111 protein-coding genes, 2 tRNA genes and 2 riboswitches (2 of these 115 only partly in view) are annotated in these 113,642 nt (G+C 55.6%); of the genes, 42 read left to right on the forward strand and 71 right to left on the reverse strand.

Annotated elements, in window-relative coordinates; all coding sequences use genetic code 11:
• Together J7382_RS06155 and J7382_RS06160 are read left to right on the forward strand one after the other, a co-directional pair.
• A protein-coding gene (locus J7382_RS06155) for a LysR family transcriptional regulator (RefSeq protein ID WP_209068025.1) crosses the window boundary here: on the forward strand, positions 1–421 show its 3' end. 461 nt of this gene lie to the left of the window's left edge; only the last 421 of its 882 coding nucleotides appear in the window; the start codon falls outside the window, past its left edge; its stop codon occupies positions 419–421.
• Between the two features lie 141 nt (positions 422–562).
• Positions 563–1,033 carry a hypothetical protein gene (locus tag J7382_RS06160; RefSeq protein WP_209068026.1) on the forward strand — a complete coding sequence of 157 codons (471 nt, stop codon included), beginning with the start codon at positions 563–565 and terminating at the stop codon, positions 1,031–1,033.
• A gap of 131 nt (positions 1,034–1,164) precedes the next feature.
• Here J7382_RS06160 and J7382_RS06165 read toward each other — a convergent pair whose 3' ends face one another.
• The 3 genes from J7382_RS06165 to J7382_RS06175 form a co-directional block, all read right to left on the reverse strand.
• On the reverse strand, positions 1,165–2,640 hold the full coding sequence (locus J7382_RS06165; RefSeq protein WP_209068027.1) for a carboxypeptidase M32: 1,476 nt from the start codon (positions 2,638–2,640) through the stop codon (positions 1,165–1,167).
• 28 nt (positions 2,641–2,668) lie between these two features.
• Positions 2,669–3,820, reverse strand: a complete 1,152-nt coding sequence (gene ctaA, locus J7382_RS06170) for a heme A synthase (protein ID WP_209068028.1) — start codon at positions 3,818–3,820, stop codon at positions 2,669–2,671.
• Positions 3,821–3,937: 117 nt separating this feature from the next.
• Complete coding sequence (locus J7382_RS06175) at positions 3,938–4,681, reverse strand: RNA methyltransferase (protein ID WP_209068029.1); 744 nt, start codon at positions 4,679–4,681, stop codon at positions 3,938–3,940.
• A 200-nt stretch (positions 4,682–4,881) separates the two neighbouring features.
• On the opposite strand from J7382_RS06175, the gene J7382_RS06180 reads away from it, so the two are divergent.
• The 5 genes from J7382_RS06180 to J7382_RS06200 all read left to right on the forward strand — a co-directional run bounded on the left by J7382_RS06180 (position 4,882) and on the right by J7382_RS06200 (position 8,562).
• A complete protein-coding gene (locus J7382_RS06180) occupies positions 4,882–5,505 on the forward strand; it encodes a thiamine phosphate synthase (RefSeq protein WP_209068031.1) in 624 nt (207 codons plus the stop codon).
• A gap of 41 nt (positions 5,506–5,546) precedes the next feature.
• Positions 5,547–6,440 carry a PfkB family carbohydrate kinase gene (locus J7382_RS06185; protein ID WP_209068292.1) on the forward strand — a complete coding sequence of 298 codons (894 nt, stop codon included), beginning with the start codon at positions 5,547–5,549 and terminating at the stop codon, positions 6,438–6,440.
• The gene (locus tag J7382_RS06190; protein WP_209068033.1) at positions 6,437–7,342 is read left to right on the forward strand and encodes a pseudouridine-5'-phosphate glycosidase; all 906 of its coding nucleotides are present in this window, start codon (positions 6,437–6,439) and stop codon (positions 7,340–7,342) included. Before J7382_RS06185 ends, J7382_RS06190 begins: the two co-directional genes overlap by 4 nt.
• A 161-nt stretch (positions 7,343–7,503) precedes the next feature.
• Positions 7,504–8,187: a DUF502 domain-containing protein gene (locus J7382_RS06195; RefSeq protein WP_058240893.1), complete on the forward strand. Its 684-nt coding sequence runs from the start codon at positions 7,504–7,506 to the stop codon at positions 8,185–8,187.
• A 3-nt stretch (positions 8,188–8,190) separates the two neighbouring features.
• The gene (locus tag J7382_RS06200) at positions 8,191–8,562 is read left to right on the forward strand and encodes a hypothetical protein (protein ID WP_058240894.1); all 372 of its coding nucleotides are present in this window, start codon (positions 8,191–8,193) and stop codon (positions 8,560–8,562) included.
• A 19-nt stretch (positions 8,563–8,581) separates the two neighbouring features.
• Here the strand turns inward: J7382_RS06200 and J7382_RS06205 are convergent, their stop codons facing one another.
• From J7382_RS06205 to J7382_RS06215, 3 genes are all read right to left on the reverse strand, one after another.
• On the reverse strand, positions 8,582–9,178 hold the full coding sequence (locus J7382_RS06205) for a pyridoxamine 5'-phosphate oxidase family protein (protein WP_209068035.1): 597 nt from the start codon (positions 9,176–9,178) through the stop codon (positions 8,582–8,584).
• Between the two features lie 87 nt (positions 9,179–9,265).
• Entirely contained in the window at positions 9,266–10,294 is a 1,029-nt protein-coding gene (locus J7382_RS06210) for a patatin-like phospholipase family protein (protein WP_058240896.1), read from the reverse strand.
• Between the two features lie 34 nt (positions 10,295–10,328).
• Complete coding sequence (locus tag J7382_RS06215; protein WP_209068036.1) at positions 10,329–11,102, reverse strand: 3-hydroxybutyrate dehydrogenase; 774 nt, start codon at positions 11,100–11,102, stop codon at positions 10,329–10,331.
• A 330-nt stretch (positions 11,103–11,432) separates the two neighbouring features.
• On the opposite strand from J7382_RS06215, the gene J7382_RS06220 reads away from it, so the two are divergent.
• Entirely contained in the window at positions 11,433–13,214 is a 1,782-nt protein-coding gene (locus J7382_RS06220; RefSeq protein WP_247744864.1) for an extracellular solute-binding protein, read from the forward strand.
• Between the two features lie 101 nt (positions 13,215–13,315).
• On the opposite strand, the gene J7382_RS06225 is transcribed toward J7382_RS06220, so the two are convergent.
• Genes J7382_RS06225 through J7382_RS06235 form a run of 3 tightly spaced genes read right to left on the reverse strand, consistent with a single transcriptional unit; the run spans position 13,316 to position 16,684 of the window.
• Entirely contained in the window at positions 13,316–14,662 is a 1,347-nt protein-coding gene (locus J7382_RS06225) for a cytochrome P450 (RefSeq protein WP_209068038.1), read from the reverse strand.
• Positions 14,659–15,876 carry a hypothetical protein gene (locus J7382_RS06230; RefSeq protein ID WP_209068039.1) on the reverse strand — a complete coding sequence of 406 codons (1,218 nt, stop codon included), beginning with the start codon at positions 15,874–15,876 and terminating at the stop codon, positions 14,659–14,661. The genes J7382_RS06225 and J7382_RS06230 overlap by 4 nt, the downstream gene beginning before the upstream one ends.
• A gap of 55 nt (positions 15,877–15,931) precedes the next feature.
• Positions 15,932–16,684, reverse strand: a complete 753-nt coding sequence (locus J7382_RS06235; RefSeq protein ID WP_058240901.1) for a cytochrome c biogenesis protein CcdA — start codon at positions 16,682–16,684, stop codon at positions 15,932–15,934.
• Positions 16,685–16,749: 65 nt separating this feature from the next.
• Here J7382_RS06235 and J7382_RS06240 point away from each other — a divergent pair, with 65 nt between their 5' ends.
• Positions 16,750–16,998, forward strand: coding sequence for a sulfurtransferase TusA family protein (locus J7382_RS06240; RefSeq protein WP_247744865.1), 249 nt, complete (start codon positions 16,750–16,752; stop codon positions 16,996–16,998).
• 121 nt (positions 16,999–17,119) lie between these two features.
• Here the strand turns inward: J7382_RS06240 and J7382_RS06245 are convergent.
• Both J7382_RS06245 and J7382_RS06250 read right to left on the reverse strand, forming a co-directional pair.
• Positions 17,120–17,209, reverse strand: a tRNA-Ser gene (locus J7382_RS06245).
• Between the two features lie 157 nt (positions 17,210–17,366).
• Entirely contained in the window at positions 17,367–18,734 is a 1,368-nt protein-coding gene (locus J7382_RS06250; RefSeq protein WP_209068040.1) for a 3-deoxy-7-phosphoheptulonate synthase class II, read from the reverse strand.
• 162 nt (positions 18,735–18,896) lie between these two features.
• On the opposite strand from J7382_RS06250, the gene J7382_RS06255 reads away from it, so the two are divergent.
• A complete protein-coding gene (locus J7382_RS06255) occupies positions 18,897–19,898 on the forward strand; it encodes a GlxA family transcriptional regulator (protein ID WP_209068042.1) in 1,002 nt (333 codons plus the stop codon).
• 12 nt (positions 19,899–19,910) lie between these two features.
• Here the strand turns inward: J7382_RS06255 and J7382_RS06260 are convergent, their stop codons facing one another.
• Both J7382_RS06260 and J7382_RS06265 read right to left on the reverse strand, forming a co-directional pair.
• Positions 19,911–20,330 carry a hypothetical protein gene (locus J7382_RS06260; RefSeq protein ID WP_209068044.1) on the reverse strand — a complete coding sequence of 140 codons (420 nt, stop codon included), beginning with the start codon at positions 20,328–20,330 and terminating at the stop codon, positions 19,911–19,913.
• A gap of 37 nt (positions 20,331–20,367) precedes the next feature.
• Positions 20,368–21,483, reverse strand: a complete 1,116-nt coding sequence (locus tag J7382_RS06265; protein ID WP_209068046.1) for a PQQ-dependent sugar dehydrogenase — start codon at positions 21,481–21,483, stop codon at positions 20,368–20,370.
• A 153-nt stretch (positions 21,484–21,636) separates the two neighbouring features.
• On the opposite strand from J7382_RS06265, the gene J7382_RS06270 reads away from it, so the two are divergent.
• The 5 genes from J7382_RS06270 to J7382_RS06290 all read left to right on the forward strand — a co-directional run bounded on the left by J7382_RS06270 (position 21,637) and on the right by J7382_RS06290 (position 26,938).
• Positions 21,637–22,821, forward strand: a complete 1,185-nt coding sequence (locus tag J7382_RS06270) for an ABC transporter substrate-binding protein (RefSeq protein WP_209068048.1) — start codon at positions 21,637–21,639, stop codon at positions 22,819–22,821.
• 97 nt (positions 22,822–22,918) lie between these two features.
• Entirely contained in the window at positions 22,919–23,701 is a 783-nt protein-coding gene (locus tag J7382_RS06275; protein ID WP_058240907.1) for an ABC transporter ATP-binding protein, read from the forward strand.
• A 93-nt stretch (positions 23,702–23,794) separates the two neighbouring features.
• Positions 23,795–24,622, forward strand: a complete 828-nt coding sequence (locus J7382_RS06280) for an ABC transporter ATP-binding protein (protein ID WP_209068050.1) — start codon at positions 23,795–23,797, stop codon at positions 24,620–24,622.
• Positions 24,623–24,626: 4 nt separating this feature from the next.
• Positions 24,627–25,637 carry a branched-chain amino acid ABC transporter permease gene (locus tag J7382_RS06285; RefSeq protein ID WP_209068053.1) on the forward strand — a complete coding sequence of 337 codons (1,011 nt, stop codon included), beginning with the start codon at positions 24,627–24,629 and terminating at the stop codon, positions 25,635–25,637.
• Positions 25,634–26,938: a branched-chain amino acid ABC transporter permease gene (locus J7382_RS06290; protein WP_209068055.1), complete on the forward strand. Its 1,305-nt coding sequence runs from the start codon at positions 25,634–25,636 to the stop codon at positions 26,936–26,938. Before J7382_RS06285 ends, J7382_RS06290 begins: the two co-directional genes overlap by 4 nt.
• Before the next feature lie 69 nt (positions 26,939–27,007).
• Here the strand turns inward: J7382_RS06290 and J7382_RS06295 are convergent, their stop codons facing one another.
• Positions 27,008–28,555 (reverse strand): helicase HerA-like domain-containing protein, encoded by a 1,548-nt coding sequence (locus tag J7382_RS06295; RefSeq protein ID WP_209068057.1) that lies wholly within the window; start codon positions 28,553–28,555, stop codon positions 27,008–27,010.
• Between the two features lie 458 nt (positions 28,556–29,013).
• Here J7382_RS06295 and J7382_RS06300 point away from each other — a divergent pair, with 458 nt between their 5' ends.
• On the forward strand, positions 29,014–29,619 hold the full coding sequence (locus J7382_RS06300; RefSeq protein ID WP_209068058.1) for an invasion associated locus B family protein: 606 nt from the start codon (positions 29,014–29,016) through the stop codon (positions 29,617–29,619).
• 73 nt (positions 29,620–29,692) lie between these two features.
• Here the strand turns inward: J7382_RS06300 and J7382_RS06305 are convergent, their stop codons facing one another.
• The 4 genes from J7382_RS06305 to J7382_RS06320 are packed head-to-tail and all read right to left on the reverse strand — an operon-like array spanning position 29,693 to position 33,946.
• Positions 29,693–30,901, reverse strand: a complete 1,209-nt coding sequence (locus tag J7382_RS06305; protein WP_209068061.1) for a beta-ketoacyl-[acyl-carrier-protein] synthase family protein — start codon at positions 30,899–30,901, stop codon at positions 29,693–29,695.
• A gap of 30 nt (positions 30,902–30,931) precedes the next feature.
• Complete coding sequence (locus tag J7382_RS06310; RefSeq protein WP_209068062.1) at positions 30,932–31,183, reverse strand: phosphopantetheine-binding protein; 252 nt, start codon at positions 31,181–31,183, stop codon at positions 30,932–30,934.
• A gap of 31 nt (positions 31,184–31,214) precedes the next feature.
• On the reverse strand, positions 31,215–32,306 hold the full coding sequence (gene lpxD / locus J7382_RS06315) for a UDP-3-O-(3-hydroxymyristoyl)glucosamine N-acyltransferase (RefSeq protein WP_209068066.1): 1,092 nt from the start codon (positions 32,304–32,306) through the stop codon (positions 31,215–31,217).
• 32 nt (positions 32,307–32,338) lie between these two features.
• Positions 32,339–33,946 (reverse strand): L,D-transpeptidase family protein, encoded by a 1,608-nt coding sequence (locus J7382_RS06320; RefSeq protein ID WP_209068068.1) that lies wholly within the window; start codon positions 33,944–33,946, stop codon positions 32,339–32,341.
• A 326-nt stretch (positions 33,947–34,272) separates the two neighbouring features.
• Between J7382_RS06320 and J7382_RS06325 the strand changes: the two genes are divergently transcribed.
• Positions 34,273–34,848, forward strand: a complete 576-nt coding sequence (locus J7382_RS06325; RefSeq protein ID WP_247744866.1) for a DUF882 domain-containing protein — start codon at positions 34,273–34,275, stop codon at positions 34,846–34,848.
• Positions 34,849–34,917: 69 nt separating this feature from the next.
• Here the strand turns inward: J7382_RS06325 and J7382_RS06330 are convergent, their stop codons facing one another.
• The 7 genes from J7382_RS06330 to J7382_RS06360 form a co-directional block, all read right to left on the reverse strand.
• The gene (locus J7382_RS06330; RefSeq protein WP_209068070.1) at positions 34,918–35,847 is read right to left on the reverse strand and encodes an ABC transporter transmembrane domain-containing protein; all 930 of its coding nucleotides are present in this window, start codon (positions 35,845–35,847) and stop codon (positions 34,918–34,920) included.
• A gap of 121 nt (positions 35,848–35,968) precedes the next feature.
• A complete protein-coding gene (locus tag J7382_RS06335; protein ID WP_209068072.1) occupies positions 35,969–36,769 on the reverse strand; it encodes an autoinducer binding domain-containing protein in 801 nt (266 codons plus the stop codon).
• A 717-nt stretch (positions 36,770–37,486) separates the two neighbouring features.
• Positions 37,487–39,088 (reverse strand): GMC family oxidoreductase N-terminal domain-containing protein, encoded by a 1,602-nt coding sequence (locus tag J7382_RS06340; RefSeq protein ID WP_209068074.1) that lies wholly within the window; start codon positions 39,086–39,088, stop codon positions 37,487–37,489.
• A 4-nt stretch (positions 39,089–39,092) separates the two neighbouring features.
• Positions 39,093–40,100: an enoyl-CoA hydratase/isomerase family protein gene (locus tag J7382_RS06345; RefSeq protein WP_209068076.1), complete on the reverse strand. Its 1,008-nt coding sequence runs from the start codon at positions 40,098–40,100 to the stop codon at positions 39,093–39,095.
• 19 nt (positions 40,101–40,119) lie between these two features.
• Entirely contained in the window at positions 40,120–40,956 is an 837-nt protein-coding gene (locus tag J7382_RS06350) for an enoyl-CoA hydratase-related protein (RefSeq protein WP_209068078.1), read from the reverse strand.
• Between the two features lie 23 nt (positions 40,957–40,979).
• Complete coding sequence (locus J7382_RS06355; RefSeq protein WP_209068079.1) at positions 40,980–42,257, reverse strand: CoA transferase; 1,278 nt, start codon at positions 42,255–42,257, stop codon at positions 40,980–40,982.
• Between the two features lie 28 nt (positions 42,258–42,285).
• A complete protein-coding gene (locus tag J7382_RS06360; protein ID WP_209068297.1) occupies positions 42,286–43,785 on the reverse strand; it encodes a CoA-acylating methylmalonate-semialdehyde dehydrogenase in 1,500 nt (499 codons plus the stop codon).
• A gap of 94 nt (positions 43,786–43,879) precedes the next feature.
• Between J7382_RS06360 and J7382_RS06365 the strand changes: the two genes are divergently transcribed.
• The gene (locus tag J7382_RS06365) at positions 43,880–44,797 is read left to right on the forward strand and encodes a LysR family transcriptional regulator (protein WP_209068080.1); all 918 of its coding nucleotides are present in this window, start codon (positions 43,880–43,882) and stop codon (positions 44,795–44,797) included.
• Between the two features lie 61 nt (positions 44,798–44,858).
• On the opposite strand, the gene J7382_RS06370 is transcribed toward J7382_RS06365, so the two are convergent.
• Positions 44,859–44,944: transfer RNA gene (locus J7382_RS06370), tRNA-Leu, on the reverse strand.
• A 169-nt stretch (positions 44,945–45,113) separates the two neighbouring features.
• On the opposite strand from J7382_RS06370, the gene J7382_RS06375 reads away from it, so the two are divergent.
• Together J7382_RS06375 and J7382_RS06380 are read left to right on the forward strand one after the other, a co-directional pair.
• Positions 45,114–45,692, forward strand: coding sequence for a YqaA family protein (locus tag J7382_RS06375; RefSeq protein ID WP_209068081.1), 579 nt, complete (start codon positions 45,114–45,116; stop codon positions 45,690–45,692).
• A complete protein-coding gene (locus J7382_RS06380; RefSeq protein ID WP_209068083.1) occupies positions 45,689–46,156 on the forward strand; it encodes a disulfide bond formation protein B in 468 nt (155 codons plus the stop codon). The genes J7382_RS06375 and J7382_RS06380 overlap by 4 nt, the downstream gene beginning before the upstream one ends.
• 9 nt (positions 46,157–46,165) lie before the next feature.
• Here J7382_RS06380 and J7382_RS06385 read toward each other — a convergent pair whose 3' ends face one another.
• Positions 46,166–46,591 carry an Lrp/AsnC family transcriptional regulator gene (locus J7382_RS06385; RefSeq protein WP_058241006.1) on the reverse strand — a complete coding sequence of 142 codons (426 nt, stop codon included), beginning with the start codon at positions 46,589–46,591 and terminating at the stop codon, positions 46,166–46,168.
• Between the two features lie 115 nt (positions 46,592–46,706).
• On the opposite strand from J7382_RS06385, the gene rocF reads away from it, so the two are divergent.
• Both rocF and J7382_RS06395 read left to right on the forward strand, forming a co-directional pair.
• The gene (rocF, locus tag J7382_RS06390; protein ID WP_209068084.1) at positions 46,707–47,633 is read left to right on the forward strand and encodes an arginase; all 927 of its coding nucleotides are present in this window, start codon (positions 46,707–46,709) and stop codon (positions 47,631–47,633) included.
• A gap of 43 nt (positions 47,634–47,676) precedes the next feature.
• Positions 47,677–48,723 carry an ornithine cyclodeaminase gene (locus J7382_RS06395; protein WP_209068085.1) on the forward strand — a complete coding sequence of 349 codons (1,047 nt, stop codon included), beginning with the start codon at positions 47,677–47,679 and terminating at the stop codon, positions 48,721–48,723.
• Between the two features lie 64 nt (positions 48,724–48,787).
• Here the strand turns inward: J7382_RS06395 and J7382_RS06400 are convergent, their stop codons facing one another.
• On the reverse strand, positions 48,788–49,531 hold the full coding sequence (locus J7382_RS06400; protein ID WP_209068086.1) for a DUF3445 domain-containing protein: 744 nt from the start codon (positions 49,529–49,531) through the stop codon (positions 48,788–48,790).
• 177 nt (positions 49,532–49,708) lie between these two features.
• Here J7382_RS06400 and J7382_RS06405 point away from each other — a divergent pair, with 177 nt between their 5' ends.
• Positions 49,709–50,920, forward strand: a complete 1,212-nt coding sequence (locus J7382_RS06405; RefSeq protein ID WP_209068088.1) for a bifunctional alpha/beta hydrolase/OsmC family protein — start codon at positions 49,709–49,711, stop codon at positions 50,918–50,920.
• Positions 50,921–50,929: 9 nt separating this feature from the next.
• Here the strand turns inward: J7382_RS06405 and J7382_RS06410 are convergent, their stop codons facing one another.
• Both J7382_RS06410 and J7382_RS06415 read right to left on the reverse strand, forming a co-directional pair.
• On the reverse strand, positions 50,930–51,247 hold the full coding sequence (locus J7382_RS06410; protein WP_058240992.1) for a hypothetical protein: 318 nt from the start codon (positions 51,245–51,247) through the stop codon (positions 50,930–50,932).
• Positions 51,248–51,258: 11 nt separating this feature from the next.
• On the reverse strand, positions 51,259–51,816 hold the full coding sequence (locus tag J7382_RS06415) for a hypothetical protein (protein ID WP_209068089.1): 558 nt from the start codon (positions 51,814–51,816) through the stop codon (positions 51,259–51,261).
• A gap of 161 nt (positions 51,817–51,977) precedes the next feature.
• Between J7382_RS06415 and purB the strand changes: the two genes are divergently transcribed.
• From purB to J7382_RS06430, 3 genes are all read left to right on the forward strand, one after another.
• A complete protein-coding gene (gene purB / locus J7382_RS06420; protein WP_209068090.1) occupies positions 51,978–53,282 on the forward strand; it encodes an adenylosuccinate lyase in 1,305 nt (434 codons plus the stop codon).
• A gap of 135 nt (positions 53,283–53,417) precedes the next feature.
• Positions 53,418–53,954 carry a tetratricopeptide repeat protein gene (locus J7382_RS06425; protein WP_209068091.1) on the forward strand — a complete coding sequence of 179 codons (537 nt, stop codon included), beginning with the start codon at positions 53,418–53,420 and terminating at the stop codon, positions 53,952–53,954.
• Positions 53,955–54,083: 129 nt separating this feature from the next.
• The gene (locus tag J7382_RS06430; RefSeq protein WP_209068304.1) at positions 54,084–55,100 is read left to right on the forward strand and encodes a FliG C-terminal domain-containing protein; all 1,017 of its coding nucleotides are present in this window, start codon (positions 54,084–54,086) and stop codon (positions 55,098–55,100) included.
• A 36-nt stretch (positions 55,101–55,136) separates the two neighbouring features.
• On the opposite strand, the gene J7382_RS06435 is transcribed toward J7382_RS06430, so the two are convergent.
• Entirely contained in the window at positions 55,137–55,844 is a 708-nt protein-coding gene (locus tag J7382_RS06435; protein ID WP_247744867.1) for a DUF1223 domain-containing protein, read from the reverse strand.
• A gap of 219 nt (positions 55,845–56,063) precedes the next feature.
• Between J7382_RS06435 and rpiB the strand changes: the two genes are divergently transcribed.
• A complete protein-coding gene (rpiB, locus tag J7382_RS06440; protein WP_209068092.1) occupies positions 56,064–56,501 on the forward strand; it encodes a ribose 5-phosphate isomerase B in 438 nt (145 codons plus the stop codon).
• Between the two features lie 82 nt (positions 56,502–56,583).
• Here the strand turns inward: rpiB and J7382_RS06445 are convergent, their stop codons facing one another.
• The 10 genes from J7382_RS06445 to yajC all read right to left on the reverse strand — a co-directional run bounded on the left by J7382_RS06445 (position 56,584) and on the right by yajC (position 63,697).
• Complete coding sequence (locus tag J7382_RS06445; RefSeq protein WP_247744868.1) at positions 56,584–57,138, reverse strand: DsbE family thiol:disulfide interchange protein; 555 nt, start codon at positions 57,136–57,138, stop codon at positions 56,584–56,586.
• Positions 57,135–57,284: a heme exporter protein CcmD gene (gene ccmD, locus J7382_RS06450; RefSeq protein ID WP_209068098.1), complete on the reverse strand. Its 150-nt coding sequence runs from the start codon at positions 57,282–57,284 to the stop codon at positions 57,135–57,137. Before ccmD ends, J7382_RS06445 begins: the two co-directional genes overlap by 4 nt.
• Positions 57,281–58,033, reverse strand: a complete 753-nt coding sequence (locus J7382_RS06455; RefSeq protein WP_058240987.1) for a heme ABC transporter permease — start codon at positions 58,031–58,033, stop codon at positions 57,281–57,283. The genes ccmD and J7382_RS06455 overlap by 4 nt, the downstream gene beginning before the upstream one ends.
• A 91-nt stretch (positions 58,034–58,124) precedes the next feature.
• The gene (gene ccmB / locus J7382_RS06460) at positions 58,125–58,781 is read right to left on the reverse strand and encodes a heme exporter protein CcmB (protein WP_209068100.1); all 657 of its coding nucleotides are present in this window, start codon (positions 58,779–58,781) and stop codon (positions 58,125–58,127) included.
• A complete protein-coding gene (gene ccmA, locus J7382_RS06465; RefSeq protein WP_209068102.1) occupies positions 58,778–59,398 on the reverse strand; it encodes a heme ABC exporter ATP-binding protein CcmA in 621 nt (206 codons plus the stop codon). The genes ccmB and ccmA overlap by 4 nt, the downstream gene beginning before the upstream one ends.
• 202 nt (positions 59,399–59,600) lie before the next feature.
• Entirely contained in the window at positions 59,601–59,963 is a 363-nt protein-coding gene (locus tag J7382_RS06470) for an Mth938-like domain-containing protein (RefSeq protein ID WP_058240984.1), read from the reverse strand.
• Between the two features lie 23 nt (positions 59,964–59,986).
• A complete protein-coding gene (locus tag J7382_RS06475; protein WP_209068104.1) occupies positions 59,987–60,754 on the reverse strand; it encodes a sulfite exporter TauE/SafE family protein in 768 nt (255 codons plus the stop codon).
• The gene (gene secF, locus J7382_RS06480; RefSeq protein WP_209068106.1) at positions 60,747–61,715 is read right to left on the reverse strand and encodes a protein translocase subunit SecF; all 969 of its coding nucleotides are present in this window, start codon (positions 61,713–61,715) and stop codon (positions 60,747–60,749) included. The genes J7382_RS06475 and secF overlap by 8 nt, the downstream gene beginning before the upstream one ends.
• A gap of 4 nt (positions 61,716–61,719) precedes the next feature.
• Complete coding sequence (secD, locus tag J7382_RS06485) at positions 61,720–63,381, reverse strand: protein translocase subunit SecD (RefSeq protein WP_209068108.1); 1,662 nt, start codon at positions 63,379–63,381, stop codon at positions 61,720–61,722.
• 31 nt (positions 63,382–63,412) lie between these two features.
• Positions 63,413–63,697: a preprotein translocase subunit YajC gene (gene yajC, locus J7382_RS06490; RefSeq protein WP_209068110.1), complete on the reverse strand. Its 285-nt coding sequence runs from the start codon at positions 63,695–63,697 to the stop codon at positions 63,413–63,415.
• A gap of 226 nt (positions 63,698–63,923) precedes the next feature.
• Between yajC and serS the strand changes: the two genes are divergently transcribed.
• Positions 63,924–65,216, forward strand: a complete 1,293-nt coding sequence (gene serS, locus J7382_RS06495; protein ID WP_209068113.1) for a serine--tRNA ligase — start codon at positions 63,924–63,926, stop codon at positions 65,214–65,216.
• An 81-nt stretch (positions 65,217–65,297) separates the two neighbouring features.
• Here serS and J7382_RS06500 read toward each other — a convergent pair whose 3' ends face one another.
• From J7382_RS06500 to J7382_RS06515, 4 genes are all read right to left on the reverse strand, one after another.
• Positions 65,298–66,278 (reverse strand): fatty acid desaturase, encoded by a 981-nt coding sequence (locus tag J7382_RS06500; protein WP_209068115.1) that lies wholly within the window; start codon positions 66,276–66,278, stop codon positions 65,298–65,300.
• A gap of 207 nt (positions 66,279–66,485) precedes the next feature.
• The gene (gene der, locus J7382_RS06505) at positions 66,486–67,976 is read right to left on the reverse strand and encodes a ribosome biogenesis GTPase Der (RefSeq protein ID WP_209068124.1); all 1,491 of its coding nucleotides are present in this window, start codon (positions 67,974–67,976) and stop codon (positions 66,486–66,488) included.
• Positions 67,977–68,024: 48 nt separating this feature from the next.
• Positions 68,025–69,326 (reverse strand): PQQ-binding-like beta-propeller repeat protein, encoded by a 1,302-nt coding sequence (locus J7382_RS06510; protein WP_348540011.1) that lies wholly within the window; start codon positions 69,324–69,326, stop codon positions 68,025–68,027.
• Positions 69,327–69,353: 27 nt separating this feature from the next.
• Positions 69,354–70,034, reverse strand: coding sequence for a hypothetical protein (locus J7382_RS06515; protein ID WP_209068126.1), 681 nt, complete (start codon positions 70,032–70,034; stop codon positions 69,354–69,356).
• 225 nt (positions 70,035–70,259) lie between these two features.
• Here J7382_RS06515 and J7382_RS06520 point away from each other — a divergent pair, with 225 nt between their 5' ends.
• The gene (locus tag J7382_RS06520) at positions 70,260–71,534 is read left to right on the forward strand and encodes an efflux RND transporter periplasmic adaptor subunit (protein ID WP_209068128.1); all 1,275 of its coding nucleotides are present in this window, start codon (positions 70,260–70,262) and stop codon (positions 71,532–71,534) included.
• Positions 71,531–75,409 carry an efflux RND transporter permease subunit gene (locus J7382_RS06525; protein WP_209068130.1) on the forward strand — a complete coding sequence of 1,293 codons (3,879 nt, stop codon included), beginning with the start codon at positions 71,531–71,533 and terminating at the stop codon, positions 75,407–75,409. The genes J7382_RS06520 and J7382_RS06525 overlap by 4 nt, the downstream gene beginning before the upstream one ends.
• Before the next feature lie 105 nt (positions 75,410–75,514).
• Here the strand turns inward: J7382_RS06525 and J7382_RS06530 are convergent, their stop codons facing one another.
• The 8 genes from J7382_RS06530 to J7382_RS19920 all read right to left on the reverse strand — a co-directional run bounded on the left by J7382_RS06530 (position 75,515) and on the right by J7382_RS19920 (position 84,289).
• The gene (locus J7382_RS06530) at positions 75,515–77,332 is read right to left on the reverse strand and encodes an ABC transporter ATP-binding protein/permease (RefSeq protein WP_209068132.1); all 1,818 of its coding nucleotides are present in this window, start codon (positions 77,330–77,332) and stop codon (positions 75,515–75,517) included.
• Positions 77,333–77,469: 137 nt separating this feature from the next.
• Entirely contained in the window at positions 77,470–77,625 is a 156-nt protein-coding gene (locus tag J7382_RS06535) for a hypothetical protein (RefSeq protein WP_158500673.1), read from the reverse strand.
• Positions 77,622–78,077, reverse strand: coding sequence for a hypothetical protein (locus J7382_RS06540; protein WP_209068134.1), 456 nt, complete (start codon positions 78,075–78,077; stop codon positions 77,622–77,624). Before J7382_RS06540 ends, J7382_RS06535 begins: the two co-directional genes overlap by 4 nt.
• Complete coding sequence (locus J7382_RS06545) at positions 78,077–79,348, reverse strand: agmatinase family protein (RefSeq protein ID WP_209068135.1); 1,272 nt, start codon at positions 79,346–79,348, stop codon at positions 78,077–78,079. The genes J7382_RS06540 and J7382_RS06545 overlap by 1 nt, the downstream gene beginning before the upstream one ends.
• 95 nt (positions 79,349–79,443) lie before the next feature.
• Entirely contained in the window at positions 79,444–80,211 is a 768-nt protein-coding gene (locus J7382_RS06550) for an ATP-binding cassette domain-containing protein (RefSeq protein ID WP_209068136.1), read from the reverse strand.
• Positions 80,208–81,020, reverse strand: coding sequence for an ABC transporter permease (locus tag J7382_RS06555; RefSeq protein WP_209068137.1), 813 nt, complete (start codon positions 81,018–81,020; stop codon positions 80,208–80,210). The genes J7382_RS06550 and J7382_RS06555 overlap by 4 nt, the downstream gene beginning before the upstream one ends.
• A gap of 71 nt (positions 81,021–81,091) precedes the next feature.
• The gene (locus J7382_RS06560; RefSeq protein ID WP_209068138.1) at positions 81,092–82,159 is read right to left on the reverse strand and encodes a putative urea ABC transporter substrate-binding protein; all 1,068 of its coding nucleotides are present in this window, start codon (positions 82,157–82,159) and stop codon (positions 81,092–81,094) included.
• Positions 82,160–82,254: 95 nt separating this feature from the next.
• Positions 82,255–82,365, reverse strand: a riboswitch (guanidine-I (ykkC/yxkD leader).
• Between the two features lie 190 nt (positions 82,366–82,555).
• The gene (locus J7382_RS19920; RefSeq protein WP_247744869.1) at positions 82,556–84,289 is read right to left on the reverse strand and encodes a LysM peptidoglycan-binding domain-containing protein; all 1,734 of its coding nucleotides are present in this window, start codon (positions 84,287–84,289) and stop codon (positions 82,556–82,558) included.
• A gap of 99 nt (positions 84,290–84,388) precedes the next feature.
• Here J7382_RS19920 and J7382_RS06570 point away from each other — a divergent pair, with 99 nt between their 5' ends.
• On the forward strand, positions 84,389–84,940 hold the full coding sequence (locus J7382_RS06570; protein WP_209068139.1) for a TIGR00730 family Rossman fold protein: 552 nt from the start codon (positions 84,389–84,391) through the stop codon (positions 84,938–84,940).
• A 2-nt stretch (positions 84,941–84,942) separates the two neighbouring features.
• On the opposite strand, the gene J7382_RS06575 is transcribed toward J7382_RS06570, so the two are convergent.
• A complete protein-coding gene (locus tag J7382_RS06575) occupies positions 84,943–85,704 on the reverse strand; it encodes a siderophore-interacting protein (RefSeq protein WP_209068140.1) in 762 nt (253 codons plus the stop codon).
• Between the two features lie 179 nt (positions 85,705–85,883).
• Between J7382_RS06575 and J7382_RS06580 the strand changes: the two genes are divergently transcribed.
• Entirely contained in the window at positions 85,884–86,471 is a 588-nt protein-coding gene (locus J7382_RS06580; RefSeq protein ID WP_209068145.1) for a hypothetical protein, read from the forward strand.
• 54 nt (positions 86,472–86,525) lie between these two features.
• Here J7382_RS06580 and J7382_RS06585 read toward each other — a convergent pair whose 3' ends face one another.
• From J7382_RS06585 to J7382_RS06605, 5 genes are all read right to left on the reverse strand, one after another.
• Entirely contained in the window at positions 86,526–87,125 is a 600-nt protein-coding gene (locus tag J7382_RS06585) for a superoxide dismutase (RefSeq protein ID WP_209068146.1), read from the reverse strand.
• 227 nt (positions 87,126–87,352) lie between these two features.
• Positions 87,353–87,919 (reverse strand): sarcosine oxidase subunit gamma family protein, encoded by a 567-nt coding sequence (locus J7382_RS06590; RefSeq protein WP_209068148.1) that lies wholly within the window; start codon positions 87,917–87,919, stop codon positions 87,353–87,355.
• Positions 87,912–90,926, reverse strand: a complete 3,015-nt coding sequence (locus tag J7382_RS06595; protein WP_209068149.1) for a sarcosine oxidase subunit alpha family protein — start codon at positions 90,924–90,926, stop codon at positions 87,912–87,914. The genes J7382_RS06590 and J7382_RS06595 overlap by 8 nt, the downstream gene beginning before the upstream one ends.
• The gene (locus J7382_RS06600; protein WP_058239225.1) at positions 90,923–91,252 is read right to left on the reverse strand and encodes a sarcosine oxidase subunit delta; all 330 of its coding nucleotides are present in this window, start codon (positions 91,250–91,252) and stop codon (positions 90,923–90,925) included. Before J7382_RS06600 ends, J7382_RS06595 begins: the two co-directional genes overlap by 4 nt.
• Positions 91,253–91,267: 15 nt before the next feature.
• Complete coding sequence (locus tag J7382_RS06605) at positions 91,268–92,515, reverse strand: sarcosine oxidase subunit beta family protein (protein WP_209068153.1); 1,248 nt, start codon at positions 92,513–92,515, stop codon at positions 91,268–91,270.
• 177 nt (positions 92,516–92,692) lie between these two features.
• Between J7382_RS06605 and ccmI the strand changes: the two genes are divergently transcribed.
• The 3 genes from ccmI to J7382_RS06620 are packed head-to-tail and all read left to right on the forward strand — an operon-like array spanning position 92,693 to position 94,646.
• Positions 92,693–93,934, forward strand: coding sequence for a c-type cytochrome biogenesis protein CcmI (ccmI, locus tag J7382_RS06610; RefSeq protein WP_209068154.1), 1,242 nt, complete (start codon positions 92,693–92,695; stop codon positions 93,932–93,934).
• A complete protein-coding gene (gene ruvX / locus J7382_RS06615) occupies positions 93,931–94,416 on the forward strand; it encodes a Holliday junction resolvase RuvX (protein WP_209068156.1) in 486 nt (161 codons plus the stop codon). The genes ccmI and ruvX overlap by 4 nt, the downstream gene beginning before the upstream one ends.
• Positions 94,413–94,646, forward strand: coding sequence for a DUF1289 domain-containing protein (locus J7382_RS06620; protein WP_058239230.1), 234 nt, complete (start codon positions 94,413–94,415; stop codon positions 94,644–94,646). Before ruvX ends, J7382_RS06620 begins: the two co-directional genes overlap by 4 nt.
• An 82-nt stretch (positions 94,647–94,728) precedes the next feature.
• Here the strand turns inward: J7382_RS06620 and J7382_RS06625 are convergent, their stop codons facing one another.
• The 8 genes from J7382_RS06625 to J7382_RS06660 all read right to left on the reverse strand — a co-directional run bounded on the left by J7382_RS06625 (position 94,729) and on the right by J7382_RS06660 (position 102,316).
• The gene (locus J7382_RS06625) at positions 94,729–96,084 is read right to left on the reverse strand and encodes a calcium-binding protein (RefSeq protein WP_209068158.1); all 1,356 of its coding nucleotides are present in this window, start codon (positions 96,082–96,084) and stop codon (positions 94,729–94,731) included.
• A gap of 155 nt (positions 96,085–96,239) precedes the next feature.
• On the reverse strand, positions 96,240–97,028 hold the full coding sequence (locus tag J7382_RS06630) for a hypothetical protein (protein WP_209068160.1): 789 nt from the start codon (positions 97,026–97,028) through the stop codon (positions 96,240–96,242).
• The gene (locus J7382_RS06635; protein WP_209068161.1) at positions 97,022–97,849 is read right to left on the reverse strand and encodes a sulfite exporter TauE/SafE family protein; all 828 of its coding nucleotides are present in this window, start codon (positions 97,847–97,849) and stop codon (positions 97,022–97,024) included. Before J7382_RS06635 ends, J7382_RS06630 begins: the two co-directional genes overlap by 7 nt.
• A gap of 110 nt (positions 97,850–97,959) precedes the next feature.
• The gene (dusA, locus tag J7382_RS06640; RefSeq protein WP_209068162.1) at positions 97,960–98,976 is read right to left on the reverse strand and encodes a tRNA dihydrouridine(20/20a) synthase DusA; all 1,017 of its coding nucleotides are present in this window, start codon (positions 98,974–98,976) and stop codon (positions 97,960–97,962) included.
• Positions 98,977–99,128: 152 nt separating this feature from the next.
• Positions 99,129–100,121 (reverse strand): iron ABC transporter permease, encoded by a 993-nt coding sequence (locus tag J7382_RS06645; RefSeq protein WP_247744870.1) that lies wholly within the window; start codon positions 100,119–100,121, stop codon positions 99,129–99,131.
• A gap of 39 nt (positions 100,122–100,160) precedes the next feature.
• Complete coding sequence (locus J7382_RS06650; protein WP_209068164.1) at positions 100,161–101,114, reverse strand: ABC transporter substrate-binding protein; 954 nt, start codon at positions 101,112–101,114, stop codon at positions 100,161–100,163.
• An 18-nt stretch (positions 101,115–101,132) separates the two neighbouring features.
• Positions 101,133–101,912, reverse strand: coding sequence for an ABC transporter ATP-binding protein (locus tag J7382_RS06655; RefSeq protein WP_209068165.1), 780 nt, complete (start codon positions 101,910–101,912; stop codon positions 101,133–101,135).
• A complete protein-coding gene (locus J7382_RS06660) occupies positions 101,909–102,316 on the reverse strand; it encodes a DUF1636 domain-containing protein (RefSeq protein ID WP_209068169.1) in 408 nt (135 codons plus the stop codon). The genes J7382_RS06655 and J7382_RS06660 overlap by 4 nt, the downstream gene beginning before the upstream one ends.
• A 102-nt stretch (positions 102,317–102,418) precedes the next feature.
• Positions 102,419–102,629: riboswitch (cobalamin riboswitch) on the reverse strand.
• Positions 102,630–103,073: 444 nt separating this feature from the next.
• Between J7382_RS06660 and mobC the strand changes: the two genes are divergently transcribed.
• The 5 genes from mobC (at position 103,074) to J7382_RS06685 (ending at position 107,422) form a co-directional block, all read left to right on the forward strand.
• Positions 103,074–103,430, forward strand: coding sequence for a plasmid mobilization relaxosome protein MobC (gene mobC, locus J7382_RS06665; RefSeq protein WP_247744871.1), 357 nt, complete (start codon positions 103,074–103,076; stop codon positions 103,428–103,430).
• On the forward strand, positions 103,427–104,710 hold the full coding sequence (locus tag J7382_RS06670) for a relaxase/mobilization nuclease domain-containing protein (RefSeq protein WP_209068175.1): 1,284 nt from the start codon (positions 103,427–103,429) through the stop codon (positions 104,708–104,710). The genes mobC and J7382_RS06670 overlap by 4 nt, the downstream gene beginning before the upstream one ends.
• A 101-nt stretch (positions 104,711–104,811) precedes the next feature.
• Positions 104,812–106,683: a type IV secretory system conjugative DNA transfer family protein gene (locus tag J7382_RS06675; protein ID WP_247744872.1), complete on the forward strand. Its 1,872-nt coding sequence runs from the start codon at positions 104,812–104,814 to the stop codon at positions 106,681–106,683.
• A gap of 67 nt (positions 106,684–106,750) precedes the next feature.
• Positions 106,751–106,990 (forward strand): hypothetical protein, encoded by a 240-nt coding sequence (locus J7382_RS06680; RefSeq protein WP_209068177.1) that lies wholly within the window; start codon positions 106,751–106,753, stop codon positions 106,988–106,990.
• A 51-nt stretch (positions 106,991–107,041) separates the two neighbouring features.
• A complete protein-coding gene (locus tag J7382_RS06685) occupies positions 107,042–107,422 on the forward strand; it encodes a hypothetical protein (protein WP_209068179.1) in 381 nt (126 codons plus the stop codon).
• Positions 107,423–107,477: 55 nt separating this feature from the next.
• On the opposite strand, the gene J7382_RS06690 is transcribed toward J7382_RS06685, so the two are convergent.
• Complete coding sequence (locus tag J7382_RS06690; protein WP_247744873.1) at positions 107,478–108,095, reverse strand: recombinase family protein; 618 nt, start codon at positions 108,093–108,095, stop codon at positions 107,478–107,480.
• Positions 108,096–108,292: 197 nt separating this feature from the next.
• Between J7382_RS06690 and J7382_RS06695 the strand changes: the two genes are divergently transcribed.
• Complete coding sequence (locus tag J7382_RS06695; RefSeq protein WP_209068181.1) at positions 108,293–108,550, forward strand: hypothetical protein; 258 nt, start codon at positions 108,293–108,295, stop codon at positions 108,548–108,550.
• Positions 108,551–108,561: 11 nt separating this feature from the next.
• On the opposite strand, the gene J7382_RS06700 is transcribed toward J7382_RS06695, so the two are convergent.
• On the reverse strand, positions 108,562–111,309 hold the full coding sequence (locus tag J7382_RS06700) for a DotA/TraY family protein (RefSeq protein ID WP_209068183.1): 2,748 nt from the start codon (positions 111,307–111,309) through the stop codon (positions 108,562–108,564).
• Between the two features lie 223 nt (positions 111,310–111,532).
• Between J7382_RS06700 and J7382_RS06705 the strand changes: the two genes are divergently transcribed.
• On the forward strand, positions 111,533–111,940 hold the full coding sequence (locus J7382_RS06705) for a hypothetical protein (protein WP_209068184.1): 408 nt from the start codon (positions 111,533–111,535) through the stop codon (positions 111,938–111,940).
• A 68-nt stretch (positions 111,941–112,008) separates the two neighbouring features.
• Here the strand turns inward: J7382_RS06705 and J7382_RS06710 are convergent, their stop codons facing one another.
• Together J7382_RS06710 and J7382_RS06715 are read right to left on the reverse strand one after the other, a co-directional pair.
• Positions 112,009–112,329, reverse strand: a complete 321-nt coding sequence (locus tag J7382_RS06710) for a hypothetical protein (RefSeq protein WP_209068185.1) — start codon at positions 112,327–112,329, stop codon at positions 112,009–112,011.
• Positions 112,330–112,779: 450 nt separating this feature from the next.
• Positions 112,780–113,642, reverse strand: partial view of an FG-GAP-like repeat-containing protein gene (locus J7382_RS06715; protein WP_209068186.1) — the end only. 4,330 nt of this gene lie beyond the right edge of the window; the window shows 863 of its 5,193 coding nt (coding positions 4,331–5,193); the start codon falls outside the window, past its right edge; its stop codon occupies positions 112,780–112,782.

Below are 113,642 nucleotides of genomic sequence, written 5' to 3' on the forward strand. Positions count from 1 at the left end.
CCTGATGACACAAGCGATTGGGCAGATGACGTTGGAGGCCTTCGCCCCCCAAGACACCCGGCCAGAACAGCACGCGCATTGGATCGCCGGGCGGGAAGCCGAAGACGCCTTCCATGTCGAAGACATAGGAGAAACCATTTTCGGCTGCCCGGCCACCCACCATCTTGATACCTTTGCCGATGCGAGCCGCATGATGTTCAGCAGCGGCAGCGCCACCGTGCTGCCCCGGGTGGTGGCCCGTGAACATGCGGCCAAACTCCTGCGCGTCAACCCGACGATGGTCAAGAAAGTGCCGCTGTTTCTCTGTTTTCACGAAAGTCGAAAGTCCGACCCAACGATCCGCGCTGTCACAGATTGGATCCGAGCGACCTTCAAAAAAGAGGGCGCTGCCTGCAAGGCAACCTTTCCCGATCCAGAGTAGGGAATACCCTAAGCAACCGACAAAAATGCAATTTCATGGCTGCACAATTTGAGATTGCAACATGCGCGCTAGAAGGAAAAGATTGATTCATAACAACAAAAAAATTTTGTCTAAGTGTAACTAGTTGAATTTGAGGCAACTATGAATGATCAGCCCAACCCCACGCAGATTGCCCGGAATATTGCTCTTCTGTTTTGCAGAATTGTCATCGTCGTGTTGCTCGCGGAACAGGTGATCTATTACTGGCTCGACGTTCCGGGCCAATCCGTCATTGGCGCGCTTGACAGAGTCATGAGCGCTGAGTGGATGAAGCATATCGTAAGTGCGCAAATGATTTTGGCCGCTGTTTCGCTCGGCCTGGGGCTCGCGCCCCGTCTCATTGCGCTCTGGTCGGTCATGGCAGTCGTGTCGTTGACGTCGCTCTACGTCCAGGACGGCGCGGTAATACCCGACTTTCTTGCGGTGCGTTTCTGGATTTTCATAGCGGCAACAACCCCAGTGGTGCTTTCAGGGAGCGGTGGACTTCGTATCATACCCCACACCCGGTTCTCGCCCCCAAGCCCAGTTGTCAGTCCTCAGCGGCTTCACCCTCTTTCTAGGCCGCTCAACTAAAGTTACCTAGCCAACTGGGCGCGTTCCATCTGCAACTGGGCGCGCCCTTTTTTTATCAGGTCAACACGGCACATGCCCCTAACAAAAAGAGGACGCCAAAGCGCCCTCCCCTTAGACTCCGCAACAACCACTCAGAGCTTGTAGATCTCGCCAAATTTTGCCTCCAGATAATCCAGCAGCGGCGCGCCACTTGGGGCTTTGCCCGTGGCATGCTCAATGGTCGCCGCTGGCTCACGCAGGCCACCGTGGCGCTGAAGGTTCTCCCGCAACCAGCCCGTCGCGGCCGAAGTATCGCCCTGCGCCAATTGCGCGTCCAATCCCGGCACCGCCGCCCGCAACGCTTCATTCAGACAGCCCGCGTAGACATTGCCCAGAGAATAGGTTGGGAAATAGCCAAACAGCCCCACCGACCAATGCACGTCCTGCAAAACGCCATTGGAAGGCCGATCCACCGCATAACCAAAGTCAGCCTTGAAGCGATCGTTCCAGGCCGCCTCCAGATCATTTACCGCCAGAGCCCCAAGCATCAGGGCGCGCTCCAGATCAAATCTTAACATGATATGCAGGTTATATTGCACCTCATCCGCCTCGGTGCGGATATAGCCATCATTGACCCGGTTCACCGTGCCATAAAACGCCTCAGCGCTCTCAATGCCAAAATCGCCAAATTCCGCCTTCATCTGCTCATACAGCCAACCCGTATAGGCCCGGCCACGCCCAAGCTGGTTCTCATAAATCCGGCTCTGGCTCTCATGCACCCCCATGGAGACGCCCCGCCCCAGCGGGGTCAACAGATAGGCATCATCAATGCCCTGCTCATAGGCCGCATGCCCGACCTCATGGATCGTGGAGTAAAAACAGTTGAACGGGTCATTTTCACTCGTCCGCGTTGTGATCCGCACATCCTGACCGGAGCCCGAGCAGAACGGATGGGTCACGCAATCAATCCGCCCATGGTCAAAATCATAGCCAAAAGAGGCCGCCAGCTTGGCCGTCAGCGCCATCTGCTTGTCCGCCGGAAAATGCCCGCTGAGCTTTTGTGGAGCCTCGGCGGCCAGCACCGCCGCACGCAGCGCCACCAGACGCGGGCGCATGGCATCAAACATGGCCGCGATCTCAGCCGCCGTCATTTCCGGCTCATAATCATCCACCATGGCGTCATAAACGTCGCCACCTGCCGCAAGCGCCTGCCCTTCCTGACGCTTGAGGTTCACCACCTCCTGCAATGTCGGCAGGAAACCGGCCACATCTTCGTCACTGCGCGCCTGCGCCCAAATCCCTTGCGACCGGCTCGTCACCTTGGCAATTTCCGCCGCAAGATCCGCCGGGACTTTCGAGGTGCGCGCATAAGTTTTCGCAATATGGCGCACATGGGCTTTGGCGACCTCGTCGAGCTGGGCTGTGTCAATCGCCGCCAGCCACTCCCCCACTTTGGGATCAATCCGGCGCGCATGCAGTACGCTTTCCATCGCCGCCATTTCCTCGGCCCGCTGCCCAGCGGCACCTTTCGGCATGATCGCTTCCTGATCCCAGCCAAGACGCCCGGCCACCTGACCAAGCGCCTGAGTGGTGTGCTCAAAGGCCATCAACTGCTCATATGCAGACATCTTCTGTTCCCCTTTCAGGATTGTCGTTTCAGGCTGCGTCGCGCAGCGACGTGGCAATCGGATAATGGCTCAGGAAGCGCGCCCGCAGGATCAGCACAACAACAATCACCGCCATGATCTGATGAGTGATGGCCACATGCATATGGGCAAACGTCAGAACCGTGACCACGCCCAGCACCATCTGCAGGAACACCGCCGCCAGTGACATATTGAAGGCAAACCGGGTGGCCTTATGTGCCGAAGCCTGCCCGCGCCGCCACACAACAATGGCAAAGATCATCAAAAGATAGCCCCAGCTGCGGTGCACAAACTGCACAAGCCCGGCATTCTCAAAGAAGTTGCGCCACAGCGGTTCCAGATCAAAGGCCTCCGCAGGGAAGATCTGCCCCGCCATCAAAGGCCAGTCATTGTAAGAGCGCCCCGCATCAATGCCCGCCACAAGCGCACCCAGCAGGATCTGAACATAGGTGGCATGCAAAAGCCCCGTCGCCAGAGAGAACTGCTTGGCCTCTTTGCCGCGCCGCGCCTGCATCAGGTCCCGTTCACTGCGCCCCAGCAACAGAATGTACCATGTGATGAAACCAAGGATCAGAAAGGCCAGCCCCAGATGCGTCGCCAAACGGTAGCTCGCCACGGTCGTGACCCCTTCCCCAGAGGTCACTCCGGAGGCCACCATCCACCAGCCAATTGCGCCCTGAAGGCCCCCAAGACCCCCAATCAGCAAAAGCCGCCCGGTCCATCCGGTAGGGATTTGCCGCGCCACGGCAAAGCCAAGAAAGCCAAACGCCCAGACCAGACCAATCACACGCCCCAGCTGACGGTGGCCCCATTCCCACCAGTAAATGAACTTGAAATCTTCAAGCGTCATCCAGTTGTTGTCGATCGCCCATTGGTCAATCTGTTTGTATTTCTCAAATTCGCTTTGCCAATCCGCCGCGCTCATCGGCGGCACCGCCCCGGTCACAGGGCGCCATTCGGTGATCGAAAGCCCGCTATCGGTCAACCGGGTCAGCCCGCCCACGGCGATCATCAGCACCACCAGTACAAAGAGGATCATCAGCCAGAGCCGAATGCCCCGCCGCGCGCCCTTGGCCCCGCTGTCAATCACGCCAACAGCCTTGGGGGCCTCTTTTGGACCCTCGCTGCCAACCTCTTCAAAAATGCTGCGTTTCTGGCTCATCGCTGACTCCTGCTCTTGCGCGTGAGCCTAATTTGGCCACGCGGAAGCTTCAACCACTCTCGGGTACGAATTGATATGGGCTACGGACCTGCAGTGCCTTGCAAGAAAGGCAGAAAATCAGCCCTTTTCCTTCCAGCGGACCATCTGTCGCAGCACGCCATGCAGCATCTGCACATCCGCACGGGTCATCGGCATACGGCTCCACATATTGCGCAGATTGACCTTCATGCCCTCTGCCTTCTCTGGTGGAAAGAAGAAGCCTGCCTCATCCAGCCGCTCTTCATAATGGCGCTCAAGCGCCTCCATCTCGGCATGATTGGCCCAGTCCGTCTTGGTCATATCCACGCGCTCATGCACGATATCCGCAGACTGACGCCGCCACTCATAGGCGGTCAACAACACACATTGCGCAAGGTTGAGCGAGGCATATTCCGGGTTCACCGGTACATTGATAATGGCATTGGCCCGCGCAATATCCTCATTCTCAAGCCCGGCGCGCTCTGGCCCAAACAGCACAGCCACTTTTTCGCCGCGCGCAATGCGTTCCGCCGCCTGCTTCATCGCTGTCTCAGGCGTCACCACCGGTTTGGTCAGCCCCCGCGCCCGCGCGGTGGTCGCAAACACATAGTGACAGTCCTCCAGCGCCTCCGCCGTGGTCTGCGTCAGAAAGGCACCGTCCAGCACCCTTCCTGCGCCTGAGGCCATGGCCACCGCGCGTTCATTGGGCCAGCCGTCGCGCGGATCCACCACCCGCATTTTATCAAGACCAAAATTCAGCATCGCCCGCGCCGCACCACCGATGTTTTCCCCCATCTGCGGGCGCACAAGAACAAAAGCGGGCTGCGGTGTCGCGGTGGTCATGGCTCTCTCCTGAAAAATCCGCCCGCTGATACCCTCGCCGCCCCTGCAAAACAAGCCACCCCGGCTTTATTTGACTGTAAATATCCCCGCCGGAGGCATAAATCTCTTTTGCAAAGCCCACCGCAAAGTCGGAAACTCACGATAGCCAAGCCAAAAAAACCGCGCTATAGCGGCGCGATCAAACCACGAGGAACCAGAGCATGTCCGAGACAGAGCTGCCGCAGATCTATCTGATCACCCCGCCAGAAATCGAACTCTCCCGTTTCCCCGATCAACTTGCTGCCGTGCTGGATGCTGCGGACATCGCCTGCGTGCGCATGGCTCTGGCCACCCGCGACGAAGATCGCCTGTCACGCGCCGCGGATGCCCTGCGCGAAGTGGCCCATGCCCGTGATGTGGCCATTGTGATTGACGAACATGTGCAACTCTCCGAACGCCTTGGCCTGGATGGGGTGCATCTCACCGATGCCGGGCGCTCGGTGGGCAAAACCCGCAAAGAATTGGGCGCAGATGCCATCATCGGCGCTTTCTGCGGGGCCTCTTCTCATGAGGGCATGACCGCCGGTGAACATGGCGCAGATTACGTCAGCTTCGGCCCCGTCGGGGCCACCACGCTGGGCGATGGCACGCTGGCGGAAAAAGACCTCTTTGAATGGTGGTCGCAGATGATTGAAGTGCCAGTTGTGGCCGAAGGCGCGCTGGATGGGGAGATCATCGCCAAACTCTCACCCTTCACAGATTTCTTTGGCATTGGCGAAGAGATCTGGCGCGCCGAAGATCCTGTGGCCAAGCTCAAAGAGCTGCACGCCGCCTTCACCGCCTGATCCCGCGCGCCTGCGCGCTAGGAGCCCCCATGAGCACGCCCATGACCACACGCCCTGACATTCTCTGCATTGGCTCTGTCCTCTGGGACATCATCGGCCGCGCCCCCAGCCACATGCGACAGGGCTCTGATGTGCCCGGCCGCATCACCCGCCTGCCCGGCGGTGTGGCTTGGAACATCGCCATGACGCTGGCGCGCTTTGGTCTGCGTCCCGCCGCGCTTTCGGCCATTGGTCAGGATGTGGAAGGCGATGAATTGATGACCGCCTGTCGTGAAATGGGCGCGATCATGGACTATGTCTATCGCTCCGCCGATCTGCCCACCGACACCTATATGGCCGTAGAAGGCAAAAACGGGCTGATTGCCGCCATCGCAGATGCCCATTCCCTTGAGGCCGCAGGCGACAAAATTCTGGCCCCGCTGGAAAACGGCACGCTTGGCTCAGAGGCCGCGCCTTATGCGGGCCTGATTGCGCTGGATGGCAACCTCACCCAGCGCCTGCTGGATCAGATTGCCCGCAGCCCGCTGTTTGCGGCGGCTGACCTGCGCGTGGCCCCAGCATCTCCGGGCAAGGCCGAGCGGCTCATGCCCTTCCTGCGCCACTCCCGCTCCGTGCTCTATGTGAACCTCGAAGAGGCCGGCACCCTGTGCCAGACCGAGTTTACAACGTCCCAAGCCGCCGCCGAGGGCCTGGTCAAACGTGGCGCGGCCCGTGCGCTGGTCACGGATGGTGGCAACGCCGCCTCTGATGGCACGGTGGACGGCGTCATCACCCAACAACCGCCTGCGGTCATGGTGACCCGTGTCACCGGCGCAGGCGACACTTTCATGGCCGCACATATCGTGGCCGAATCTCAAGGCAGCAGCCGCGAAGAGGCGCTCGCACGCGCCCTCACCGCTGCCGCCAAATACGTCTCTGGAGAACACGCCACATGAGCCTGATCACCCTGTCCCCCGAAGTGGCAGAAGCCAAGAAAAACGGCACCCCCATCGTGGCGCTGGAAAGCACCATCATCACCCACGGCATGCCCTATCCGCAAAACCTCGAAGTGGCGCGTCAGGTCGAAAACGACATCCGTGAAAAAGGCGCCGTGCCGGCCACGATGGCCGTGATCAACGGCACATTGCACGCAGGCCTGACCGATGAGCAGCTCGAAGCACTCGCACAGGCCAAAGACGTCGCCAAGGTCAGCCGCGCCGACATGGCCGTGATCATGGCTCAGGGCCGCACCGGCGCGACCACCGTCGCCGCCACCATGATTGCCGCGCATCTTGCGGGCATTTCCGTCTTTGCCACCGGCGGCATCGGCGGTGTGCACAAAGGCGCTGAAGAGAGCTTTGACATCTCCGCCGACCTCACAGAGCTGGGCCACACGCCCGTCACCGTTGTGGCCGCAGGCGCCAAAGCCATTCTGGATGTGCCAAAAACGCTGGAAGTGCTGGAAACCAACGGCGTGCCGGTGATTGCCTATGGTCAGGACAGCTTCCCGGCCTTCTGGTCCGCACAATCCGATCTCACCGCGCCTCTGCGCATGGATGACGCCGCCGCAATCGCCGCCGCCCATAAAATGCGCGGTGCCATGGGCCTGCCCGGCGGCCAGCTTGTCGCCAACCCGATCCCAGCCGCAGATGAAATCCCGGCCGAAGATCTGGCCCCGGTGATTGCACAGGCCACCCGCGAAGCCGAAGAGCAAGGCGTGACGGGCAAAGGCGTCACCCCCTTCCTGCTGCAACGCATCTTTGAGCTGACCGAAGGCCGCTCGCTGGTGGCCAATATCGCCTTGGTGCGCAACAATGCCCGTCTGGCCGCCGACATCGCCGCCGCGCTTGTGGCCTGAACAGGGCCGGTTTGGGGAAATCCCAGCCTGCCCGCAAAATAAGCACCTGCCGGGCGCGCAGACCCGCCGCGCCCGCACCAAAAGCGGCCCCCACGTAAACGTCATTGCAGCCTTGGCCACAAATGCCTAACTAGTCAGGAGAATTCCTGCAGGACCACGCAATGACAACGCCTTTTGACGAAGATCCCACAAAACACAAAATCGGCTTTCTGGCGCGACTGCGGTCAAGCTTTCTGACCGGCATTGTTGTGATCCTGCCCATCGCGCTGACCATCTGGCTGATCTGGACCCTGATGGGCTGGGTCGATGGCTTTGTACTTCCGCTGGTGCCGCAAACCATTCAGCCCGAAGAATATATTGGCATCAACCTGCGCGGCGTCGGGCTGATCATTTTTCTGATCTTCACTGTGATTGTCGGCTGGATCGCCAAGGGCATTCTCGGGCGCTCTCTCATCCGCTTTGCCGAAAGCCTGGTGGATCGCATGCCGGTTGTGCGCTCAATCTACTCCGGTGTGAAACAAATCGCCGAAACCGTCTTTGCACAGAGCGAACGCACCTTTGAAAAAGCCTGCCTGATCGAATACCCGCGCCGCGGCATCTGGGCCATCGGCTTCATCTCCACCAATGCCAAAGGCGAAGTGGCTCAGACTGCGGCCACAACCAGCCCGCTGATGAGCGTCTTTGTCCCGACAACACCCAACCCCACATCGGGTTTTCTGCTGTTCTTCCCCAAAGATGACGTGATCGAGCTGGACATGTCCGTGGAAGATGCCGCCAAACTGGTGATCTCCGCCGGTCTGGTTTACCCAAATCCAAAAGATCCGTCTAAACCTTCTGAAGACTGACCTATGCGGCATCTGGCTTATGTGACCATCGGCACCTTGGCGCTGCTGCTCATCGTGTTTGTGTTTGGCATACGGCCTGCGCTCTCTCCGGTCGTGCGCGCAACGGTGACGGACCCCATTTTCACCATCGGCGCGCGCGAGAGCTATGATACCGCGCTGGCCCAAGATAAAACCGTGGTCAAATTTGGCCCAATGCTGTTTGGCCTTTATCCGGGCGGTCTGGCTTTTGAAAGCGCTGAGGCGGCCCACGCGCATATGCTGGCCCATAACTGGGATCCGCAAAAATGGGCAGTCTACAAGCTCTCAGGCAGCTATGGGCAAGACAGCGCAGGCGGGTATCTCACCCACTCTCTGCTGGTGCTTGCCCGCCAATAGCGGCGCGCAGCGCACCACCTCAATACAACGTGTCTTTGTAGCGCTGCTCTGCATAGGCCTGCGTGGTGGATTCCACCTCCATCTCCGTATGATCCTTGATCATCGCATAAAGCGACGGCAGCGGGCGCTCCGCTGGCCAGCTTTCCGGCTTCCAGAGCCCCGACCGCATCGGCGCTTTGCCGCAATGCAGGAAAATCTCCTCTGCCCGCACCCGCAACACGGTTTTGGGCGCGCGGCCCTTAATGGCAAACCGCGCACAAAGCTCTGCATCATCGCTGATCTCTGCCACCCCATTCACCCGCAGCGTCTCCGCCACCGAGGGGATCATAAACAGGATGGAGACTTTCGGATGCGCCAGAATATTGAGCAACCCATCAATCCGATTGTTACCTGGACGGTCCGGGATCAACAGAGTTCGGTCGCTCTCCACCTCCACAAAACCGGCAGGATCGCCCTTGGGCGAGGCGTCCAGATTGGTGCCATCAGAGGTGACAAGCACCAGAAACGGAGAATGCGCGATAAAGCTGCGGCAATGCGCATCAAAGTGAGAAATCACTTTCTTGGATGCGTGGGGCGAGGCCTCTCCATAAATCTCTCTCAGCTTCTCTGGCGTCATAACACCCTCGTTCTCTTGCAAAAATACCTGCGACTTCCATAGCTCAAAGCATGCGCTTTACCAAAACTTGTTTTTAAACAGCGCCGCTCAGACCCCATACATCGCCGCAAGATCCACGGTGCCCTGCACATTCAGATCCGCCTTATGGGCGCTCAGAAACTGTTTGGCTGCCGCTTCGCCAGCCTCTTTGAGGTGTAGCAATACCGAGGTCACAGGCCAGCTTTTGGTGGCCACAGACAGGCGCGTCATCAGGTCATCATCGGCAATCATATGCACTTTGACCTCGCGCTTTTCTTCCCGTGTCAGCGCGCCCTGATCAATCAACCGCTGCACAAAGGCCACCGCCCGCAGCTCGCTCATCAAAGAGGCGTTGAAACTGATTTCATTGATCCGATTGCCAATCTGCTGCGGCGTCACCGGCAGGGTTTCGCGGCGCAGCGGGTTGATATTGATGATCACCACGTCCTCTGGCAAATCACGCTTGTAAAGCGGCCAGAGCGAAGGATTGCCAGTATAGCCGCCATCCCAATAGGCTTCGGTTTTGCCAGTCTCCGGATCGGCAATCTCCACCGCCTTAAACAGGGTTGGCAGACAGGCGGAAGCCAGCAAAGCCTCGGTGCTGATCTCCTGTCCGGAAAACACCCGCGCCTTGCCACTGCGCACATTGGTGGCACAGACAAACAGCTCCGGCCCCGCCTCCGCACAGACCAGATCAAAACTCAGCTGATCGACAATATCGCGCAGGGGGTGCTCATAAAACGGCCCCATCGCATAGGGCGATGTCATCCGCTGCAACATATCCGCTGCCATAAACGGCCAGCTATAATCCATCGCCCGACTGACCGCCCCCGGCGGCACAGCTGCAAACCACAGATCCATACCCGGCATCTGATGGGCGCCCATCTGCTCCCAGAACCAGCGCAGACTGTCGCGCGCGCCCTGCCGCCCATCTCGCAGCATGCCCGCCTTCAACGCGGCCCCATTCATGGCCCCGGCTGAGGTGCCGGTGATCCCGGCTATCTCAATGTCCTCATCCTGCAACAGAACGTCCAGGACCCCCCAGGTGAAAGCCCCATGTGCGCCCCCACCCTGTAGTGCCAGATTGATGCGCTTCATGAGACTTCTCTCCTATCTGGGTCCAACCTCTGTGTTACAGGGCGGTCCAGCCACCATCGACGCTGAGTGTGGTGCCGGTGATCTGCGCCGCCGCATCAGAACAGAGGAAATTCACGGTGCCGCCCAATTGCTCCACCGTGGCAAATTCCCGGCTCGGCTGACGCTCCAGCATGACCTTCTTGATCACCTCTTCTCGCCCCATGTTATATTTCTCCATGGTGTCCGGGATTTGCGCCTCCACCAATGGCGTCAACACATAGCCTGGGCAGATGGCATTGCAGGTGATCGGCTCTTCTGCGGTTTCCAGCGCCACAGTCTTGGTCATGCCCACCACCCCATGTTTGGCCGCCACATAGGCCGCCTTGAAAGGCGATGCAGTCAGCCCGTGCGCGCTGGCAATGTTGACCACCCGGCCCCAGCCACGCTGGCGCATATGTGGCAAAGCCGCCGCCGTGGTATGAAACGCCGAATTCATATTGATCGCAATGATCGCATCCCATTTCTCTACCGGGAACGCGTCAATCGGGGCCACATGCTGAATGCCCGCATTGTTCACCAGAATGTCACAGCCCCCGGCGGTCTCGATCAACTGGCGACACTGCGCCCCATCGGACATATCCGCCGCGATATAGCGCGCGCTCACACCAAATTCTGCCGAAATCTCTGCCGCCAATGCGTGATCTTCGTTGCGGTCGGTGAAAGAATTGAGCACAACGTCGGCTCCGGCCCGCGCCATCTCCCGCGCGATTCCCAAACCGATTCCCGAGTTCGACCCCGTCACAATTGCCGTTTTACCCTTCAAGCTCATGATGCCGCCTCTCTTGAAATACCTTGGCCGCACCATAGCATGCTGCACCCGCAAAATAAGGGGGTATGCACCCGCACCGTAGTCTTACGTAGAGAGATGCCCGGGCCAAAAAAAACGCCCGCGCGAAGCGGGCGTGAAGTTATTGAGGCAGGTTTCATACAGGCAAGAAACCTATCGAGCAGTGAGACCTTTATAAGCGTTATGACGCCGGGCTCCAAGCTAAAAGTTTGATAAGCCCCGAATCCGCCGTTACTTTTTCAGCAAGCAAAACAAGCAACCAACAGGATTGTCTCTGCAATGACATCAGTATGTTTCCCCAAAATACAGCGCATGACCGCTGCTCTCGCCCTTGTGATTCTTGGTGTTCAAGCGCAGGCGGAGCCGCGTCATGGCATTGCTATGTATGGCGATCCGGCCCTGCCCGCCGATTTTACGGCCCTGCCCTATGCCAACCCCGACGCCCCCAAAGGCGGGCGCGTCATCACCGGAAACAGCGGTAGTTTTGATTCTCTCAACCCCTTCGTGCGCAAAGGCACCGTGCCATGGCAGCTGCGCTTTTTTGCGTATGAATCTCTGATGGGCCGCAATTGGGATGAACCTTTTGCGCTCTACGGTCTGCTCGCCGAATCGATTGAAACACCAGAAGACCGCTCCTGGGTCGAATTTACCCTGCGCGAAGAGGCCCGATTCTCTGATGGCGCGCCGGTCACCGTCGAAGATGTGATCTGGTCCTATGAAACCCTCGGCACGGTGGGACATCCGCGCTATCTCGGCTTCTGGCAACAGGTCGAAAAAATCGAAGCCACCGGCCCTCGTTCCGTGCGTCTCACCTTTAACACCGACAACCGGGAGCTCGCCCTGATCGCGGGCCTGCGCCCGATTCTGCAGAAGGCACAGTTCGACGGTAAAGTATTTGAAGACATCACGCTTCAGGATGTGCCCATCGGCACCGCCCCCTATGTGATCTCCGATTTTGAAGCAGGTCGCTTTGTCACGCTCACACGGGACGAAGACTATTGGGGCAAAGATTTGCCTTTCCGTCAGGGCACGCAAAACTTCGATGAAATCAAAATCGACTTCTTTGGCGACAACGCCGTGATGTTTGAAGCGTTCAAAGCCGGTGAGATTTCTTACCTGCGGGAATTCAACGCAGAAAAATGGGCCGCCAGCTATGATTTCCCCCTCGCGCAATCCGGCGACATTGTGAAATCGGAAATCCCCCATCAAAAACCCTCCGGCATCACCGGATTTGTGATGAACACACGCCGTGCGCCTCTGGATGACATCCGCGTGCGTGACGCTCTAATGCATGTCTTCAACTTCGAGTTCATCAACGACACCATGACCGGTGGCCGCCAGCCTCGGATTACCTCCTATTTCTCCGGCTCCCTGCTCGGCATGGAAGACGGCCCTGCAACCGGTCGTGTCGCAGAGTTTCTGACCCCCTTCGCAGACAGCCTGCCCCCCGAGGCCCTCGCTGGCTACAGCCTGCCGCAATCCAACGGATCGGTGCGCAACCGCGCCAACCTGCGCAAGGCCATGGGCTTGATGGAAGAAGCAGGCTGGACCGTGGTCGATGGCAAAATGCAAAACGCTGCTGGCGAGGTGCTCTCCCTCGAGATCCTGCTCAAACAGGGCGACACTGAGAACAAAGCCATCACAGACATCTATGCCAAAGCGCTTGAAGGCCTCGGCGCAGACGTGACCATCACTTTGGTGGACGGTCCCCAATACAAGCTGCGCACCAATGCCTTTGACTTTGACCTCACCAACTACCGCCGCGCCATTTCGCTCAGCCCCGGAAATGAGCAACTGCTCTATTGGGGATCAGAGGCCGCCGATCAGGAAGGCTCGCGTAATTTGATGGGGGTGAAATCTCCGGCGATCGACGCGATGATCGACAAAATGCTCTCCTCCACATCACAGGAAGATTTCGTGGCCGCCACCAAGGCGCTTGATCGGGTGCTGACCACAGGCCGCTATGTGATCCCGATCTGGAACTATGCCGTCGGGCGCATCGCACATCAAAAAGAGCTGCACTATCCGGAGCAGCTGCCGATCTATGGCGATGGGGTCGAATGGCTGCCCGGTGTGTGGTGGTATCAGCAGTGATCTGTTGCATAAGGGCGCCTTCAGGCGCCCTTTTCGTTAACCCGCAGAGGGCCTGAAATCCACCGCCGCAATACCGTTGGGATACCGACGCGATACCGACGTCATTTCCGGCGCTCCAGCCGAAGGTTAATGCCATGACGCGACCGCACTGTCAGATGCGCAATGGGCACTGGCGGCGGCCCCTCTGGCGAGATGCGAAAGTGCTTCAAAATCATCGACAGCATCAGCACACCTTCCACCATCGCAAAGCCCGCCCCGGTACACACCCGCGCCCCCGCTGAAAACGGCACAAAGGCTTCACGCGCGCATGTCTTGCCATTCTCACTGTGCCACCGCGCCGGATCAAACCCATCGGGATTATCCCACAACCGCTCCTGTCGATGCAGATGCCACGGCGAGATAACCACCTGAGAACCTTTAGGAATATTTCGTTCACGAAAGGTTTCCGGACAGTTCGCTTCTCGCACCATCATGGGAACAGGCGGATAGAGCCGCAGCGCTTCACGGAACACATCACGGCTGATGCGCAGCTTGCTGATGGACGCAAAATCCGGGGTCAGCCCCGCAGCTTCTTCGGCGATTTTCTCCTGCCATTCGGGAAAGGCTGCGCAAAGATACAGTGCCCAGGCCAACGCAGAGGCACTGGTCTCATGCCCAGCTAGGAAAAAGATCGCAACCTGATCGACCATCTCATTGGTATCAAATGATTTTCCAGTCACAGGATCCGTGGTTGTCATGATCTTTGTGGCCAGATCATCCGGCGCGGACCCGGCGGTGATCTCTGCCATACGCGCCTCAGTCAGCTGAGTGATCAACCCACGAATACTGGCCGCTGTGCGTTTTGTGTCTTTTCGAAAAAACCTTGGAAACCAACGTGGTAGAGGGATAAATGCACCAAGGTTAACAATTGGTGCACTGCGCTGATAGGTCCGAAATTCATCAAAAACCTGCCCCGCCACCTCGTGATCAATCGGGATCGAAAACAGCGTCCGAAAAATCACATCCGCTGCAGCATGACTTGTTTCTTCTTCTATTTCAATTACTTGCCCAGCATGCTGTGACAAACGCTGCACCGCTGCCTCACTGGCCGCCCACATCGCCGGAAAGGTATCGCGCAGCCGCCCGCCCTCAAAAGCCGGATCAATGATCCGCCGCTGCCGCTTCCAGACCTCGCCGTTGGTCAGAAAGACAGATTCCCCCAAAAGAGGTTTCAAACCCTCGCTAACCCTTTGAGATTTAGGGAAATCATCAGGCCTCTTTTTGAGCACCTCATCAATCAACGCGGGCTGATTGATCATATAAGAGCGAAAGAACGGCGTGCGAAACTCCGCCATCCAGGCGCGGTAAAGCCTCTGCGGCTGCGCCGAAAGCAGATCTTTGCGAAACAGTCTAACATATTGATGCAGCGAAACTTTATCAGGCCGCGGCGTTGGCTTTGGCGGGATCATGGCGCGACTGACGTGTATTTATTCACGGCACCTTCCTTTCGCGACCCTGAAGGTTTGCGGTCTGCATAACGTTCAGCCAGTGTTTTGGGCCCGGCTGTGATGCGGAAATAATCATAATCTCCCGGTCGATCAAAGGCGCAAAGGTATTGAAAATGCAGCCGAAAAAACCGCCAGCGCAATTCCGCCCAACGCTCTTCACTGAGCGTTTGAGTAAAGGCTGCGGAGACCACCAAAGGCCAGATTTTCCCCTCCGCTGGTGCCACCCCTGAGACCGCAACGGGATCACAAAGCGCAAACGCACAGCCATCACCCGGCGCTGTGACATCCACCCAAGTGATCTCCTGACGCTGACAGAGAAAGGCCAGATCCGCCCGCAAACGCCATGCCTTTGGCAGAAAGGAAACCATTGGAACCACTTGACCTAATGAGAGAAATCCGAGTTTCGGCCCCTCCTCGCACACCGCCCCCTTGCGCAGCAGATCCGCCAATATCGACACCGCCAGATGCGCCCCGCTGGAATGCCCCACCACCAGAACCTCCTCATAGGGCTCCTGCAAAGCTGCTTCAATGCGCGCGCCAAACTCCGCCATCCGGCCTTCCAGATCTTCTGGATTGGCCCCTTTCGACGCCGCCGAATAGGCATAGTCATGCATCAGATAATAGGCAAAAAACTTCCCATCGCGCTTTTGGAACCACCGCAAAACGGGCCACAGCATCACCCCACCAAAAACAAAGGTCCACTCCGGTAAAAAGTGCGCCAGAGCCGCGCCAAGAAGACAACTTAAACCAATTGCAATAAGCAATTGAATTAAAAGAAAACAAACGGGATACAGGGCGGCAATGACAGGCCCCTTGCGCAGCTTCATCAGGCGCAACAATGCGCCACTTCCAATATAGGTAAAGGCGGTGCGCACAAGCTGCCCATAGGTCGCCGGAATGCCCTGTTCCATGCTGCCACGCACGATGTCTGACCAGATCAGCACCTCGACATCTGTGGCCGTCTCAGCACCATCCTGCGTGCTCGCAACATGCCAGCCATAAGGCCCGCCATCAGCGACCTTTGCCGCCAGCTGAATATCGTATTGAGAAATTTCGGCCTGCGCAGCGGATTCCTTGCGATACAGCTCGCGATACCGGCGCGGATGGATCGGGTCGTAGCCGGGTATATAAAACACCCGGCGTCGCCGCACTGATGTAAACTCGCCTTGCTCCATGGGCCGCCTCTCCGTTTTGGTGGAGTGTAGCGGCTCTCTTTGACAAAATTAAGCCTTATCCGAGGGTTGCAAGTGCCGGAAAGGTTTCCAAGAGCCAGAAAGAGAAAGTTGAGAAGGCACCGGTCAACAGCATGATGCCGACAAAGAGCAAAAGGCCGCCCATAACTTTCTCAATTGTTCCCATATGCGGCTTGATCTTGTTCATCACACCCATGGCACGATTGAGGAAGATCGCCGCCAGCAGAAAGGGAATGCCCAGCCCCGCAGCATAAACGCCCAGAAGAATGGTTCCGCGTGCAATAGAGGCCTCTCCAGCGGCAATCGACAAAATCGCACCCAATTGCGGACCAATGCAGGGCGTCCAGCCAAAGGCAAAAGCCAGCCCAAGCACATAGGCCCCGAAGGCGGACCCACCACTGTCACCGGTCTCGATGCGCGCCTCACGATCCAGGAAAGGGATGCGGAAGACGTTCAGAAAATGCAGGCCAAAGATGATCACCACACCGCCCGCGATTTTGCTAAAAAGCTCCTGATTTTGCAGGAAAAATGCGCCAAAGGCTGACGCTGTGAAACCAAGAAAAAGAAACACAGTCGACAAACCGAGCACAAAGAAGAGCGCAGCAATAATCGCCTTGCGACGCGCTTCTTCCTGCGTCGTCAACTCTGACATACTGACGCCACTCATATAGGCGAGATACGGCGGCACAATGGGCAGCACACAGGGGCTGAGGAAGGAGATGGTGCCCGCTACGAGCGCCACGACCATCGCCGGCAAGAGCCCGGCGTCTATGATATCAATTCCAAACATATCTCTCACTTAGAGGATGTGATTGGGAACGTCACCTCTCCGCTGGTAACATCCCTGTGGACAGGATGAAACATCGCGCCTATGTGAGGATTATGGATCTGGAAATAGACGCACTCGGGCTGCTGTGCCCCCTCCCCGTTCTCCGCTTACGCAAGCGTATGGAACCCCTTCAATCTGGCGCAGAGGTGCGTCTGATCGCTGATGATCCCGCAGCCATCGTAGACGTCCCCCACTTCTGCAATGAATCGGGCCACAGCTTTATTGGAATGACGGAAAAAAACGGGCAGCTTGAATTTACAATCCGCAAAGGCTGACCCAGCACAAAGGCAAATAGATCATAGCAGACCGCCCTTCGGCATCCCCAGACCTCAGTAGTCAGCTACTGCGCTTTTTATGCGCAAGAGTTGATCGATCTATCATAATGACATTCTTTTATGGCGGAGAGACAGGGATTCGAACCCTGGAGACGGTTTCCCGCCTACACACTTTCCAGGCGTGCGCCTTCGACCACTCGGCCACCTCTCCGCATCAGAGTGTCGATCAAGTGACCGTCTCTCTGTGGAGCGGTGTTTAGCTTTAACCACCGGGGAGATGCAAGAGGCAATTTGAGGTTATTTTCGCTTTTTAAAACAAAAAAGGGCCGCGCCAAAGCGCAGCCCCTTAAATACTTGCTTTTACAGGCTTAAACAGCTGCTGCCGTCGCCACCTGATCCCGGTTGGAAAGCTCTTCGGCAACCAAGAAGGCCAACTCAAGCGATTGGCTCGCATTCAGACGGGGATCACAGGCCGTGTGATAGCGTGCGGAGAGATCTTCCTCCGTCACAGCCCGCACACCACCTGTACATTCGGTCACATCCTGACCAGTCATCTCAAAATGCACACCGCCAGGGATGGTGCCCTCAGCTTTGTGGACGCCGAAGAACTCCCGCACCTCGCGCAGCACACTGTCAAACGGACGCGTTTTGTAGCCCGTGGCTGATTTGATGGTGTTGCCATGCATTGGATCACAGGTCCAAAGCACGTTAGCCCCTTCTTCCTGAACGGCTTTGATCAGGCGTGGCAGATGATCGCCAACATTGCCGGCACCAAAGCGTGCTATCAGCGTCAAGCGCCCCGCTTCATTCTCTGGGTTCAGTTTTTCCATCAGAACCTTGAGGTCCTCTGCCGTCGTGGTTGGGCCACATTTCAAACCGACAGGGTTCTGAACACCACGTGCAAATTCCACATGCGCGCCATCCGGCTGACGTGTGCGATCACCGATCCAAATCATGTGCCCCGACCCGGCAAGCCATTTGCCCGAGGTCGAATCCATACGTGTCAGCGCTTCTTCATATTCCAAAAGCAGCGATTCATGGCTGGTATAGAAATCAACAGTCTGGAGAGAATGCAGACGGTCTGATGTCACCCCTGCGGCCTTCATGAAATCAAGCGTATCGCTAATACGGTTAGCAAGGTCACGGTATTTCGCGGCTTTTTCACCTTCGGTGAACCCAAGCGTCCAAGAATGCACCTGATGCACATCAGCATACCCGCCCGTGGAGAAGGCACGCAGCAAATTCAACGTCGCAGCGGCCTGCGTATACGCCTGCAACATCTTGCTAGGGTCAGGAATGCGCGACTCTGGCGTAAAGGCCAGATCATTGATGATATCGCCACGGTAGCTTGGCAGCTCAATGCCATCGAGGGTCTCTGTTGGTGCCGAACGAGGCTTGGCAAATTGCCCAGCCATCCGACCGACTTTGACCACCGGCACTTTTGCGCCATAGGTCAACACCATTGCCATCTGCAGCATCACCTTGAAGGTGTCACGAATGCCATCCGCGCTAAACTGTTCAAAGCTCTCCGCGCAATCGCCGCCTTGCAGCAAAAAGGCCTCACCGCGAGAAGCGGCACCCAGCTGAGCTTTCAAGCGACGCGCTTCGCCGGCAAAGACCAACGGCGGATAACTTGCAAGCTTGGCTTCCACAGCCTTAAGCGCAGCCTCATCCGTATATTCAGGCATCTGAACTCGGGGCTTTGCGCGCCAGTCAGATTTTTGCCATTCTGCCATTGTCTTTACTCCGATTGGACAGGTTGAACCGCACTTATACAAAAGCTCTTGTGATAGGACCATAGATGAAATATCGGGCCTTGACGTGTGGGGTTAACAATTCGTCTAGTCACTCAATACAAGGCGCTGCATTGCGCCCCTAACAACGGGGAAAACGAAACGATGTCAAACACTTCGGCTATCGCGCCCACAGCTGGAAACAAAGCTCCCCGGCGTTTCGTTTTTGTACTTCTCGAGAATTTCACCATGCTCTCCTTCGCTTCTGCGATCGATTGTCTGCGTCTGGCGAACCGCAGATTGGGCAGAGAACACTACACTTGGATTCTCTGCGGTGAAGACACCGAAACGGTAACATGCTCGACGCAAACCACCATCAAACTGGATGTAGGGCTTGAAGAATTAAAACGCGATGACACTATTGTGTTGTGCGGTGGTTTGGAAATTCAAAAGGCCACCACCAAACGCCTTCTGAACTGGTTGCGCCGCGAAGCACGCCGAGGGCCACCCATCGTAGGACTGTGCACGGCCGCTTATACCATGGCCAAAGCCGGCCTTATGGATGGCAAACGCGCGACGATTCACTGGGAAAACCAAGACAGTTTCGCAGAAGAATTCGATGAAGTGGAGCTCTCCAAAGCTGTTTTCACCATCGATGGCAACCGCATGACGACAGCTGGCGGCACCTCCTCAATTGACCTGTTCTTGAAACTTATTGCTCAGGATCTGGGGGAGGATATCGCCAATTGGGTGGCAGATCAGCAAATTTACAACTCTATTCGAACCGATCAGGACACACAGCGTCTTTCGGTACCGACACGTATCGGGGTCCGGCACCCGAAATTGTCGATGGTTATCCAGATGATGGAGGCTAACATCGAAGAACCGATCAGCCCTTCTTTGCTAGCCAAGGATGTCGGCATGTCCACGCGTCAACTGGAACGCCTGTTCCGACGCTACCTGAACCGGTCTCCCAAGCGATATTATATGGAGCTACGGCTCCAAAAAGCACGCAACTTGCTGATGCAAACGGACATGAGCGTGATCAATGTGGCGCTCGCATGTGGTTTTGCATCACCCAGCCATTTCTCGAAGTGTTACCGAGCACATTACGAGACAACCCCCTACAGGGAACGCGGTTCTCAAAGCGCCCAGGCACCTGCCTGATGCGCGCCTTGGTCAAAAAAGGCCAAGTAGTTCCTGTACATCCTTGCCGTATTGCAAATTGAGAACCGCAAAACCGTCCTCTCGCCGGTGCATGAGGATGTAGACGTAAAAGTAATCCCCTGCCTCGGTCCAGTAGGCAAGTAACTCCTGCCGAAAGCCATTTTTAAGGGCAGCCGTCTGCACCGTGCTACTCCCGACAAAATCGTCTGGCACTGTTTTGCGAAGCACATCGTTGAGGGCTTCAATGTCCTTTTCCCCGTAGGCTTTGTCGATTTGGATAAGGTCTATGGCCTCGCCCAGCTCATGCTGCATGACCAGTTCGTTGAACATTGCCAAACCTTGATTGAACTGCGTGCGCTGATTTGTTTGAGCCTGCGTCACACTCGCCATACAAAGGGCCAATAAAGCCGCATAGACAGTAAATTTCTTCATAGAATCCTCAAGCACCAAAGCTCTAATATGCAGAAGCTTAGTCACGCGGTGTCATCCGGTAAAGGGTGCCTTTGTCCACCGAAAGAAACCAAATACCCCCATCTGGCCCCTCCCTAACATCACGCACACGCTGTGTTGCAGGTCCTCGAAGCCTCTCGCGTTCCTGCAGCGCCAAGCCAGAAAGGCGACTGATATAGTCAGATTTCAGACTACCCACAAAGAAATGCCCACGCCATTCTGGCCAGAGTTTGCCAGAATAGATCATCAAGCCAGATGGCGCGATGGAAGGATCCCAATAAAAGGCCGGTTGTTCCATTCCCTGTTTCTGCGTGCCCTCGCCAATCTTAAAGCCAGAATAATGCTTACCGTAAGAAATGACCGGCCAGCCATAGTTACGTCCTTTAAGAATAGCGTTGATCTCATCTCCACCTTTGGCACCATGTTCAACGACCCAGAGCTGCCCGAAGACATCCAATGCTGCGCCTTGTGGGTTTCGGTGGCCATAAGACCAGATCTCTGGCAAGGCGTTATCTTTTCCCACAAAAGGGTTCTGCGCGTAGGCTCCACCCGATTTATTGATGCGCACCACAGAGCCTTCATGACGGTCAAGTTGCTGTGCAGAGGGCCGATCACCTCTTTCTCCAATTGTGACGAACAACGACCTATCACCGACATCAACGATGCGGCTTCCGAAATGGCGCCCACCAGAGCTACCCGGCGCCATTTCAAAAATCTTGAGCACATTCCTTAGACTATGCCGATCAGACGAAAGCTCTGCGCGAAACACGGCTGTACCCGCCCCTCGGGCTTGAGCCACGGAGGCACTGAAAAAGATCAGACCTGTGTTTTCGAAATCTCGATCAACAACAACATCCAAAAGCCCACCCTGCCCCTGAACGTGCACCTCTGGCACACCAGCTATTTGCGTCTTTGCGCCCTGCGGAGAGATGTGGAACAGCTCCCCTCCACGCTGAGTAATCAGCATGGATTTGTCAGGCAGATGCGCAACCGCCCAAGGCTCCTCCAGATTGGTCACAATCGCTTCGACCTTCAAGCGTCCTTGTGACGATTCAATACTCTGTGCATGCGCCTTTGGAACTGCAAACACCAACAAACACATACATACCAAGCTCATTGCCGGAAAACGCCTCATGCCCATGTCCTATTCGAAAATGATACCTGTAAGTATCTCATATTCAGGGCGATAAAGATGATCAAAAATCAGTCATTCGGCCCTTTTCTTTTGAAACCACGGCGCATAGGCTCTCAGCCGGAAAAACAAAAAGTACCATTAGGGAGTACCACAATGAAAAAGCTGCTTATGGCCTCTGCTGCTGGCGCGTTGCTGGCCGGAGCTGCATCCGCAGAAGATATCAAACTGGGCGTGATCCTTGGCTTCACAGGCCCAATTGAATCGCTGACCCCAGCGATGGCTGCCGGTGCGGAAATCGCAATGGAAGAAGTGTCCAAAAGCGGCAAGCTGCTTGGTGGATCCACTGTTTCTGCTGTGCGTGCAGACTCAACCTGCGTTGACTCCGCTGCTGCAACCGCTGCTGCTGAGCGCCTGATCACGTCTGATGGCGTCAAGGGCATTATGGGCGCGGATTGTTCTGGTGTGACCGGTGCGGTGCTGGCGAATGTGGCTGTGCCAAACGGCATGGTGATGATCTCCCCGTCTGCGACGTCCCCGGCATTGTCTGATGCCACCGACAACGGCCTGTTCTTCCGCACAGCACCTTCCGACGCACGTCAGGGCCAGGTTTTGGCCAATGTCCTGATTGAAAAAGGCTTTCAGTCTGCGGCCATCACCTACACCAACAACGACTACGGCAAAGGTCTTGCTGACAGCATCGAAGCTGCCTTCAAAGCGGCCGGTGGCGAGGTGACCGCATCTTCTGCGCATGAAGATGGCAAAGCGGACTACTCTGCAGAGGTTGCCGCGCTGGCATCTGCGGGCGGCGATATCCTGATCGTCGCAGGCTATGTTGACCAAGGCGGCCCCGGCATGATCCGTGCCGCATTGGACACAGGTGCATTTGACACGTTCGCGCTGCCAGATGGCATGATCGGCACCGGCCTCGAAACCACCTTCGGCGATGAAATCGAAGGCTCGATTGGCACTTTGCCGGGGAGCGAAGCCGCTGATCCATCCGTCGTGCTGGAAGCCGCTGCGGCCACCGGTGTTGACGCCTCTGGACCATACATCGGCGAAAGCTATGACGCAGCCGCTCTGATCATGTTGGCAATGCAGGCAGCAGGTTCCAGCGATCCGGCTGCATACTCTGCAAAGATCGAAGACATTGCAAACGCACCGGGTGAGCCGATTGCTGCAGGTGAATTGGACAAGGCCCTTGAAATCCTTGCCGCTGGCGGTGAGATCGACTATGTCGGCGCAACTGCTGTCGAACTGATCAACGGTGGCGAAGCCGCAGGTGGCTATCGTGAAATCGTGATCGAAGGCGGCAAAATCACGACCGCCCAGTATCGCTAAGATCGCGCTACACTGCAGGTAGACACTGAGTAGCCCGGTCATATGCCGGGCTTCTTCAAATTTTAAGAGCGTAAAACAGGCTCACGGGGGATAGCATATGATCGTCGCAGAAGACGTTCACAAACATTTTGGAGGGTTTCGTGCCGTTGATGGTGCCACCCTTCGGATCGAGCCTGGCTCCATCACCGGGCTGATCGGGCCAAATGGCGCTGGGAAAAGCACAATTTTCAATGTGATTGCCGGGGTTCTGAAACCGACCTCTGGCCGTGTCACGATGGACGGCGAGGACATCACCGGCCTGCCACCCCATGAGCTGTTTCACAAGGGCTTGCTGCGCACCTTCCAGATCGCGCATGAGTTCAGTTCCATGAGCTGCCGGGAGAACCTGATGATGGTGCCGGGCAACCAGTCTGGTGAAACGCTCTGGAACACATGGTTTGGTCGCAAACGCATCGCCGACGAAGAGCGTGCCTTGCGGGCGAAAGCCGACGAAGTGCTTGAATTCCTTACCATTGAGCATCTTTCAGATCATAAAGCCGGGCAGATTTCGGGCGGTCAGAAAAAGCTGCTGGAACTGGGTCGCACGATGATGGTGGATGCCAAAATCGTCTTCCTCGATGAAGTGGGCGCAGGCGTGAACCGCACCCTGCTGAACACCATCGGGGATGCGATTATCCGCCTGAACAAAGAGCGCAATTACACCTTTGTGGTGATCGAACATGACATGGATTTCATTGGGCGTCTCTGTGATCCAGTGATCTGCATGGCCGAAGGCAAAGTGCTTGCCGAGGGCACGCTGGACGAGATCAAGGCCAATGAACAGGTGATCGAAGCCTATCTTGGCACGGGCCTCAAAAATAAGGAACAGCTGAGCGCATAAGACGTCGGTAGTGCGTCTGTATCGCAGCGGTATTGCAGCGGTATCACGACAGTGCATTGACGGTAACTTGCGCCCTCAGCGAGGAGAGTTGGGATGACGGGGAACCCCTATCAGGATGATCGTGGCAACAAGGATGCCTCTATCACCAACCCGAAGGGCGGCGGCGAACTGGTGAGTTCGGTCGGCACCGGGAAAGAGATGAACACAACAGACGCCTTTCTGGTCGGCGACAGCATGACAGGTGGCTATGGCAAAGACGGGCCGGATATTCTGCACGACTGCACCATTGCGGTGAACCCGGGCGAAATCGCTGTGATCGTCGGGCCAAATGGTGCCGGCAAATCCACCGGCATGAAAGCGGTGTTTGGCATGCTCAATCTGCGGCAAGGTTCTGTGCGGCTGGATGGCGAAGACATCACAAGCCTGACACCACAGGATCGCGTGGCAAAAGGCATGGGCTTTGTGCCGCAGGTGAACAACATTTTCACCTCCATGACCGTGGAAGAGAACCTCGAAATGGGGGCCTTCATCCGTAAGGACGATTTCAGGGATACGATGGAGCAGGTCTATGGCCTCTTCCCGATCCTGAAAGACAAACGCAATCAGCCGGCGGGCGAGCTTTCCGGTGGGCAACGTCAGCAGGTGGCCGTGGGCCGCGCCCTGATGACCCAGCCCAAAGTGCTGATGCTGGATGAGCCCACCGCAGGTGTGTCGCCCATCGTCATGGATGAGCTGTTTGATCGGATCATCGAAGTGAGCCGCACCGGCATTCCAATCCTGATGGTCGAGCAAAACGCCCGTCAGGCGCTGGAGATTGCCGACAAAGGCTATGTGCTGGTGCAAGGCCGCAATGCCTATACCGGCAGCGGCAAAGACCTTCTCGCGGATGAAGAAGTCCGCAAAGCATTCTTGGGGGGCTAAGACTATGGACTTCCTCAACGCCATTGTGGCGCTTTCTAACTTTGTTCTGATCCCCGCGATTGCCTATGGCAGTCAGCTGGCGCTGGGGGCGCTGGGGGTGACGCTGATCTACGGAATTCTGCGGTTTTCCAACTTTGCCCATGGCGACACCATGGCCTTTGGCGCGATGATTGCCGTTGGTGTGACCTATCTGTTGCAATATTGGGGGGTCAGCTTTGGCCCGCTGCCAACCGCTCTGCTGGCCCTGCCCTTTGCCATTCTTGGCACCATGGCGCTGGTGTTGATCACAGATCGGGTGGTCTATCGCTTCTATCGCACACAGAAAGCAAAGCCCGTGATCCTTGTGATTGTCTCTATGGGTGTGATGTTCATCATGAACGGGCTTGTGCGGTTTATCATTGGGCCAAATGATCGCAAATTTGCCGATGGCGAGCGTTTCATCATCTCCGTGCGTGAATTCAAAGCCATGACCGGCCTGCGCGAAGGTCTGGCGATCAAGACCACACAGGGCATCACCGTTGTGGTGGCCGTGATTGCCGTTGTGCTGTTGTTCTGGTTCCTGAATCGCACCCGCACCGGCAAATCGATGCGCGCCTATTCTGACAATGAAGATCTGGCACTGCTGTCAGGCATCAACCCAGAACGTGTGGTGATGTACACTTGGCTGATTGTGGCCGCGCTGGCGACCACGGCAGGTGTGCTCTACGGGCTGGACAAGACCTTCAAACCCTTTGTCTATTTCCAGCTGCTGCTGCCCATTTTTGCCTCTGCCATCGTAGGTGGCCTTGGCAGCCCGATTGGCGCCATCGCCGGTGGGTTTGTGATCGCCTTCTCGGAAGTCACGATCACTTATGCCTGGAAAAAAGTGCTGAAATACATGCTGCCAGAGCAGCTGGAGCCGTCTGGGCTCGTGCAGCTTCTGAGCACCGACTATAAATTTGCCGTCAGCTTTGTGATCCTGATTGTGGTTCTGCTGTTTAAGCCGACCGGCCTGTTCAAGGGGAAATCGGTATGAGCGAGACAATGAGAAACACCGCGCTCTTTGGCATCGTTTTTGCCCTGATCATCCTGACCGGTTTCATGCAGAGCTGGAACGTGGCGTTGCTGATCATCAATATGGGGTTGATCTCGGCCATCATGGCGCTTGGCGTGAACCTGCAATGGGGATTTGCCGGGCTGTTCAATGTGGGGGTCATGGGCTTTGTCGCCCTTGGCGGTCTGGCTGTTGTGCTGACCTCTGCGGCCCCGGTTGAGGATGCCTGGAGCGCCGGGGGCTGGCGGATCATGATTGCCCTGCTCGCAGGCGCAGGCACGATTGTTGGCACGGTGATGGTGCGCCAGCGTATGAGTGCTGGCCGCGCGCGCAACCTCGTCACATTTGCGCTCCTGATGGGTGGTTTTTTCCTCTATCGGGGTATCTTTGATCCAGGTGTGGCCGCCGTTGAAGCGATCAATCCAGCCCTGCAAGGCAATTTGGGGGGGCTGGACCTGCCCGTCTTGCTGGCATGGCCAATGGGGGGGCTGCTGGCGGCAGGTGTTGCTTGGCTGATTGGCAAGACCGCATTGGGATTGCGCTCTGACTATCTGGCGATTGCAACACTTGGCATTGCCGAAATCATTATTGCGGTTATGAAAAACGAAGACTGGCTTGCACGCGGCGTGAAAAACGTTGTGGGTCTGGACCGGCCTGTGCCTTACGAAATTGATCTGCAAAATTCATCAAGCTTCATCAATCACGCCGAAGGTCTGGGCATTGATGTCGCCACAGCCTCGTCGCTGTTCGTGAAGCTCAATTATGCGATCCTCTTCACGGCTGTTCTGTTGGTGATTTTCGTGATGGCTCAAATGGCGCTCAACAGCCCATGGGGCCGTATGATGCGCGCCATTCGGGACAATGAAGTGGCCGCAGAGGCTATGGGCAAACATGTCACCAATCGCCACCTGCAGATCTTTGTGCTTGGCTCTGCAATCTGTGGCATTGCCGGTGCGATGATGACCACATTGGATGGGCAGCTGACGCCGGGCACCTACCAGCCGCTGCGTTATACCTTCCTGATCTGGGTCATGGTGATTGTTGGCGGATCCGGCAACAACCTTGGGGCCGTATTGGGGGGCTTTCTGATCTGGTTCCTCTGGGTGCAGGTTGAACCGCTTGGCCTTTGGCTGATGGAGTTCATCACCTCTGGCCTGTCTGAGGACAGCTGGCTGCGCGATCACCTGATCAAAAGCGCTGCGCATATGCGTCTGCTGACCATGGGCGTAGTCCTGCTGTTGGTGCTCAGGTTTAGCCCACGCGGCCTGATCCCCGAAAAATGAAAAAAGGCGCTCCTTCCGGAGCGCCTTTTGCCTTCGGCGGGAGTATTTTGGTCAGAAGAAGCGCCGCGCTCAGCGCCCTTTGAACAGGCCACCGAGAATGCCGCGCACGATGCGACGCCCGGTTGTGCCGGTGAGCTCTTTCATGACCATCTTCCCCATGGCTTCTCCAAAACTGTCGTCTGCGCGAATGCGCATGGACCGGGATGAAGATCGGCTGACGCGGGAGCCACTGTAGCGGCGTGCCGCATTGAATTCGCGCTGCGCAGTGGATTGCTCTTCTTCCTCTGCTTCCACGTCTTCTGCGGCCTTGGCCGCCTGAGCCGCGCGATCGCGCAAAATCTCATAGGCTGAAAGGCGATCAACGGAGTGATCATATTTCCCGGCAACCGGTGAGGTACGCATCAGAGCGCTTCGCGCCGCGCTATCTAATGGGCCCAGTTGGGAAGATGGAGGGCGGATCAAGGTGCGCTCCACCACGCCGGGAACGCCTTTCTTCATCAGCATCGAGGTGACGGCCTCGCCCACCCCAACCTCACGGATTGCGGCCTCCGTCTCAAATCTCGGATTGGGGCGATAGGTTTCAGCCGCCATGCGCAGCGCCTTCTTGTCACGCGCCGTAAAAGCACGCAGGGCATGTTGCACACGGTTGCCTAACTGGCCCAGAATGTCCTCTGGAATGTCATCGGGGTTTTGCGTCACAAAATAGACGCCAACGCCTTTGGAGCGAATGAGGCGCGCCACCTGTTCCACCTTGTCCACCAAGGCTTTGGGTGCGCCATCAAACAAGAGATGCGCTTCGTCAAAAAAGAACACCAGCTTTGGTTTGTCCGGGTCGCCCACCTCTGGCAGGGTTTCAAACAATTCTGACAACAGCCAAAGCAGGAAGGTCGCATAGAGCCGGGGTGCGGCCATAAGCTTATCTGCCGCGAGGATATTGATCTGCCCCCGGCCGTCAGCCGCAACCTGCATCAAATCGGTGAGATCCAGCGCAGGTTCACCAAACAGCTTATTGGCCCCCTGGTTTTCCAAGACCAGCAATCGCCGCTGAATGGCGCCAATTGAGTTGACGGAAATATTGCCGTAGCGCAGTGCCAGTTCAGCGCGATTTTCCCCTACCCAGACCAAAAGCGCCTGCAGGTCTTTAAGATCCAAGAGCGGCAACCCCTGCTCATCGGCCAACCGGAAAGCAATGTTCAGAATGCCCTCTTGCGCCTCAGAGAGTTCCATCAATCTTGCCAACAGAAGTGGCCCCATTTCGGCAACTGTTGTGCGCACAGGATGCCCCTGGTCCCCAAAGAGATCCCAGAAGGTGACAGGAAAGGCTTGATAGGCAAATTCCTCAAACCCAATGGTTTTCGCACGGTCCTGAAAAGCATCATGAAGCTTAAAGCCTGCGCTTCCTGACGCCGCCAGTCCAGAAAGGTCTCCTTTTACATCAGACAGGAACACAGGTACGCCAGCCGCCGAGAACCCTTCCGCGAGAATCTGCAAGGTGACCGTTTTACCAGTGCCGGTGGCTCCAGCAATCAAGCCATGGCGATTGGCATATTTGAGCGTCAGGCCCTGTTTTTCAGCGTAGTCAAGACCACCGCCGCCCAAAAAAATCTTGCCGTCCATCAGGGGGTTACCTCATCCTTGATACATTCAAAGCGACGCGTCCGGCGCATCACACTCATTTTTAACCTTTCTACCCCACATTCTAAAGTGTTCCGGATCAAACCTTTAACCGTTTGGGAAAGAACTCCTCCCTGTTGAGACTGGCCGCACGCAATGTGCGGCCTTTTTTTTAGACATTTCAGTCAGGAACATCCCCTTTTCATGTTGACCGCCACGTCGTTTCTTCGTAGCGTTTGGGCAATAAATAAGTCGGCCAGTCCGACGGGGAGTGAAAATATAAAAGGGCTCGGCAACGGGCCCTTTTTGTTTTTCTGACTTTTCTTTTGACAACAAAGCACACTGTTAACAGGCAAGAACCTGCTAATTTTCATCAGGTTTAAGCCAAGCTGTGACTGACATTCTCCCGACCACATGATACTGCGCTAGCAGATCTATGCGAAAATCCTGGATACCACGCGATGAACTTAAAAACTGTCCTTGCCTCTTTGTCCTTTGTAGCATTTGCCAGTCAGTTGACAGCACAGGGCGTACCGTCCCTCGCAGATGGGTCTTTGGCCATGGGAGAGGCCGTCGCGCCGCAAGCAGAAGCACAAGCGCCCCAAACTGCGGGTGAAGACATCACATCCGAAATCATCGGAGACTGGGATCTGCAATGTGCGGCCTCTGGCCCTGAACCGCGTCCTTGTCGCCTGTACCAACTGCTCAAAGACCCTGCTGGTACACCCATTGCTGAAGTTACGCTTTTTGATCTCGCCGTACCTGAAGGTGAAGCTGTTGCGGGTGCAAGTGTGATTGTCCCGCTGGAAACCCTGCTTACCTCACAATTGACCGTGACTGTTGATGGTGAAAACGCACGCCGCTACCCTTTTGCCTTCTGTAATCAGATGGGCTGTGTCGCGCGGATTGGCCTGAGCGCGGACGATATCGCCAAATACAAAGGTGGCAATGCCGCCCAACTGACAATTGTGCCCGCGCTGGCCCCAACTCAGGTGGTGAACATCAACATGTCACTTGCAGGCTTTACCAAGGCCTTTGGCAAAGCCTCAGGAGAAGTGGCGGAATAAAGAACGCTCATACAAAAATGAAAAAGCCGCGCAGGAAGCACCGCGCGGCTTTTTTATATTTAAGCAGCGGCTCTTACACGCGGCGCAATGCCATAACCGCGTTAAGCCCGCCAAAAGCGAAGGCATTAGAAAGCGCGACATCAACCCGTGCCTCACGCGCCTGATTGGGCACCACATCCATCTCACATTCCGGATCGGCTTCTTCGTAGCCAATCGTTGGCGCAATCACACCGTCGCGCAGTGCCATGATGCAGGCCAAGAGTTCCACTGCGCCAGTCCCGCCAATCAAATGGCCGTGCATGGACTTGGTAGAAGAGATCATCAGCTTGTCAGCATGAGGGCCGAACACATCGGCAACAGCGCTACACTCGGTTTTGTCATTGGCCGCCGTACCGGTGCCATGTGCGTTGATATATCCAACCTCTTCGCGATTGATACGGGCATCTGCAAGGGCGCCAGAAATCGCGCGCGACGCGCCTTGGCGCGACGGCATCACAATATCTGCGGCATCAGATGTCATTGCAAAGCCGATCACCTCGGCCAGTATTTCGGCACCACGCGCTTTGGCATGTTCGTACTCTTCAAACACAAAAACCCCGGCACCTTCGCCCTGCACCATGCCATTGCGTGTCGCCGAAAACGGACGGCATGCATCTTTGGACATCACTCTCAGGCCTTCCCAGGCTTTGACCCCACCAAAGCACAACATGGATTCAGCCCCCCCCGTGATCATCACGGGCGACATCGCATGGCGCACCATCTGAAAGGCTTGCGCCATGGCGTGGTTGGAACTGGCACAGGCAGAGGCCACGGTGAAGCTCGGCCCTTTGAGGTTGAACTCCATGCTGATGTGGCTGGCGGCCGCGTTGTTCATGAGTTTTGGCACAACAAACGGGTGAACGCGGTTTTTTCCGTCCTCATAGACCGTGCGATAGTTTTCATCCAAGGTCTGCATACCACCACCGGAGTTGCCCAGCACCACCCCCGTTTTGGCCGAAAGCTCTCCGGAAAATTCCAGGCCAGACTGCGCCAGAGCTTCACGCGCTGCCACAAGGGCAAATTGCGTAAAACGGTCATAAAGCGCCAATTGCTGTCGGTTAAAGATCTTATCGGGCTCAAACCCGCGCACCTGAGCGCCGATCTTGACGGCAAGTCGGTCTACATCTCTCAGGCTTAACTCTCCGATGCCGCACTTACCCTCACGCATTGCGGCAAGGGTTTGGGGCACATCATGCCCCAAGGCGTTGATGGTCCCGGCTCCAGTGATGACGACGCGCTTCATTTTTTTCGAGCTCTTTGCTGATTGATCGTTTTAGGCGTTCACCAGTTGCTCGATCCCGGCAATGATCGTGGCTACGGAAGAGATATCAAAATCGCTCTTCTCAGGCTCATTTGCGTTGAACGGAATGGAAATGTCAAAAGCTTCCTCAATGGCAAAGATGCTTTCAACCAGACCAAGGCTGTCGATACCGAGATCCTCAAGCGTGCTCTCCATCGACACATCCGATGGCTCCAGAACGGCCTGCTCAGCAATGATGGCAATCACCTGCTCTTTGACGTCCATAACATTTTCCCTTTCAACGAAGTCGGTTCGTTTAGGACTTCAAACCCAACTTCGAAACAGTTTTTTGAAGATCGGCAAATTGCTTGGCCAATCTCGGCAACCGTCTCAAGGCTTTGTACATTTCCAGGTTCGTGTCCATCTTAACGGCAGGGTAACCCAGAACCACTTCTCCGGCCGGAACCTTGCTCAGAATTTTGGAGGCGCCCCCAGCAATGACATTGTCGCCCACGACGGTGTTGTCTGAGACACCAACCTGTCCGCCCATGACAACGTTGTTGCCGATCACAGTGGAGCCTGCGATTCCAACCTGAGCCGCCAAAAGGCAATCGTTGCCCACAACCACATTGTGCGCAATGTGCACCATATTGTCGATTTTGCAGCCGTTGCCGATACGTGTATCGCGGACAGTCCCATAGTCCACACAGGCGTTTGCGCCAATCTCAACGTCATCGCCGATCGTCACTGCGCCCAGCGAGTGAATACGGGCCCATGCCTGAGCAGACACCTCTCCCTGATCCCCAAGCGTGGCGCGCGCTTTTTCAACACCGCTGGCTTCGGGTGTCACAAAAGACATGCCGTCGGCCCCGATCCGTGCGCCGGGCTGACACCAGAAGCGATCGCCAATTGTGACACGTGCCCCGATAGAGACGTGATCGCGCAACATAGCTCCTGCGCCGATGGTGACATTCGGTCCTATATGGCAGAAAGCGCCAATCACAGATCCTTGGCCAATGCTGCTATGTGCGCCAATCACAACATAGGGGCCTACAGAAACACCTTCGCCAAGCGTTGCTGTTTCATCAATCAGCGCCGTGGGGTGGATCCCGACTTGTTGCCCCTGCCCCGGATCCATCATTTTGGAAAGTCCGGACATCGCATAACGGCCACGTTTGGCCGTGATGGCTGCTTCCAGCCCCATAGCTTCCCAATCCGCGCCATCCCAAAGCAAAGCGACACGCGCCTGCCCTTGTGACAGACCTTCAGCGAATTTGGGGTTTGTCAGCAAGGCGATATCATTGGAGCCCGCCAAAGCAGGCTCCGCAACACGCTCGACAACCAAGTCTGTGTTCCCGTGCGCCTGCGCATCAATCGCGGTCGCAATCTCCTGAACAGTGAACGCCATCTGCGGTCCTCCGGGTGATCTCGGAGGCGTGTTTAGCCTTGATAGGACGCCAAGGCCACCCCCTCGTTCGCCATCGCTTTCCAGATCTTCGCATCCCGCCCATAGATGTCACGACGGAATTGGACCGGCCCTTTGGCCTCTGTGTAGGCCGTGCGATAGATGATGTGCACAGGAACATCCTGCTTCAAATCCACGCGGGTTTCACGGCCTGTCTTCAGACGGGTTTGGAAAAACTGCTTGGGATTGTCTTCCTGAACGGCCAGCAACGCATAGGCAAAATCAAACGGATCCTGCAGACGGATACACCCATGGCTATATGCACGGATTTCCCGCTTAAACAGGGCCTTCTGCGGCGTATCGTGCAGGTAAATGTTGTACTTGTTCGGGAACATGAATTTCACCAACCCAAGCGCATTTCGGCTACCCGGGGCCTGCTTCATATCAAATGGGAAGTTCCGGGTGGTGAATTGAGAAAAATCAATCGCACTGCGGTCAACCGTCTGGCCTCGACCATTCACCAAACGCAGATAGCTTACGGCGTTGGGATTGTTCTTGAGCATCGGCAGATACTCTTTTGTGGCAATGGAACGCGGCACATTCCAAGTGGGATTGATGACCATATGTTCCATGATGTCGGAAAACTCGGGGCTTCGGCGATCCGATTGGTTTTTCCCCACCACGGATCGCGTGCGGAATGTCAGCTTGCCATCATCCAGAATTTTCGCTGTGAAATCTGTCAAGTTCACCAGAATTTCGCGCCCTTCCGCGTTGCGCGTGAGCCAGCGCTCGCGTTCCATCGCAACCATAATGGATTTCAGCCGCGTTTCAGCCGACACATTGATCTCTGTGACGGTGCCCTTACCTGCCACACCGTCACTTTCAAGACCATGCGCGATTTGGAACTCCTGCACTGCGGATTTGAGTGCAGCATCATAACTTGCAGAAGCGGATCGCTGCATAAAGCCCATCCGAACCAAACGATCGCGCAACGCCACAACCGCAGCACCGCTGTCGCCGGGCTCCATCTTGCGTACCGGGACAACCGCCCCCCAGCCACCTTGTGACACCAACCGCTCCATACGCAGCTTCGCTTTCATCAAGCGCGTGTATTCTGGAGTCTGCGGCGCAAGCCCCCGCAAGAAGCCTTTCGCATCTTGTGCATTGGCAAAGCTCTCAAGAAGCTCTTGGCGTTCCCGTTTTTCGATCTTTCGTACAATATCACCATCAATTTTGGAGGGCACCAGCATACCTGATGTCAGATCCCGCGCGTAGGTGAGGTAGGCTTTTGTCAAGGCCACCTCAATCAACCCAAGATCACGCGCGCTGTTGGCGGCAGCCATTTGAGACAGCAAATCATCCGTCTTGTAACGCGCCTCTGGCAATGCATGGTCGCTCACACGCGCAAGCGCTTGAATCAAGGCCTGGCGGCGTTTCGCGAAGGTCTGGCCCTCTCCAGTCCAAAGCGGCTCATAAGCCGCTTCACGGTAAAACGCGGCAATATCCTGATCTCGGGATGCCGCTTCTGCCACCGCCTGTTTGAATGCAGGGAAGGCCTGTGCAGCGGTTGAAAAAATGAGAAAAGCGGAGATTACAGCCCCGAAAGAGCTGAGTGAGAAAAGCGCGCGCACCCGTAGCAACATGTGATACTTCCAAAAGTCAGGACGAAATTTCCGATAGAGTTCTCCCTAGCGTCTTGCCTGTCCAATCACAAGTTCTCGAAGAACATGATGCAATTGGGGACTGTTGCATCGAGGCCGCGCCGCTCCATACAATTTTTGGAAACTCTTTGTTCATCTATTAAGCAGAAATTCGCCGAAATTTAGGGCTTTCCCTCGTCAAGCAAGAAAAGAAGCCTTGGTGTAAAAATTCTTGTGTGCCATAAATTCGGTACATCTGAGGGGATGAGGATGAACACGACCGCGTAACATCGCGGTGGCAGGTAAGCGACGGGACAGGCGCTGAAACAATGAACGATCAGAATGACGGCTCTATGAGCATGACACGTCGTGCCCTTTTGGGTGCGTTCGCAGCCACAACGCTGGTTGCAGCTCCGACCTACTCCAAAGCAGCGGGTTTTCTGCGTGGCGGTGGCGACGTTCGCCGCATCCGCATGTACTCCGGCCGCACCGGTGAGCGGATCGACACGATATATTGGGTCGAAGGCAAATACATCAAGGATGCAGTGAAAGAAGTGAACGCGTTCATGCGCGACTGGCGTACGAATGATGTGATCAACATCGACATCCGTACCATTGATATCATGGCTGCCGCGCACAATTTGATGGACGCGAGCGAACCCTACATGCTGCTGTCGGGGTATCGCAGCCCGAAGACAAACGCGATGCTGCGCTCCCGGTCTCGCGGCGTGGCGAAGAATTCCTTGCATATGAAAGGTCAGGCTGCTGATTTGCGCTTGGCGTCCCGCTCTGTGAGCCAAATGGCGCGCGCCGCCGCAGCATGCCGAGCAGGCGGTGTGGGTCGTTACTCAGGCTCCAACTTCGTGCATATGGATTGCGGGCCCGTGCGGACTTGGGGTCGGTAGCCCCCCCTTATTTGGCGAAATATAAATCCAAAAGGCGCCTCAGGGTGCCTTTTTGTTTTTCAAGACACATCAGGCACGCTGAGAAAGACCTTCTCCAACGATGAGATCAAACTTTACACGCACGGCGCTCAGCTCTTTGTAAAATCCAAGCAGCAAACGCCAGGGACCGTTGATTTTATCCAGAGCGGACAAGGCGGCAACGACGGTTCCAATGTCACTACGGCCTTGCATCATCAACAAGCCGCCAATCATCAGAATACCCACAAGACCAATGCCACTGAGAACATTCATGGCAAATTTCATAGAAAGCTTGAGCTTAAATATCCCTCTACGCATCGTATAGATCTCATCGAAATCTTGCATCACGCTTTTGGCCGCTGCCTCTGCACTGCTCAGTGCCTCATCTGAAATAGTGCCAGTTGCACGACGCAGAACCAAAGTCCGTGCCTTAACGCGACGATTGACCTTCTCCTGTAGCAAAAACACAATCAAAGCCTGCGGCACGACGATGGCCACGAGAAACGCCCCAAGATATGGCTGCGTTGAAGCGACAAAGCTGATGACAGAAACCAACGTGCCAACCTGCACAAGAGGATTTGCCACCGCTTGGCCAACAAATTTCCCTACTTCCTCAGCTTCCGCAGCGATAATCGTCGCGACGGTTCCACTGGATTCTGTTTGAATTGGCAAATCGGCATCGGTGTTTTGTCGCGCGTCATAGATCGCGGTGCGGATGCGACGGATCGTGGCTTCACCCAACAGAGAACTTCTGTAGTTCAGGACAAACTTGAACAGGTTGGTGACAACGATCACCGCAAAGTAGCCAGCGCACATCCACAGGAGGTGCTCCATCTGCAGGTCGGGCCCAAGACTGTTGATGATGTCTTTTTGAAATTGCAACGGCACTGCTGCCAACGCCGCTACGATGAGCGACAGCGCGACAAGTAACATTTGCACCCTGCCCGTGGCTTTCCAAATGCGTTTATAAAAATACAGCATCTTTGTCTTCAGCCCCTCGCAACATCTTATCAGGCGAAACTTTTCATAAATCTACGACGCCACTTGTTTTCACGATCACAGCATACGGTATGGCAACTGCGCTTGAGCTCTGCCATGTCCTCTAGGGCAACCCCAGTCTCTCAGCCCATCGCGTCACATCTTCACTCTTTTGTCGATCAAGATCCTTGAGCAATCCGATCCGTGCGGCCCGCTGCATCGTTTCCAAATCATTGCGTGTGCCCATAACCTTGCGCAGGCGCATCATGTGGTTATCGACCGTTTTGGGATTGTCACGCCCAATTTCATGCAGGATCTCTTTCACCCGCAAACCTTGTGCCTTGAGCCGCAAAACACGAAGGTTCATCTCGCTCACCCCCATCTGCGCAATCAGTTGGTCAGACCAGTCACTACAAAGATGCAGCTGATTGGCAAGCGCCTGAATGACCGGCAAATCTCGCTCCAGCCGCGCGTCATGCTTCACAATATCACCCGTTGGATCAAACAAACCGACGATCCCTCTTAGGCCATTCATCTCGAGCGGCAACACAATGCCTGCGGACACAAAGTCACGCACACCACTGATAACGCGGGCAAATTGAGGTTGCAAAGCACCGTCATCCAACATGCGATAGAAGTTGGATTGCAAGATAGGCGCATTGCTTAGCGCGCCCATCAACATCCCAAAATCATCCTGTGCAAACCGATTTCGTTGATAGATCTCACGCCATTCTTCTGGCAGACCTCTGCGCATCGAAAGGTGATTGTTGTGGATTGCATGCACCGACCGCGTGTCCAAGAACAGGCCGTAGTTGACGCCAATATAGCCGTATTCTGCTTCCATGAAGCCAGAAAACAATCTGTGTTTGTCTTGGAGTGTTGGTGCTTCGGTTAGCTGCACCATAATATCGAAAGGAGCGGACATGATAGCAGTCTGGAAATCGTCAATACAACGACGATCTACCCGCCCTGTTTAAAAAAGCAAGGGTCAGATGTCACAGCTCAGACACGATCAAGGCGCTTAGGCATCCCCCCCATTGGGATGGGTCTAAAAACACCTCATGAGAACAATCGCCAATTCAGCGATCCAGCCGCCCAAAAGCATGAGTAAGGCTGCCATCTTGTTAAGGGCCAATTTGTCAGCAGGTTCCTGCATTTCGCAGGGCCTATATCTCAGGCTGATACCTACAGACAAGTCTATGCCGGCAACAGATGGGTTCTCATGAGGTTCAATTAGCTACTCAAACTTCTGATAAAATTACTTTTTTCCCAGTGTCAGGCACCACTCAGCACCAAACAAGGGATCGACTACAATCCACCCCAACAGATCAAAGCGAAGGATACCAAACACAGAGCTCATGGGACATAAACGATGACCTCTCAAAATCCTTCACCACATGCCTCATGGGGAAAATCAGGCATGCAATCTGACGTGCTTTAGAAAACCCCTGCTCGCGTGCTTTCTGCAAACACGGAAACAGAGCAAACAAAGTAGAGGTATGAAGCGGCATCATAATCAACACGCGTCCTAAAATTGCGAACATCTGTTGCCTATCCATCAAACAGCAAAGAAACCATATGGAGAATTCTCCATATGGTTTCTTACGTTATCCCGTGGGGTGCCGGCCATGATGGGCCTCATTCAGGCAGACAAGATGAAACTCGCCGCTTTTTCTGCGATCATAATCGTGGGTGAGTTGGTATTGCCTGAAGTGATTGTCGGCATCACCGAGGCATCTACGACACGAAGCCCTTCCACCCCCTTCACCCGCAACTCTGGATCGACCACAGCGGTCTCATCCGGCCCCATTCGACATGTCCCAACCGGGTGGAAAATTGTCGTCCCAATATCTCCAGCCACTTTTGCGAGGTCTTCATCGGATTGGTAGACCGAACCGGGCTTGATCTCTGACGGATTGTATTTCCGCATCGTCGTCTGCCCTGCAATTTCCCGCGCCAAACGAATGGCACGCACCGCGACAAGCTTGTCGAGCTCTGTGCTAAGATAGTTCGGATCGATTGCTGGCTGCACCTTGTGGTCTCGGGACGTGATATGGATCGAACCGCGGCTGGTCGGCCGCAAAGGAACAACGCTGGCGGTAAAGGCAGGAAACGGATGCAGAGGATCGCCAAATTTTTCAAGCGACAGCGGCTGAACGTGAAATTCGAGATCCGCGGTTTCCACCTCTGGTCCTGATTTGGCAAAGATCCCAAGCTGACTGGGCGCCATAGACATTGGTCCAGAGCGCTTGAGCATATATTCCAAGCCAATGCCCATCCGCCCCCAAAGTGACCCGGCGCGTTGGTTCAGTGTTTTTACGCCCTCAACACGGAAAGCACATCGGATTTGAAGGTGGTCCTGAAGGTTTTCACCCACAGAGTCGTTTTGATGCACAACATCGATGCCATGCTGTTTCAGCACCGCTGGATTGCCTATTCCGGAGAGCTCCAAAAGTTGGGGCGACCCAACGGCACCGGCTGACAAGATCACCTCTCGGTTGGCTCGGTATTGCATCACGGTTCCATTGACATCCGCTTCAACACCGCTGGCCTTTTTGCCATCAAACAGGACACGCCTTGCTTGTGCATTGGTGACAACTTTGAGATTAGGGCGCTTCATCGCAGGGCGCAGGAATCCCTTGGATGTGTTCCAGCGCCAGCCCTTGCGCTGATTGACGCGGAAATAGGCGGATCCTTCGTTGTCACCCCGATTGAAATCTTCAACCTTAGAAATGCCAGCCTCTTCGGCTGCATCGCGATAGGCATCGAGAATTTCCCAGGTCAGCCGCTGCTCTTCAACCCGCCATTCACCGCCTGCACCATGCATGTCATCGGCGCCAGCGTAGTAGTCTTCTGACTTTTTGAAGAACGGCAGAACATCATCCCAGCCCCAGCCCGGGTTCCCCATTTGCCGCCAAGTGTCATAGTCCTGTGCCTGACCCCTCATGTAGATCATGCCATTAATCGACGAACATCCGCCAAGCACACGGCCCCTAGGATAGTTCAGAGCACGACCATTCAATCCCTCTTGTTTTGAAGTCTGAAATCCCCAATCCGTGCGGGGATTGCCCATACAATAAAGATAACCCACGGGAATATGGATCCAGATGTAGTTGTCCTTACCGCCAGCTTCCAACAAGAGCACTTTGTTTTTTGGGTTTTCAGACAGACGATTGGCCAAAACACATCCCGCAGAACCGCCGCCGACGATCACATAGTCAAAGTTTTCTTTATTCTGTGTCATCTCGTCACCTTTGGTTTTCTTGGGCAATCACGCCGCTATCAATGATGTTGTGAAAGGACGCCCAATTGGGGTCATGATCCTTATCGACCAAGACTGCGCGCACACCTTCCGCCAGATCCGGATGACGAATGGCACGCCTCATCGCTTCCAACTCTCGGTCGAGACATTCGACCAGAGAAAGATGTTGGCCATTGCGCAATAAGGTCAAAGTTTCTTGCAAACTCCTCGGAGACGCTTTTCTCAAGACATTCAGAGCCACCTCTCGACGCTTGCTCGTATGCTTCTCCAGACAGTCCATAATGCTACAGAGCGTAGGCTGGTTAAAGCAATGCGTGGTATCAGACAAAAGCAGCGTATCTGGTTGATATCCTAAGGACGCGCAGAACTCGTCCAATATATCAGGAAGCCTTGCATCCCCGTAGCAAAGCGCATCAAACAAATCCCCCATACAGTCCGCCACTGTCATATGGGTGGAAATCCCCAAGCCATGAGCATCAAAACCGCGCACGGAGGCACCTGTCAGCCCCATCCAGATCCCTGCGTGACTTGGCATCCGTGACAGAAAATGGCTACCTCCAACATCGGGAAAAAACCCTATCATTGTCTCAGGCATCGCAAAAAGAGCCCGTTCAGTTGCAATACGGTAGTCACCATGCACGCTGAGCCCCAGTCCGCCCCCCATGCAGACACCATCAATCAAAGAAATATAGGGCTTTTCAAAGGTCGCAATCCGTTTGATCAGCGCATATTCCTCTTCGAAGAACCGTTCCGCTTGTGCAAACTTCTCCGCCAGTACAAGCTCGCGCACCGCCCTCATGTCACCGCCTGCACAAAATGCCCGGTCATGGTTTGAGCGAAGCACAACAAAGTCTAGCTCTGCGTCCTTTTGGAACCATGTCAGCGCAGCATCAATGGCACGGATCATTCTCAAATTGAGTGCATTCATCGCCTTAGGTCGGTTCAGGCTGATAACACCAGCCCTCCCCTTTTTATCAACGATGACATCGTCCATGGCCTGCTCGTTCATGGTATCACCGATTACGGAAAACAGGGGCGCGTTTGGCGATAAACGCGGCCATGCCTTCTTTCTGCCCATCCGTCGCAAATGCAGCCTGGAAGAGACGGCGTTCATGCAGGACACCCGATGTCAGACCGCTCTCCAACGCATGGTTCACCGCTTCTTTGGCCATGGTCACGGCAGGCGCATTCAAGCCCGCAATCTGATGTGCTGCTTCAAGCGCAGTTTGCAGCAAGTCTTCGGTTGGGACAACGCGGGCTACGATGCCAGCGCTCTTGGCTTCCTCTGCTCCGATTGTGCGCCCGGTCAAGATCAAATCCATTGCCAGAGCTTTGCCGATTGACTTGGTCAAACGTTGCGATCCACCAATCCCGGGCAAAATACCCAGACGTATCTCCGGCAGACCAAATTGGGCATCGTTGCTGGCAATGATGAAATCGCACATCAGCGCCAGTTCAAACCCACCTCCCAAGGCAAATCCACTCACCGCGGCGATCACCGGCTTTTTGATAAACCGCATTTGATCCCAATCAGCAAAAATGTCGCTGGCCAGAAGATCAACAAGATGCTTTTGCGCCATCTCTTCGATGTCTGCACCTGCTGCAAACGCGCGGGGGCTGCCTGTAATCACAATTGCACCAATACGGTCATCCGCATCAAACTCTTTAAGCGTCTGCATCACTTCTGCGGCCAGCTGAAGGTTGAGAGCATTAAGGCTTTTGGGGCGATTCAACGTGATCAAGCCCACGCTTTCACGACGTTCTACGATGATCTCTTCCAAAGAGGTGCGGACAGCTGTCGCCTCTTTCTTTGAAGCTTCCGTCTTGGATTTGGCTTTAGGTGTGGTCATGTGTGTCCTCCCGAAATCTGATTTCAGCGTTTCAGACCGAATTCGGTCCAGATCGTGCCCTCAGCGGGGGCATCCGTGTCTTGTTTGGCGCGTGCAGAGTGGTTGTGATCATAGGCTTCAAACCCGGCCATTTTTTCAGCCAGAATAGCTTCTCGGTGCTCATTTAGCCCCGGTGCCACCAGTGGTGTGTTTGGGTCGATTTCCTTGTAGGCTGACAGCTTGATAGGATTGCCTGCCGTGCGAAACGGCTTTTTGCCCTCGCCTTCCACCTGAACAATCATATTGCGTGACAGAAGCTGTGGGTGATCCAGCAAGCGGTCAATGGTGTTGATGGGCGCGCAGGGCACACCAGCTTCATTAAGTGCATCAAGCCAATGCTGTACTGGCATTTGCGAGGTGACGGCGTCGATCGCTGCAACCATCTTGGGCCGGTTGCGCACGCGTAGATCATTGGAAGCAAAATCTGGATCCAGAGCCAATTCAGGCGCGTTCAATGCATCCGCCATCAACAAGAACAACTGATCATTGCCCGCAGCAATCACAAATCGCTCATCCTGGGCCTGAAAGGTCTCAAAAGGAGCAAGTGAGGGATGGCAATCACCAGTACGCGTCGGCACAACGCCTTCAACATCGTACCGTGCCAAAGCGGTTTCCATGAGCGCGGCCTGACAGTCGAGCATGCCAATATCCACGCGCTCCCCCTGCGCATTTTTGGTCCGTTTATAAAGCGCTGAAAGAATGCCAATGACGCCAAACAAGGCCGCTCCGAGATCACCAAAACTGGTGCCGACACGGGCCGGTTGCTGTCCGGGCCACCCTGTGAGGCTCATCACTCCCCCCATCGCCTGCACAACCATGTCGTAGCCGGGCAAATCGGTCATAGGGCCAGAATGGCCAAAACCAGAAATGGAAGCATAGATCAGATGTGGATGCGTTTTGGCGAGCCGTTCTGCCCCATAGCCCAACCGATCCATCACACCGGGACGGAAGTTTTCCACCAAAACATCAGACGTATCCAACAACCTTTCCAGAAGCTCACGATCGCGCGGGGATTTGACATCCAAAACGATGCTTTCCTTACCGCGATTGAAACACATGAAATAGGCGCTTTCGGCGTCTACAAAGGGTGGGAAGGCGCGCGTATCGTCGCCTGTCCCGAATTTTTCAACCTTGATGACTCGCGCGCCCAGATCAGCCAACACCATGGTACAGTATGGGCCAGCCAGCACACGCGAGAAGTCAAGAACGGTGATCCCGGAAAGAGGACCACCCTCCAGCTTTTCATCATCCGCTTTCTGCATCGTTTTCCTCCTCCCCACCAGTTTCCGGTTACTTGGCGACAGGCATTGTGAATTCAGCACCCTTTGAGATGCTTTCAGGCCAACGCTGCATGATTGATTTCTGCTTGGTGTAGAAACGTACGCCCTCTTCGCCGTAGGCGTGGGTGTCGCCAAAGAGGCTTTTCTTCCAACCGCCAAAACCATGCCAGGCCATGGGGACAGGAATTGGTACGTTCACGCCAACCATACCCACTTGAATCTGACGGCCAAATTCACGCGCCGCATTTCCATCGCGTGTAAAAATGCTGACACCATTGCCATATTCATGGTCATTGATCAGTTGTACGCCCTCTGCGAAGCTTTCCACTCGTACGCACGACAGGACCGGACCAAAGATCTCTTCTTTGTAGATCGTCATATCTGGCGTCACATTGTCGAAGAGTGTCCCTCCAACCCAGAACCCCTCTTCATGGCCTTCAACGGAAAAGCCGCGGCCATCCACGATCAAATCCGCCCCCTCTTCAACGCCCTTGTCAATATATCCAAGAATGCGTTCCTGTGCGGCCTTGGTGACAATCGGCCCCATTTCGGCGTCGAGCTCGACCCCGTTTTTCACCTTGAGGTCTTTCAGGCGCTCTTTGATCATTGGAACGATTTTGTCAGCCACATCCCCCACCAGAGTGGCAACAGAAATGGCCATGCAGCGTTCACCCGCCGAACCATACGCAGCCCCCATAAGCGCATCTACGGCCTTATCGAGATCTGCATCGGGCATCACCAACATATGGTTCTTAGCCCCTCCGAGCGCTTGCACACGCTTGCCGTGGCGCGCCCCGACTTCGTAGATATAATTTGCAATTGGCGTGGAGCCTACAAACGAGATCGCCTTGACATCTTCATGCTCAAGAAGCGCGTCAACAGCCACTTTGTCCCCCTGAACTACGTTGAACACACCATCAGGGAAACCAGCCTCCTTCATAAGTTCAGCATATAGCAAAGACGGTGTTGGATCGGTCGGAGAAGGTTTGAGTACAAAAGTGTTGCCCGCTGCGATTGCCACAGGGAACATCCACATCGGCACCATCACTGGAAAATTGAATGGCGTTACACCGGCAACAACACCCAGCGGCTGGCGCAAAGTCCAGTTGTCAATCCCTGTAGAGACCTGATCTGTAAAATCCCCTTTGAGGAGCTGCGGAATGCCGCATGCAAACTCAACAATATCAATGCCGCGCTCTACTTCACCACAGGCATCCGTAAAGACTTTGCCATGCTCAGCAGTGATCGCATGTGCCAGCTCTTCTTTGCGTTCATTGAGAAGTTGTAGAAACTTGTTCATCAAACGCGCGCGCCGAATAGGCGGAACGTTGGACCAAGCTGGAAAGGCTGCCTTTGCGGCCGCAACTGCAGCATCGACATCCTCAACAGAGGCGAGATCAACCCGGCCCGTCATGGCTCCCGTCGCGGGATTGAATACATCTTGGGTTTTGGTGCGAGCACCTGCAAAAGGCTGACCATTGATGTAATGGCCGATTTCGGTCGTCGTCATTGCACGCCTCCTCCTTGGCTTTTGATACGTTTTCTCCAAGGCCTGCCAACAAATCCAATGACTAATGACGCGAGGTATTATAAATGAAATTAATATGAAGCCAGTCACTGACATCCGAATCCTGAACGCCTTCATTGCGGTTGCGCAGGAAGGAAACATCTCGCGCGCGGCCAAACGATTGCACCTGACCCAACCTGCGGTCAGCCTACAATTGAAACGTCTGTCTCAAGACACAGGACTGGAGCTGTTCACGCGCACTGCAAAAGGTGTTGAGCTCACGCGAGACGGCGAAGCGCTTGTCGCCAAGGCAGAAAAAGTGCAATCCGCAATTGCGGAATTCGGCCAAACCGCACGACGTATTAACGGCAATGTGCGCGGCACATTGAAACTGGGCACCATTGTGGATCCCGATTTCATTCGCCTTGGAACCTTTCTCGCAGCTCTGGTAGAGGGCTACCCTGACCTGCAAACCAAACTGGTGCATGGTATGAGTGGAGAAGTCATCAACCGACTGCTGGACGGTCAGGTAGATGTGGGCTTTTTTCTCGGCGATCTGGACGTCTATGAAAGCAAGACAGAGGACGCCTCTGAATCTCTGTTTCACCAGAAGGAACTGACGCAATTCACCTATCGCGTTATTGCTCCAGCAGGATGGGGCAAACGCATTGCCAATAAAGGCTGGCGAGAGCTGGCCACAATGCCTTGGATCGGCACCCCCAGGAATTCTGTGCACAATCGCTTGCTCGCAGAAGTCTATCCCGACCCAGCCCGCCAACCGACTCCCGTCTGCCTCGTAGATCAAGAACCCTCCATGCTCGCCATGGTAAGATCAGGCATTGGCTTAAGCCTCTGTAGAGAGTCCATCGCCCTTGAAGAAATGCAGTCACGAGGGCTTGTCATCTCCAACACTGTAAAAATAGACACATCGCTTCGTTTTGTTGCTCTGGCCTCAAGAATATCTGACCCAAACGTTGCCGCCGCCTTTGACGCACTGGATACAACCTGGCGCTAATGACAGCAGATCGCCCCAAGAAAGAGACGCTCAAGACTCACTACAGTATGATTTGCGGATGTGGTGCCCAAGGAGAGACTCGAACTCTCACGATGTTACCATCGGGGGATTTTGAATCCCCTGCGTCTACCATTCCGCCACTTGGGCCACGGTGCTGATGTATATAAGCTTTTGAGGAAGGTCCAGCCTCAAAACGCAACAAAATGTATGAGAGAGAATTGGCCTATACTTATGGATTGGACGATTATTTGCTTGCACTTCGGACCTGATGCCATAGGCAAGACTCAAAAGAAAAACAGGCACGCGAGATCGCGACATGCTGCAAAGCCTTTATGACCGAACCCTAAGCCTGGCGGATCATCCCCGGGCACTTTGGGCTCTGGCCGCTGTAAGCTTCATTGAAAGCTCATTTTTTCCGATCCCGCCGGATGTCTTGATGATTCCCATGATTCTGGCCGCGCCTTCTCGGGCATGGCTGATCGCCCTCGTGGCACTCGTCTCCTCTGTAATGGGGGGGCTTTTGGGCTACGCCATTGGTTCGTTTGCCTTCGAACAAATCGGCGAGCCGATCCTGACTTCGCTTGGAAAGGCAGATGCCGTTGCCGAGTTTTCGACGCGCTTCAATGATTTTGGATTCTGGGCTGTTCTGGGAGCGGGCATCACCCCCTTCCCCTACAAGGTGATCACCATCATGTCGGGTTTCACAGGGATGCCGCTCGCCACCTTCATGGCAACGTCTATCTTGGCACGGGGCATTCGGTTTTTCCTGGTGGCGGCCCTATTGCGCAGCTTTGGTGCCCCGATCCGTGACTTTATCGAGAAACGCCTTGGCCTTATCACCACACTCTTTCTGACGCTGCTCTTTGGTGGCTTTCTACTTGTGAGATACCTATGATGCTCTCCCGCAAGACAGCCTTTGTCATATTGTCTGCTTTTTCAGCCTTCATGATCCTTGGGGCATGGGGGTTTGAGTTCATTGGCGCCATGCCGCCCTGCAAACTGTGTTATTACCAGCGATACCCGCACTGGCTTGCAGCGGGTTCTGGCATCTTGGCGGTGGCAACCGGCACGGTGGCACTGGCCTATATTGCCGCTTTGGGCACCGCTATTTCTGGCTTGGTCGGCCTCTATCACAGTGGCGTGGAGCGGAGATGGTGGGAAGGTCCAACGACCTGCACCAGCGGTGACGTCACCTCAATGAACGCCGAGGATCTCTTCAATCAGATCATGAGCGCCCCAATGGTGCGCTGCGATGAAATTCCTTGGGACATGTTTGGCCTGTCCATGGCCAACTACAACGCATTGTTTTCATTGGGTGCGGCTGCACTCTGGATTGTCGCCGCACGCAAACTGAGCTGAGTGACCGCGTTATCCCGATTTTCGCGTTGAGAGCAGCAGGTTTGTTTCGCTTGTTGCCACCCCATCAAGGCGGCGGATCTGAGCGAGCACCTCGTCCAGCTCGGCCAGCGTCTCAGTGCCCAGCTCGACAATAAGATCCCAACGGCCATTGGTGGCGTGAATCGCCCTCACTGCAGTGAACCCGGTCAGGCTGCGGACAATGCGGTCAGTGCCCCTGCCCTCAATGCCGATCAACATCAAACCGCGCACCGGATCGCTCTTCACATCGTCCTGAAGCACCACCGTAAAGCCGACAATATCCCCCCGCTGGCGCAGACGCTCGATCCGCCCCCGCACGGTTGTACGCGAGACCCCCAGAAGCAAGGCAAGATCGGAAAGGGATGCGCGTGCATCATGCCGCAAGGCCGAAATCAACTTTCGATCAACATCATCCATTTCGCGCATACCCCGTTTCGTTTTGGAAAAGTTGCGCCCGTTATGGTCAATTTGATGGGTGTAATTCAACCCGTTTCGGAATGAATTTTGGGGAAACGCGAAAATGGACAATCCAATGACACAAAAACCCTGCCTGCTGATCGGAGCCCCTGTAGATAGCGGCAAACGCCGCAGAGGCTGCCTTATGGGGCCAGACGCCTATCGCACTGCGGGCTTGCGGGAAAGCCTCGAAGATCTGGGGCATTCTGTCGAAGACCTCGGGAATTTACGCCCTCAAGGCTACGCCCCCGATGCCGAGGACCATGATCTCCATGCGCTGAATGAAACCATTGCCTGGACAGAGCTGCTGACCGATACAGCAGAATCCGCCTGCGCACGTGGTTTCCCAATCTTCCTTGGGGGCGATCACAGCCTTGCTGCAGGCACCGTAGCGGGCGCAGCAAACCACGCCAAAGCACTGGGGCGTGCGTTCTTCGTGCTTTGGCTGGACGCGCATTCAGACTTCCACACTCCCCAAAGCACAGACAGCGGTAACCTGCATGGCACACCTGTGGCCTATTTCGCAGGTCGCGGCGGCTTTGAAGGGTTCCCGAAGGTCCAAAACCCTGTGAAAGAAGAAAATATCTGCATGATTGGGTTGCGGTCCGTGGATGCGGCAGAGCGCGCGGCGCTGCAAGACACCAAGATCCGCCGCCATGACATGCGGGAAATTGATGAGAACGGGATTGCCCGTCCTCTGAGTGCTTTTCTGGAGCATGTAGCCGCACAGAACGGCATGCTCCATGTCTCCCTTGATGTGGACTTTCTGGATCCCTCTGTTGCCCCTGCGGTTGGCACAACCGTCCCCGGTGGGGCAACCGTGCGAGAGGCGCATCTGGTGATGGAAATGCTCCACGATTGCGGGCTGGTGACATCGCTGGATCTGGTTGAGTTGAATCCCTTCTTGGATGAACGCGGCCGCACCGCAAAACTCATGGTGGATCTGGCCGCATCGGCCCTGGGACGCCGCGTCTTTGACCGCACCACCCGTAGTTTTTCCTAACCCAGCGCTTCGCTGACAATATGCTTAACAGAGGATTAATATCGTGACGCAACCTTCTGAAAAGGCGCTGGTTCCTTTTGTTTCCGTCGACAATATGATGCGCTTGGTGCACCATATCGGCCTTGAACAGATGCTCAAAGATCTTGCAGATTACGTCGAAGAGGATTTTCGTCGCTGGGAGCTTTTTGACAAAACGCCGCGCGTGGCCAGCCATTCTGACGTCGGGGTGATTGAATTGATGCCCACCTCCGACGGGGAAGCCTATGGCTTCAAATATGTGAATGGGCACCCCAAGAATACCGCCGAGGGGCTGCAGACTGTTACGGCATTTGGCCTATTGGCTGATGTGTATACAGGCTATCCCGTTCTACTGACGGAAATGACCATTTTGACCGCGCTGCGCACCGCAGCTACCTCTGCCATGGCGGCAAAATATCTTGCCCCCAAAGGCGCGGACACCATGGCCATGATCGGAAACGGGGCTCAATCTGAGTTTCAAACACTCGCCATGAAGGCGATCATCGGGCTGAAGACCGTGCGCCTGTATGACAAGGATCCTGCCGCAACCGCGAAATGCGCAGAAAACCTTAAAAATAGTGGTCTCACTGTTGTTTCCTGCGCGAGCCCTGAAGAGGCCATTGAAGGCGCACATATCCTCACCACCTGCACCGCAGACAAGCAATATGCCACGATCCTGAGCGACAATATGGTTGGCTCTGGCGTGCATATCAACGCAATTGGTGGCGATTGCCCCGGCAAAACCGAACTGGCCAAAGGCATCCTTGAACGTTCCGATGTGTTTGTGGAGTTCCCGCCCCAAACCCGCATTGAAGGCGAGATTCAGCAGATGCCAGAAGACTTCGCCGTGACCGAGCTGTGGCAAGTGATCTCAGGCACAAAACCGGGGCGTACAGATGCACGCCAAACCACCCTGTTTGACAGTGTTGGCTTCGCGATCGAAGACTTCTCCGCACTGAGATATGTGCGCGATAAAGTCGCCCAAACGCCCTTCCATGAGGATTTGGACATGCTGGCTGACCCAGATGATCCGCGTGATCTGTTTGGAATGGTGCAACGGGCCAAACCTTAAAAATCACTTAAATAAAATCATATAACCTTCTGAAAATGTTAGCAGCTGCGAAAAATCGCGGCTGCTATTTTAACACAGCGTCTTTCGTGACCATAAAGGTGTGGATGGAAAAAATCACTGCATCGGTTTCTGGCAAACGCAAAATGCTTTGCTTTTCTGACCTAAGATACGCGCCGCTTTCCGCCACCACTGGCGCCCGGGGCGCATCTTCGGCGCGGGGCGTAAACAGCTCAGGATCATCATACCAAAGCGCGTTTTTTCGCCACAGAGGCCGACCGGGCCGCACCCCATCAAACAGGCGCTGCACCCGCTTTGCGATGTTGGCGTCATATTCTGACACAGGCACATGAATGCGCAGCAGCGGCCGCATGAATTTCTCAGACAAGGTCCAACTGGCGGGAAAACACAGCACCGCCCCCGTCAAAACATGCTCCGCGCCCTGTTTCTGCAACAGACAGATATCTTCCTGAATGATCTGCCCTAAAGTGATCAGAGGCGCCGCCCAGTCCAGATTGATTTTGGCACCATCAGGACAGATCACATGATCCGCAAGGACAGAAAACCCTTCGATATGGCAGAGTTCAGACAGCACCAATGCAAGCGCCTCTTGCGCCGCAGGCAGCGCGCCAGGATCAAGTGCGGCGACCTCGCCGCGCTGCGCCTCCAAAAGATGTCGCCGCAAGGCCATCTGGCCATTGTAGGCATCATCAACGATCAACCACTCCGCCATCTGCAACGGAGAGATACCGGGCAGAGACTTTTCGGCGAGCGCATCATAGGGAATGCTGGCTTGTAAAATCGGTTCCATAGCTTTGATTTATCGGATTTTATCCGCAATCGCACGTCAAATTCTCTCAAAGAATCCATCGAAACAAATATGACAGAAACTCGCATATACTCACCTTGCCGTGACTTTGCGAAATCTTTCTTTTCGAATGGTACCATCACACACACATTGGCATCAAACGCCTTCAGGAGTGCACATATGCCCATCGAACGAATTTCATTTCCCGGCCACAATGGCGACATGCTGTCGGCGCGTCTGGATTTGCCGGAGGGACCGCATCTGGCAACGGCGCTGTTTGCGCATTGCTTCACCTGCTCCAAAGACATTCCAGCAGCGCGACGGATTGCAGGGCGCCTTGCGGCCATGGGCATCGCGGTCTTGCGATTTGACTTCACGGGACTGGGGCACAGCGAAGGGGAATTTGCCAATACACATTTCTCCTCCAATGTGGCGGACCTCGAAGCCGCAGCGGCCTACTTGCAAAGCCGCAACATGCCTGCGCGCCTGCTGATCGGTCACAGCCTCGGTGGAGCCGCGGTGATCAAAGCCGCGACAAAAATCGACAGTGCCAAAGCGGTGGTCACGCTTGGCGCGCCCTATGAGCCCCATCACGTCAGCCATCAATTCGGCGATGCTGTGGCCGAAATTGATGCAGCGGGACAGGCTGAAGTCTCTTTGGCTGGGCGTCCCTTTACAATCACACGGGATTTTCTAACCGATATATCAGGCCAGAACCTGCAGCCCTGCATTGCCTCAATGAAGAAAGCGCTGTTGGTTTTGCACGCGCCCAGAGACACGACAGTCAGCATCGACAATGCTGCGCGCATCTTTGAAGCTGCCAAACATCCCAAAAGCTTTGTCACACTGGATGACGCAGATCACCTGATCAGCAACGCCAAAGACGCAGAATATGCCGCAGGGGTGATTGCATCATGGGCGGGGCGGTATCTGGATCTTGCGCCCCCGGCTCCGCCTCCCGGCGCGCCTGAGGGTATTGTGCGCGTATCAGAAGCCGATCCCGAAGGATTCTTGCAAGATGTGAACGCAGGCCCGCTGCATCATATGCTGGCAGATGAGCCCCTTGCCTATGGTGGCAGCAACCGGGGCATGACACCCTATGGATTCCTTGCCGCTGGCTTGGGCGCCTGCACCTCTATGACCATTCGCATGTATGCCCGGCGCAAATCATGGCCCCTGACACATGTCTGGGTCGACGTGAGCCATGACAAGGTGCACGCCCGCGACGCAGAGGCCCCTGCGGGGCAAAAGGTGGATGCCTTTACGCGCACCATTCATTTGGAAGGGGATCTGACGGAAGAACAGCGGCAGCGCCTACTGGAAATTGCAGATCGCTGCCCTGTTCACCGCACATTGGAGCGCGCCTCAGAGGTGCGCACCAAGCTGGCGTGATAACCCCGTTTAGCGACGTCCCGGGCGAGGGCTCGGCCGGGGCCGCGCGACCGGAGGACGCGCCACTGGCGGCTTCGCCACAGGCGGACGTGGCTCAATCGGCTTCACGGGACGTTCCGGGCGATCAGGACGATCCGGTCTGTCTGGTCGGTCGGGGCGATCTGGGTAATCCGGATAATGATGATAGTAGTCGTTCCACATCATGCTGTCATAGTAGACACCGGTGCTGACATAGCCGGATGAGGTGCCGTCACAGGCCGCAAGGGTCATCAACCCCGCAATAAGACCAGCAGGCATCACAAAGGAGCGCAGTTTTTTCATAGACATCACTCTCTCCTTCAGCGTGCTTTGATCGATTGCAGAATTGCGTTGACGTCATCCAATGCGCTGACGTCATAGCCTTTCTCCAAAACCGTGAGCCCAACCACCACGCGGTTGTTTGGCAGATCCAGAAGCATCACAGTGAAGTCGATGGCCTTGCCATTGCGCCGACCTGTGCCTTCAATGATATGGGCTGGATAGCCCGCAACGCGGCGTTCGGAGCTTCCGGTAATTTCCGTTGTTTTGGCCAGCTGCCCGCCCAGATTGCGCGCATAGTCCTTCGCATCTTCAAGCGTGCGAAGACGTGACGGCGAAATCAGCCCCATCCACACGCCATGGCCGTTCTCCGGCGATAGGCCAAAAACGCGTTCAACCGCGCGCAGCCCCTCTTCTGTCGAGGCCTCGATATCGCGGTCCCCACCAACACGAAGCGTCCAGAAGTCCGGTACGGTAACTTCAAACACCTTATCGCTTGCATCCGAATAAATGGCTTGGGTCTCTGCCAATGCCGTCTGCGCGCTCGCCAGAAGAAATCCGGCCGTCAGAATGGCACCGAATTTGGTCAATCGTGTCATACATTTACCTCCAACAAATTCCTCCCCATATGCACATCCAAAAGCAGAATAGTACAGGAAATTTACGCCAATACAGCTCTATGCTGCCCTGCTGACTTGCTGTTTTGCCCTTCAAAGGCTAAAGGAGCCGCGACCCCACGCTAACAAAATAAGGCTGAGATATGATCCCTCGCTATGCCCGCCCCGATATGGTCGCCGTTTGGTCACCAGAAACCAAGTTCCGCATCTGGTTTGAAATCGAGGCACATGCCTGTGACGCGCAAGCCAAACTCGGTGTGATTCCGCAGGAAAATGCGGATGCGGTTTGGAAAGCCAAAGACGTCGAATTCGACGTAGCACGGATTGATGAAATCGAAGCCGTCACCAAACATGACGTGATCGCCTTCCTGACACATCTGGCAGAACATGTTGGATCTGAAGAAGCGCGCTTTGTGCATCAGGGTATGACATCTTCTGATGTTCTGGACACATGCCTTAACGTACAGCTGGTGCGCGCCGCAGATATCCTTCTGGCGGACCTGGACAAGGTGCTGACAGCCCTGAAGAAACGCGCCTATGAGCACAAGGACACGCTGCGCGTGGGCCGCAGCCACGGCATTCATGCAGAACCCACAACGATGGGTCTGACCTTTGCGCGTTTCTATGCAGAAATGGACCGCAACAAAGCCCGCCTGCAGCAGGCGCGTGAGGAAATCGCAACCGGTGCAATTTCCGGTGCGGTCGGCACATTTGCCAACATTGATCCGGCTGTCGAAGAACACGTTTGTGAGCAACTGGGCCTGACGCCAGAGCCGATCTCCACTCAGGTGATCCCACGTGATCGCCACGCCATGTTCTTTGCAACCCTCGGTGTGATCGCAAGCTCGATTGAAAACATCGCAGTAGAGATCCGCCATATGCAGCGCACCGAAGTGCTGGAAGGTGCAGAATTCTTCTCGATGGGCCAAAAAGGCTCTTCTGCCATGCCGCACAAGAAGAATCCGGTTCTGACAGAAAACCTGACCGGTCTGGCCCGCCTCGTGCGCATGACTGTCATTCCGGCCATGGAAAACGTCGCCCTCTGGCATGAGCGTGATATTTCTCACTCTTCCGTGGAACGTGGGATTGGCCCTGATGCAACCGTCACGCTCGATTTTGCACTCAACCGTCTGGCCGGTGTTGTCGATAAGATGCTGATCTTCCCTGAAAACATGCTCGACAATATGAACAAGTTCCCTGGCCTTGTGATGTCTCAGCGCGTGCTGCTTGCCCTGACACAAGCCGGTGTGTCGCGTGAAGACGCATACTCCATGGTACAGCGCAATGCGCTCAAAGTCTGGGAAGAGCGCGTAGATTTCCAAGAGCAGCTTCTGGCCGATGCGGAAGTTGTTGCAGCACTGGGCGTCGATGGCATCAATGAGAAGTTCGACATGGGGTACCATACCAAACATGTCGACACTATTTTTGCGCGCGTCTTCAAAGACTGATAAGCGTTTACACAAAATAGTGAGGCGCAGCCCAGTGCTGCGCCTTTTTTTGTGACCTGACGCCTGTGTGATTTAGCCATCCGATTTGGGCATGATAGCGTATTGCTAACAGGTTTGAGTGAACAGGAGCCCAAAATGACATTGATGAAATCTGCACTTGCAGTCTGTCTCGCTGCAACAATTGCCGGTCCAGCCCTCTCTGCCGGCAGCGGAAGTGCCACGCCAAAGCCCAAAACCGTTGTGTGCACCGACGGCAAGGTTTTCAGTGAGAGCAAAGGCAAATGCGTGGTTCAACAGGACAGTGCGCTGACGGATGAAGACTACTTCAAAACGCTGCGCAGCCTGGCCTATGCCGGAGAAAATGAGGCCGCACAGGAGTTGCTGCAGCTTTTGAATGATCCAAATTCAGATCTGGCCCTCACCTATTGGGGCTTCACTCATCGCCGCCTTGGAGATGTTGAAACCGGCATGGCCTACTACAACAAAGCCTTGGAGCAAAACCCGGATAATATTCTCGCGCGCTCATATATGGGGCAGGCCTTTGTAGAAGCTGGTAGGCTGGATCTGGCGCGCACACAACTGCATGAAATTCGCACCCGCGGCGGCGAAAACACCTGGGCGGAAGCCTCCCTTTCCGAAGCCATCAAAACCGGAACAACATTCAATTATTAACCATGTTGTTCAGGGTTTCTTTAGGGTTGAGTGGTTGATTGCCACTCAACACCTATGGAGACTTTGATGAGCAGTCCGATTCCTCTGGCGCCCTTTGGGGGCGACGCTGATGTGCCCAGCCTTGGCTATATGCGCAAAGGCAACCTGACACGCCCTCAAAAGGCCGCCATCATCGTGAGGTTTCTGCTCAATGAGGGCGCAGAGCTTTCTCTGGCAGAGTTGTCCGACAACCATCAGGCCGATCTGACCTATATGATGGGTGACATGGGCTACATCGATCGGGAAACCTTGGGCGACGTCCTCATGGAGTTTGCCCAAGAACTCGAATCCATTGGCCTCTCCTTCCCCAATGGGATCTCTGGTGCACTAAGTGTGCTGCAGGGCCAAATCAGCCCGCTCACCGAAGCGCGTCTGCGCAAGGAAGCAGGCGTGCGGATGATTGGCAATCCTTGGTCCCGCATCAAGGAGTTGGATGTTCCAGAATTGATCAAAATGATCGATGGGGAAAGCATTGAGGTTTCTGCAGTCCTTATTTCCAAGCTGCCCGTCGACAAGGCTGCGATGATCCTTGCCAAACTGCCCGGCGATAAATCTCGCCGCATCACTTTCGCGATGTCCATGACGGAAAACATCACGCCAGAAGCCGTTGACCGCATTGGGTTGACCTTGGCGTGTCAGTTGGAAGACCGGCCGCCAAAAGCGTTCAAGCAAGGGCCAGAAGATCGTCTTGGCGCGATCCTCAACAACGCGACCACCGCGACACGCGACGATGTGCTGGAATCTCTGGACGAAAAAGATGCGGAGTTTGCTGGGGCCGTACGCCGCCGCATCTTCACCTACGCCCATATTGCAACACGCCTGAAACCACTGGACGTGCCACGCTTGGTCCGCGATCTGGACGAAGCCACGCTGATCACTGCCATGGCCTATGCCACAGAGGGCGATTTTGGAATTTCCACCGAGTTCATCCTCAACAACATGTCTGCGCGTATGGCAGATCAGTTACGCGAAGGCATTGGCGAACGTGGAGAGGTGAAAACCAAAGAAGCCGAAAGCGCGATGCAGGAAATCTGTACAGGTGTGCGGGAATTGGTCGAACTTGGTGAAATTGAACTCCTCACCGACGACGATGAAGACGAAGATTAATACATGGCCTGCAACAACTTGCAGGCCATCATTCAATCAGAATACGCGAGCCGCAGCTTCGATTGGCCCTCCGCTTTCACGTTGGATGATCACCACAACCGGCTGATCGCCCTTCACACGCAGGTTTAGCGACAGATCCGCCGCGCCGTTCCAGGATTGGACCTTTTCCCAACCATCGACAATGTTCGCATATGTCAGCACACGCCCCGCGTTTTCACCACGCTTGATCGAGACCTTCTCCTCAGCACGATAGCGCATGACATGCACCACCATTGGCGCCTGAATATCTGATTTTGCTTTGACTTCAATGAGATCGCCGTCTCTTTTGACATCAAGATCCACATTAGGCTTTACCGCTTTATGCGCTGAGATGAGCTTTTCTACCTGATCGGGATGTGCGCCCACCACGTGGTCTTTCCCATTCACAATCATCTGTGGCGTATAGACAGACCGATGTCCCGCCGCGCGCGCATAAGTATGCTGACGCTGCGTATAGGTCGGGCTGGCAAATTCATCTTTCCAACCGATGTAGTCCCAGTAGTCTACGTGCAAAGCCAAAGCGATGACATCCTGTCGCCCCGCCAATTGGCGATGGAAATAGTCATCCGCTGGCGGGCAGGAAGAACAACCCTGAGAGGTGTAGAGCTCGACAACAACAGGCATATCCTCTGCCACCACCGCAGAAGCCACACTCATCCATATTGCCGCCAAAATACCGCTCACGCGCATCATGCTTTGATCCATCCCATTGCTCTTTTCCCGCCCTCCTTACTAAGACGTCAATTGATGAGATGCCAATCAAGGTTTCGAGAGAAATCAGTGAGCAAGACGCAACGTCGCTGTCACATATAAGGTCAAAGCCGTTTCACCATAGAATTGCCTTCGCAACCACTGCGCAACAATTGCGCTTTCAGGCGTATAGCCCTATGGGTCAGACAGCTTCGCAACCAAGGATCTGCCTCCATGACCCAGAAACGCATCGTTCTTTCCAGCGATCACGCTGCCATCGATCTGCGCCAGGCCATTGCCAACCACCTCACCCAACAAGGCTATAACGTCACCGACATCGGCCCGGTGACAACCGAAAGCACCCATTACCCTCTGCATGGCAAAGCTGCGGCGGAACATGTGGTATCAGGTCAGAGCGATCTGGGGATCATTCTGTGTGGCACCGGTCAAGGGATCATGATGGCGGCCAACAAAGTGCCAGGCATCCGTTGCGGCGTGTGTATGGATACATTTTCTGCCAAGATGATCCGGGCCCATAACAACGCCAATATGCTCTCCATTGGCGCACGCATCGTCGGTGAAAGCCTGGCGCTTGAATTGGTTGATGCCTTTCTTGCAACCGAATTTGAGGGCGGACGTCACGCCACCCGCGCGGATATGATTGAGGGCTGACAGGTCCAAACGACAACAAAAAGGCCCCATAGGGGCCTTTTTACAAACGCGGCTCTGATAAGAAACGACGGAAAGCTCTAAGTTATTTCAGAGCGTCCAGTGCCGGGCGCAGGCGCCCCTCAACTTCGCGTTGGGTCACAGGCCCAGCAATCCGCAAAACCACATTGCCTTCACCATCAATCAGATAGGTTTCCGGCACGCCGTAGACGCCCCAGTTCAGCGCAAGCCGCCCTGCGTCATCCGCACCGACAGCCTCATAGGGATCCCCCAGCTCTTCCAGGAAGCTCAGAGCATTGTGCGGCGCGTCCTTGTAGTTCACGCCAAGAATAGTCAGCCCTTCTGCCTGCAATTGCGCCAGATTTGGATGTTCCACACGACAGGGCCCACACCAGCTGGCCCAGAAATTGACCAATGTGGGTTTGCCTTGGCGCAGCTCCTCATTCCCCCAGAGCGCCTTGGTGCCCAGCTGAGACAGGGCCACCTCAGGCGCCTGTTGCCCCACAAGTGCACTTGGCAACTCATCGGGGTTATCCCGTTGCATCCCCCACAGAAACAAAGCCGCCAACCCTGCAAACAACAAAGGCGGCAGGATCATCAGAACCGAAATCTTCTTTTTGGACTGACTGTCTTCGCTCATTTGCGGCGCGCCTCCACATCCTCTAGAGCTAGTTTAGCTTTACGCGCGGCACGCACGCTCCACCACACCAATCCGACGATCAGCAGGATAGAGACCGCATAAGACGACAGAACGGTCTCTGCGTATTTTCCAAGATCAGGCATCATGCCATACGCTCCCGCGCCAAAAGCGCGCGTGTGCGCCGCTTGTGAATTTCTGTACGTGTGCGCAGCAAAACAAGCGCCACGAAAAGTAAGACGAACCCGATGATGCAAACCAGCAGCGGGTAAAAGAACACATTGGAGACTTTCTCTTCGGTGTCTGTGCCCGTGATCGCCCCGGCCCGCATGACCGATGCTCCCTGATGCAGGCCCTGGTTCCAGAAGTTCACCGCATAGCGGCTCAATACCGCAAAGACGGAGCCAACAATGCACAACACGGAGGTCAAATCAGCCGCCGTATCCGGATCATCAATAGCTTCCCACAAGGCGATGTAGCCAAGGTAAAACAGAAACAGGATCAGAAAAGATGTCAGACGCGGATCCCATGCCCACCATGTGCCCCACATCGGTTGCCCCCAGATCGCCCCGGTGATCAGAGCAATCACTGTCATAGTGACACCAATGGGGGCGGCTGCTTTGGCCGCCAAAGCACTGACATGATGCCGCCGCACCAACCAGATCAGGGAGGTCACCAGCATCATAAACCATGCATTGATCGCCATGAGCGCAGCAGGCACATGAAGATATATAATCTTCACTGTCGCACCCTGCCTGAAATCATCCGGCGTGAAGAAAAATCCCCAGACCAGACCAATCACCAAACAGACCGTCGCGCCCATCGCCACCGGTGCCAGAAACCGCGAAACGGTTTGGCTGAATTTCACCGGATTGGCGTATTCCCAGATCGATCCCATATGGCCGTCCTATCTTGCTATCCATCGTCTTGCATCTCACTTTCATGAGAGCCGCCCATGCGCTTTGACATGGGTTAAACCCACCGTCAGGCTAGCGCAAATTTACCCGCAATACCAAGGCACTCGCAAAGGGCAAAAGCGCAATCACACCACAGCTGATCCCCGCCAACATCAGCAGCGGCGTGCTCACCGCCTGCCCCTCAGCACCCCGGCGCGCAAGCTCCGCCCCAAAGATCAGCGTGGGCACATACAGCGGCAAAATCAAAAGAGACAGCAACAAGCCCCCCCTTTTGAGCCCGACCGTCAGCGCCGCGCCAAAGGTGCCAATAACACTGAGCGCAGGCGTGCCAAGCGTCAATGACACCACCAGCCAGACAAAGCCCTGAGGCGGCAAATTCAAAAGCACGCCAAAAAGCGGCGCAGCCACAACCAGCGGCACCCCCGTGGTCATCCAATGGGCCAGCGCCTTGACCGTTACAACGGCCTCCAGCGGCAGCGGCGCAGTCGCCATCAAATCCAAAGTGCCGTCTTCCCAATCCAAGGCCAAAATTCGGTCCAATGACAAAAGACAGGCCAGCAAAGCCCCCAACCACAGCACACCGGGGGCAATTTTGGTCAACAGTCCACTTTCTGGCCCCACGGAGAAAGGCACAAGCACCACCACAATCAGGAAGAAGGCAATCCCAAGTCCAAATCCGCCACCGGCGCGGAAGGCCAGTATCAAATCCCGCTTCAACAAAGCTCTCATAGAAAGGCCTCATCATAGCCGCTGATCGCTGTTGCCCCGGCAACCGCCTTAAAAGGCCCAACATCCAAGATATTTGCCTGCAACCCCAAATCGATATGTGTGGCAAGCAGGGCGCTGCCACCAGAGGAAAGATGCCTCTGCACAGCTTGTGCAAACAGGGCCACAGAGGCCGTATCAAGGGACACCGTGGGCTCATCCAAAATCCAGATTGGCCGCGCAGTTACCAAAAGTCTGGCAAGACCCAGACGCCGCTTTTGTCCAGCAGATAGGCTCCCAGCCAGGCGGTTGCGCAAATCTGAGAGATCAAAGGCATCAATCGCCTGCGTGATGTCGTTCTGTCCAAACACATGGGCCCAGAATTCAAGGTTCTCCGCCACGCTCAGCATGGATTTTAACCCGTCGCTATGCGCGGCATAGGCCAGACTGTCCTCAGAGGCCTCCACTGTCCCTTTGAATGCAGGCTGCAACCCGGCCACAGTGCGCAGAAGCGTTGTTTTGCCAATGCCGTTTGGCCCTTTGACCACAAGTGCATCTGAGGGCGCGAGCGTAAAACTCACCCCTTCCAAAACAGCCACACCGCCACGTGCCACGCTGAGATTTTTCACCTGCAAAACCATGGTTTCCCCTTAGCTGATCCCATTCACAAGCAAAAGAGCAACCTTTTGACGCATCAAGAGGTTTGCGCTGCGATGGTGCCCAGGCTTTATGTGGCGCGCTCAGGCTCAGCGCAGCTGAGCCATGCCCAACAAAAACAACTCATCAAAGATGAGAAGGTTTTTGGCGGGAGCCTCTGCGCTTCACGCCCCCATTCTGCTGCTGTCAGCCCTCCAGCACAGGCAGCATCACAGCGGCAACCCGCCGCCCCTCGCTGACCAGCACATTATAGGTCCGACAGGCGGAGGGCGATGCCATGGGCTCCACGCCGATACCGGCTTCTTCCAAAACCTGCCGAAAAGCGCTGTCGACCGGTGCCATTGTGGCCCCTGTGCCCATCAGGATAAAATCGATCTCACTCTTTAGCGCCAAAATCGCGTCTACATCCTCAACGCCATTCCATGAGCGCGCGCCCTTGGCATGGATGATCGCGCCCCCTTCAATGACCTCTCCGCCAATGCGAAAAAAACCGGGGCCATAGCTGTCAATTGGTATGGCGTCTGCAAAAGTCACTTCTGTCATCTGCATAATGGTCTCCTCTCAGAAAGCTGCTAGTGGGTGCCCAGACCGTCCAGAAACGGCAGACCAGACAGCGCAGCCATGGCAATGATCATATAAGCCACCCCTCTGTATAGCCGCTCATAGTCGGGATGAAAGAGCCAGCCCCCCAAAAGGTTCCCGGCCATGGCCGGTAGAGACAGAATCAATCCCAAAACAAAAGGCGTGCTGTCAAACCGCCCCAATCCAAAAACCACGATCAGAAGTAGGATGTCATAGAAGAACAGATAGGCAGAGGTATTTGCCCGGATCACTTTCGGTCCATGCGGACTGGCCATGTAAAACAAGATTACAGGTGGTCCCGGCAGTCCGGCGGCACCGCCCAGAAGCCCGCCTGCCCCACCAATCCCATAGACCATATGCCGCGTCACCGCGCCCCGGTAGCGAAATCCGGTCAGTAAAACCGCCAGCATGATCAGGGAAAGACCGGACACAAGATAGCGGTAGATCTGTGGATCGGTCCGATCCAGCAGCCAAAGCCCCACCGGCATCATAGTCACCACCCCGATCATCAACCGCATCAGGTCACGCCGGTGGCCATCGCGCAACGCCGCAGGAATATGCACCGAAGGCGCAATGATATCCATGGCCGCAAGCGTCATGATCGCCCAGAGCGGCTCCATCACCTGCGCTGCAATCGGAAGGTAGATCATGGCGGTGCCAAATCCGGCAAATCCGCGCACAATGCCCGCCACAAAGGCGGCAAGCGCGACCCAGGCAAGGCCCTCAACGGCCAGTGCCTGGGTCAGGACTTCAGGCATCGATATTGGCAAACTGATTGCCAGCGGTATTGTCCGGCTTGGACCAATCCCGCTTCACGCCGAGCTTCAACAACACGGCAGAGGCGATAAAGATCGAGCTATATGTCCCCACGATCACGCCCCAGATCATTGCAAAAACAAAGCCCCGGATCACATCGCCTCCCAGCACAAAGAGCGAAATCAACGCCAAAAGCGTGGTGACCGATGTCATCACTGTGCGGCTCAGCGTCTCATTGATGGACAGGTTCAAAACCTCTTTCAGCTCCAGCTTTTTGAACTTGCGCAGGTTTTCCCGCACACGGTCAAAAACCACCACCGTATCGTTCAGCGAATAACCGACGATGGTCAGCAGAGCCGCGATAATGGCGAGATCAAAGCGGATCTGAAGCTCAGAAAACACCCCAATCGTGAGCACCACATCATGCACCAGCGCCGCCACAGCGCCGAGGGCAAATTGCCATTCAAAACGCAGCCAGATGTAGACCAACACCGCCCCAATCGCGAGCACAACCGCAATGGCCGCAGTCTTGATCAACTCACCCGACACCTTTGGCCCCACGGATTCAACGGAAACAAAAGAAATGTCCGGCGCAACGGTTTGCAGCTGCGCCTCGATCCGTTCAATCACATCTGAGGTTACGGATTCCGCCCCTTCCTGCGCCTGAATGCGGATCATGGTCACATGCTGATCTTCTTCAAAGGTGGGGTCAAACACCTCCGTGATCGAAATATCGCCCAGCTCAAGCGGCACCAGCGCATCGCGATACTCCGAAATCACCACCTCCTGTGTGCTTTCCGTCCGGATGGTTGTCCCCCCCCGGAAGTCGATGCCAAAATTTAACCCCTGAACAAAGAAGCTCACCAGAGCCGCCACCATCAGGGCACCAGAGATGCCAAGCCAGAGGGTTGGACGAGAAAAGAAATCCCATTTGGTGTCTTGCGGAACAAGTCTCAAACGCATGGCATTATACCTCAATGGTCTTAGGACGGCGGCGTTCAAACCACATCACGATCATCAAGCGCGTCACAAAGATCGCGGTGAAAACGGAGGTGAGGATGCCAAGGCCGAGCGTGATCGCAAATCCGCGCACCGGGCCGGAGCCCATCGCAAACAGGATCACAGCGGTGATGAAGGTTGTGATATTGGCGTCCAGAATGGCGGAGAGCGCCTTTTCATAGCCAAGCTCAATGGCGCGGGCCGGACCTTTGGCAGATTTCAGCTCTTCGCGAATACGCTCAAAGATCAGAACATTGGCGTCAACCGCCATACCGATGGTCAAAACAATGCCTGCAATGCCGGGCAAGGTCAGCGTAGCCCCGATCAGGCTCAACAACCCAAAGATCAGCCCAACATTGATGATCAAAGCGATATTGGCATAGAGCCCAAAGCGGCCATAGCTCAAGAACATGAAGACCAGCACCGCAATGAAGGCCACGATACATGCGATGCGACCGGCCTCAATACTGTCTTGTCCCAGCTCAGGACCAATAGTGCGCTCTTCAAGAAATTCCAATCCAGCCGGCAAGGCCCCTGCGCGCAGCAGCACTGCAAGGTTGGTGCTTTCTTCAACAGAGAATCGTCCGGTGATGATGCCAGAGCCACCTGCGATATGCGCCTGAATGACAGGTGCGGAGATCACCTCCCCGTCCAGCACGATGGCAAAGGGGCTGCCAATGTTTTCTGCGGTATAATTGCCAAACTTCCGCCCCCCTGTGGGGTTGAAGCGGAAGGATACCGCTGGGCGGTTGTTCTGATCAAATGTTGGCTGGGCATCGACCAGGTCTTCACCCGTCACCACAGGGGCGCTTTCCACAATGTAGAACACGCCCTCTTCATCCAAGGAAGGCAGCACCTCATTGCCCGCACCTGCCGTCGCATCCGCACTAGACGCGCGCCCAACAACAGGATGGAAGGTCAACTGCGCCGTGGTTCCGATAATGCCTTTCAGCTCAGAAGCAGAGCCGATGCCGGGCACCTGAATGAGGATCCGATCCGCCCCCTGACGCTGGATTGTGGGTTCGCGAGTGCCCACCTCGTCAATACGGCGGCGAATGATCTCAAGCGCCTGCTGCACCGTGCGATCATCCGTGGCCAGTTTTTCCGCATCAGACAGGCGCACAACAATGATGTCGCCGTCCGTTGACACAACAATATCACTGGCGCCAGCACCGGTCAGAGAGGTCACAGGGCGTGACAGCCCCCGCACCAGAGACGCCGCCTGTTGAATGGCTTCAGGTTTGGAGATTTTCACACGCAGCTCATCTGCAGGGGATGGCTGCCGACGAATGGTGCCAATCGTGGCGCGTTCGGCACTCAACAGATCGCGCACCTCAGGCCACATGCTTTTCATGCGGTTTTCATAGACATCCGCGACCTGCACTTCGGCAAGAAGATGCGCCCCACCGCGCAGATCCAACCCCAGATTTACGAGGCGACTGGGCAAGAAAGAAGGCCAGCCAGCCGCCAGCTCTTCAATCCCATTTCCAGAAAGCCCCGCCTCCAGGTCGGCAACGGCGTCATTATGGGCCTCGACCCTCGGATAAAACGCGTTTGGCATGGCCAGAAGCAGACCCACCACGCAGGTGAGCATGATCAGGACCCGTTTCCAAAGGTCGATTTGCAGCATGTCAGATGCCCTGTTGGTCTTGTTTTTCTACTTATTCGGACTTGGCTGGCTCGGTTTTGGACGTCACCGATGCGATGGTGGATTTCACCACACGCACTTTGACATTCTCCGCCAGCTCAACTTCGACCTCATTGTCGTCTTTCACCTTGGAAACTTTCCCAATCAGGCCGCCTTGGGTCACGATCTGGTCACCACGGCGCACTGCCGCAACCATGGCTTGATGTTCTTTCATTTTCTTCTGCTGCGGACGGATCAGCAGGAAATACATGATCACAAAGATCAGAATGAGCGGCAGAAACGAGCCGATTTCTTGCATAGGTGAGCTTCCCTCTAATTGGCGCGCGCTTTAGGCGTCGCAAAGTCGCTGGGAACCTATGTGGGCTTGGCGTCACTTGCAAGGCGTCAAAGCCCTTGACCTACGGCGAAACACACTTAAGAGCACAGACAGCCCTGCCAACATCACCGATGGTTACGATTAACCAAGATTTCGGTCATAAGCAGGGGGAGCAAACGACTCATCTCAAGCATGAAGGAATAGAGAGATGCATGACATTAAAGCGATCCGCGAGAACCCGGCCGCTTTTGACGCCGCCCTGACCCGCCGTGGGGATGCGGCCATGTCATCCTCCCTGCTCGCATTGGACGAGGAGCGCCGCGCCAAGATTGCCGCCGCTGAGGCTGCGCAGGCCGCTCAGAAAGCCGCCGCCAAAGATGTGGGCGCTGCCAAAGCCAAAGGCGACGAGGCCGAGTTTGAACGGCTGCGTGCCCTTGTCGGTGAGAAGAAATCCGAAGTTGCGGCGATGCAGAATGAGGCCAAGGAGCTTGACGCCAAGCTCAATGACGCGTTGGCGCGCATTGCCAACCTGCCCGCCGCGGATGTGCCGGATGGGGCGGATGAAGACGACAATGTCGAAATCAACCGCTGGGGCACCCCGCGCGAAATGGATTTCACCCCGGTGGAACATTTTGAAATCGGCGGCGTGGCTGCGAGCATGAATTTTGAAACCGCCGCCAAAATCTCTGGCGCACGGTTTGTGATGCTCAAAGGCGCAGTGGCGCGCATTCACCGCGCGCTGGCGCAATTCATGATCGACACCCATGTGGATGAAAACGGGCTGACCGAAATCAACACCCCGGTGCTGGTGCGTGATGAGGCAATGTTTGGCACCGATAAACTGCCCAAATTTGCCGAAGACAGCTATCAGACCACCAATGGCTGGTGGCTGATCTCCACCTCGGAAATCCCGCTGACCTATTCCGTGGCAAATGACATCCTCGAAGAAAGCGCCCTGCCGATCCGCATGACCGCGCATTCCCTGTGTTTCCGCTCGGAAGCGGGCAGCGCGGGCAAAGACACCTCCGGCATGCTGCGCCAGCACCAGTTTGAGAAGGTCGAGATGGTTTCGATCACCCATCCGGACAACAGCGAAGACGAGCAGAAACGCATGCTGCGCTGCGCCGAAGACATTCTGGAAAAGCTCGGCATTCCCTATCGCACCGTGGTGCTCTGCACCGGTGACATGGGCTTTGGCGCACGCCGCACCTTTGACATTGAGGCGTGGATCCCGGGCCAGAACACCTATCGCGAGATCAGCTCTGTCTCCACCACCGGTGATTTTCAGGCGCGCCGCATGAACGCCCGCTTCCGCCCAGCGGACGGAGGCAAGCCGGAATATGTCCACACGCTGAATGGCTCCGGCCTCGCGGTGGGCCGCTGCCTGATTGCGGTGCTGGAAAACGGTCAACAGGCGGATGGCTCCGTCATTCTGCCCGAAGTGCTGGCGCCTTACCTCGGAGGAAAAACCACCCTCAACGCAGAGGGCGTATTGATCTAAACAACAAAAAGCGCGGCCCAACCGGACCGCGCTTTTCATTTGACCACAAATATCCCGGGGGTGCGGGGGCTGGCCCCCGCCCTATTCTGCCGGTACGGCACCTTGGGCGCGTGTTTTCGGAAATGGCACAAGCCGCTCCTGCTCTTCATCCCAAAGCTTGAGTGAAAAAGAGCGTATCGCTTCGGGCCACTCAATGGTGGGCAAGTCAAATTCCTGCCTGAGCATCTGATGGCATTTGCGCAAATTATAATGCGGAATCCGCGCATTGTAGTGATGGATGTCGTGATAGGCGATATTGGCGCTGGCCAAGTCCATCCACCACCCAAGATCCAGCGCAGAAGAGCCCTGCAAAGCCGCCAGACGTGGATCCAGATCAGGACGGCGATCCCAATAGGTGTCTTCAAAATTATGCTGAAGATACACCATGAACACCCCCACCATACCGCCAAAGAACGAACTCAGAAACCAGATCAATACCCCTGTCCAGCCCGCCAAAGCATAGATCAGCCCCATATAGGAAAAAACAGCCAGATTGTGCAGTACCACGGAACGCCACATGGTCTGCGCGTTCTTGGGCCAGCGGTACCGGATAAAATAGGTGAAAAGACTTCCCAAGGGGATCAATATAAAAGGATTTCTGTACAGCCGATACTGCAACCGCTCCCAAAAACCGGCAGTATTCCATTCGCGCAACGTCATCGTATGGATTTCCCCGGTATCGCGGTGATCGAGATTGCCCAGATGACTGTGATGCATATTGTGATTGTGCCGCATGGCCGCATAGGGCGCGAAAGTCACGAGCGAAAGCGCCTCCCCTGCCAGATCATTGTGCTTGCGCGTTTTGAAGAGCGAGGCATGGCCCGCGTCATGCTGTAAAACGTACAGCCGCACAGCTGAAAGACCGTTCAGTGCCATCAAGGGCAACAGCAGATACCACATGGTCTGGAAGGCAATCGCCAGATAAAGCGTTGCGACGTAAAATACAAAGGTGCCAAAGAAACTGATCGCACCAAGACGATCGTCCTGCACAGTAAAGTCTTTCAAGCGCCCGCGAATCTCCATCGCAAACCCCTTTTCGCCAATAAAGTTTCTACCTCGCCGCTGAGACCGGCTGGGTATGCTTCAAAATACGCTGGTCCAGATCTTTGGATCAACTTTGTTAACTATAGCGTGAAATTGAGTCGGCTCAATGCACCCCGTGGCGGCAACCCGACGCAAAACACCCGCGCAGTTGCGCGGGTGCTTATTCCTATCGTTGAAACGACGCCTTTAGTGTGGTGCGTTGCGCCCCTTAATGTGTTTGCGCAAACGCGACGGCGTGGATTTCTTTTTGCCTTTATAGGGGTTCTTATCCCCCTGTCCGCGCATCGTCAGACGAATGGGCGTTCCGGGCATATCAAATGTCTCACGCAACCCATTGATAAGATAGCGAGAGTAGCTCTCCGGTATCTTGTCGGGATGGCTGCACATGACCACAAATCCCGGAGGACGGGTTTTGGCCTGTGTCATATAGCGCAGCTTGATGCGTTTGCCCTGTGGTGCGGGTGGCGGATGCTGCTGCAACATCTCCACGAGCCAACGGTTGAGCTGTGCTGTCGGAACGCGCCGGTTCCAAGTGTCGTAGGACCGCAGAATGGCATCCCGCAGACGCTCCAACCCACGGCCGGTTTTGGCAGAAACCGTGATCAAAGGCGCCCCACGCAGCTGTGGCAGCAGGCGGTTGAAGGCCTCTTTGAGATCGCGCAGTTTCTCCTGCTTCTCGTCCTCAATATCCCATTTGTTCACGGCAACAATCACAGCGCGGCCTTCCCGCTCTGCCAGATCCGCGATTCGCAGATCTTGTTGCTCAAAGGGAATGGCCGCATCCAGCAGCACGACCACCACTTCCGCAAATTTCACCGCGCGCAGACCATCACCGACAGACAGTTTTTCAATCTTGTCCTGCACCTTGGCCTTTTTGCGCATGCCAGCGGTGTCAAAAATCCGCATTGGGGTTTCCCCCCAATTGGTACGCAGGCTGATCGCATCACGCGTGATCCCGGCCTCAGGCCCCGTCAGCAAGCGATCCTCGCCAATGATCTTGTTGATCAAGGTGGATTTGCCCGCATTCGGGCGTCCAACCACCGCAATTTGCAGCGGCTTTTTCTCCGTAATCAGCTGAGACGGCAGAAGCGCATCCGGATCAAGCTCGGCATCCGCCTCATGCTCCTCAAGATCAACGTCTGTCTCCACATCGTCGTTCAAGGCTTCGGCGCGTTTGGCAAATTCATCGGCAATCGGCATCAACTGCGCATAAAGATCATTGAGACCTTCCCCATGTTCCGCCGATAGGCGGATGGGTTCACCCAACCCCAGAGAATAGGCCTCAAGCACACCGGAATCCGCCGCCTTGCCCTCGCCTTTGTTGGCCGCAAGGATCACATGTGTGGCGCGTTTTCGCAGAATTTCCGCAAAAATCATATCGGTGGGCGTGACCCCAGCGCGCGCGTCAATCATGAAAAGGCAGATATCGGCCATATCCACCGCCCGTTCCGTCAGACGCCGCATGCGCCCTTCCAGACTGTCATCAGTGGCATCTTCCAGACCAGCGGTATCAATCGCGGTAAAGCGCAAGTCGGCCAGTTTGGCATCGCCTTCGCGCAAATCACGCGTCACCCCCGGCTGATCATCCACCAGCGCGAGTTTTTTGCCAACAAGGCGATTGAAAAGCGTGGATTTGCCCACATTTGGGCGGCCCACAATGGCGAGCGAGAAACTCATGACAGATCTCCGGAACGTCTGAAGTCGCCCCGATATACCATTATTGCGTCAACGGAAAGCGTACAATTCGCCTTTGCGGTTCACAACGTAAAGAACGCCCCCCGCCACAATCGGATTGGTGGCAGCCCCATGGGGCAATTCAACCGTGTAGGTCAACGCGCCGGATTGCGGATCATAAAAACGGATCAACTCATCTGAGGATGCCACAACAAGCTGCCCACCTGCCACTACTGGTCCATAGTGAGCGTGCATTTCAGATTGTTTGCGCGGTTTGTTGGAAACAAACTGTGGGAGTTGTTGCCCCCATATCCGCTCTCCAGTGCTGGCATTCAAGCGCAGCAGTTCATTGCGCTCCGACACAAGAAACAGCGATCCGCCTGCGGGAAATACGGGGCTCAGCGCACCATAATCCGCAGTCCACTTCCGTGCACCGGTTTCAATATCAAGGGCCGCAAGACGCCCGGAATGATTGCCAACATAGATCGTATTGCCAGCCACAACCGGATCACTTGAAATGTCCCCGATCGTATTGATGGAGCGGCCCGGAAGCGTTTCAGACAGGCTCGCCGTCCAGCGCGCCACGCCGCCTTGACGGAAAGCCGCCTGAATTTCGCCAGAGCCATAGGGGAAAATCGCATAACGATCCGTCACCGCAGGCGCGGCAGGGCTCTGAATGTTCTGCACCGTTGGAATGGAAATCAATTGCCACGCCACGCGCCCGGTTTTGGCTTCCAAAGCCCAGCCGGTAGCGTCGCCGGAGACCGCGTAAACCAGATCACCATAAACAGTTGGTGAGCCGCTCCCAACGGCTTGAAATTCCTGTTCCCACAGGTCGGCACCACTGGCCGGATCAAGCGCACGTAGACTGCCGTAGCCCGTGGTCACAAACAATGTGCCATTGCCATAAGCAAGCCCGCCAGTGGAGGCCTGACCAGCCTTGTCACGAGAGGGCGTAAGATCTTTGCTCCAAAGTGTTTCGCCAGCCGTGTTTATCGCAGAAACCGTCGCAAGCGCATCGACCGTAAAGATCTTACCATCCGCCATGACCGGATCCGCGGTGATGCGGTTCTTGCGCGATTCTGCTTGCCCGATGGAGGTGGACCAAGCCAATGTTGGTCGCTGAGACAACGCGGCATTCGCGACGCGGTACTTTTGAGTGCCGATACGATGCGTCCAGGCGGCATTGTGAGATTGTGATGAGAGACGCAGTGCAGGGCTTTGATTTTCTGTCTTCTCAGCTTGCTCAAACAGATCTTCGCGTTCCCCTACAAGGATCACTTCAGGTTCTTGGCAAGCCGTCAGAAAGAGCGCGGCAGCGCCAGCTGCAAACATCCAGGTGTTACGTGTCACTGCACAGTTCCCCACGCTTTGTTAGTCTTATTGGCCAGCAACCGTGCCGATCGCATCTGTTGGCGTTTCGCCAAGTGCCACAATCAACTGAGATGCACGTTGGCGCAAGCCCGCTGTTACACCGGCATCCTGAAGAAGCTCTTGCAATTGTGCGACAGCACTCTCTTCATCCCCTTCTTCCAAGGTCAGCAAAGCAAGCTGTTCACGTGCAAGCAGTGACAGTGGCATGCCTGGAGCAGCCAGCGTCTCCAAAGCCAGTCTGCGCTCTGATGCAGGTGTTTCGGCCCCCTGCGCAAGCACCGCTTTGAAAGCCGCGATCTGGCGATAGATATCAGGCATGTCATATGTGTCGGTCACAATGCCCTGAAGCGTATTTGATGCCTCCGAGCCCTCACCAATCTCAAGTTGATGCGTTGCAAGGAGCATATCTGCCACCACTTGTGCATTTTCCGAGTCCGTTTTCAGGTCGGACAAAGCCTCAACACGCGCAGCAGCCTCACTCGTTGCAACGGCGGAAATCAGCGCATCACCTGTATTCTGCGCCGCTTTGAGCGCATTGTTCTTGCGAACCTCATTCGCTGCAGCCGCACCAACAATCGCCACCACGGCCAGTACAGCAATCCAGCCGTAGCGTCGAATTAGGCCAAACAAACGATCACGACGCACTTCTTCAGTGACTTCTTCAATGAAACTGTCGGTATTGCTCACGCCGAGACTCCTGATGATTTGCCTTGTCTTATCGTTTTGTTTTCAAAGTGCCAAGTGCCGTACGCGTGATCCAGAGCATGGACAGGCAAATCGCGTCTTAGGTGTTTTTTGAACCGATGAGTTCAAAATTGCGTAGTTTAGGTTGTCTCCAGCGTTTGAAACGCCAATATGACTCTCAATATTTTACGCGCAAGCAGGCGCGTGCTCAAAGACAGGGACCAGCAGATGCGGCTCATTCCGTTTCTCATCGCGCTACTTGTGGCGGCATTTCTTTATATGTTTGTGGTCGAACGCGACCGCTTGTTGGCTTTTGCCCGTGGTGCGCCAACGACAGAACAACTGGATGCTCAGGAGGCACAAGACGCGGCTGAAACGGAACAGGATGACGCAAAACAAGGGGCTTCGGCTCCTGCATCAGGCGGGAATGACCTGATCCGTGTCGTTGCAATACAAAGCACAGCGCGCACAATTGACAGCACCGTGGTGTTGCGCGGCGAGACCGAAGCCGATCGTCAGGTGGAAGTGCGGGCTGAAACAAGCGGACTGGTGGTCAGTGACCCCCTGCCCCGCGGTGCTCATGTAAAAGCGGGAGAAGAGCTTTGTAGGCTCGACGTTGGCACACGTATGGCGGTCCTTGCAGAAGCACGTGCAAGACTGAGCGAAGCGCAAGCCCGCGTGCCAAGCACCGAAGCAGCCATGATCGAAGCTGAGGCCCGTTTGGAAGAAGCCCGTATCAACGATAACGCTGCGCGCAAGCTGTCTGAAGGCGGCTTTGCCTCCTCAACGCGCGTCGCCAGCGCAGCAGCAGCCGTGCGCGCTGCGGAAGCGGCCGTACAATCGGCCACCTCAGGGTTTGAATCCACGCAGGCCGGTATTGAATCCGCAACGGCGCTTGTGGCCGCAGCAGAGCGTGAAATCAAAAAACTCTCGATTGTTGCGCCTTTTGACGGGCTTCTGGAAAGCAAAACAGCGGAACTCGGCAGCTTAATGCAGCAAGGCAGTCTTTGTGGCACCGTCATTCGCCTCGATCCCATGCGCATTGTGGGATTCGTGCCTGAAACAGAAATCATGCAGGTGGAAGAAGGCGCATTGGCGGGTGCCCGCCTGACCACAGGTCACGATGTGAGTGGACAGGTGACATTTGTGTCCCGCTCTGCCGATCCACAGACACGCACTTTCCGCGTGGAGATCACAGTGCCCAACAGCGATCTGGCCCTTCGTGACGGCCAAACCGCGGAGATCCTTATTTCGGCGGATGGGGCACCGGCACATTTTCTACCTCAGTCGTCTTTGACACTTAACGACGAAGGTACATTGGGCGTTCGGCTTGTGGATGACAGCAATACCGTGTCCTTCAACCCGGTTGAGCTTCTGCGCGATGGGCAAGACGGCATCTGGGTCGGCGGGCTGCCTGACAAGGCGAATGTCATTATTGTCGGACAAGAGTTTGTGGTTGCCGGCGTCAAGGTGAACCCGAGTTTTCAGGAGCGTAACCCATGACCGGAGCCATCACATGGGCCGCAGAGCGTGCCCGTATGATTCTGGCGTTCATCGCAATCTCTCTTGTGGTGGGCGCCTTTTCTTACGCAGGCCTGCCCAAAGAGGGTGAACCTGACATCGACATCCCAATTCTCTATGTTTCGGTGAGCTTCCCCGGCATTTCCGCAGAAGACGCGGAAAGCTTGTTGGTCAAGCCCATGGAAACGGAGGCCGTTGACCTTGATGGCCTCGACAAGATGACGGGCATCGCGTCAGAAAACCATGCTTCCCTGTTGCTTGAGTTTGATTTTGGCTGGGACAAGAGCGCCACAATCGCAGATGTGCGCGACGCGATGAACTCTGCTCAGGCTGATTTCCCAGAGGGTGCAGATCAATACACCATCACGGAAATCAACTTTTCGGAATTCCCGATTGTCATTGTGAACCTGACAGGGGACGTGCCAGAGCGGACAATGGCGCGTCTGGCCAAAGATCTGCAAGACGAATTTGAGGCCATTGATGCGGTTTTAGAGGCCGCAATCGCTGGCAACCGCGACGAGATGGTCGAGGTGGTGATCGATCCGCTACGTCTGGAGTCCTACAATGTCACGGCCCCCGAAATCATTGGCGTTGTACAAAACAACAATCAGCTCATCGCCGCCGGTGAGGTCGACAGTGATCAGGGCACTTTCTCTGTCAAAATCCCCTCCTCTTTTGATGAGGTCAGTGACATCTACGCCTTGCCGGTGAAAACCAACGGGGACCGCGTTGTCACGCTTGGTGATCTCGCAGACATCAATTTCACGTTTGAAGACAGAGCAGGCACGGCGCGGTTTGACGGCGAAAATACGGTTGCCCTGCAGGTGGTGAAGGGCAAGGGCTACAACATCATCGACACCGTCAAAGAGATTAAGGCCACGCTCGCCAAAGCGCAGGAAAGCTGGCCTGAAGAGCTCAAAGCCGCGGTGCAGGTCGGCACATCAAATGATCAGAGTCGCGTTGTTGGCTCCATGGTGCGCCAGCTTGAGGGCTCGGTGCTGACGGCCATTGCGCTCGTGATGATCGTGATTCTCTCCTCTCTGGGCAGCCGGGCCGCAATGCTGGTTGGTTTTGCCATTCCGGCCTCCTTCCTCCTTTGTTTTGCCTTCCTCGCACTGATGGGCGTCACCATTTCCAACATGGTGATGTTCGGTCTCATTCTGGCCGTGGGCATGCTGGTGGATGGGGCCATTGTGGTTGTTGAATACGCCGACAAACGCATCAAAGAAGGCACAGGTCCGATGCACGCCTACGTGGAAGCGGCACAGCGGATGTTCTGGCCGATTGTCTCCTCCACGGCCACCACACTCTGTGCCTTCCTGCCGATGCTCTTCTGGCCAGGCATACCCGGCGAGTTCATGGGCATGCTGCCAGTGACGATGATCTTTGTGCTGTCTGCGTCCTTGCTGGTTGCCCTGATCTACTTGCCTGTGGTGGGCGGGATCTCCGGGCGTATGAGCCGCCTTTTTGATCGCGCGTCCAACGTTCTGAAGGCGCACCTACCATGGATCATCCGCGCGCTGCTGGTCCCGCTCCCGCTGTGGGGCATGTTTGCCGGCGTCATGCAGATGCTCAACCCTGATTACCTGATGGCTGAAGGCTTAGAAGGCATTCTGCCCATGGCAATCGGCGGGATTGTCTTCGTACTGTCCGCCTTTGCCGCTTCCATCACGCTCAGCGCAGCAGAAATAAAATCAAAACGCAGCACAATCAAAACCGGTTTCCGTCTGAGCCCATTTGGCCATCTGATCCGCTTCATTGTGGGCAATCCTGTAATGCCCGTGGTGACGATTGTCGCCGTCATCTTTACGGTTGTTTCTATTATTGGTTACTTCGGGTCCAACAACAACGGTGTTGAATTCTTCGTCGATACCGAACCTGAACAGGCCACCGCATTGGTGCGGGCCCGTGGCAACCTGTCACTGGCGGAAAAAGACGCCATGGTGCGGGCCGCCGAAAACATCATCATTGATCACCCTGCGGTGATCAATGTCTTCTCATTTGCTGGCGAAGGTGGGCTATCGACTGGCGGGCCAAGCAATAGCGAGTCTCCGCAAGACACCATTGGTCAGGTGCAGTTTGAAATCATTCCATGGGAAGACCGGCCAACCGTGCGGGAAAAATGGTTCTTTGACCTTCTGGAACGGGAAGTGAGCGCGCCGGACTTCGCCGGAAACACGGTGCTTGATGAACTCAATGCTGAGTTGGCCAAACTGCCGGGGTTCTTTGTCGAAACCAAAGCGCTTGAGCAAGGCCCGGGCTCAGGCAAGCCCATCCACCTGCGACTGCGTGGTGATGGCTGGGACGCGCTCAATGCAGCCACGGCACAGGCGCGTGAAGCTTTTGAACACACTCCGGGTCTGACCTTGGTGGAAGACACGCTCCCCCTGCCCGGCATCGACTGGCAAATCGACGTAGACGTCGAAAAAGCGGGGCGCTACGGCGCAGATGTGGCCACGGTTGGTGCCATGGTACAGTTGGTAACACGCGGTATCCTACTTGACACAATGCGGGTGGACAGCAGTGACGAGGAAATCGAAATCCGCCTCCGCCTCCCCGATCAGGATCGCGTGCTCTCCACCTTGGACACGCTCAAGGTCCGCACCGCAGATGGCTTGGTGCCCCTGTCAAACTTTGTGACCCGCTCACCGGTTCCCAAACGCGCTTCCATCGCCCGGATTGATCAGGAACGCTACTATGATGTGAAAGCAGATATTGAGCCGGGTTTGGTAAAGGTAGTGTCTGGTCAGGACGACGATGTGGTCACCCACGCTCTGCTCAAGAGCATTGGCCCAGATGTCTCCGCCACCGGCGATATCATCACCGCCGCCAATGGGGATCGCTTTCACATCCACACGTTGGTGGAAGCGACCAATGTTGCGGATGTTCAGAGCGCGCTGGATGACGGTGCGCGCCGTGTGCCTGTGACCCCCACAGAACGCATTGAGACGCTGACCAACTGGCTCAATACAACGACATTTGACCGCTCCGTGAGCTGGGAATGGACAGGCGATCAGGAAGAGCAGGCAGAATCTGCTGCCTTTTTGACCAACGCGTTTTCTGCGGCTCTGGGCTTGATGTTCGTGATCCTGCTCGCGCAATTCAACAGTTTCTACAACTCTGTGCTGGTTCTGCTGGCGGTGATTTTGTCGACCGCTGGTGTCTTGGTTGGTATGCTGGTCATGGATCAGACCTTCTCGATCATCATGACCGGCACCGGCATTGTCGCTCTGGCCGGGATTGTGGTGAACAACAACATTGTTCTGATCGACACCTATCAGGAGTACAGCCAATATATGCCGCGCATTGATGCCATCGTGCGTACGGCACAAAGCCGCATCCGCCCGGTGCTTCTGACCACCATCACCACCATGGCAGGTCTGACGCCGATGATGTTCGGGCTGAGCCTAGACTTTATTGAGGGCGGCTATTCGATCAACAGCCCGACCTCGCTTTGGTGGAAACAGCTGGCGACGGCGGTGGTCTTCGGGCTGGGCATTGCGACTGTTCTGACACTGGTGTTCACCCCCTCCATGCTTGCGCTGCGGGTCTGGGCAACCACCTATTTTGGCTGGCTCATGCAGCTGCTGGCGCGTCTTTCCATGGGGCGGGCCTCCCGCGCGGGGCAAGACTGGGCGCTGCGCCGTGCCGCACGGAATGTGAAACATCCTGTTCTGATGTGGAATGAGGACCTGCCGGATGCCTTGGCCGCCGGCACCCCGGCACCGACAAAATCAGACATGTCGACACCGGTAGATCCTGAAGCCTTGGCCCCAGAGGTGGAGGCCCCACGCGGCGACGGGAAAAAACCGGCAAATGATCCGGGTGCTTCCGGTGATATCAAAGCAGCGGAATAAGCCCTGATCGCAAAAACGCGCGCCACTCTGACAGGCGCGCGTTTTACTTATGGAATGCTCTTCACACGCATCGGCTTGTCACACGCATCCGGCAAACAGACGGCCTCACGCCGCATCTTCGTCTGCCTGCTGCCGCGCCCAAAGCTGCGCATAACGCCCCTGCTGTTCCAGAAGCATGCTATGCGTACCCTGTTCCACAACTTGCCCCTGCTCCAACACAACAATGCGATCCGCCTCTGCAATGGTGGACAAACGATGCGCAATAGTGATCACAGTCCGCCCTTCCCCCGCGCGTGCCAGGGCTTCTTTGATGCCCTGTTCCGTTTCTGTGTCCAGCGCGGATGTTGCCTCATCCAGCAACAAAATCGGCGGGTTCTTCAACAAGGTGCGCGCAATGCCCACTCTTTGCTTCTCCCCACCGGAGAGTTTGAGACCGCGCTCCCCCACCATCGTGTCATAGCCTTCTGGCAGGCTTTGGATGAAATCATGGATCTGCGCCGCCTTGGCGGCTTCCTCAATCTCTGCTTGCGACGCCCCTGAGCGGCCATAGCCGATATTATATCGGATCGTGTCATTAAAAAGCACCGTATCCTGCGGCACGACCCCAATGGCGTCATGCAGGCTTTCTTGCGTGACATCACGCACATCCTGCCCATCAATCCGCAGGGCCCCCGCGGCCACATCATAAAACCGAAACAAAAGCCGCCCGATTGTGGATTTCCCCGATCCAGAGGCACCAACGATGGCCACCGTATGCCCGCCGGGCACATCGAGGCTCACCTGTTTGAGGATCGGCCGATCCGGCTCATAGCTGAACTGCACATTGTCCAGCTCAATCCGCCCCGCTGTCACAGCAATCGCTTTGGCATCCGGCGCATCGCGAATTTCGGCGGCATCCTCCAACAAATCAAACATCTGTCCCATGTCCACAAGGCTCTGTCTGATTTCGCGATAGACAAACCCCAGGAAATTCAAAGGCGCGATCACCTGCAGCATATAGGCATTCACCATCACGAAATCGCCCACTGTCAAATCGCCATCAGAGACGCCCATCGCCGCCATGGCCATGACCGCCACCAATCCGGCATTGATGATAAACGCCTGCCCAAAGTTGATGGCAGCAAGGGAATTTGCGGTCTTGATGGCGGCCACTTCATAGCCCGCCATGGCCTCATCATAGCGATGCGCCTCGCGCTTCTCAGCGCCAAAATACTTCACCGTTTCAAAGTTCAGCAGGCTGTCAATGGCGCGCTGGCTCGCCTCATTGTCGCGATCATTCATCACGCGGCGAATGCGCACCCGCCACTCCGTGACCGCAAAGGTGAACCAGACATAAACCACCATTGTCCCTGCAACGACCAGCAGGAACCGCCAATCAAACAACACCGCAAGCACCGTGCAGATCATCACCAATTCAAGAAACAGCGGGCCAATCGAAAACAGCATGAAGCGCAACAGAAACGCCACACCTTTCACACCGCGGTCCATAACGCGGCTGAGCGCGCCGGTGCGACGAGTCAGATGATAGCGCAGGCTCAACGCATGGATATGGCGGAATGTAGTCATGGCCAGCCGCCGCAACGCCCGCTGGCTGACTTTGGCAAACAGCAGATCACGCAGCTGCTCAAACATAACCGCCAACAAACGATTGCAGCCATAGGCCAGCGTCAGACCCACCGCGCCAAGCGCAAGGATGGGCACACCTTCACCGGCCAGCGCATCCACTGCGCCTTTGTAGAAAATCGGCGTAAACACAGCGACCACCTTGGCAGCCACCAGCGCCATGAGCGCGACAACCACCCGCAGGCGCAGCCCCGGCGCATCGCTGGGCCAGAGGTAGGGCAGAACGCTACGGATGATCTTTTTGCCCGAACGTCGCTCTTCTTGCGCGATTTGCTGGGCGGTTTTTTCCTGATCTGCCATGCTGCCTTCCCGGTTGATGGTCGCTCAGTGTAAAACGCCCACAACCAAGGGCACAATCGAAAAGCATCTGGCCCAACGCACCGAAAATTTGGTTGAGATCGCAGAGGCGCGCACTCAAAAAGCCACGCCTCCTCTGATCACTTCATCGATTTAAACGCCGCGCCCGCCAAAACCACCAGAACCGCAAGCAATAAAAACAGCTCCGCCCCATGTGTGTGAAAGCTTCCCTCAGCATGAGCCAAAGCCGGAGCCGCGCCCAAAACCGTGAATATCAAAGCAAGCGTCTGTTTCATTTTTCCATCTCCTGTTTGCGCTGGTAAAGAAAGTCGCGAATGTCGAGCGTGGATTTTTCATCCATCGACACATAGACCAGCGACATATTGGTACGCTCCTGCACCATTTCCCCCGGAAACGGCAGGTAGCTGAGTTCACGTGAGCCAAAAGAGGGAGAGGCGGTGCCAATCTGCCAGTCGGTTGTGAGCGTGACATCGATTAACTTCAGTGCCTTTGCGCCATCTTTGGACGCACGCTCAAAGGGCACGCCTGCAAGCTTCAGATAGCTCGTCTTGTCGCGCGCCTGCAAAAAACCTTCGATGAACTGCGCCGTCAAGACCTGTAGATCTGCCGCTTCATCTTCATGATGCATATGGCTGTGCAGATGGTCACCATGGGCGTGATTGTGACCCTGCCCATGGTGGGCAGAATCGAGACTGTGGTCGTGAGGATGTGGGTGATCGTGTGGCATTACGGGCCTACCTTATGCGGGCCATCGTTGGACCAGCGTTGCCCTTCAAAGTCGCCATGGGGTGTGGTCACCGGCTTGTCGATGAACCTCTTATGCGCACCCATTTTGCCGTTTGACACCAGCGCACCAAGCACATCCACAATCACGCGGGTGCCCATCAGGGCGGTGATGTCAGAGGTGTCATAGGGCGGCGAAACCTCCACAAGCTCCATGCCACAGATGCCTTCGGCGGCAATGCCGGATGCCAGCGCCAGCGCCTCGCGAGGCAAGAAGCCGCCCGGCTCCGGCCAGCCCGTGCCAGGCACAAAGCCACAGTCGATGCTGTCGATGTCAAAAGACATATAGACCATGTCCACCCCATCCCAGGCCATCTCCAGCGCCATTTCGATGGTCTTGTCCACGCCCATCTTTTCCATGTCCCCCATGGTGATGATGTTGGTTTCACGTTCCCGCGCGACTTTCACAGCCTCGCGCGGCACCTGCCAGCCGCCGATACCAATCTGGACCAAATTCTTGGCCGGCACATTGGGAAGGTTTGTGGAATGAAACCAAGGTGTTGTGTGCATCCGCTCATCCAGATCTTTCTCCTGAATGTCGGCATGACGGTCAAAATGCACTATGCCGATTTTCTTGGAGGTGCACTCCGCAATGCCGCGCACACAGGGGAATCCGATAGAGTGGTCCCCGCCAATCATGATCGGCAAAGAGCCTGAGCTGAACACATGGCTCACGGCCCGACTGATCTGATCAAAGCTCTTTTCGATATTGGCCGGAATGGTGAAGACGTCACCGGCATCACACAACGTCATCTGCTCACGCAGATCGACGCCAATTTCATAATTGTAAGGCGTATAAAGCGCAGAGATTTTGCGCACGCCCTGTGGCCCAAAACGGGTGCCGGGGCGATAGGTGGTGCCTCCGTCAAACGGGATGCCAAGAACCGTGGCATCATAGTTGGCGACCTCAAGAACATCCTCCGCATAGGGCGCCTTCAGAAAGGTATTGATCCCCGCGAAATGCGGCAGCTCCCCGCGCGCGAAAGTCGGAATCGATTTGTCCTCAATGCTGTCCGCCCCCGTAAGCCCCATCCGAAGCGCCCAGCGGCGCTCTTCATCATGGCGCCCCTCTGGCAGATCTGCCTCTTTCAGCATGGCTTTCCATCCGGCGAGTTTGGTCAAATCCGGGTGGTGGTGTCGCTTTTCGCGACGGGTAAGGATGTCTTGCAGGTCACTTGGATGATGTGACCCTGTGCGTTTTGGATCTGAAAACAAAAGGTGTCTCCCAAATCATTGCCTGCCTCATGGCAGGGATCTCCGAGCCTTGGTGACCATTCCATGCGGAGCCCGGGGGCGCATGGAATGTGTAACTATCCCGCCGCCAGAGACGGAAAGTGATCAAGAATATCCTGATGAGGCACGCCGCCATGACGGGCATCAAAGTCATAGGTGATGGTTGCCCCAATCACGTTGGGATCCTGCGGATCCCAGCGCGGCTTATCAAAGACCAGCACCCGGTCACCCAGCTTGAAGGCCTCTTCAAGATCATGGGTCACCATGAACACCGTCATGTTGGTTTCGTCGCGCAGTTCCATCAGGAAATCATGCATTTGCAAACGTGTGCCGGGATCAAGCGCCCCAAAAGGCTCGTCCAGCAACAGGATACGCGGCTTCGCAGTCAAGGCTTGGCCAATGGCGAGACGCTGCTGCATCCCCCCAGACAGAGACGCCGGGAATTGCTGTCCCACATGGCTCAAGCCGATGCGGGTGAGCATCTGATCGGCGCGCGCAGCGGCCTCTTTGCGCGCCGCACCACGCAGGCGGCCAAAGCGGGTTTGAAAACCTTCAGCGGCCATCAGATTGTCACGCACCGTCAGATGCGGAAACACCGAGTATTTCTGAAACACCACCCCACGCTCACGATTGGGCTCCACCGCTGTTGTGCCACCTTCAATACTGATCTCGCCTTTGTAGGGGCGCTCTTCTGCCAACAACATGCGCAGGAAGGTGGATTTGCCACAGCCAGAGGCCCCAACAATCGAAACAAACTCCCCCTCTTCCGCTGAGACCGACACACGCTCAAGGATCGAACGATCTCCATAGCGCTGCCACACATTTCGGACGCTCACAAAACTCATAGGCCGGCCTCCATCCAAGGGAAGGCCCGGCGCGAAACGGTTTTGAGCAGCCAGTCAATGACAAAGGCCAAAAGCGTGATCCAGATCACATAGGTCAGGATCACATCCATCGCGAGGTAACGCCGCACAAGGAAGATGCGGTAGCCAAGCCCCACGTTGGAGGCCACGGCCTCTGCTGCGATCAGAAAGAGCCAGGCGGAGCCAAGGGAAAGTCGCACATTGGAAATCAGCCGTGGCAACACCTGTGGCAGCGCCACACGCGCTGCAATCACCCAGCTGGAGGCTCCTAACGTTTGCGCCTTCACAATCTGCTCTTTGGGGATGTCCATCACCCGTTGCGCCAGATCGCGGGTCATGAAGGGGGTGATGCCAATCACAATCAGCACCACTTTAGACAGCTCCCCAAGGCCAAAGACAATGAACAGGATCGGCAGCAAGGCCAGCGGCGGCACCATCGACAAAACCGCAACAAAACGCGACAACGTCGCGCGCGCATAGGGCAACAGCCCAATCGCCAACCCAAAGATCAGCGAAAGCGCCGCAGAAATGCCAACGCCCCCAAGCAGCCGCGCCAGACTGGCCGCTGTGTCCTGCCACAGCAGGATCTCTTTGGAGCGTTTGTCAGGAACTGTGAACAAACGCTGCGCCGTCTCTGCAATGGTCGCAGGCGCAGGCAACAGCTTGTCTTGCGGATTGGCGGCAAGGCGCATGTCGGACGCAATGCTATAGGCCACAAGCAGCATCACAAATGGCACTGCCGCAAGCAGCACAGCACCGGGGCGCGCAGGTCTCATGTTGATCAGGCGCATGGCAAGCCTCCTCGTCGTTGGCCATGGCCCGGCAAACGCGATCTGTCTGCCAAGGCCATTTTTCCAATGCGTTACAGCGCGCCGTCCGCCGCCATCTGCATGTAGGTGGTGTCAAAGCGGAACTTCACGTTGCCCGCATCCCCGGTCACGGTCCCATCCGGATAGGCAATCCCGACAAAATCCGCACTTGGGGCGCCTTCGCCCAAAATACCCTTGTCAAACAGGAACTCCGCCACACTGGTCATGGTGGTGGGCAATGCGTCAGAGCTTGCTTGGGCAACAGCCGCTGCCGGGTCAAAGAACATCTCCGTGGCCGCCATCTGTGCTTTATAGCCCGCCAAGTCAGTACCTGATGCCTCCGCCATCGCCGTCAGCGCAGCTTCGTCACCTGCCGCCATCAGCCCCATGACTTCATACCAAGCCCCTGCCACGGCTTTTCCAAAATTGGGATTGGCCTCTAAGACCTCAGTATTCACAACCATAAGGTCGAGAATTTCGCCCGGTATCTTGGAGCTGTCAAAAAGGGTCACCGCATCGGAGCTGGTCCCAAGAATTTCCGACACCAGAGGGTTCCAGGTCACAACAGCCTCCACATCCGGTGTGGCATAGGCCGCGATCATATCCGCATCAGAGGTGTTGATGACAGATGCCAGATCCGCTTCTTCAAGCCCGACGGTGTCCAACCCCCGCGCCAGCAGGTAATGCGACACCGAAAGCTCCACCAGATTGACCGGCTTGCCTTTCAAATCGGCCAAGCTCTCCGCCCCTTTGGCAATCACCGCGTCATTGCCGTTGGAGTAGTCCCCCACGATCAGCGCAGTTGTGTCTACGCCACCACCCGACGGTATCGACAACGTGTCCATATTGGTGGCGGAGACCCCGTCAAAAGCACCGGCGGTGTATTGATTGATGGACTCGACATAGTCGTTGAACTGCACGATCTCCACATCAATGCCGTATTTGTCGGCCCATTTGTCCATGATGCCGCTGTCTTCAAGATAGCCCCATGGCATCCAGCCCACATATATAGACCACGCCAACCTGAATTCAGTTTTCTCTTGGGCTGCGAGCGGTGCCGCAAATGCACTCAAAACCCCTACGGAAAGCGCGGTAGCCAACAGTTTCTGTTTTCCTTGCATGTCATTCCCCGTTGTCACGTCCCGCCGACCTCTAGGTTGGCTTTACGTCCGCTGGCGGAACAAAGAGATCAGGCGCGGACAAAACCAGCGCAGTAACCTCCCGGGATTTTGCCCCGCCGTGTGCCTGCCGGAATTTGCCGGTCAGGTGGCGCTTCTTGGACCAGACTTGCCTCTCTCAAGGCAACGGAACCCTAAGCCCCCTGCACATTCAGGACAGCCCAAAGCCGCGATCTCGCGCAAGTCACAGTCTCAAAAATGGCAAGGCAAACCGATGTGCGCCGAGAAAACGCGCAGAAAAATAGATCTTTGCACTACATTTGGGCTCAAAACAGGCGCAAGCAAGGGCGCTGTGCCCGCTGACGGACGGAGCCCCTCGTCATTTCGGAGAAGAGGTTATCACTCAGGAACGGTAAAAACCTGCCCCGGATAGATCAGATCAGGGTCGCGGATTTTGTCTTTGTTGGCCTCAAAAACCCGAAGATACAAAAGACCTTCGCCATATTGATCACGCGCAATCGCCCAAAGAGTGGAGCCCGGCTGTACCGTCACAATCTCCACAGCCGGAACCGCAGCAGGCTGCGTTGTCACCGGCGCAATCTCCGCTGGCTTTTCCTCAGCCACTGTTGCGTCGACAGCCACCTCGCCGGCAGGCGCTATATCCTGTGCAGCGCCTGCATCAACGGTCACCGGCTCCTGCGAAACCTGACCAGCCTCGGTTTGAGCCTTCACGTCGTCGGCAACAACTGCCTGCGATATCTCCCCGGCAACTGCCACGGCAACGGTAGTATCGTCATCACCTGAAGTATTCGCACCTGTGGATGTGATGTCCGCGCCCGCCGCAGTATCAGGGGAGGCCTTGGCAATTTCTTCAACAGCCTTTGTGGTCTCTGCAGCTTCTGTCTGCACAGCAGCGGAAGCAGTCTCCGTTACAACAGTTTCCCCTGCCTCACTTGGCGCAGGTGCCTCTGACTGCCCGCGCGCACGGGCAACAGTCTCGGGTGTTTCACGTTTAAACGGCGTCGCAACACGCGATGTCACTTTGCCTTCCGGGTCCAATTCATCCACCCGCAACTCATAGAGACCGCCAGCCACATCAGCCAGTTGCTGAGACCAGAGCCCGGCATCCCCAATCGTTGCCTGAGCGACAAAATCATTGTCCAGATACAGGCGCACAAAATTGCTTGGATTGCCACGGCCAGAAACCATGACCGCCCCGGTGTCAGTATAGCTGATGGAGTCAATCGTTACCGCCGCCAATACTTCCTCAACGGCCTCTTCTGGCGCGGCGGGTTGCACCACACGCACCCCTTCTGCGTCCGAAATGATCACAGCTGGCGCTTTGGAAACAGTCCCTGCAAGAGGCTCGGAGCTTGCTGTGCCTTGAGCATCCTCAGTGGAAGACGTGCTCTCTTTCACAGCGACAACAGCGACTTCCGCATCATTTTGCACCTGCCCCGCACGCGGAACGTCAGAGGCCACATCCTCTGTGGCTTGTGCCTCTGCGCCCTGTGCCGCAGATAAAACGGGCGCAACAATCACTGTTGCATCAGACAGAACATCTCCATCTTCGCCCCGCTCAGCCAAACTGAGCACACGCGGTTTTTCGCTCGGATCAATCGAAAGAATAGCAGCAAATTTTCCGTCGATGTCCACCGGCGCGAGGGCAATTTCTTCCCCATCCAGCAGGATCGCCAGCAACGCATTTGGCGCGGCATTGCCCGCCACAACTGTGTTGCCTTCGGCATCCACACGCACAACATCAAAAGACGGCGCAATGACGCTAACCTCTTCAAGGTTCTCGCCCTGAACCGGCTTCTCCGTCGCAACACCAGCAGTGTCAGAGCTGCTTTCTTGTGTCGGGGCCGCACCATCCGCTGCCGATGTGGGCTGCTCTGTAGCCGCCGCCTCATCGGCATCTGCGCGCGATGCAACTGCGGGCGACGTCGTCGTTTCAGTTGCAAGGTCTGACACGGAATTGCTGACCTCAGACGTGCCAGCCTCCTCAGCGGTCTCTAAGCCACCCTCAAGGACGCCGCTGGCCAAAAGAGCATAAACGGAGACGCCCAAAGCCACCACGACCCCGGCCACCCAAACCGCATTTCCACTGAATACTGACGCTTTTTCGCTCATCGCCGCTTATCCCCCGAAGTCGGCCATCATCTTGGTTGAGCGAGCTTACCAACAGGGGTAGGTCTGGTCAAAAGAGCATTGAACATATTGGAGAATTTCATGGCAACACACTCTATCTGTGTCTTTTGCGGCTCACGTTCCGGTCAAGACCCCGCGTATCAGGCCGCAGCAGAAGACTTTGGTGCGCGAATTGCAGGCAAAAATTGGCGGCTGGTCTATGGTGCAGGCGATATTGGATTGATGGGGGCCGTCGCCAATGCGGCACAAACCGCAGGCGCAGACACTTTTGGCGTGATCCCGACGCATCTGCTGGAATGGGAAGTGGGCAAACGCGATCTGACCAAATTCATCGTCACCGAAAACATGCACGAACGCAAAAAAGTGATGTTCATGAACAGCGATGCTTTAGTGGTTTTGCCCGGTGGTGCCGGATCTCTGGATGAGTTCTTTGAAGTGCTCACCTGGCGTCAGCTCAGTCTGCATGAAAAACCCATTGTCTTGCTCAACATCAATGGGTTCTGGGATCCTTTGATTGCGCTGGTCGACCATGTGATCGCACAGGGCTTTGCCGAGGCAAGCCTGCGCGCGTTTATTCAAGTGGCCTCAGATGTAGATGAGCTGGAAGAGCTTCTGAGCAGCGCTTTAAGCTAAAGTCACGCGGCCGCGACACTGTCAGCCTGTTTGTCGACCTTATGTTGATCCTCAGTCCGCCCAGCCCGCCAGTAGCTTGAAAGATAGAACTGGTCGCGCCCCACGGCGCGGTCATTGCGATAGTAGCCACGTAAACTGCGCATCGTGTCAAACTCACAGGCGGTCCAGACGCTGACCTTACCATCAAGCCATGGCATCGCTTTGACCTTCTCAACCAATGCGCCTTTCTCGACCTCAGGCGCAGCATTGATCACCCAGTGCATTTCGACGTTCTCAGGCAGTTCCAGCGCCACCTTGTCCGCCTCTGACCGCACTTCCACCACAACATAGCCCTGCGCTGTGGCTGGCAGGCGTTCCACATTGCAAAGCAACGCTGGAAGGCCGGTCATATCCGCCGCGATCAGATACCAATCCGCAGCAGGATCGACCATCTTGATCGTGCCCGGCCCTGCAATCAGAATGTTATCTCCCACACGCGCATTCAGCGCCCAGTCCGTTGCAATCCCCCCGCTCTCTCCATGCAGAGCGAAATCAACGGTCATCACACCTGACGCAGCGTCAAAACTGCGGATGGAATAGGTGCGCATCACAGGCCGATCAGGATGACTGCGCGGCACATCCGGGAAGATCAACTTGATATAGCCGCCATCACAGTTGTCAGGAAATTCTGCAAGGCTCTCCCCTGCAAATACGATGCGCAACATATTAGGCGTCACCAACTCCTTACGCAGCACACTCAGCACTCTCGTTGCGGTTTTTGCCATCAGAAGATCCCATCTTTGATTTCTATCGCTCAGATGAACATCATATATCCGACAATTTTAATCAGCAAAATACCTAAGTACCATGCACAGAGTGCTCTTGCCGCATACGAATCCTATAATTTTGGATCTCAGGGCCACAAACGTGATAGTGTGCAATCATTTGAAGAAGGAACGTTTTATTGAACTTGAGAAATCTCCTATCTGCGACCGCTCTCATTTGGGCCAACGCTGTCTATGCAGACCCAGACACTATCTTCGACCCGCTCACCATAGCCAGACAAGAAAACCCCACTGCCGAGCTGGAAGAAGAGCGCCAAGCACAAAAGAAACAATTTGAAGAACGCAAGCAGAGGGAGGAGAAAATACGCCGCGTAGAGGCCGACATCTCAAACCTCAACCTGTGCATCCGCGCTTATTATAAATCTTTCCGAACCGGTCTTTTTGGCAGCGATCGGGATTGGGCGTATGTTTATAACGTGCATCTCGTGCGCGGCGAAAACTGCAAGGGCGCTGCGGAGAATGGCAACCTTACAATCAGCAACATACGCGCGGGTTCCAGCGTTCTGGTCGGCGAGAAACGGTGTCCGGCGACGAGCGAGTGCCACATAGTCCGAAAGCTCGACAACGAATCCGGAAACGCTTGCTTCACTGTCCGGCTAGATCGCCATGACTATTCTTGGCAAACAGATGTCTGCGGCTTCCGGCATCGTGGGCCCGGACCATCAGGTCTCTACAGACAATTTAAACTCTACCTCACCACAAGCTAGACACAAAAAAAACGGCGCCTAGAAAGCGCCGTTTGAACTCTTCTAAAACTCAGATCACATCCGGGATGCGACGTTTTCCCAGTTCACCAGGTTGTTCAGGAAGTTGTCCAGATAGGCTGGGCGCTTGTTGCGGTAATCAATGTAGTAGGAGTGCTCCCACACGTCACAGCCCAACAGAGCGGTCTGGTTGAAGCAGAGCGGGTTCACACCGTTTTCGGTCTTGGTCACGGCCAGAGAACCGTCTGCGTTTTTCACAAGCCATGCCCAGCCGGAGCCGAACTGGCCAGCGCCTGCTGCTGCGAATTGGGATTTGAAGTCGTCAACAGAGCCAAAGCTCTCAACCAGCGCTTTTTCCAGTTCACCCGGCATTGCGGATGCGCCTGGGCCCATCATTTCCCAGAACTGGTTGTGGTTCCACAGCTGAGAGATGTTGTTGAAGATGCCGTTTTGCGCCACTGCATTTGCATCATAGGTGCCAACGATGATCTCTTCGAGAGTCTTGCCGTCCCACTCGGTGCCCGCGATCAGCTTGTTGCCGTTGTCGACATAAGCTTTGTGGTGCAGGTCATGGTGGAATTCCAGGGTCTCAGCAGACATGCCTTTGTCAGCCAGAGCGTCATGAGCGTAAGGAAGATCGGGGAGTTCGAAAGCCATTGCAGCATCCTCTTCTGTTGCGCGAAATTTCTTCTGGTCACAGATGGGGGTTAAAGCCCCCTAAGGTCAAGAGCAAAGGGCCAAAATCAAGCCTGTCCACCGCGAAAACCGATCGAAGGGTCAAGGCTTGGACTTAGGTCAAAACAACCGCCATCGTGCCCAGCCAACGCCAGAAACAAAAACACCCCCGAATGGGGGGTGCTTTTTTGATGTCTTGCAAAAGGACGTCAGTGAAACCCGACTTCGCCTCCCGGCGTCGCAGAGACTTTGAGCAGATCAAAGACATATTGCGCCACAGAGCGGAAGCAGATCACTTCAAAACTGCCGTCCTCATTACCCCAAACCGCCGCAGGCACCTGGGCAAAGCGGGAGCGACGGATATCGCCGACGCCAAAGGCGTCTTTGCCAAAATCCACCGGTGCCAGCTTGGCAAGGACATCACGGCTGCCTTCGCCAGAGACGTGATAGACGGCACGCGCGTCCGACACATTGGCCACAAGCGCATGGGACGACGCCAGCGCAGTGGTCAGCGTGGCTACAGTCTCAAGCACCTCTGCGTAATCCACAACGACCAGCAGCTCATCCGGCGACATCCAGGCCACGACACCTTTGTCACCGGACGCCACTTTACGTTGTGCCGGCATCTGCGCACCGGTGGCCGCTCTCACGGCCGCCGACATTTCCGCGCTATCCAGATCTCCGCGCACGGTGATCATACCGCGCAGACCGGTTTCTTCGACTTTTACAAAGCCTTCAAACGATGCCCCGTTCAGGGCGCTCACAGCCTTAGACATTCTGCTTCTCCCCATCTTTGTCATAGAACACCGGATCCACCACTTTGGCTTTCACGGTAGAGCCGTCCACCTTGTTGAATTCAACAACATCGCCAAGGCGCTTCATACCGCCATGGATCAGGCCCATCGCAATGCCGCGATCCAGCGTTGGTGAGTAATATGTAGAGGTCACACGCCCCTGCACATTGCGCTGATCATTGGCATTTTTGCCGTCGGCGATGATGTAAGCACCGTCAGGGATGACAGAGCCGTCCACAGTTTCAAAGCCTGCCAGCTTCCAACGATCCTCAGAGGCCATATGGTCACGTGTCTGCGCCCGCTTGCCAAGGAAGTCTTCCTTCTTCTTGGAGATGGCCCACTGCATGTTGAGATCCTGCGGGATCACGGTGCCGTCGGTTTCATCCCCAATCATGATGAAGCCTTTTTCGGCCCGCATCACGTGCAGCGCTTCGGTGCCATAAGGCATGATGTTGAACTCTGCGCCAGCTTCCAAAAGCGCATCCCAGAAGGCGCGGCCCTGGCTGGCTGGCACGGCGATCTCGTAAGACAGCTCCCCAGAGAAGGAGATCCGGTAAGCGCGGGCGTCAAATTCGCCAATCTTGCCGTCTTTCCACTCCATGAAGGCGAGGCCTTCTTTGGAGACATCCATCTCACCGCCCAGTTTCTCGATCACCTTGCGGGCGTTGGGACCCACAACCGCGATCTGCGCGTATTGCTCAGTCACATTGGCGGTGTAGACTTTCCAGTCCCACCATTCGCACTGCAGCCAGTCTTCCATCCAGCCGTGGATGCGCTCTGCACCCCCGGTGGTGGTGTGCACAAGAAAGCTGTCTTCGTCGATACGGGCAACAACACCATCATCGATCAGGAAGCCGTTCTCGTTACACATCAGGCCATAGCGGCATTTGCCCGGCTTCAGCGTGGACATCATGTTGGTGTACATCATGTCGAGGAATTTGCCCGCATCGGGGCCCTTGACGATGATCTTCCCAAGCGTAGAGGCATCCAGAAGGCCCACACTGTCGCGGGTCTGGCGGATCTCTCGGGTTACAGCATCCGCATGGCTCTCGCCGTTGCGCGGGAAGCAGTATGGGCGCCGCCAATGGCCCACTGGCTCAAAGAATGCGTCATTGCTTTCGTGCCACTCATGGATCGGCGTGCGCCGCAGCGGCTGGAACACCTCGTCACGTGCCTCACCGCCAATAGATCCCATGGAGATCGGCGTGTACGGTGGGCGGAACGTGGTGGTGCCCGTCGCCGGGATAGGCTGATTAAGTGCATCAGAAAGCACAGCCAAGCCATTGATGTTGCTCAACTTGCCTTGATCTGTCGCCATGCCAAGCGTGGTATAACGCTTGGTATGTTCAACGCTTTCATAGCCTTCCTGAGCGGCCAGACGCACGTCAGAGACCTTCACGTCATTCTGATAATCCAGCCAGGCTTTCATGCGCAGCTTCGGGCCAGCACCCTGCGGCATCAGCCACACAGCCTGCATTGCACGCTCTACGTCACTCTCACCTTTTGGCGCCACATCGACTTCGGCCTCACAGCCTGCGGCTTTCGCAGCGGCAACACCCGCCTCATGTGCATTTGCCAAGACATCGCCAAGACCCAAAGGCCCACTTGCGCTGCCAGAGGTGGTCACAAAGGCTTTGCCATCATGGCTGGTTGGTGCGCGATCCGCATCTGGGCGGAAGTGAGACTGCGTCTCATCCCAGATCAGCTTGCCGCCGCAATGGGACCAGAGGTGCACAACCGGCGACCAGCCGCCAGACATGGCCACCGCGTCGCAGGAGATTTCCTCCAGCGTTGCGCCTTCACCTGCCTGCGCACAGATCGCAACGCCGGTCACACGCTTGCCGCCTTTGACCTTCGCGATGCCTTTGCCAAGCTCAACACGGATCCCCATGCCTTTGGCTTCGGTCATCAATGCGCCGCCGCCATTGGCCCGCGCATCAAGGATCACAGGCACATCAAGGCCCGCTTTCTTCAGCGCGATTGCCGTGCGATAGGCATCGTCATTGTTGGTCACAACAACCGTGCGATCCCCGGAGGAAACCCCGAAGTTCTCGGCATAGTCGCGCACAGCGGAGGCCAGCATCACACCTGGAATATCGTTGCCAGCAAAGGACAGCGGGCGCTCGATCGCACCCGTGGCGGTCACGATCTGTTTGGCGCGAATACGCCACAGACGATGACGCGGACCATCGGTGAGCGGCGCGTGATCCGTCACACGCTCATAGCCCAGCACATAGCCATGGTCATAAACGCCAGCCCCCATCATGCGGTTGCGCAGCGTGACATTCTTCATGCCTTCAAGCTCTGCCACAGTCGCCGCAATATACTCGGCCACAGGCGCGCCTTCGACGGTGCCGCCATCCACAGAAGCGCGGCCACCCCAATGGGCGGTCTGCTCCATCAACAGGACCTTGGCACCGGACTGTGCCGCAGCCTTGGCAGATTGCAGGCCCGCGATACCGCCGCCCACAACAACCACGTCAAAGAAGGCATAGAAATGCTCATAACGATCTGCATCACGGTCTTTGGGCGCTTTGCCCAGACCAGCAGACTGGCGCACAATCGGCTCAAACACATGTTTCCACGCCGCTGCGGGCGCCATGAAAGTCTTGTAGTAAAACCCTGCAGGCAGGAAGCGCGCCGCATAGTTGTTCACCACACCCACATCGAATTCCAGAGACGGCCAGTGGTTCTGTGAAGACGCCGTCAGCCCGTCAAACAGCTCGGTTGTGGTGGCACGTTGGTTCGGCTCAAACTTGCCACCCTGCCCCATATTCACCAGCGCATTGGGCTCTTCGGCACCAGAGGCCACAACCCCACGGGGGCGGTGGTATTTAAACGACCGGCCCATCAGCATCTGGTCATTTGCCAGAAGCGCTGAGGCCAATGTGTCGCCTTCATATCCGGTGAACTGTTTGCCGTTGAAGCTGAACTTCACCTGTTTGGCGCGGTCAAGAAGCCGCCCGCCTGTGCTCAGACGTGTGCTCATGAGAATTCCCTCCACGACCAATTCGGTTGAACGGCCGAGATCTTGTCTTTGATGTCTTGTGGCGGTTCCAGCGTTTGCGCGGAGTATGTGCCAAAGACCTGAAGCGTCATGGTGCAACGCGCCGCGTGGAAAAACTTGCCGCAACCGTTGGAATGGCGCCAGCGCTCAAAATGCACGCCCTTGGGGTTCTCGCGCATGAAGAGATAGCCTTCAAACTCATCGTCACTGGAGCCAGGGCCAAAGCGCTTCAGATGCGCCTCGCCTTCGGCATGCAGTTCAGTTTCTTCGGCCCAGACGCCGCAATAGGGGCATTGTAGTGTCAGCATATTTGCACCCTCTCCTTAGTGTGCCACGCCAGCCGCGACGCTTTCGTCGATGAAGCGGCCTTCGATGAAACGTTCCATACCAAACTCTGCCGAAAGCGGGCCCGGCTCGCCTTTGGCGATCAGCTCCGCAGTGGCCCAGCCACCGCCCGGAATGGCTTTAAAGCCGCCAGTGCCCCAGCCTGCGTTGATAAAGCAGTTGCCAAGTGGCGTTTTGCCAATCACCGGGGAGCGGTCGCCGGTCACATCCACGATGCCGCCCCACTGGCGCAGCATCTTCAGACGGCTGACCATCGGGAAGGTTTCGACCAACGCACGCACGGTTTCCTCAACGTGATGGAAGCTGCCGCGTTGGGTGTAGTTGTTAAACCCATCGGTGCCGCCACCAATCACCATCTCACCTTTGTCAGACTGAGACATGTAGCCGTGCACAGTGTTGGCCATAACAACCACATCCATGCAGGGTTTGATCGGCTCAGACACCAGCGCCTGAAGCGCAACAGATTCCATCGGCAGACGGAAGCCCGCCATATTTGCGAGATCGCCAGAGTTGCCCGCCACAACAAGACCCAGCTTGTCACAATCAATCGGGCCTTTGGTGGTGTCCACACCGGTGACCTTGCCGCCCTCTTGGCGCACGCCGATCACTTCGCATTTCTGGATGATGTCCATGCCCATGTCAGAGCAGGCACGTGCATAGCCCCAGGCCACTGCATCGTGACGCCCCGTGCCGCCACGTTCCTGCCAGAGACCACCCAGAACCGGATAACGTGGGCCGTCGATGTTGATGATTGGCACCAGCTCTTTCACGCGCTCTGGGCCGATGAATTCGGTTTTCACGCCCTGCAACGCATTGGCATGTGCCGTGCGCTGGTAGCCGCGCACCTCATGCTCGGTCTGCGCCAGCATGATCACACCGCGCGGAGAGAACATCACGTTGTAGTTCAGATCCTGAGACATGGTCTCATAGAGAGAACGGGCCTTTTCATAAAGCGCTGCGGAAGGATCCTGCAGATAGTTGGACCGGATGATCGTCGTGTTACGACCCGTGTTCCCGCCACCAAGCCAGCCTTTTTCAATGATGGCCACATTGGTAATGCCGAAATTTTTGCCAAGATAAAAGGCCGTGGCGAGACCATGCCCACCAGCACCAACGATGATCACATCGTATTTCTTCTTGGGTTCAGGAGACCGCCACGCACGTTCCCAGCCCGTATGATAACGGGCCGCTTCGCGGGCGATGGCAAAGGCTGAATATCTTCTCATGTGCGTGATTCCGATATGGGGCAACTTAAGATAGTTTATGAACTTTTTGTTGAGACGCACACCACGCTCATACCGTCTATTTGCGTTCCTGTTGCGACATGTGGTGCCGCTCACGCGATTTTCGCTTTCAGCCTCCCCTTGGCGACACTACATGTATGGCAACTTCGTGGAGGCCATATGATTTTCTGGATAACAGCGACCGCGTTGACACTGATCACAGCGGGTTTCTTTGCACTCGCGCTGATACGGCGTCCGGCAAATGAGGAACACCCGGCAGCCTATGATCTGCGGGTGTATCGCGATCAGCTTAAAGAGGTCGATCGTGATCTCGCCCGTGGCGTCATCGCCCAGGCGGATGCAGAGCGCATCCGCACAGAGGTCTCGCGGCGTATTCTTGCGGCAGATGCCCAGATGCAGAAACAAGACAGCGCCGCACAGGGTACAGGCAAAGGCGCAGGCCTTGCAGCTCTTGCGCTGGGTCTGTTTGTCGTTGCAAGCAGCTTTGCCCTTTACATCTGGCTTGGCGCGCCGGGTTATCGGGACATGCCACTACAACTCCGCCTGGAACTGGTCGCCGAAGACATGCAGAACCGACCGTCTCAGGCAGAAATGGAGGCCCGTCTGCCTGCAATCGATCCCGCAACGCCTGAGCCTGAGTTTGCCGAACTGATGGCCAAGCTGCGCGCTGCCGTGGCGGAGAACCCTGATGATTTGCAAGGGCAGATGCTGCTGGCACGCAATGAGGCCAATCTCGGCAACCTTCAGGCCGCCTACACGGCGCAGGAAAAAGTGCTCACGCTGAAAGGTGCCGAGGTCAGCGCGGGCGACTACGTGACACATGCCAGCATGATGATCGCAGCGACACAGGATTATGTCTCACCAGAGGCGGAAGCAAGCCTGCGCGCGGCACTGGCAAAAGATCCGCTCAACAATCTGGGTCGGTATTATTATGGCCTGATGATGTGGCAAGGAGGACGCCCCGATGCGGCGTATAGAATTTGGGATCAGGTGCTGCGCCAGAGCCCGGCAGATGCGCCCTGGGTGCCTTCCATTCGCGCCACGATCACAGAACTCGCATGGTACGCGGGTATCGACTACAAGATGCCTGAACTGGTTGCCGACCATAGCAATCAACTTGCCGGGCCAACCGCCGAAGATGTGCAAGCCGCACAGGATCTTTCTCAAGAAGACCGTCAAGCCATGATACAGGGCATGGTGAGCCAGCTGTCCGACCGGCTTGCCACTGAGGGCGGCACACCAGAAGAATGGGCGCGCCTGATCGCGGCCTATGGCGTGCTCGGAGAAAATGAACGCGCGGCAACCATCTGGCAAGAGGCGCAGCAGGTCTTTGAGAACGTGCCGGAAGCCTTGGCAATTGTACGTACAGGCGCTGAACGCGCAGGAGTGGCGCAACCATGAGCGAAATTTACCAAACCATCGAAGACTTGGCTCCCAACCTGCCCCCCATGCGGGCCTTGATGGGGCTTGATCTTGGCACAAAAACCATCGGCGTCGCCGTCAGCGACAGCATGCGGTCAGTGGCCACCCCCATTGAGACTGTGAAACGCAAAAAGTTTGGTGTGGACGCGCAAAGGCTGGTGGACATCATCAAAGACCGCAATATCGGCGGCATCATCCTTGGCCTTCCCATGAATATGGACGGCAGCGAAGGCCCCCGTGCCCAGTCCACCCGCGCGTTTGCTCGCAATCTGGCACCGCTGGTGGATCTGCCCATCGGCTTTTGGGACGAAAGACTTTCCACGGTCGCCGCCGAAAGAGCGCTTTTGGAGGCGGATACGTCGCGTAAACGTCGCTCTGAAGTCATCGACCACGTTGCCGCCTCCTATATCCTGCAAGGAGTTCTTGATCGGCTGACCCATATCGGGAGTGGTGCACTGTGAGCAAAGACACGGTTTGGAAACGCAACGAAGTTGAAAGCCCCTGCGTACGCCAATGTGTCGTGCACCCTGAAGCACGTATCTGTACGGGATGCATGCGCACGATTGATGAAATCACGCAATGGAGCAAAATGACCGCTGATGAACGCAGCGCAATCATGCTCGAATTGCCCACACGCGCCCCATTGCTGAAAAAGCGGCGCGGCGGTCGCGCTGCACGGCTTCAGCGCTAACCCTTTCAAACGCAACGCGCCCCGCCCAAGGCTTTAAAACCTATGAGACGGAGCGCGCCAAAACCACCAGAACCCTCAGACTTTAGGGGGTCGAAGGTGTTGGTGTGGGCGTTGGTGCGGGTGAAGAGGAGGCCGGCACAATATCGCTCTCCACAATTGCCACATCACTCGCCTCAAGAGCCTCCGCGCGCACTTCGGCAACCGGCTGCCCATCAAGGCTGACTGTGATCCAACCAGCGCCAAGATCCGCTGAAGGTGCAAAGGTCACCGTGCCATCCGTCTCCCCCTCTGGCACCAGGATCACAATGGAATCTTCGCCCGTGTAATCTTCGATTTGTGGCAGGTTGTCCGCATCCACCCAGGCACCAGTATTGAAGATATCCGCCCCCGCACCGCCAAAGGCGGTATCGCCGGAGCCCAGCAAGAAGGCATCATTTCCGGCTTCACCGCGCAGCGTGTCTGCGTCTGGTGTCGCGCTCTCCTCGATCACGCCATCATCATTGCTGTCATCCACACCAGACAGGATGTCATTGCCAGCGCCGCCCAAAAGGCTATCCGCGCCGTCTCCGCCAATCAGCGTGTCATCGCCACGGCCACCAAAAAGCGTATCGGCCCCAGCTTCGCCAAGCAGGCTGTCATCACTTGTGGCACCAGACAGGATATCATCCCCTGCGCCCCCTTGAAGCGTGTCATCGCTGTTGCCGCCCCAAAGGCTGTCATCGCCTTCGCCGCCAATCAGCGTGTCGTTCTGATCACCGCCACGCAAGGTATCGTCACCTTCGCCGCCATCCAGCAGATCCGCACCAACACCGCCAATCAGCACATCCTGACCGGCTTCCCCGGAGAGAACGTCATCACCGGCCTCGCCAAGCAAGCGGTCATCCCCTTCGCCACCTTCAAGCGAGTCATCGCCACGCGCGCCTTCAACAGAGTCGTTGCCAGCGCCCGCTTCCACAAAATCATCCCCCCAGCCGGCAAGGATGCGATCATTGCCCTCATTGCCTTCCAGCGTGTCATCCCCGGTGCCACCACCAAGGACGTCATTACCTTCGCCGCCAGACAGGAAGTCATTGTTGTTGCCGCCTGCCAACAGATCATCACCATCACCACCGATCAGCGTATCGTTCTGATCGCCGCCGCGCAGCGTGTCGTTGTCGTCACCTCCGTCCAGGCGGTCTGCACCATCGCCACCAATCAGCAGATCGGCACCGGTACCACCGTTGACAACATCGTTGCCCCCTGCCCCATCAAGACGGTCATTTCCAGCACCACCCGTCAACGTTTCATCTGAAGCGTCGCCGTTTTGTGTGTTGCCCTCAACCACGTCAACTTCATCCAGGGTATTCACCCCTGCATCACTTTGATTGTCGTCGTCGTCATCCAATATAAGGGCTGTGCCCGCAACTGCGGCCAAACCCAACAAAAGAAGCAGTTCCATGAGATACCAAGCCTAAAGTTCACGATTATCAATTGTGAATCTTTATTGATTCAATTTCTACGGAAGTACAGCCTCACGCAGGCACAGTCCCCAGCAGAAACCCAATGCCCGGCGAGGCGAAGGATTGTTTCCAAAACCTTACGTATCGTTGCGATTTATCCGCCATCTTGGGCGATCCAAGAGGGAACACCTCCAGCAAGGATTGGGCGGAAATAGGCCACTGCACGACAGGGCGACTCAACGTCTCCACCAACCCATGGCGCAACACCGTGCAAAGTCAGACGATGCATCACAATCGCCTCACCCGGCTGCGCGCAAACAGGCACCCTGTTGCAAGTTTCAAAAATTGTCTTGCGGGTTTCCTGATAGACTGCGCGCACGTCGATCTCATGCCAAGTCTCAGGCGGATGCGGGGCAAAGACCTCACCCAACGCCTCGCGTAGAACCTCGTGACTGCCTTCCCAGATCACCAGCGGTGACTCCGAAGCGGCGTTTGTCGTGAGTGGCATCCCCAAAATCCAGGCATGTGGCTCTTCCACACGGCGGCCGCCGTCTTCTCCGCGCAAAAGACCATCCAAATGCGCAGCATCACGATTGCGCCGATAGCGAAGCCCCGCTTCATTCTCCCCACGGCGCGCTTTGGGATATCCCGGAAAAACAACTGACATCTGCGCAGGGTGTAAATCTGGCAAAGCCCCAAACAGCGTCTCAATGGCCCGCTTGGGGCCCAGAGGCAAATCTGGTCCACCGGGGAGCTTGCCCGCCACATCATTGTTCAGCGCATCCACGCCAATGAACCATGTGCCCTCACAATCCCACCAAGGATCGTGCTCAGGTGCGTGCATACTCTGCTGCCCTGCCTCCCAAGCATGCTCCGCCCAGGCTTTGACCTCGGCATCAAACGGCAGTTTGGCCCAGCCTTTCTCAAACAGATCCGTCACCATCCGAAGGCCTTTCTCAGCATGTTGAGGGCCACCAAAGTCAGGAAAACGGCAAAGACGCGCTTCAACGGCTTAGGATCCATGGCATGCGCAAGCTTCACCCCAAGCGGCGCCGTCATCAGCGTCATGGCGATGATGATGAAAAACGCCCCGAGGTTCACCGCGCCGATCGTCAAAGGCGGGCGATTTGCCGGGTCGATGTCCACAAAGAGAAATCCAATCACCGCCGGAACCGCAATGGTCACACCAAACCCTGCCGCCGTTGCAACCGCTCGGTGAATGGGCACGTTGAACAGCGTCATAAGCGGCACGCCAAAGCTGCCACCGCCAATGCCCATCAACACCGACAGAAATCCAACAGCCGGGCTCAGAGACAGACGCTTTGCCCCGCCCGGCATGGCCTGCCCCAACCGCCAATGCGCCTTACCAAGCCCCATATAGGCTCCAATCACCAGCGCAAGGCACCCAAACACGATCTGCAGCGTCACAGAGCGCAAATTGGCCGCAACCATCACCCCGACGATGGCCCCCAGCACAATGCCCGGTGCCCAGCCTCGCAGAATTCCCCAGTCCACCGCGCCCTTCTTATTGTGACTGGCAACGGACCGCAGCGAGGTCACAATAATTGTGGCAAGTGATGTGGCCAGACAGACCTGCATGAGCTGCGGTCCACCATAGCCGAGCCCTTGAAAGGCATAGAAAAACGCAGGCACCAGAACAATACCGCCGCCCACCCCCAAAAGCCCGGCCAGCACCCCGGCCAAGGCACCAATCGCCAACAAAAGGACAAGCATTTGCGCCAGCAGCATGGGATCATGAGACATCTTTGGGCTCCGAGGATTGTGTTCGCGCGCAAGGTAAAGCCGAAAACCCAAACCGCTGCAAGCGCCACCAAAGCAGGCCCCGATCACATGGCCCTGAAAGACCACGAGCGTCAGGCGGCCGCACGTGTGACAAAATCCAGTGCCGTCAAAACCGTCTCAGTATCGGCCTCTTTGCGCGTGGCGTTTTCAGAAAGGTATCTGCGCCAGGCCCGCGCACCAGGACGTCCTGCAAACAGCCCAAGCATGTGGCGCGACACCTGATGCAGCTTGCCCCCCTGGCTCAGATGCGCCTCAATATAGGGCAGCATCATATGCACCACAGCCACCGCATCGCTGTCAGCCCCCCTGCCATAAATCCGACGATCCGCCTCACAGAGCACATCCGCCGGCGTATGATAGGCCGCACGCCCAATCATCACCCCATCAAGGCCTTGCGACAAATGTAGTTCTGCCTCTTCCAGAGTTTGCACCCCACCGTTCAGGGAAATGTGCAAATGTGGAAAGGCCTGCTTCATCTGATGCACCAACGGATAGTCCAATGGCGGAATGTCGCGGTTCTCTTTTGGGCTCAGCCCCTGCAACCAGGCCTTTCGCGCATGCACGGACACCCGTGTCACCCCCGCCTTTGACATGGTTTCCAGAAACTGCGGCAAGACCTCTGCCGGATCCTGATCATCCACCCCGATGCGGCATTTCACCGTCACAGGCACAGAAACCACGTCCTGCATCGCCTTCACACAATCGGCCACAAGATCAGGGCTGCGCATCAGAATGGCCCCAAAGGTGCCAGATTGCACACGGTCACTTGGGCACCCACAATTCAGATTGATCTCATCATAGCCATGCGCTTCAGAAAGCACCGCCGCCTTGGCCAATTCCGCCGGATCTGAGCCCCCAAGCTGCACCGCAACGGGATGTTCTTCATCACTGAAATCCAGAAGATGCACCGCCCCACCACGCACCAAAGCAGGCGCCGTGACCATTTCCGTGTAAAGCAACGTTTCCTTGGACAGCAGCCGATGCAAAAAACGACAATGGCGATCCGTCCAATCCATCATCGGTGCAACTGACAGGCGTGCCGCGGGGGCGATGGAATCAACAACTTCAGATTTCAACTGCGTTTTCATTGTGTTCCACCTTAAAGCTGACCTTGTGGATGCCGTGATTTCAGACAGTCTTTGCTGATAGCAAAATCACCGGCGTCAAACAACTGGCACTGCGCGGAGCAATCGACAGCGCACCATCATCGGCCAATCTCATCAATACCGCGGGCATGGCGTTACTTCCGGCGCAACAGCAAAATGAAAAACAGCCCCCCAACAAAACCCGTCAAAATGCCAATCGGCATATCTTCGGGAGCCATAATCGTGCGTGCTCCGATGTCTGCCCATGTCAGGAAAATCCCGCCAAACAGCGCCGAGACAGGCAACACCCGGCGATAGTCTCCCCCCACAATCAATCGCACAACATGCGGCACCATCAGCCCCACAAATCCGATCATGCCCGAAAAGGCCACCATCACACCGGTGATCAAGGCGCTGACGACAAATACGGTAAGGCGAAACCGCCCCACCGCTATGCCAAGCGTGCTCGCCGTTTCATCGCCAATGGTCATTGCGTTCAGCTTGGAGGCCTGTAGCCAAAGCCACAACCCGCAGGGCATCAAAACCGCCAAAGGGTAAATCAAATGGGACCATTGCGCCAAGCCAAGCCCCCCCAGCATCCAGAAAACCACCGTATGGGTTGCTTTGGGATCCCCCAGAAAAATCAGAATATTGGCACAGGCCATGATGACGAAAGATATCGCGACCCCAGTCAACACCAGCCGGTCCGCACTCATGGCCCCAGCCCAGCGTGACACCATCAGCACAAGCAACGTCGCCAGTAGCGCACCACAAAAGGCCAGAATGGGCACTGTGAGCAATCCAAGAAACAAACCGGTGTGCAACAGCGCCAGAATGGCCCCAAAGGCACCGCCTGAGGAAATCCCCAAGAGATGCGGATCCGCAAGGGGATTACGGGTCACAGCCTGCAGACAGGCCCCAACCATAGCCAGCCCTGCCCCCACCATGATCGCCAGAAGCGCACGTGGGAAGCGGATCTCCCAGACAATAGCCGCGCGTCCTTTGGACCAGGTGGGCTCACCAGACCAGAGGCCAAGTTTATCAAAGAAGATGCCCCAGACTGTTTCAATGGGCACCGCAATGGCGCCCACCGAAATTGCAAAAGACAAGGACACGCCCAATACAGCCAAACCGGCAACCAGGGCCATCCAAATGGAAATGCCCCTCCGGGCGTGTGCAGTTGTCATTTAGTTGCTCGCAACACCTTCAGCGTTCCAGAAACCCTCGGCGAGTTTCTTCACGGCGTTGATGTTGCGCGGACCTGGGGTGGCTTCCACATATTCCAGCACAACAAACCGGTCATTCTTCACCGCATCAAGCTCTGCAAAGGCCGGGTTGTTCATCATGAAGGCACGCTTCTCTTCAGCAGTCACATTGCCATAGTTCACAATCACCACAACCTCCGGGTTGCGTTCCACAACCGCTTCCCAGGTCACCGTACCCCAGCTTTTTTCAAAGTCGTCCATGATGTTGGTCCCGCCAGCCGCTTCGATCAGCGCCGTTGGCATCGCATAGAGACCTGCGGTAAACGGTGTGTCTTCGCCGCTGTCATACACGAACACACGCAGCGGCTCTTCAGCTGTCTCCAAATCGGCCGTGAAAGTCGCCAGATCGGCTTTGTAGCCATCCACAAGCGCCGCAGCCTTGTCTTCAACGTCAAAGATACGGCCAAGGTTCAGAATGTCATTATACATGTCATCCATGCTGACTTTGGCTTTTTCACCAACGTGGATGCAGCTTTCTGTCAGCTCATACACTTTCACGCCAAATGGCTCCAGCGTCTCTGGTGTCACTTCGCCGCCCACCTTCATGCCGTAGTTCCAACCGGCAAAGAAGAAATCTGCATCCGCACCGACGATCACCTCTTTGGAAGGGTATTTCGCGGACAGTTCTGGCAGGGCTTCGACACCCGCGCGCATGTCTTCATCCAGCGTCTTCCAGCCGGAAATGCCGGTATAGCCAACCATGCGATCTGCCAGACCCAGCACCAGCATCATTTCGGTGAGGTTCACATCGTTGGAAATGGCGGCCTTTGGTGGTGCGTCAAAGCTCACGGTACGGTCGCAGCTTTTAACAGTGGTTTCCGCCATTGCCGCATTTGCAGCCAGCATCACACCAAGTGCAATGGGAACATGTTTCATAGGTTTGGTCCTTTGGTTTTAAGAAAGTTGGAAAGTGAGATGCGCTTTGCCGCTCAGGCTCAGCTCTTCGCGCTGCGCTTTGACTTGAAAGGTGTCAGACACGCGATTGGCACAGAGCACCTCCTGCGGCGTGCCATATCCTTGTGGCTGGCCGTTTTTCAGCATCAGGATGCGGTCACAAACGTCCGCCGCCAGATTGAGATCATGCAAAGAGGTCACAATCGTCAGATCCAGCTCCCGGATCAGGTCCAGCACTTCGAGCTGATGACGGATATCCAGGTGATTGGTCGGCTCATCCAGCACCAGCAACTCTGGCTCCTGTGCCAGAGCCCGCGCCACCATCACACGCTGACGCTCCCCTCCGGAAAGCGTGGACAGGCTTCTATGGGCCAGACGGTGCAGATCCATCCGAGCCATCGCCGCTTCAATGATCTCTCCGTCCCGCTCTCCGGGGGTGGAAAATCCCAGCCGATGCGGCACGCGCCCAAGCGCCACAATCTCTCCCACAGTCAGGGCGAAATCGGAGGGCTGTTCCTGCAAAACCGCAGCAACTTTGCGCGCCAGCGCTCTGGGGGCCATCTGGCGCACTGATTCCCCGCCCACAAGAATGTCTCCAGAGAGAGGGCGGTGGTAGCCATAAATCATACGCAGCAACGTTGTCTTACCGGCGCCATTTGGCCCAACAATACCCATCACCTGCCCTTTGGAGAGATCAAAGCTTGTGGCCTCCAAAAGCAACGGATCGCGACGTCTCGGCGCCCAGGTTGCCTCTCTTACGGACAAAGCAAGCTCCGTCATGACACGCGCTCCAAACTCTCTTCCAACGCCATGATCGTTGCCGGGATACGCGCGAGCGTGCTCTTGCGCAAACGTCTCGGGCGATCAATGGAACTGCACCAGCCATCATGCAAATACGCGTATTGTTTGGCAAAATCGACCAAGGCATCGATGTCGTCATCGCTTTGGATATCGCCGAACAGATAGGAGGCCTTGCGCGTGGCGTGATAGGCCACCGTGCACACGCGGTCACAGCCCGCCAGACAGGCGGTGCCAGAAATTTCAAAGTCTTCTGGAATGCTGTCGCCAGCTTCCGAAATCGCGCGGCGCAACTTGGCAATCAGCTCATAGCCGGGCCGACAGTCTTCGCCCTTATGGCGACAAGAGGTGCATACAGTGATGCGATGAGATGTGTTGCGGGTCATTTCGCCCTCCGCGAAAATGCGAGGCGCGCGTAGAAACCCATCATGTCAACGGCGCAAGCCGAAAAAGCCATCTTGGCCTCCTTCCGGAACACCCCGCCCGGTTTGAGTTAAAATCAAGATGGCAGGTCTCCTGACTTGCGGTGTATGGCTTGCCTCACCTTCCCAGACCCGATCGATCCAGTGGCGCTTTGAGGCTTGCACACCGCCTACAGTTGCGGGGGCAGTCACGGAGTTGGCATAGGGTGCCGCACCGTATTCCCTTTTCATCTCAGGGTCGCATAAACCCGTGAGAACCATCATTCGCACTCAAACCGTGTCTTACAGATGTTGTCAATCACGCAAATCGATCTTTGCATGGCATGTCTTGGCCTTTGAGCACATCAAACCCATCCCCCAAGCATCGCACCACATCGATTCTCTAATGTCCCGCTTTGAGGCCCCCCTCCCCCAGAATCGCGCCCCCTCCACCAAAGCGCCTCAGAATAAAGCAGCAAACATCAAAGCCATCCTGTGTGCTCCGTGTGTGTGCCAAAATGTGCTGCACAACACGAGAAAAGAGGAACTAGGCCGCTGTTTTACAGGGGATGCCAACGATTTTCCGGAAGATGATGGTGCGCAACGAAAGAGCCAGTTCGAACGGCATTTCAAGCGACTTCGAAACGATTTCCTCGGCTGACATTGAAGCGGTTTTTGATGAGCTTGAGCGTTGGAATGACATTCTAAAAGACGACAAGACCATCTTGCGAGGGCCAAAGCCATGAGCCGCCCTGCCCCGTTTTCATTAAGACTGACCGACGAAGAACGCCAGAAGCTTGACGCTCAGGCTGGGGCGATGCCAGTCGGGTCATACATTAAGTCTGTGGTTTTTGCCGACGAAGCTCCAAAATATCGTAGTCGGCGGAAACCACCTGTTGCGGAGCAACAGCTCTTGGCTGAGGTTCTGGCGCGATTGGGTCAAACACGCCACGCTAATAATCTCAATCAAATCGCCAAACACCTCAATCAAGGCACATTGGTTGTCGATCCAGATCTGGAGGCCGATTTAAAACGCGCAGTTGCTGAGGTGGCATGGATGCGCGTGGCGTTGATGAAAGCGCTTGGGGTGGAAGAATGATCTTGGTTGCCTCTCAACGCTCTGGGGCAGTTCCCTTGGCAGACCATCTGATGAACGACATCGACAATGATCATGTTGAAGTAATCGAGATCGAGGGATTTATGGTCAATGATCTCCATGGCGCGTTCAAGGAAGCTCAGGCAATTTCCAAAGCCACGCGCTGCAAGCAGTTTTTGTTTTCTGTCTCTTTAAATCCGCCTGAACAGGAAATCGCATCCGATAAAGATTTCCGAGACGCGGCAGATCGCGTCGCCAAAGCGGTTGGCTTGGAGGATCAGCCTCGTGCCATCGTGGTGCATGAGAAAAACGGACGCCGTCACGCGCATGCTGTGTGGTCGCGCATTGATGCCCATGAGATGAAATCCGTTCAGATGTCGCACTTCAAAGCTAAACTGAGAGATGTGTCTCGCGATCTGTTTTTGGAGCACGGGTGGCCTCTTCCCGATGGGCTTGCCACATATGGCAACAAGAACCCGCTGAACTTCACACTTGCCCAATGGCAGCAAGCGCAGCGCCAAGGATATGATCCAAGAGAGATCAAACAGATCTTTCGACAAGCTTGGGAACGCAGCGATGGACTTAAGGGGTTTCAAAGTGCTTTGGCAGATCGCGGTTTTTATCTGGCGCAAGGAGACAGACGTGGTTTCATCGCACTTGATGTGGATGGAAACTTCTATTCCGTAAGCAAATGGGCAGGTGTCAAAGTCAAAGACGTCGCCACCAAGTTTGGGGATCCGACACAGCTCCCATCTGTCACGGAAACACAGAAAGCGCTTCGGGCGCGCATGACCGATCAAATAAAATCTTACATCCATCAGGTCAAAACCCGCCACGCAGAAGAAATGCACCCCTTCCTGAAAGCCCGTGCGGCAATGGTAGAGGCGCAACGCGCAGAGCGACTTCATGTCAACAAGCAGCAAAAACAGCGTTGGATCAAAGAAACCAAGGAACGTTCTGCGCGATTGAACAAAGGTTTGCGCGGGCTATTTGACCGGCTCACGGGAAAATCGGCAAACATCAGATATCAAAACGAACGAGAAGCCATGGCCTGTGCCAAAAGAGATCAACAACAACGTGACGATCTGATCACCGCACAGATACAGGATCGCCGTGATCTTCAAAAAGATGCGCGAAAGCTGAAATCCAAACACAAAACAGATCGCAAGATTTTGGCCAAAACGATTGCAGATTATGTGCGGCGACCTCCAGCCAATTCAGATCGGAACAGCGTAAATTCCCGCTCACGCAAACGCGCACGTGGGCCAGATCTGTCGCTATAGCGGTTTGTCTTTACCCGCATTTACCCCGCCATTACCCACGAGAATCAGAGCCATCCTGTTTGATGTGAAGGGCACTTGTAACTCTATTGAGGAGAAGTGTCTTGAAACACCCAACTCTAAATTCTTCACCGGTTGTGGTGGCTGCATTCCTGACAGCCAGCATGACCATCTTTGTACCAGATGCCGCTGTGGCAGACTTGGTTTGGCACAATGGGCGCTGGGTTGATGATCGTTTTCTGCGGAGATCCAACAACGGTGTATCAATGGAGGTCATGCTCTCAATCACACGTCTTTCAATCATGGCTGGGGCAACCCTTCTGGGCTTTATGATCGGTTGGTTCTTGTCGCCAGAGGCTAAAGACGTGCGTATGGCGATCCTTGGAATTCTGGCAGCCACCATTGGCCTGTATGTCCTGATTTTTGACGATGTCTTTAGCTGGAGCGTGTCCTTTCTGCTGGCCCTGTGCGGGTTTTGTTGGGGTATCGGCTATTGGTTGGGTCGGAGCCTCAAAGGACTGATAAAACCGCCGACAACCTTTGGGTCTGCCAAATGGGCAACTCCGTCGCATTTGCAGGAAAAAGGCCTTCTGGATGGAATGGGTATTTTCTTGGGCAAAATCTGGGATGGCACGCGCCTTCGCGATGTCACTTACAAAGGGGACCGGCATTTGTTTACCTATGCGCCCACACGAGGCGGTAAAGGTGTCTCGCAAATTCTGCCCAACCTGCTGCGCTATTTTGGGTCTGTGCTGGTGATTGATCCCAAGAGCGAAAATCTTGTTGTGAGTGCCAAAGCTCGGATGGACATGGGGCAAAAGGTTCTGGCAATTGATCCGTGGAACATCGGAGCTGCCAAAGTTGGGTTGGAACCTGCTCGGATCAATCCGCTGGATTGGTTGCAGCTTTCTGACATTGACGCACCTGAGAATGCCATGATCCTTGCGGATGCATTCATCCAAAAGAACGCCAACTCTGATGCATTTTGGCAGGAAGAGTCCAAAGCCTTGCTGCAAGGCCTGAATCTCTTGGTTGCTTTTGACGAACATTATGAAGGACAGCGGAACTTGGGCACTGTGCGCGATCTCCTGCTGCTGACAGGTGATGAGCAAATTGAACTTTTCGCTTATATGGCAGGCTCTGTGCATCCCCTGATTGCCAGCACAGGAGCGCGGTTCCTGCAAAAAGACCCAAAGCTCTTGTCCAATGTTATGGCGTCAGCGCAAGCGGAAACACATTTTTTGGACAGTCAACGTGTACGCGAGGCATTGTCTGTTTCTGACTTCGACTTCGCCGACCTGAAGCGTCACCCCATGAGTGTCTATCTTGTTCTGCCAGCGGATCGTCTGGAGCCATTCAATCGCTTTCTGCGCTTAATTGTGCAACAAGCCCTCACGGTTTGTGCGAGAAACATTGAAGATAAACCAGAAAAGCCTGTCCTGTTCATCTTGGATGAAATGCCTGCACTAGGTCGCCTGGCGATGGTCGAACAAGCTTACGGCCTGATGGCAGGGTTTGGCATTCAGCTTTGGGGCATTGCGCAAGACATTTGCCAATTGCGTCGTGTCTATGGTCAGGATTTTGAAAGCTTCATCGCCAACAGTGGCGCGGTCTCCTACTTTGGTTCGCCAGATAAGACTTCAGCGGAGTATTTCTCTGGCTTGTGTGGAGACACCACGGTTTGGAATTTTTCAACGGCAGTGTCTCACGCATTCTCTAGCGCAAGCTCTGGAGGCAGTAGCACAAGCGAAAGCTATACCGACACACGGGCGGCTTCACAGCGCAAACTGGCCTATCCTGACGAATTGCGGCGTATGCCCAGTGATCTGCAACTACTGCTGATTGATGATGCTGACCCGATCATCGCACGCAAAATCCGCTGGTTTGAAGATCCTGACTTCAAAGACAGGGGCGTCAACACCCACAAGGTGCAGCCAGATGATGACGAGGTGAAGAGTAACCAGCACGCTTCATAAGCACGCTCACCGCTAAGGAAGGCCAATCATGGCCTTCCTCGTTGACCTTCAATCATGAGACCCATCAATGGACGAGACATCCAAGAAGGCATTTGCCACTTCCGCCAAAACTCCCGCAGACAACATCCGCGATAAAGACAATGCACAGTTGGTGCCCAAGCCTCCAACTGGTGCCAAGCACCCACCCAATCTCGCGCCGCCTGGTGCCGTGGGCATTCGCCGCAATTTGGTGCCCAAATCGCAAACCCAAAGCCCAAAACCAGAACCGCAACATAATCGCGACAACGGTTTCGATCACGACCGCTAAACCGCGTGACATACCGCTTAGGATGATGCTCCTAATGAAGGATAGCGCATTTTGTGCTATCCTTTTTTTATGGGTCAGCAGGAATTTTTAAACTACTTAAGACAGTTAGAAGACAGCGGTAATTTCAGCAAGACCATCAACCGCATCTACACAAATCATCGTGGCATTGGTGAATTGATCATGCTGCCGCAATGCTATTGGGACATCGTGGATTGGCTGGAACAGCAAGGCGACATCAGTTTTGCAGACTGGGTGACCCATTGTAGTGTGAACCCGCACGAGGACTGGTCCCTGTCACATCAGCTTATGTATTGGATTTGGTTTGACCTGTCCAATCGTCATCGAGACGGATTAGAAATACCCGCTGGCATCGTACCCGAAGCACATTTGTTGGCAACGCTGCCAGTAAATGACTTGGCTCCTAAGCACTAACTAAGAGGCAGGTCCATCCAAGTCGCTGTTGTGACAAATGGCATCTCCAATAGTGTCAATCGCGCCCCATCACAGCCCGACAAATGGTCTGCCTTGAAAGTCCAAGCTCCTCGGCGAGTTGATCAACGGAGGCTTCCCCAATATCCAACCGATGGCGCAACAACGCCGCCATATCAGGAGATATGGACCTTGGACGACCGATATGAACGCCGCGCGCCTTGGCAGCCGCCATACCAGCCTTTGTGCGCTCCGCAATTTGCTCACGTTCAAATTCGGCAAAAACAGCAAGCTGACCATAGAGTAATCTTCCGACTGCTGTTGTTGTATCAATGCCCTGGGTGATGGCGACGAAATCGACTTTGTTTTGGCGCAGGTCCTCCAATAGTTGAAGCAAGTGCAATGTTGAACGACCCAATCGATCCAGCTTCCATACAACCAGTGTATCCCCCTCAGTAAGATCCCGCAGCAACGTATCCAACGAACGCCGCGTGACACATGCGCCTGAGACGCCGAAGTCACCATAGATCACATCGCATCCTGCCTCTTTGAGCGCTTCAATCTGCAAAGATTCGTTCTGGTCTTGGTCTGATACGCGGGCATATCCTATCCGACGCCCCTGTGATTTGGTCACTCCTAGTTGCTTCATAAGGTCAGTGTGACTGACTTTGGACATGTGGCAAGCCTCCAAAACCATGTGTTTTTTGCTTTCCAAAAGGGTTCCCTTTTGAACGCGGTGTGAGAGCGGTTTTGCGGTGGTTACGGCGTTCCAGATTTCTGTGGAAAACTTGGCGGTTGATGACTTTTGGCGGGATTTATGTCATGTATATCAAAAGGGAAGCCTTTTGACGCGTTCAGACCAAAGGACTCCCTATGTCTGCGTCACACACTGAACCAAAAGCTCCAAACGAACCAATTGCCACCCTGCGCAGCTTGGTCGCAGTGATCATCTTGCTTGGCGTGATGTTTGGCAGCACGATGCTTGCCGAAGTCTTCGATAGTGACTTTCCGACCTATTTCGGGACTGTCGCTTTTTGCCTACTGCCGATAGCTGCGCTGTGTCTGCTGTATTTTGGTTTTGAACTGGCTTTCTTCCGTATCGCCCTTTGGCTTACCCGCCGCCGTGGCTAGGCCGTAAGGGTTTACTCTTCAATGCGCACTCTTTGTGGGCCATCGTCGTTCATATCACGTCCAGCCGCCAAATTGCCTTTGCGGCGTTTGTTTTCACCGAAGGCTTTTTGTCCCCCAGAGGCTGTGCCACGAATACCCCCAAGGATCTGGTTTCCAGCAACCACACCCGCGGCCACCACCTCACGTGATCCATTGATAGGGTCACCTCGGCTGTCACTGAATGGCGATACCCCCGCACCCAACCAGCGCAGCATACCTTTGGGCACATCATCAATCATTTTGAAGCACATCAAAGCGATGTTGTAGACCAAGAACACATAGATAATTGTGTAAACAAACACGCCAAAAGCCCCGATGGAGTTGTTGGCAATGTCGCTTTGCGTGATGGCTGTCGCCGCGTTAAACAGCGTTGAGAAGAAATAGACCGCCGCGCCAAAGAGAATGTAGCCGCCAATCAGCCCAAATATGATCAAGGCGGGGCGCAGCAAGATCATCAGCAAAAGCTGGTATCCTCCAAGGGCGGCAGGTCCCGGCATTCCACCTTCTTCAATTCTCAGATGTGCCAGAGCCCAAAGCGGCATGGCCACGATGGCTTCAAAAATTTCCAAGACCCAGCCCATCACCGCAAAGGCAAAGTAGACAAACGGGATGATTGGCAAGACATAAGCCAAGAAGATCCCTGCCACTAAAGCAATTGCAGCAAGCGCAAAAACAATCGAGGCAGCAGAGGCTGCAAGATCACCTACAAAAGCGACACCGGCTTTGGCCGGACCGGATGTTGCAGGCAATGCGCCCGCAACACTGCCCGCGACAGTGCCGCCGAGGCCCAATGCGGTTCCCAATCCCAACATTGCAAACGAACGATTGAGCATGCCATGTCCTGCGGCAGCCAAGCGCACCATCGGATCCAAGGTCGGATTGTCCTTCAACTGATAAATATGTTTCGATCCAACAAGGTTAATCAACGCCTTAGACAGCCAACCTGTCTCCCCAGCAGCATTGGCCTCTTCCAGTCTGGCGTCTTTATAAAGCGGCGAATGTTCTGGAACGCTGTCCACAATAGCGCCGCTAAAGTCATTGGCTGCATGTGTGATGGTTTCTTCAATCTTACCTGTGAGTTGCCCTGGCAATCGGTACCGGCTCACACCAAAGAATTTGCCAAGTGCGCCGCGCTCGTTGCTTTCCACATCTGTGGCTTGGAACAAAATATCCAAGGTCGGAATCGCGGATGCCACCGCATCCATATAGCGCTGATTGATGGTGCCCAGCGTTCCATACCAAAGCCCCGCTGCGCCCCAGCCGCGATCCACCATCACATCATAGCCATCGCTCTTGGCGTATTCCGCCTGCGCAATGGAATCATAAGATGCCAAGATTTCCAGATTGATGTTCTCATGGGTCTGCGCACTGACCTCTTTGAGCAACTCGGGGATAAACTCCAAAGTGCTCTCATCGCCATATCCGGGCTGCTTACGCACCGGTATGTTATAGGCCGCGATTGCTTCGGCAGCAGGTTTGACCGCGTCAGAGATCCGTTTGATTTCTTTGAGATACACCTCCTTGATCTGCTGGTGTACCGTGCCAAGACGCTGTTCCATATCTTTGCCAACCAGAGGCAAATTCCACCACCAACGTTCTTCTTCCAAAGTCACGCTGCTGCCGTCTGCAAAGACGTCAAACTCCGTGGTGGAAACACTGATACGTCCACATGTGTGATCCGTGGCTTTCTTACCAACCGGATTGCGAGACCATGACAAGACAACAGCATCCTTGGCATTCCATGCGGCGTTGATCATGGCAGAGGGGTTGTCAAAATTGGGCGCAACAGACGTACGTCGCCCTGTCACTTGCAGGATCTTCACCTCTTGGGTGTCAGACGCCACCGCCTGATTATATGCTGCAGCACAGACTTCATTCAGAAATATCCGCTGCACCAAAGCGGAGGTGCTTTCTCCTGCGGGTTTGTTCACGATGTTCTGCCCAGAGGTGACCGAGCCAACAAAGGTTGTCCAAGCCTGTGTGCCAAGCCCTGATCCCATCTTGGCAACCCACAAGGTGAGATACTGTGCGGAGTTCAATCCCGTGCCAAGCGGCACCAAGAGGCCTAGCGCAATGACAAGTCGCACCGGTGCCCAAAGGCTGTCAAAACGACGACCAAAAGGCGTGCCGGTTTTGGCAGCCTCCCCCACCACTGTCATTACAAAGTAGATTACGATAATCACCGCAATGACCATGGTGGCGGCACTGTAGAACCCCAGCATGGCTTGCAGTGCAGTATAAACAGGCGTTCCCATCGGTTGAGAGGCAGCCCCAAACACACCTAGGTTTGGGCCAAAGACCTGTTCTAAAAAGATGAACACCACATCAGTGCTGACATTGTCAGAAGGCGTTGAGAAATAACCACCAGAGGCCATTGCAGGGCGCACATCTAATACGGCCATGGCGGCAATGATGAGCAATTGCACGAAGATCATGACAATCCCGGCAACAACCGCGCAGAAGATCATAATCTGATCCAGATGCGCCCATGACCATTTGAGATGAGAAGCGGCTTCCGCCAAAAGGCGCTTTACACCAAAGCGACCGATATTTTGGCTCATCAAAGCCGGATGATTGGCAGGAAGGAGACGTGCGGATCGTAAAACAAGAGCAAGAAGATAGGCAAAATAGCCAAAGTGATACCCAAGGGCGCGCAAACGCGGAATAATTTCCGGTCGTGTGGCATAGCGCCAAACAGCCTGCGCTGTCGCCTTGTTCATTAATCCCTTTTCTTGAAACGTTCCTTCTGTACCCATAGTGCCTCATTTGTTGTGTTCTTAACAATTTACTACACAAATCTTAATTTTTGGTCAATAATACTTACCAATTATGGATCACTTGAAACTGCACAAACTGGCAAAGGACACAAAATCACGTCTGCCTGACACTCTATCCAGCTCAGAACGGGCGGATTTTTATGTCCTTTTGGGAAAAGAGATGGGGATGCTACACCTCCTCACACCAGAGGCACAGCCGCCAAATCCCAACTTCATTCCTCCACCAGAGAAAGCCCCTGAGCTTTATCGCGATAGAGAAGATCGCACAGAAACCGCACCCGCGTTCACCTATCGTGTCTATCAGCACTGGCTGGGTCGCGGGTTGGCACGCAATCATCTGCTCAGCCTTGACCGCTCTCTTTATGACGCAATCTACAATTGGTTGAAAAAGAAACCGCTTCCCGATTGGCTCGATTTACCTGTGCTGACCGATCTCATCGACAGGCAGTTGGCAGAGATGGGTGTCAAAGAAGGGGAGATGCTGCCGCACCCTTCCTTTGACAACGGCATGCGGGAGCAACTGCGGCTCTATCACGCTGCCAAGACACGTGCGCGGAAGAAAGAGAACAAATAATGCCCACCCCCATCCATCAATCAACGTTTTGCGCGTTCGGAACGACATTGCTCCACAGCAAGCTCGCGCTAAAATAGGCAACCTTGGCGTTGCTCCTCAACATATTCATTCCATGACCTAGAATTACTGGCTTCATTCAGCCATGCCAACGCATAACCAACCGCTCCGCCAAATTTAATGATCTCCTCTGCTGGTAAGAAATGAGATTTATAACCTGTTTCCGTAATCGGTAGGTTTTGACGATCATCGCTAATGATCTCTAGATGGGCAAAGCCAAAGCCCTCGTCCACGATTGACCAATTGGGACAATATCGGACTTCTATCCCAATATTTTGCCAGATCACTTTCTGTGATTTATATCTTTCATTACTGTTTGTGTTCTGCGTCATGGTCTTACTCCTCTTTAATTTAACGGTTGCGCATGCAACCGTCTGGCTTCCGCCGAGGAGCGGGGGTGCAAGGATCAAAGGTGCCGTAGGCAGGACCAGAGCCACGCGCAGGTGCAGCGTAGCGAACCGAGCATGGCGAGGACCCACCCTTTGATCCGCGCGGGGGTGGCAGCCCTAGTACCTCGCAAATGGTCAGAGTGAGGGCAATCTCCTGACCATCAAAAATTAGAGAAGTGGATCTGGGCATAGTTGCTATTGAACTGCGCCCAGAATTTTCTCCACCTTACGATGAACTATTTGGTTTAGTTTGATTACCTTACGTGGCTAGTTTGCCCATCTCTAACCACTCTTCACATGCCATCAGTGTCCGATTACCAACGTCGAATATGGTCTTTGCTGTATGTAATCCTGTTATCATGCTGATCGAGCTTTTCGGTCTAAGGTGCCGCACTACACAAATACAAAATCCTCCACATCTATCTTAGACAGAGAAACACCCTCGACCACGATAGTGTCATTCCCAAACGCGATTTCAACACCGCTCGCGCTGCTTGAAACGACCAGTCCTGCGTACCCGTTGGCTTGGCCGCGAATTTCGATCAAGTCAATGCCATCCTCAAAGTCAGAAATTGTGTCGCTACCCTCACCCGAAGAAAACACAAAGATGTCCGCACCGCTTCCACCAGTCAGGTGATCATTACCTGCGCCACCAATCAGGCGGTCGCTGCCACTCCCTCCGAACAATGAATCGTCACCACTTCCACCATTGAGAACTTCGATATTTACTTCAGAAAGATAGGTACGCATGCGAACTCCGCCGTCACTATTATCATAGACAGTGACAAGTTCTGAGCGCCCATCGCCGTCAAAGTCCGCAGTCAACCACTTTTGGCTGCTCCAAAATCCCCACGTACTGTCTGGCGTCCAATTTCCTACATTGGTAAATCCATCTCCGCTAGACAGGTAGGCACGGATCGTCAGGCCGCCAGCATTGTCATCATAGACTGCAGCAATATCATCTTTACCGTCACCATCGAAATCTCCGGAGAACCACTCCTGTGTCTCCCAAAAACCCCAAGTTTTGTCGGGCGTCCAATTGGCAACGCTCGCAAAGCCGTTGTCTTCTGACAAGTAGACACGCATGGTTAGACCACCGTCGTTGTCATCATAGACAGCGGCAAGATCTTCTTTTCCATCCCCATTAAAGTCACCAGACATCCATTCTTGGCTGTCCCAGAAGGCCCAAGTAATATCAGGAGACCAGTTGTTTGCATTAACAAATCCGTCACCTTCCGAAAGGTAGGTGCGCATCG

This window comes from Shimia sp. R11_0 (assembly GCF_017744035.1).
GTDB lineage: Bacteria > Pseudomonadota > Alphaproteobacteria > Rhodobacterales > Rhodobacteraceae > Shimia > Shimia marina.

Bases quoted from the DNA above. Each gene is read 5' to 3' on its own strand.
- yajC (WP_209068110.1), bottom strand. From the start codon at position 63,697: ATGCAAGAAATCGGCTCGTTTCTGCCGCTCATTCTGATCTTTGTGATC.
- ccmA (WP_209068102.1), bottom strand. From the start codon at position 59,398: ATGGTTTTGCAGGTGAAAAATCTCAGCGTGGCACGTGGCGGTGTGGCT.
- J7382_RS06670 (WP_209068175.1), top strand. From the start codon at position 103,427: ATGATCTTGGTTGCCTCTCAACGCTCTGGGGCAGTTCCCTTGGCAGAC.
- J7382_RS06525 (WP_209068130.1), top strand. From the start codon at position 71,531: ATGACCGGAGCCATCACATGGGCCGCAGAGCGTGCCCGTATGATTCTG.
- J7382_RS06540 (WP_209068134.1), bottom strand. From the start codon at position 78,077: ATGCCACACGATCACCCACATCCTCACGACCACAGTCTCGATTCTGCC.
- J7382_RS06400 (WP_209068086.1), bottom strand. From the start codon at position 49,531: ATGGAACCGATTTTACAAGCCAGCATTCCCTATGATGCGCTCGCCGAA.
- J7382_RS06275 (WP_058240907.1), top strand. From the start codon at position 22,919: ATGATCGTCGCAGAAGACGTTCACAAACATTTTGGAGGGTTTCGTGCC.
- J7382_RS06445 (WP_247744868.1), bottom strand. From the start codon at position 57,138: ATGAGCGAAGACAGTCAGTCCAAAAAGAAGATTTCGGTTCTGATGATC.
- J7382_RS06345 (WP_209068076.1), bottom strand. From the start codon at position 40,100: ATGGACGATGTCATCGTTGATAAAAAGGGGAGGGCTGGTGTTATCAGC.
- J7382_RS06405 (WP_209068088.1), top strand. From the start codon at position 49,709: ATGCCCATCGAACGAATTTCATTTCCCGGCCACAATGGCGACATGCTG.
- J7382_RS06235 (WP_058240901.1), bottom strand. From the start codon at position 16,684: ATGTTTGGAATTGATATCATAGACGCCGGGCTCTTGCCGGCGATGGTC.
- J7382_RS06700 (WP_209068183.1), bottom strand. From the start codon at position 111,309: ATGAACAAGGCGACAGCGCAGGCTGTTTGGCGCTATGCCACACGACCG.
- J7382_RS06190 (WP_209068033.1), top strand. From the start codon at position 6,437: ATGAGCCTGATCACCCTGTCCCCCGAAGTGGCAGAAGCCAAGAAAAAC.
- rocF (WP_209068084.1), top strand. From the start codon at position 46,707: ATGACACAAAAACCCTGCCTGCTGATCGGAGCCCCTGTAGATAGCGGC.
- J7382_RS06625 (WP_209068158.1), bottom strand. From the start codon at position 96,084: ATGGAACTGCTTCTTTTGTTGGGTTTGGCCGCAGTTGCGGGCACAGCC.
- J7382_RS06225 (WP_209068038.1), bottom strand. From the start codon at position 14,662: ATGATCCCGCCAAAGCCAACGCCGCGGCCTGATAAAGTTTCGCTGCAT.
- J7382_RS06300 (WP_209068058.1), top strand. From the start codon at position 29,014: ATGAACTTAAAAACTGTCCTTGCCTCTTTGTCCTTTGTAGCATTTGCC.
- J7382_RS06250 (WP_209068040.1), bottom strand. From the start codon at position 18,734: ATGGCAGAATGGCAAAAATCTGACTGGCGCGCAAAGCCCCGAGTTCAG.
- J7382_RS06690 (WP_247744873.1), bottom strand. From the start codon at position 108,095: ATGTCCAAAGTCAGTCACACTGACCTTATGAAGCAACTAGGAGTGACC.
- J7382_RS06285 (WP_209068053.1), top strand. From the start codon at position 24,627: ATGGACTTCCTCAACGCCATTGTGGCGCTTTCTAACTTTGTTCTGATC.
- lpxD (WP_209068066.1), bottom strand. From the start codon at position 32,306: ATGGCGTTCACTGTTCAGGAGATTGCGACCGCGATTGATGCGCAGGCG.
- J7382_RS06340 (WP_209068074.1), bottom strand. From the start codon at position 39,088: ATGACACAGAATAAAGAAAACTTTGACTATGTGATCGTCGGCGGCGGT.
- J7382_RS06380 (WP_209068083.1), top strand. From the start codon at position 45,689: ATGATGCTCTCCCGCAAGACAGCCTTTGTCATATTGTCTGCTTTTTCA.
- J7382_RS06550 (WP_209068136.1), bottom strand. From the start codon at position 80,211: ATGAGTTTTGTGAGCGTCCGAAATGTGTGGCAGCGCTATGGAGATCGT.
- J7382_RS06655 (WP_209068165.1), bottom strand. From the start codon at position 101,912: ATGACGGAGCTTGCTTTGTCCGTAAGAGAGGCAACCTGGGCGCCGAGA.
- J7382_RS06260 (WP_209068044.1), bottom strand. From the start codon at position 20,330: ATGAAGAAATTTACTGTCTATGCGGCTTTATTGGCCCTTTGTATGGCG.
- J7382_RS06455 (WP_058240987.1), bottom strand. From the start codon at position 58,033: ATGGGATCGATCTGGGAATACGCCAATCCGGTGAAATTCAGCCAAACC.
- J7382_RS06595 (WP_209068149.1), bottom strand. From the start codon at position 90,926: ATGAGCACACGTCTGAGCACAGGCGGGCGGCTTCTTGACCGCGCCAAA.
- secF (WP_209068106.1), bottom strand. From the start codon at position 61,715: ATGCGTTTGAGACTTGTTCCGCAAGACACCAAATGGGATTTCTTTTCT.
- J7382_RS06230 (WP_209068039.1), bottom strand. From the start codon at position 15,876: ATGGAGCAAGGCGAGTTTACATCAGTGCGGCGACGCCGGGTGTTTTAT.
- J7382_RS06635 (WP_209068161.1), bottom strand. From the start codon at position 97,849: ATGTCTCATGATCCCATGCTGCTGGCGCAAATGCTTGTCCTTTTGTTG.
- J7382_RS06575 (WP_209068140.1), bottom strand. From the start codon at position 85,704: ATGGCAAAAACCGCAACGAGAGTGCTGAGTGTGCTGCGTAAGGAGTTG.
- J7382_RS06215 (WP_209068036.1), bottom strand. From the start codon at position 11,102: ATGAGCTTGAAGGGTAAAACGGCAATTGTGACGGGGTCGAACTCGGGA.
- J7382_RS06270 (WP_209068048.1), top strand. From the start codon at position 21,637: ATGAAAAAGCTGCTTATGGCCTCTGCTGCTGGCGCGTTGCTGGCCGGA.
- purB (WP_209068090.1), top strand. From the start codon at position 51,978: ATGATCCCTCGCTATGCCCGCCCCGATATGGTCGCCGTTTGGTCACCA.
- J7382_RS06160 (WP_209068026.1), top strand. From the start codon at position 563: ATGAATGATCAGCCCAACCCCACGCAGATTGCCCGGAATATTGCTCTT.
- J7382_RS06570 (WP_209068139.1), top strand. From the start codon at position 84,389: ATGGCAACACACTCTATCTGTGTCTTTTGCGGCTCACGTTCCGGTCAA.
- J7382_RS06385 (WP_058241006.1), bottom strand. From the start codon at position 46,591: ATGGATGATGTTGATCGAAAGTTGATTTCGGCCTTGCGGCATGATGCA.
- J7382_RS06695 (WP_209068181.1), top strand. From the start codon at position 108,293: ATGTCTGCGTCACACACTGAACCAAAAGCTCCAAACGAACCAATTGCC.
- J7382_RS06660 (WP_209068169.1), bottom strand. From the start codon at position 102,316: ATGACCCGCAACACATCTCATCGCATCACTGTATGCACCTCTTGTCGC.
- J7382_RS06305 (WP_209068061.1), bottom strand. From the start codon at position 30,901: ATGAAGCGCGTCGTCATCACTGGAGCCGGGACCATCAACGCCTTGGGG.
- J7382_RS06475 (WP_209068104.1), bottom strand. From the start codon at position 60,754: ATGCCTGAAGTCCTGACCCAGGCACTGGCCGTTGAGGGCCTTGCCTGG.
- ccmI (WP_209068154.1), top strand. From the start codon at position 92,693: ATGATTTTCTGGATAACAGCGACCGCGTTGACACTGATCACAGCGGGT.
- J7382_RS06375 (WP_209068081.1), top strand. From the start codon at position 45,114: ATGCTGCAAAGCCTTTATGACCGAACCCTAAGCCTGGCGGATCATCCC.
- ctaA (WP_209068028.1), bottom strand. From the start codon at position 3,820: ATGAGCCAGAAACGCAGCATTTTTGAAGAGGTTGGCAGCGAGGGTCCA.
- der (WP_209068124.1), bottom strand. From the start codon at position 67,976: ATGAGTTTCTCGCTCGCCATTGTGGGCCGCCCAAATGTGGGCAAATCC.
- J7382_RS06520 (WP_209068128.1), top strand. From the start codon at position 70,260: ATGCGGCTCATTCCGTTTCTCATCGCGCTACTTGTGGCGGCATTTCTT.
- J7382_RS06350 (WP_209068078.1), bottom strand. From the start codon at position 40,956: ATGACCACACCTAAAGCCAAATCCAAGACGGAAGCTTCAAAGAAAGAG.
- J7382_RS06645 (WP_247744870.1), bottom strand. From the start codon at position 100,121: ATGGCCCTGGTTGCCGGTTTGGCTGTATTGGGCGTGTCCTTGTCTTTT.
- mobC (WP_247744871.1), top strand. From the start codon at position 103,074: ATGAGCCGCCCTGCCCCGTTTTCATTAAGACTGACCGACGAAGAACGC.
- J7382_RS06325 (WP_247744866.1), top strand. From the start codon at position 34,273: ATGAACGATCAGAATGACGGCTCTATGAGCATGACACGTCGTGCCCTT.
- J7382_RS06360 (WP_209068297.1), bottom strand. From the start codon at position 43,785: ATGACGACGACCGAAATCGGCCATTACATCAATGGTCAGCCTTTTGCA.
- J7382_RS06410 (WP_058240992.1), bottom strand. From the start codon at position 51,247: ATGTCTATGAAAAAACTGCGCTCCTTTGTGATGCCTGCTGGTCTTATT.
- J7382_RS06590 (WP_209068148.1), bottom strand. From the start codon at position 87,919: ATGTCTAAGGCTGTGAGCGCCCTGAACGGGGCATCGTTTGAAGGCTTT.
- J7382_RS06560 (WP_209068138.1), bottom strand. From the start codon at position 82,159: ATGCAAGGAAAACAGAAACTGTTGGCTACCGCGCTTTCCGTAGGGGTT.
- J7382_RS06240 (WP_247744865.1), top strand. From the start codon at position 16,750: ATGAAACATCGCGCCTATGTGAGGATTATGGATCTGGAAATAGACGCA.
- ccmD (WP_209068098.1), bottom strand. From the start codon at position 57,284: ATGATGCCTGATCTTGGAAAATACGCAGAGACCGTTCTGTCGTCTTAT.
- J7382_RS06165 (WP_209068027.1), bottom strand. From the start codon at position 2,640: ATGTCTGCATATGAGCAGTTGATGGCCTTTGAGCACACCACTCAGGCG.
- J7382_RS06220 (WP_247744864.1), top strand. From the start codon at position 11,433: ATGACCGCTGCTCTCGCCCTTGTGATTCTTGGTGTTCAAGCGCAGGCG.
- J7382_RS06650 (WP_209068164.1), bottom strand. From the start codon at position 101,114: ATGAAACATGTTCCCATTGCACTTGGTGTGATGCTGGCTGCAAATGCG.
- secD (WP_209068108.1), bottom strand. From the start codon at position 63,381: ATGCTGCAAATCGACCTTTGGAAACGGGTCCTGATCATGCTCACCTGC.
- J7382_RS06365 (WP_209068080.1), top strand. From the start codon at position 43,880: ATGAAGCCAGTCACTGACATCCGAATCCTGAACGCCTTCATTGCGGTT.
- rpiB (WP_209068092.1), top strand. From the start codon at position 56,064: ATGACCCAGAAACGCATCGTTCTTTCCAGCGATCACGCTGCCATCGAT.
- J7382_RS06280 (WP_209068050.1), top strand. From the start codon at position 23,795: ATGACGGGGAACCCCTATCAGGATGATCGTGGCAACAAGGATGCCTCT.
- J7382_RS06630 (WP_209068160.1), bottom strand. From the start codon at position 97,028: ATGGTGACGGATCTGTTTGAGAAAGGCTGGGCCAAACTGCCGTTTGAT.
- ccmB (WP_209068100.1), bottom strand. From the start codon at position 58,781: ATGAGAGCTTTGTTGAAGCGGGATTTGATACTGGCCTTCCGCGCCGGT.
- J7382_RS06335 (WP_209068072.1), bottom strand. From the start codon at position 36,769: ATGTCCGCTCCTTTCGATATTATGGTGCAGCTAACCGAAGCACCAACA.
- serS (WP_209068113.1), top strand. From the start codon at position 63,924: ATGCATGACATTAAAGCGATCCGCGAGAACCCGGCCGCTTTTGACGCC.
- J7382_RS06500 (WP_209068115.1), bottom strand. From the start codon at position 66,278: ATGGAGATTCGCGGGCGCTTGAAAGACTTTACTGTGCAGGACGATCGT.
- J7382_RS06415 (WP_209068089.1), bottom strand. From the start codon at position 51,816: ATGACACGATTGACCAAATTCGGTGCCATTCTGACGGCCGGATTTCTT.
- J7382_RS19920 (WP_247744869.1), bottom strand. From the start codon at position 84,289: ATGAGCGAAAAAGCGTCAGTATTCAGTGGAAATGCGGTTTGGGTGGCC.
- J7382_RS06535 (WP_158500673.1), bottom strand. From the start codon at position 77,625: ATGAAACAGACGCTTGCTTTGATATTCACGGTTTTGGGCGCGGCTCCG.
- J7382_RS06265 (WP_209068046.1), bottom strand. From the start codon at position 21,483: ATGAGGCGTTTTCCGGCAATGAGCTTGGTATGTATGTGTTTGTTGGTG.
- J7382_RS06555 (WP_209068137.1), bottom strand. From the start codon at position 81,020: ATGCGCCTGATCAACATGAGACCTGCGCGCCCCGGTGCTGTGCTGCTT.
- J7382_RS06210 (WP_058240896.1), bottom strand. From the start codon at position 10,294: ATGAAGCGCATCAATCTGGCACTACAGGGTGGGGGCGCACATGGGGCT.
- J7382_RS06425 (WP_209068091.1), top strand. From the start codon at position 53,418: ATGACATTGATGAAATCTGCACTTGCAGTCTGTCTCGCTGCAACAATT.
- J7382_RS06175 (WP_209068029.1), bottom strand. From the start codon at position 4,681: ATGACCACCGCGACACCGCAGCCCGCTTTTGTTCTTGTGCGCCCGCAG.
- J7382_RS06710 (WP_209068185.1), bottom strand. From the start codon at position 112,329: ATGACGCAGAACACAAACAGTAATGAAAGATATAAATCACAGAAAGTG.
- J7382_RS06530 (WP_209068132.1), bottom strand. From the start codon at position 77,332: ATGGCAGATCAGGAAAAAACCGCCCAGCAAATCGCGCAAGAAGAGCGA.
- J7382_RS06355 (WP_209068079.1), bottom strand. From the start codon at position 42,257: ATGCAGAAAGCGGATGATGAAAAGCTGGAGGGTGGTCCTCTTTCCGGG.
- J7382_RS06585 (WP_209068146.1), bottom strand. From the start codon at position 87,125: ATGGCTTTCGAACTCCCCGATCTTCCTTACGCTCATGACGCTCTGGCT.
- J7382_RS06185 (WP_209068292.1), top strand. From the start codon at position 5,547: ATGACCACACGCCCTGACATTCTCTGCATTGGCTCTGTCCTCTGGGAC.
- J7382_RS06200 (WP_058240894.1), top strand. From the start codon at position 8,191: ATGCGGCATCTGGCTTATGTGACCATCGGCACCTTGGCGCTGCTGCTC.
- dusA (WP_209068162.1), bottom strand. From the start codon at position 98,976: ATGAAAACGCAGTTGAAATCTGAAGTTGTTGATTCCATCGCCCCCGCG.
- J7382_RS06205 (WP_209068035.1), bottom strand. From the start codon at position 9,178: ATGACGCCAGAGAAGCTGAGAGAGATTTATGGAGAGGCCTCGCCCCAC.
- J7382_RS06320 (WP_209068068.1), bottom strand. From the start codon at position 33,946: ATGTTGCTACGGGTGCGCGCGCTTTTCTCACTCAGCTCTTTCGGGGCT.
- J7382_RS06255 (WP_209068042.1), top strand. From the start codon at position 18,897: ATGTCAAACACTTCGGCTATCGCGCCCACAGCTGGAAACAAAGCTCCC.
- J7382_RS06195 (WP_058240893.1), top strand. From the start codon at position 7,504: ATGACAACGCCTTTTGACGAAGATCCCACAAAACACAAAATCGGCTTT.
- J7382_RS06180 (WP_209068031.1), top strand. From the start codon at position 4,882: ATGTCCGAGACAGAGCTGCCGCAGATCTATCTGATCACCCCGCCAGAA.
- J7382_RS06600 (WP_058239225.1), bottom strand. From the start codon at position 91,252: ATGCTGACACTACAATGCCCCTATTGCGGCGTCTGGGCCGAAGAAACT.
- J7382_RS06290 (WP_209068055.1), top strand. From the start codon at position 25,634: ATGAGCGAGACAATGAGAAACACCGCGCTCTTTGGCATCGTTTTTGCC.
- J7382_RS06330 (WP_209068070.1), bottom strand. From the start codon at position 35,847: ATGCTGTATTTTTATAAACGCATTTGGAAAGCCACGGGCAGGGTGCAA.
- J7382_RS06680 (WP_209068177.1), top strand. From the start codon at position 106,751: ATGGACGAGACATCCAAGAAGGCATTTGCCACTTCCGCCAAAACTCCC.
- J7382_RS06470 (WP_058240984.1), bottom strand. From the start codon at position 59,963: ATGCAGATGACAGAAGTGACTTTTGCAGACGCCATACCAATTGACAGC.
- ruvX (WP_209068156.1), top strand. From the start codon at position 93,931: ATGAGCGAAATTTACCAAACCATCGAAGACTTGGCTCCCAACCTGCCC.
- J7382_RS06435 (WP_247744867.1), bottom strand. From the start codon at position 55,844: ATGGATCAAAGCATGATGCGCGTGAGCGGTATTTTGGCGGCAATATGG.
- J7382_RS06705 (WP_209068184.1), top strand. From the start codon at position 111,533: ATGCTACACCTCCTCACACCAGAGGCACAGCCGCCAAATCCCAACTTC.
- J7382_RS06430 (WP_209068304.1), top strand. From the start codon at position 54,084: ATGCGCAAAGGCAACCTGACACGCCCTCAAAAGGCCGCCATCATCGTG.
- J7382_RS06295 (WP_209068057.1), bottom strand. From the start codon at position 28,555: ATGGACGGCAAGATTTTTTTGGGCGGCGGTGGTCTTGACTACGCTGAA.
- J7382_RS06605 (WP_209068153.1), bottom strand. From the start codon at position 92,515: ATGAGAAGATATTCAGCCTTTGCCATCGCCCGCGAAGCGGCCCGTTAT.
- J7382_RS06310 (WP_209068062.1), bottom strand. From the start codon at position 31,183: ATGGACGTCAAAGAGCAGGTGATTGCCATCATTGCTGAGCAGGCCGTT.